Here is a 115,343-nt window from a genome sequence, read left to right on the forward strand (position 1 = left end):
CGGAAACAGGTGCGGAAGATGGTCAAAAACAAGACTTAGGGCTATCGTATAAGCCGGGTGCGTATGCACAATAGCCTGAATATCCGGGTTAGCACGATAGCTGAACAGATGCATGAGGACTTCAGACGAAGGACGGCTGGCTCCTGCTTGTGTCTCTCCTGTCCCCATATCAATCGCGATCCATTCATCCGGCTCCAGTTCCTCTAGCGCGAACCCGCTTGGAGATAAAAGCATCGTATTGCCTGATCGTGCACTAATGTTACCTCCCGGCCCGACAACAAGTCCTTGAGTTACTGCCTTACGGGAATATTTGGTTAGTTCTTCTCTGATCTGCTGTTCAGACATGTTTCTCCCACTCCTTTATTGCTGGTGTTGTTTCCGTTCGTTGAATTGTTGGTACTTTCCATATGCTTCCCGCCAGCACTCTGAATCTTGAGGTGTATACATCTCCGTATCGAAGGAGGCCGATACAATGTCACGGATCTCGGACAAACCACCTACTTCACCGAGAGCCACATACTGAAGCAGGCAATTGCCCGCAGAAGATGCCTCAACGGGTCCAGCAATTACGGGAACACCCGTAGCGTTTGCCGTAAACTGGCATAGCAGGCGATTATGCACACCACCGCCAACCATATGAATCACAGGAGGCCTTACGCCTGTAATCTGTTCAAGCTCATCCAGCGTCTGCCTGAACTCCAGTGCCAGACTTTCCAATATACAGCGAACGATGGCTCCAACGGATTCGGGAACCCGTTGGAAAGTGCGCTCGCAATATTGCCTGATTCGTTTAGGCATATCACCTGGGCTCATAAAAACATCATTTCCCGGCGATACCACCGATTGATGTGCACCTGCTGATACAGCAAGCCGGACTAACTCTTCGTGGGAGTAGAATCGATTTTCCCGTTCCCACTGGCGTTTACACTCCTGAAGCAACCACAGACCTGAACGATTTTTCAGCGTTCTCACCTTACCATTCACGGTTCCTTCATTCGTAAATCCAAGCTCCAGAGCCTGCACACTTAACACAGGAAAATCACGTTCCACCCCCATAAGGGACCAAGTTCCACAGCTAATAAATGCATAGTTCGATTCAGTCGCAGGGATCGCCGCCAGTGCTGAAGCCGTATCATGTGATCCCACGGAAACAACTTTCATGGGACCGGTGCGTAGCTCTCTAACCAGATCGTCTGATAAATGGCCTAGTACAGTCCCTGAGTGAACCAATCGTGGAAATAACGAAACAGGTAAGCCGAGGCGGCTCATTAATGGTTCATTCCATTTCACTTCCCCGCTATGCAACAACCCACTGGTGCTTGCTATCGTATACTCGCATGCTTGCTCGCCAGACAGATAATAGTTAAACAAGTCCGGCAGGAATAATAGACGTGTATCAGCATCGGGATTCATTGTACTATCTTTAGAATTGATCCCACTGTCCTGAAGTTCACCGTATAACTGAAATATCGTATTAATCTGCTGAGGTAGTACACCTGACATCGCATATAGCTCTTGCTCATTGACCATCTGTAGCACATCGTTCATCGATTTCGCATGACGTGCATCACGATAATGACGGGGATTGCAGCGCAATCTTCCCGCACCATCAATCAGTCCGTAATCCACGCCCCAGGTATCCACAGCAATGGATTTTATCCGTCCCGGCATACCTTCAGCGCCTTTGCGTATCCCTTGTTTCAGCTCGTAAAATAAACGAAGGAAATCCCAGTACAATTCATCCCGAAGCTGAACCGGCTCATTAGGAAACCGATACACCTCATGTAGCGTCAGTCTGCGTCCATCTAGAGCGCCCCGTATGACTCGACCGCTGCCAGCACCGAAATCAGCAGCAAGTACATATGCAGCCTGATTACTCATAAGAAAGCCTCCTTAATTCAGCGTCTCAACGATACAACGGTCCAAATACATGACAAGCGCGATAATCTGCTCCCTCCGGCTCACTTGTGCCAAACAATCCCCATGCACGCGGACGGAAAATTTCTGCCTCAGGTACATTGTGCATATTTACGGGGATGCGTAACATCGATGCTAACGTAATCAAATCTGCACCGATATGTCCGTACGAGATGGAACCGTGGTTGGCTCCCCACTGATTCATTACCTCATAGACCGAAGTGAATGCTCCAGAACCCGTCAGAGTTGGGGCAAACCAGGTCGAAGGCCATGTGGGATCGGTACGCTGATCCAGCGTGTCATGAACATGCTCCGGCAGATCCACCGTGTAACCTTGGGCAATCTGTAGCACGGGTCCTAATCCCTTAACAAGATTCAGACGAGTCATAGTCACAGGCATACCGCCTTTGGTCAAAAAGTCAGCCGAGTATCCTCCACCACGGAAATACTCAACGGAAGCCGGTCTCCATGAGGTCGCTTTCAGGCAATGCTGCACCTCTTCATCCGTGATATCCCAAAAAGGTTTGAGAACAGGCTTGCCATCTTTCGATTGTTCCCCCGTTCCATCGAGGGCAGCAGAACCGGAGTTGATCAAATGTAAAATGCCCGCTGCAGCGTGCCCTCCCAGTTGATGACCAGTCACACGCTTCACCGAATCAGGGCTCCAATACGTCCGTACGTCTGCGAAAATTTGAGCCGTATGTGTGAGTAGAGACCCAAACAACATCGACACACCGTTTAAACTGTCATTCTCCGTTGCCACAAGATAGGGTGCACGTTTACCATTCCAATCGAACGTGGAGTTCAGTATAGATTCCAGGAAATCTCCATTAGGGGCATGATCCGTCCATTGCCTCTGGCCTTGAAACCCCGAAACAATGGCATGATGGCCCATGGCCTCTTCTTCATATCCAAGCGCAGCAAGTTTCGGATTTCCTGCCATCAGATCACGTACGATTTGCGTCATTTTAACAACCGTTTCCCACTCGTCGTCTTTGCGTTTTCGATCGGACTGAAGATGCTCCGGATTGTTATCCGCTCCTTCATTGCAATTATCCTTCACCCAGGCAAGTGCCCGCTCGTATTCCTCAGGATCATAGATTTCTTCTTCGATCCGCCGCGTCAATTCGCTCATATCCACATATTCGTTTCGCATGCCCAGATATTCCTGGAAAAAAGAATCATTCACGATGGAACCTGCAATCCCCATCGACACCGAGCCAATAGACAAATACGCCTGCCCCTTCATTGTGGCCGCCGCAAGTCCAGCACGGCTGAACCGGAGCAGCTTGTCACGCACATCATCTGGAATGGTCGTATCACCGCCGTCCTGCACATCTTCACCATAGATGCCGAACGCAGGAATCCCCTTCTGTGCATGTGCAGATAGCACGGCAGCCAAATATACGGCTCCCGGTCGCTCTGTGCCGTTAAAGCCCCAGATAGCCGTCGGTATAGACGGTGACATATCCATCGTTTCCGTACCATAACACCAGCAAGGGGTTACGGTAATCGTTACACCCACATTCGAACGGCTGAACAATGTCGCTGCGGCCGCTGCTTCGGCTACACCGCCGATACAGGTCTCCGCGACCACGCATTCGACTGGAGAACCGTCGGCATAACGAAGCTCGGATGAGATCAGCTCAGCTACAGACGTTGCCATACGCATCGTTTGCTCTTCCAACGACTCACGCACACCCTTGCGTCTACCATCTATTGTGGGACGAATACCAATCTTGGGAAAAGGCTGTTGATAACGATAATCCTGATGAGTCATGCGAGAACGTCCTCCTTTTAGTGCATTTCATTAAATGCATGTGGAATTGAGAATATTCTGACTGAACGATGAGCGACAAAAGAAAAAGAAATCAGATCACACTACCTGGTGGACATTTGCCGATAACCACACGCATCGATTTTATGAATACGTTTACATATCTCTAAAAAAATAAACCACTCTCATTAATCATCATGAAAAATAACGAGAACGGTTGCTGTGTTGACTCAAAGAATGAATTTATAAAGATTATTTTGCAGAAATAACCTATCGAACGATTTATCTTAACTGTACTTCTTAAATCAGATTAAGATAGTGCTTAATCCAGCAATTTAAAAACTAGTTAAGATCTTGGAATGTCTTTCAGGGTTATCGGTAACCCTAACTTACCACGCCCCTATGTTGCTGTCAATTACCATTATCCTTTAAAATGAAAGGACTATGCTGTGGAAAGGTTCGATTCCATTTGATTACAATCTATGATATTGCCAAAAAAGCAAATGTCTCTGCGATGACTGTCTCCAAAGTCATTAATCGCACAGGTCGCATCAGCACGGCTACACGTGAGCGTGTGCAGCAGGTCATCGATGAACTGGGCTACATTCCTAACTCCAATGCACGAAGTCTGGTGTTGCAGCGAACTCATATGCTGTCTTTGCTAATTACGGACATTACCAACCCTTTCTATACAACGCTCGCCCGTGGAGCCGAGGATGCTGCGCATCTTCGGGGTTATCGTGTTTTATTTGGTAACAGTGACGAGGATTATCGAAAAGAAAAAGAGTATGTGGAGGCGATCCTGTCGACACGGGTAGATGGCGTACTCTTTGCACCTGCGGGAGATCGCTCTCTCCCCCATCTGCAACAGTTGCAGGCTCGAAACATTCCATTTGTATTTCTGGATCGAACCGTGCCCGGTATCACTTCGGATGTGATTGCCGGAGACAGCCGTGAAGGCGCAATAGAGCTCATACGTTACCTTATTCAACTTGGACACGAGCACATTGCACTGGTCAACGGGTCTTCCGAAGTTTCGACTGCCAGACTGCGTGAGGATGGTTATATCGAAGGACTGCAGGAAGCAGGGATTACACCTGATCCTTCCCTTATACTCCGTACAAGCTATCGTGATTTTAGTGATGATGAAGGGTTGGAACGTTTACTCTCCAGGTCACAGCAGCCTACAGCTATTTTTGCGGCCAATAATATGCTGGCGATTGGAGTGATCCGTCTGCTCCGCAAACGAGGACTTAAAGTACCCGAGGATATCTCTGTCGTTTGTTTCGATGACCTTGATCTGGCTTCCGCCTTTGATCCTTTTCTGACCGTCATTGCACAACCTGCTTATGAATTCGGATACCAAGGGATGCAGATGCTGATTGACCGGATTGAAGGAAAACTGTCATCTGCCGCTGAAACGATGATCTTGTCTTCCGAGCTGCGAATACGTACATCCGCTTCTGTTCCGCCTACTAATTAATGTTATACAAATTTAACTAGAGTTTACGCAGTCTACTCCGATGACCAAGTTCGAGAAAAAAGACAAAAAAACAGGACGTTCTCGAGATGAACTGCCCCCCAATTGTTAGTCATTATCAACAATTGGAGGTGCAGTTCACTCTGGTCATCCTGTTTTTTTAATATGATCAATTTAAGCATTTATTCGATACAAGTGTATGTCTATTAGCTCTCTTATAACGGATAAGTGCATCTCTTGGCGTGATTATCGTTCTGACTGTAGCGCAAGAGCAATCTCACGCACAAGACCCGGAAACCAATCCATAAGCGTTTCAAATGTATGCCCTGCTTGCTCTGCTTTAGCTGTATCCATCGTCCATGACTGGTGCACTCCGAAAGGCGACATATCTTCGTCTACGGTTTGCTTCAGAATCTGAGCCTGCATTCCCGTCACCGTTTCGATTAACTGCATCATCGATGCGAGTGTAATCGCCCCCTTGGACGCGGCATTCACAGGTCCAGTTAACGACACATTACCAAGCCAGGCAAGGAACCTTGCCGCTTCCGTTGAATTAATAAACCCAATCTCGGCAGCGGGATTCGGCATGCCTATCGGTTTTCCTTGTTGTACATGTTTGATATGAAAATGAAGCCGTCTCGTATAATCATCCATACCAAGTACAATAGGGATACGCATGGCCGCTACCGGGAAGGACGCCGTTTGGAAAAAGACAGCTTCGGCAAGCCGTTTGCCTTCACCGTATGCAAAGTCCTCCTTGTTACCATACTGCAGTGGATACGTATATGGATCAAAATCCGTTTCCACAAATCCTTCTCTTGGTTCCCCATACACCGAAAGTGTAGAGGTTAACACATATCTTTTAGTACGTCCGGCAAATGCTTCACATGCAGCCTTGGCTTCATTCGGAGAATAACAGATATTATCGTAGACGATATCCCACTCATCCGACTGTGCAACCTCTGCTACAGACTGAGGGTTTTCCCGATCCATCCGAATTCGCTTCAATTCCGCTCCAAAATCGACCTCCGTCTGTCCACGAGTCGCAATCGTGATCTCGGACTTCCCTTCCCAGATCAGATGATCCACAAGTCGTTTACCGAAGAAACGTGTACCTCCAAGAATAAGAACCTTTTTCATCTCGTTTCCCTCCCATCTTAATCTGTCTAAAGTGAAGGCTTTCTTATCCGAAGCATCGTATGAGCATTACGCTGAAATTCATATGACGTTCTAACTTCAGATAGAAGATAACCCTTTTTTTCCAAAAACACCTTCAGTTCATCCATATGTTCGTAACGCTTGCCTGTCAGATCTACTGTCGGAAAAATACGTACTTCATGCTTTGTGACACGTAACATCTCTAATAACGTTCGAACATGAAAATCAAAATTCAACCGATCTGCATAAGTAAATAAGAAATGTGCGGATAAGGTCAAATCAAACTGTTCATCATTGAAAGGCAGCTCAGGCAATACCGTGGCTACGTAACATTCAGGATGCTCTCTCATATCTTTCACACAATCCGTAATCGCGCGCAGTCGTTCTTGCCTCAACCCTTCAATCGTGCCGAAATGATCCCAGACATACATCCCTTGAACAGCTTGGATCTGTTTCATCGTATGTTCAATATCCTGAAACCCCTTCGTTCCTAGTTCATTCATGCCGTACTGGTAAACGATATCTGACGCTACAGCATGAGCCCCAAGCTTCCGAGCCTGACCACTGAAGGAACATGCGCCTCCAGGGCAATCCAGGATGTTCTGGCCTGCAAGCTCCTCCCTAGTCAGATCAAACATAAGCATGTATTCCTCAAACGTTCTTCCTATAAAAACAATCTGGGACAGTTCCAGACCGCTCTCTTCATGCTGATGCATCTGTTTGCTGCGTTTCCTGTCTCTGATGATGTCTTCCGAATGTTCCCACTCTTCTCCGCTCTGCTGATCGTTCACGATCCTCTGCTCTTCTCGGCTCATCTCGTTCGCTTCCTCTCTTCTAAACTCTCTCGTTTAATCATTGGGGAAAACAAGACCAATCTGTTGCCTGATCTGATCCATGACCTTCATCGTTTGATAGGAGCGTTCGTACGTATTCATAGTGGATTCTATTTTCCCTTGTTGCACCAGATTCACGAACTCCTCCACTTCATAATACATCGCGGGATGTGGCTGTTCCACCGTCAGTACCTCAATCGTACCGTCATTATAACGAATTTCTGCATGTTCCGGCGATCCAATCTTGTCGATGATGATACTTCCGCGCTCACCCATAATTTCGCTAGGTACGTGTGAATTGGCGATTTTGGAGTACGTTACGACCGCATCCATTCCATCATAATTCAGCAACACACTGCCTTGCCCGTCAACGCCGGATTCCAGCATCATGGCTTGAGATTGAACCTGGTTTGGTGCTCCGAATAACGTAATGAGTGGATATAAACAATATACACCCAGATCCATTAATGCCCCATTAGCGAGCTCAGGCTTAAAGGCATTTAACACAATACCTTCCTTGTACTTGTCATAACGTGAAGAATACTGCGAATAACCCGCTATGTACTTGCGAACAGGGCCGATTTTAGGCAAATGTTGCTCTACACTTTTAAAAACCGGAACGAGAGTGGACTTCATCGCTTCCATCAGCAGCACGTCATGCTTGCGAGCTGTCTCAATCATACTGTGTACTTCTGCCGCATTCGCCGCAAGAGGTTTCTCACACAGTACATGCTTGCCATTTTTCAAAAAAATCTCTGCTTGTTGTGCATGGAGTGTATTCGGCGTGGCAATATACACTGCATCCAGCGCATCACTAGCTGCCATTTCTTCCAAATCCGTAAAACGATAGGCTGCTTCATACCGATCTGCAAATGCGTTAGCCTTATCTTCTGTCCGCGAATATACCGCCGTTAGCTGAAAGCCTTGCACTTGAACTGCAGATTCCAGCAGCCTTTCCGTAATCCAGTTGGTACCTACTACACCGAATCGAACCATATTTATCTACCTCTTTCGTCTATGACTGATGTTTGTTATTTGTTGTTGGATATTTGTTCAATGGTTAGATAATAAGATGATCTCTGCTTCATAACCTATCCTGTACATTGTAGCGTATATTTCAGCAGGAATGAAGAAAGAGCTAATCTCATTCCTTCCGTAGAAAGATTCAATACCATGTGTTTTCATTATATCAGTTGAACTTTTCATTTACACAGACACGGAGAGGACAGAGAAAACCTGGAAAAGCGAAGCGCTCGCCTAAAAGCTTTCTGCAAGAAAGCTGCATCGGAAGCATACGCTTATCACCGGATTTTCCCTTTGTAAAAGGGAATTCAAGAAATCTGGGGATAACCGCTACTCTTCAGGTTGTTCTGTCATCGCAGTGTTCCGGGTAAATATCTGTTATTCAACTTATATAGTTACAATATTGATATCTTGCGATTTCAATCCGAAACTTCGTCATTTCTCGATCATGCAGGGTATAATTAAAGCAGAGGTGAATCTGATGAAACCCACAGAGCAACATGATACCCTGCCTTCATGGATTCCCCATGAGTACTGGGAAGCGATAATCCAGAATGATCACACGTACGATGGTACGTTTTTCTACGCGGTACAAACAACCGGTATTTTCTGTCGTCCCTCGTGCAGATCAAGAGCACCCAAATCGGACAATGTCCTGATTTTTCAAAATGCCGAACAAGCGCTAGCTCACAAATTCAGACCGTGCAAACGCTGTAAACCTACAGGAGAACGGGTGCCAGATCAAGAGTGGATTTACGGAATTACGGAGTATATAGCGAAGCACTACACGGAACCATTGACGCTGGATGTACTTGCTGCTGCTAGCCATGGAAGTCCTTACCATCTGCATCGGGTGTTCAAACGCATTACGGGTCAAACCCCGGTTCAATATATCCAAGCGAAACGTATCAGCGAAGCTCAAGCTCTTCTTGAACATACACATTTAACCGTTAACGAAATCGCACGCCAAGTAGGGATATCTAATCCGGCTTATTTCATTTCCGTTTTTCGTAAGCACACCGGATGTACTCCTGCACATTACAGAGAAAGGCATGACAGCTCATGAAGGCTCAATTGGCTTACAAGGTGCCCAAGACATTATTAAACAAAGGCACGGGCTTCCTGAATGGTTACACCCATACCTTGAATCCTTATACCGGTTGTACCTTCGGATGTTCGTACTGCTACGTTAGACAGATGCCTGTCAACTTATTTCGTAAGGAAGACTGGGGAAGCTGGGTTGATGTGAAAAAAGAAGCCTCCGGCATTCTCGCCAAAGAATTGCAGCGAGCCCGTAAGAAAGGAAAAATAACAATATTCATGTCGTCCAGCACCGACCCGTATCAACCCGTCGAAGCTCAGGAACAAATCACACGTTCATTGCTGGAAACGATGCTGATCGAACCGCCGGATTTTGTTTTGGTGCAGACCCGAAGTCCGCTGGTTACTCGTGATATTGATGTCCTGCAGAAACTCGGTGAACGTGTGCGAGTGAGCATGACCGTCGAAACCGATCAAGACGATATTAGGAAGCACTTTACCCCCTCTGCGCCACCTATTTCAGGTCGCTTACACGCACTTAAGCTACTACGGGAAGCTGGCGTCCCGACTCAAGCAGCTATTGCACCTGTATTGCCGAGCAGTGAACAGTTTGCGTCTACACTGAGGCCGCTTGTTCAGCGCGTGTGCATTGATGACTATTTTATGGGTGACGGTAGCGAAGGCAAGCGCACACGGAGACTTGGGATGGAGGCTCTCTATCAGGAGGTCGGAATGCAGCACTGGTATCAGCCGGATGCTTACCAAACGGTTGTGGAGCGAATGCAGACGCATTTTGCAGAACAGGATATCTATATAAGTCAGGCCGGATTTGAGCCTTGATTATAAATACATTTTGCTAAATGTCAGATCAAGCAACGGTAATCTCTGCAGTGTGCACCTGGTGTATAAAATGTTTGATACACAAAACGGCCTCTTTCCCATTTTCTTGGAAAGAGGCCGTTTGTTTCTGTTTACACGTGAAAGAAGTTATACACTTCTTACTGATCCAACGTATATAGTGGCAGGTTCACTGGCAACGCCGCTGGACGTTGACATGTGCTCTGCATTTTGTAAAAAGTCTGCTCATCCGAAGAGTCATGGAAAGCCCACATGGCTTCAAGCACGTGGTAGGCCAGCTCGCCGCTCGCTCGGTGCGCGCGACCACTTTGAACAGCATACGCCATATCCGCCACGCCGATGCCACGCGTATTTTGCTGGTATCCTGGAAGAAGCGGAGCCTCTGTCCATTCATGTTCCCCCATCAAACGATAACGGACTGGGCCGCCAAAAGTGTTCGGGTCAGGGACTTGCAACGTGCCATGCGTTCCGTAAATCTCAATCGGAGGCAATGCACTTCCGCCAAATACATCAAAGCTTGTAATCAGCGTACCGATGGCTCCCTGCTCAAATTGGAGCAGACCGGTGACATGGGTTGGAATGTCAACGGGGATGATCTGGCCTCTCTTTTTCTCACTCGTAATCGTTCGCTCTGTCATCGCTTTACCCGTCATTCCCGCAATGGACTTAATCGGCCCCAGCAATTGAACAAGCGCGGTCAGATAATAAGGCCCCATATCAAACATCGGCCCTCCACCGCTTGCATAATAGAATTCCGGATCAGGATGCCAGAACTCATGTCCCCGGCTCATCATAAAGGCTGTTGCAGCTACCGGCTTCCCGATGATACCATCCTCTACGAGCTGTAGTGCTGTCTGGATGCCTGAACCGAAGAAGGTTTCAGGTGCACAGCCTACAAGAAGGCCTTTGCGTTTGGCTGTTTCTAGTACAGCCTGCCCTTCTTCACGGGTAACCGCGAGTGGTTTTTCGACATATACGTGTTTGCCCGATTCCAGCGCACGTATGCATACTTCGGCATGCACGGCAGGAATCGTCAGATTGATGATCAACTCGATCTCGGGACTCGCAAACATTTCGTCCACCGTGTATACGTTAGGAACGTTGTATGCAGCAGCCTGCTCCTCTGCCCGATTCCGATCCAGGTCGGCGACCGCAACCAGCTCAAGCACCTCGAAACGATGGCAGTTCTCCATATAGATGCCGCTGATCTTACCACAGCCGATAATACCTACTTTCATTGTTTTCATGCCCTTGCTCCCTTCGCCGTGGATCTGATATGTGTTTAAAGTTCTCTTATGGATGTCATGTGAGTACGAAATTGCGAACTTACAGATTGACTGGAATAATTAACTATAGAAGATTAGGTTTGGTTGTCTGCCATACCTGTGTATACCTCTGTTGTTGCATCCGTTTTGCGACTCTTCGCCAGCTCCTTACCTGCGGCTGTCCAGAGGAAACCACTGCGCATCATCTCGGTTACGGGTTTCATATCTACGATGTCTGCATGGTGTCCTAGTGAATTGTAAAATACCCGTCCTGCACCCCAGCGCTTCGTCCATGCTACTGGCATATCGACAGGCCCATTGGCAGCGTGAGGCCCGGATACAATCGGGAAACGGGTGGTTGCCAGCACTTCTACAGCCGGGTCAACGTGCAAGTAGTACTGCTCACTTTTCACCTGAAAATCTTCAATATGTTCGAAAAGCGGGCTGGAGCCTCGCTTCATATTCACCATATATTCGACCCCGTCGTTACCTGGATGAGCTACCCACTGTCCGCCTGTCATAAACTGCCAGTCTACGTTGTTACGGAACGCGTCACACATCCCTCCATGCAGACCCGCAAGACCCACACCGCTCTGTACAGCCGCCGAAACGTTATTCACCAGCTCCTGTTCAATCTGCCCCATCGTCCATAGAGGCACAATCAGATCCAGACCGAGCAATTTCTCTGCGTCCGCATACGACTCCAAGGTGTCAGATACTTCGACCTCGAACTGCTCTTCTTTTAAGATACGCTCAAAAATGGCTGCTACTTGCTCCGGCTCATGTCCATCCCAGCCGCCCCATACAATCAGTGCTTTTTTCATTGCTAGATCCTCGCTTTCGATACATTTTTTTGATGCTTCCTTGGATCTGAAAATCGGAATCGGACTAAAGCTCGTTATCACATCGTTACATCTCTTCAAGAGTTACCCAGCGACGCTCCGTTACCGAACGTTCTACGGCTTCAAGTACTGCTTGGCAGGCAACTCCATCATGGAAGTTTGGCGACGGCTGACGGCCTTCCGAAATAGCGGTTACAAGTTCCAACATTTCATGTGTGAATGTGTGTTCAAAACCAATCGTATGTCCCGCAGGCCACCAAGCCTCGGCATATTTATGTGCAGGATCGGTAGCCAGCACGCGGCGGAAGCCCTGCACATCTTCATCATCCTTCGTGAAGTAGACTTCCAGTTCGTTCATACGTTCAAAGTCAAAACGCACACTGCCCAAGCTACCGTTAATCTCAAAAGAGTTCGTGCTACGATGTCCGGCAGCGAATCGAGTCGCTTCGAAACTGCCAAGCGCCCCACCTGCGAATCTCGCCAGGAACAACGTGGCGTCATCCACTGTTACTTCACCTTTAGGTGCATCTGCACTTGAACTGCCTTTGGCACTAAGACCCGTCATCTCGGAAGCGAGCGGACGTTCTTTGATGAACGTTTCACTCATGCCAATAACCTCCTGGAATTCACCAACGAGGAAACGAGCGAGGTCAATTAAGTGAGCACCGAGATCACCGTGTGAACCGGAACCTGCGACTTCTTTTTGCAGACGCCAAACGAGTGGGAAGTTCGGGTCCAGAATCCAGTCCTGAAGGAAAAACGCACGGAAATGATAGATTTTGCCCAGCCGTCCACTTTCGATCAGATCCTTCGCAAGCTGCACGGCTGGGGAGAAACGATAGTTAAACCCGACCATATGGGTTATACCTGCATCTTCTGCAGCCTGAAGCATCTCGCGGGAGTCAGCTAGCGAAAGCGCGAGTGGCTTTTCGCAGAACAAGTGCTTGCCTTGACGTGCTGCCTCCAGCGCAATTTCCTTATGAGCATCACTTGGAGCATTGATGTCAATGAGGTCGATGTCATCCCGTTTGACCAGTTCACGCCAATCCGTGACGCTCTCAGCCCAACCAAACTGGTTTGCCGCCGCCTGAACTCCCTGCTCATTTCGACCGCATATGACTGACATTTCAGGCTGTAGCGGTGCAGATGGGAAAAACATGGGCAGACTGCGATAGGCATTACTATGGGCCTTCCCCATAAATTTGTATCCAACCATTCCTACACGAAGACGTTTTGACATAATCATTTCCTCCCTTAATAGAATGAAAAAACATGGGTATAGAATGAAAGTACCATTTCATAGAAGGTAACTAACGGATCTGCTTGGCTCTACTCTTCAACATGACGGTTGGAAGAAGCACGAATAATCAATTCTGTGGGTAAAAGGGTTCGTAACGAGTCAAAAGATACTGTAGAATGATACCCTTTCGAATCTCTTGCATCAGCTATGCCACTCGTACCTTGCATCAGCTTGGACACAGCAAGCTCCCCCATCTCGAAAAAGGGAACCCTGACGCTGCTCAGCGCGGGAACAGCCATCTCGGCCGCATCCGAGTCATCATAACCAACAAATGCCGGGAAATCCTGAGTACGTACTCCTCGTTCCCGCAAGCCATGCATTACACCAATGGCCATCCGATCATTCGCTGCGAACACGGCATCAATCTCATGCAAACGATCAGCTATAGAGGCTGACGCCTCAATGCCACTCCGCCTGCTGTAGTTGCCTTCAAATAACAGACTAGAATCCAGCTCCATGCCCGCTTCATGCAGCCCCAATCGCACGCCCTCCAATCGATCCTGACTGTTCGAATAGCTGTCGGGTCCATTCAAAAAGGCGATTCTACGATGTCCCTGATCGGTAAGATGACGTATAGCAAGCCTGCTTCCCTCTACATGATCAGCATCCACTTCCATGAATGACTCATTCGCAAAATGCTGATTCATAACGCAGAACGGATGCCCTTCCCGATCCAGTTGCTGCATGGCCGCCAGCTCATCCTGATCATGTCTCGCACCAAGAATGATACAGGCATCAATTTTCTGTCTACGGAACAAATCGGTATAATTCATAACCTCACCTGCGGTTTGAAACATGACCAGCAGATCAAGGCCGTTATCTCTCGCTTTGCTTCCGATACCACTTAACATTTCCGAGAAAAAATAGGCTGAAAACAGATGTGCCTTAGGAACATATGGCAACACAACGCCCAAATTGCCGCTCTTACTTCTGGCGAAGCTACGAGCAAGTGCACTCGGTACATAGCCTAGCCGCTCGGATGCTTCAAGTACCCTGCGGCGAGTCTCTTCCCTGATGGGTCCAACACCATTTAAAACTCTGGACACCGTCGCTTCGGAAACCCCCGCAAGCTCAGCGACTTCTCTGCGAGAAGCCATGTCCGTCACCTCCTTCAGATGAAATGTGCACGTAAAAATCAAAAAATCATCGAGAACACCCATTTATGTACGCGCGTACATTTTCTCATGCCATGTAACCGTTGTCAATGCAAAAACAACAAAAAGAATAAGGAATTCAGGATTCACCTTTTTCCTCATTCTTATTTGTCAATAATGTAGATCACAGGTACGTACTATGAATTTAATATATAGATGAAGTAAACATTTTAACCATTTGTAATTACGCTTGCTTCTTTGGCAGACTGACTGAATTCAGCCTGTTCCATCTCTTTAGTCAATTTCCGGATCATGCGATCTGATGGCTCGGAGGAAGCCTGAAGCTTACGAACCTTATGCAGTACCTCTTTGTTCGGCAGGAAATGCAGGGAACGAATAAAACGAATGGTTTTCGTTTTGGCACGCATGACAATCGAATCTGTCTCCGCCCGGTCATCTGCAAGATAACGCACGCCGCCAAGAATTTCACCAGGCGTTACTCCCGTTGCGGCAAAAATAACGTCCTCTGTACCGATCATGTCTTCCATCGTCAACACTTTGTAAGGGTTATCAATTCCCATCTGCAAGCAACGCTGGAATTCATCTGCATTGGCTGGCATCAAACGGCCTTGAATCTCGCCTCCGAGGCAGGACAAGGCTGCTGCAGCCAGCACGCCTTCAGGGGCACCACCTGATCCAACATACAGGTCAATACCCGCTTCCGGGAAAGCTGGAGCCATCGCTCCCGCAACGTCGCCGTCACTAAGGAATTTGATCCGCACGCCAACTTTGCGAAGCGTTTTAATCGTGCTCTCATGCCTTACTCGATCAAGGATCATGACCGTGAGATCGGAGATATTTTTATTTAGAGCAACAGCCGCTTTTTCCAGGGTCACCTCAATCGGATCTTCAATGCTGACTTTGCCTACCAGTGCAGGACCAACGGCCAGCTTCTCCATATACATGTCCGGAGCGTGGAGCAGATTTCCTTTTCCCGCCACCGCAATAACGGATAGTGCATTGTTCAGCCCTTTAGCAACAATGTCTGTACCTTCCAAAGGATCAACAGCGACGTCAACCTCCGGTCCCTCCGCATTGCCGACTTGTTCACCGATGTACAACATTGGGGCTTCATCCATCTCCCCTTCCCCAATCACGACCGTGCCTCGAATGGACACGGAATCGAACATGGCACGCATGGCCAAAGTAGCCGCTTCGTCTGCACTATTCTTGTCGCCTCTTCCCATCCAAGGAGCTGAAGCTAAAGCCGCCAATTCTGTTACTCTGACAATTTCCAACGCCAGTTCGCGTTCCATGGTTGCCACTTCCTTTCTGATTTCCCACAGCATAACTTGAAGGTCATCTGAAAATCTATCGCAAATCCATATCAAATCAATCTATAAATAGCGTAGCATCAGCTTTTCTCTGGCATTTCCCTTATTTTTCTATTTATTAGACAAGTTAATTTAACTTGATTTAGGGGTAGGCTTATAGCGCGTATAACTTCCTTTTTTTGTATTAAAACATTAATATTTTTCCCAATTTTAATTATCGTTTTCTTCTCTCCTGTATCCTTAGGAGATTAGTGTTGCTATTCTACACTTATGGAGTGTTGTAACCCTAGCTCTGACTGCCATTTGAGCCAATAGGTCAGATGATTGACCTGCTCATTTTCAGTAGAATCGAAAACGATTTTCGGGAAACAATCTGATGTATAAAAGTTTCAACTAAAATGGAAGTTTGTTCACTGCAACGGAGTGTATCTTCTGTGTCTGAATACAGTTTATAAAGAGTCTATTTTAGTATTAATCAGGACTTTAGCATTTTCTAATACCATAGATGTCGTCTATAAAGGATATCGAAAAATATAAGTTTACATAATATTTATTATGTTCGCATTTTCGTTATTATACTCATACATATTACATATACTACCAAAAGTATAACTTTCTAAAATAAAACATAACTCCCTTAAGTCTCGGATTTTTATCCATAAGCATCCAAACACATAATAAAACAAGACCGGATCAGTTCAACAAGAAACTGACCCGGTCTGCTTGTTTTCGATTAAGGTTCCACACCCCATACCAACTGATCACTTACGTACCCGGTTATTTTGCTGTGATTAGCATATTGATTCCCCGTTGCCATGAAAGAATAATCATCGGACTGATTGTAATTAGACCAGTTATTTTTAGAAAACCGAGCTTGTATCTCTGCACTTTCACCCGGATTCAGCACTCCGGCGTTACTAGTGAACCCTAGTTCAACATAATAGTCAGCGCCAGTTACTGGTGTGTCCAGCTTGACGAAGGTACTGGTAACGTTGGCACTTCCTACACTTGCCCAATCGGACCAGAAGGTCTGTGCTTGCTCACCATCAATCGTATAATAGTACCGTACCTTTACATCACTGAGATGAATAGCCGTATTCCCGGAATTAATCAGCTTGAACTTGGGAGCGATCCCGTTCGTTGAAGCACTCGTATTGCCGTTATACGCCTGAATCGTTAGCTTGCTGTCGGGTGGTACAACAACAACGGAACTGTCGACTACATTCAATTTAAGAACGGCATCTTTACCCTGATCGAAATGAAAAGTCAGACTCGTTTGCCCGAGAGGTAGTGTTGTAAGATAGGCTTGCTTCAGCACCACTGTTGATTCAGACGCCGTATAATGCTGGCCGGAAGCCAGATTCACCCCTCCCTTAGAAATGCCCGTAAGCTGATGTCCGTTCAAGGTGAGTGAAATCGTAATATCCTGCGCATGACTTGTTGCCTTATCAAAGGTCGCACTTTCGGGTGAGATGACCGCACTCGGATTGGGCTGGTTCGCCTTTAGATCCGGCAACTCATCCAGAGTAATGACATAATCGCTTTGATAGAGCGTTTTTAATGTGGCAGCATAGTTGAACGCTTCGCTCATCAGATGCTCGCCGTACCACGGAAGGAAATAAAGCCAGCCCGCTTTTTCCTCTGTCAGATTTTTCACGCTTGGAACAGTATCGTTCTCTGTCATTGCCACCATTTTTTTGCCATTGGTCAAGTTCACCAGCTGATAAAATGTGGACGTGATGGCATCCTCGTTAGGCACACCGGATAATCCATCGTAACGATTGTAGATCGTATTGTATTTGTCAAAGCCCACAAGATCTACCTGATCATCCCCCGGATACCAAGCTGGTGAAGTACTGTAAACGTAGCTGTTGTAAGTCCAGATCAGGTTATGCAGGTCATACGTTTCGGTCAGCTCGGTGTAGATCATATCCCACAGTTTTTTATACACATCTGCTCCAGCAGAAGCCCACCAGAACCAAGCTCCCTCTCCGTTCAATCCGCCGTTTCCTTCTGCTTCATGGTAAGGACGGAAAATAACCGGCACATCATTATCCTGTAATATCTGCAGTTGCTCCGCCAGGTCTTCAATCGTCATCATCACATACTGATACTCCTTCGTACCTGGAATGACAGCTTTTGCGGTATCAAAATTCGTTTCGGTTGGTTTGTAGGTCGCCTCTTTCCAATCGACAAAATCGCCAAGCTGATACGTAGTAAAGTTACGCGGCACATTGATATGCCAAGATGCGGTTGCAATGCCTCCGCGGTTATTCACCCAATCGATCAATCGATCAGTTGTACCATCTTCCCAGCCATACAGCGGGTTGTAGTTCATAAAATCAAATCCCCGGATAGCCGGATATTTACCCGTCAGATCATGTATCCACTCAAACTCCAGCTCAGAATTCCCGTCATTCCCTCCTCCATAGATCTCCTGTTGTCCCGATATGATTTTGTGTCCGTATACCTCCGTTAAATAATTCATTAAAAGCTGCGTTTCTGGTGTAGCCTGAGAATCCGTGAGCACAGGCTGCACATTCAATGGATCAAGATCGGCATAGTCCACCGTGAACGTATCAAAATATGCATAACCCCAACCAGCCTTCAGTTGAATTGTGTTGCTTCCCTTGTTTAATTTGTGAAAACCAAAATCATAATCCGACCATGTTGTCGTATAGGGAAGCATGTAAGAACCTTTCGTTACCCCGTTCACTGCCAAGTATTGAAGTCTGCCGTCCATACTAAGCTCCTGCATATAACGGGTGGAAATACTGTACATCCCCGTTTCGGGAACAGTTACATCTAATGTGATCGTTCCAGATCCCTGCATCCAGACAAATCCGCTTCCCGAGTAACCTGGCTTCGGCTGTCCGTAAATCTGAGTTACCACTTGCAAATCCGAGGTTAATTGTGCATCTTCACCTTCAATCTTAAGCAGCGGGGCATCCGCTTGCGCAGGTGCAGGCAATGCCAGCATACCCAACAACAAGGTACTGACCAGCATGATTGCCAATGCTTTTTGAATCCTCTCCCTCCATCCATTCTTCGTTCCCATCTCCATTCGGACCTTCATTGCCATCTCCCTTTCCATCTGAAATGTGAGAGCGAAATGTGCATAACCCCAATCATGATGGCGCTTTCATATGTAAACATATCATGAGTGGATAAAATTGTAAATATATGGTTATATAGATCAGTCATCACTATATGTATCAAGAAAAAATAATTATTCTATCCCAATAAAACTTTACAAACTCACATTCCGAAAACGCTTAAATTTACATTTAAAAACACTATGTTTTTCACAATCTAGTCATGCTTATGTAACTAAGCTCTTCATTCATCTTTCATTCATCTGACACCTGAATAAACATAACTTATTCTTTTTTTATCCCCTGATATCCAAGTAATCAGGAATTCGGGTGATGTGCCTTTACTTTTGTCCAAGGCGAACTCTTCCACGTTTTTCGTTATGTCCAAAAGGTAGTGACCATCAGGTGACGACACATCATGATATTCGATCGTATCGTTAGGGTATACAACCATAACTTTTACGTTGCTTGCTTTTTTCGCTGGAAACATATCAAACGTTACGGTTGCTTTGTACATTCCGTTATCTCCCCCATAACTTTCGACCACCTGGCTCGTATTTACGACGGCCTCATTATTCTCAATGTAATTTGCAAGCAACATGATCACAAGCAGACTTAACACGGTTCCCAGAAACAAATGCTTTTTCTTCATCATAATCCCCCCACACAAAAAAATAAGAACTTTCCACGGGCAGCACTTGATCTCCACTCGCAGGAAATTCTCTATTATTCTTAATATTACCATAATTTTGTACAAAGCTTAAATCGTGCTACCGCTTCGGATCATCAGGTTTCAGCACCATCTGTTTTACAAAGTTAACCGCTGATCTGTTTACATTTTCTTTTACCACTGTTCCAACCGTTCCTTTAACTGCGCAACGCTCACTTGCCTTGTTTACCGCGCGTATAATCCCGCCATAGCCTGTACAGCGACAGAGATTACCACATAATCCGGTTTCAATCTGCTCCAGAGAAGGATGTGGACATGCGTCCAGCAAAGCCTTGGTTGAAATAATCATCCCTGGAGTGCAGTATCCACACTGAAACCCGCCTTCTTCCACGAAGGCTTGTTGAATGGGATGCAGCTCTCCCTCTTTCTCACCATGAAGTCCTTCAATGGTTGTAATGTCGCTTCCCTCACTTTGATACGCCATCACGAGACAGGCATTAACCGGCTCTCCATTCATGAGAATCATACATGCACCGCATCGTCCGACCTCACAAGAAACCTTCGTTCCCGTCAGCTCTAAGCGATTCCGAAGGATATCGACAAGTCGTGTTTCAGGAGAAACGGACAGTTCTTTTAATTGCCCATTCACTCTAGCACTCCATGTCTGTTCAAGAGGCTGATTCTTCATGATGGCTTCACTCCTTCTGGCAAAAGAACATTTATCCCCTGACTGAGTTGCTCGCGCGGCACGGGGAGCTGAGTTACCCATACGCCTGTTGCCTGATGAATAGCTGCAGTAATCGCAGGTGCAAGTGCAACGGAACCAATCTCGCCAATGCCTCTGGGTCCGAATTCATCTCCTTCCGGTAAATCTTCAATTGCCTCTACTTCCAAATTCGAGTGAATATCCTTGATCGTCGGAATTAAATACGTGTCCAGATTCGCCGTAACGTAGCGGCTCTGCTCCATGACGGCATCCTCGGTTAACGTAAATCCAAGTGCCATTACACTGCCACCTTCAATCTGCCCTATATAACCCATCGGATTGATAACTGGTCCTGCGGCTACAATATGCCTTGTATCCAAAAGTTTGGTTTCGCCCGTCAGCGTATTGACCTCCACCTCTGCAGCAACTGCGGCATACGTGTAAAGGTAATGACCGCCCATCACATTGTCAGGCGTCGTGGGGTAATGAAAAGTGGTGTCAAAAATCCATTCCTGCGCTTCACCCTGCTTTACAAGATCCGTATAAGCGACGACTAAGCGGGGGGCAGAGGTTGAAGAGGAATCCTGTGATTTTATCCATATTCCCTCACGTCCTGTCATGAGTTGCTCTGCCGAAATCCCAGAAAACTGTGATGCAACTTTAAGTAGCTTTGCACGGAACGGGTGCTGCAAGCGTTGCAAAGCCATCCAGGCCATCGTGGTGGAACGAGAAGCCGTACTCGATCCACTATGGGGCACACGGTCTGTATCCCCAATAACAATACTCAGGTCCGATGGTTGGCACTGGAACAGATCACAGAGCATGATCTCCAGCGTGGCCACAAGACCTTGCCCGAATTCCTCGTAGCTGAAGGCCACTTCAATCTTGCCCTCCGCATTCAGCGACAAGCGTCCACCAGCCGGATCCGGAATGCCGTAACCAAGCCCGGCGCCATGCATCGCGATGGCCGCACCTACTCCTCGTTTGATCCATGGAGGAAGTGACGCATCCACCCGAGGATAAAGATGCTTCTGCCATAGTTCCGAGCGGTCCAGGGCCTCCCATACTTGATATAGTCCATCCGTGGGCAGAATACGCTGGTTCAAGGGACCGGGATCATGCTTCTGCCTCAGATTACGCCGCCGAAACTCCCAGGGGTCCATATCTATGAGCTGTGCCAAACGATCCATCTGACCTTCCATTGCAAAGATCGCCTGATTGCCTCCGAATCCGCGAAACTCCCCCGATAATCCATTGTTTGTATACACAGATACCCCTTCTACATCCACATGCGGAATCATATACGGCCCCATACAATGCTCGGTACAGAAGTTTAATACGGGTGCTCCAAGCGTTGCATATGCACCGGTATCTGCCGTAATACGAACCCAATGTGCCTGCAAAATCCCCTCACGGCTTATCCCCGTTTGCATCTCGATCTTCATCGGATGACGCTTCAAACCAACCCGAACGGATTCTTTACGCGAGTTATGCATTTTAACAGGGCGGCCACATTTTAACGCGAGCAGTGCACCATAAGGTTGCACGTTCAATTCATCCTTTCCGCCAAACGAACCGCCAATAGGTGAAGATACCACCCGAATGTCTTCTTCCGGGCAGCCAATAATACGTGCGAGTTGCATACGATCCTTATACCCATGCTGTGTTGCCGCATAGACATGAAGACGACCCATCTCGTCAGGTGCAAACAGCCCTCCCTCTGTCTCCATATATGCATGCATTTGTCGTGGCGTATAATAAGTCTCAGTTACGATATGTGCACAAGAATCAAAAGCTTGCTGGGCATCTCCGCGTTTGATCTCTGTACGATGCAGCACATTGCCTGGACCATGTGGATGCAGTTCAGGCGCCCCAGGAGCCAGTGCGGCAGCCATGCTATCCAGTGGCTCAATCTCCTCATACTTTACACGAATAGCTTCTATGGCGAGCAAGGCTCGTTCAGGTGAGTCAGCCGCAACCGCGGCAATCGCATCGCCTACATAACGAACAACATCTTCACAGAAGACGGGCTGATCCGGGGTCGCAATACCAAAACGGTTGAGTCCAGGTACGTCTTTGGCCGTTAACACCGCATATACACCCTCCATGGCTTCCGCTTCCGATGTATCAACCGACAGCAACCGTGCATAAGGATAAGCACTTCGCAGTACTTTCCCATAGACCATGTTAGGCAAGGACATATCCGTTAGATACTGCAATTGTCCCGTGACCTTAGGAGGGCCATCCGGCCGCAGATGCCAGCGATTTCCACTCTGTTTCCGGTTAAGCAACATGGTGTTCCTCCCCTTTCGTAGCTCCTTTTTTAAGTCCAGTTCTGAATTGTAGATGGCTTAGTTGCCTATGGATGAAAAGCCTGCCAAAGTCCGGCCCCAAGCATATTTCCGGCTGACTGTCTCCTGTAGAGTTCAGTGGCGAAAGCATCCGTATAGGATACAAATTCAGCAACAGCCTGGGTGGCAAGCCCGGCGGCTTGAGAAGCATCTGCTTTTCCCGATCGAAGCCAGTGCTCCGTTTCGGTTAACCTCACCGCTATACCCGAGCCGCCACCAGTAGCTATCGCAACCTGTGTCCATCGTCCGTCCTCCGGATTAATCTCCCCGTGAAAAGCTACCGTGACAAGCGAGGCAGTAAATGCCTCTCTTCGGCCTAATTTACGATAGAAGGAGATTTGATGATTTCGTTCAGGCATGGATTGCTCGGTCTCGTATACGTATTGCTCTGGATCAGAGGACGATAGATTTACTGTAGCGTTCCTGAACGGAATATGAATGGAGATTAATACATCATCTGCGTTCAGCTTGTTATCACGTCCATTTTCAAGCCATAATGCCACGTGCTGTGTCTTCATACCACGACAGGTCAGGAAGTGAAGCTCAGCATCATACACAAGTAGCGCCGGTAATGTATCCCCTATCCCGGAAGCAATATTCCCGCCAATCGTCGCCAGATTTCGAACAGAAGGGGCAGCTATAGCCAAGATAGCCTGATGCAAAATAGGAAACCGGCTTAGCAAAGAATCTGTTGCACATTCCCTCAATCGGGTCATGGCTCCAATCACAATCTCATCTCCTTGCATCGAGATTCCACTGATCTCGGGAATGCAAGCCAAACTAACCAAATGTTCTGGTAAAACCTTTGATGAAGCCTCCCATTGTGTTCGCAATAACGTGCCTCCAGCAACGTAACACCGTGTTCCTTCAATCTGTTCCCTAATATTTTGTAGTTCTTGTAACGTATCTGGCTGCCACACCGAGGGCTGTGCACCTGAGCCGTATCCCGGCAGTACCATGGCTCTCCCTCCTTTATTTCTCCGTTTCCTCTACCTTCCCAATCGTCTTGCTGTGTTCGTACAGAGTCTCGTTGATTTCAGGCTTCCCTCCACATCCGTTCTTCTGCATATTTCAGAATTTGTTGCACTTGCAACTCCGTATCAGCGTCCCAGAAACTCTCTCGCCCTAAAGACACCTGTACACCTTGGTATTTAGGGTTTCGGAGCATTTTTCGTGCCCCTTCATCTCCGTGTAGGGACAGAAGCGGGCCGAACATATGTGAGCGAAAAGCAACCGGGGGTTTACTCCCCTCATTGTCCGTACCCGCAACATAATCAGACAGCGGATTAGAATCCAGTACTGCGGTGACATGATTAATATTCTCTGTCGTTATAAGGGGCTGGTCTGCCATCAGCATCAGGACCCCCTTCGGCTTGTATTCCATCGCCGTCAATATACCGCAACGAATGGAGTTTGCCATACCACCAGCAAAATCGTTACATAATACCATACGCAACCTTTTGTCGGGATTATATGTGTAAGAGAATGCCTTGTGCCATTTGGAAGGTAACCATTCAAGACTATCCTCTGGTTTGACCACACAGATGATGTGATCCAACCGGGAATTCAGAGCAGCCTCCAGTGTCCATGCCGCCAGGGCTCTTCCATCCGGCATCATAACCGATAGTTTATCTCGCCCAAGTCTGCTGCTCTTGCCAGCCGCCAGAACGATACCTGTCGTTTGCATAAGCACCGCTCCTTTTTTCGGTTACTAACGCAGATTTAACAGCCGTTCCCTTACGTCTTACCGTAATCAACTCTGCAACAATACTGATCGCGATCTCCTCTGGCCCATCTGCACCAATGGACAATCCAACTGGACTATGCACGTGATGTAATGGTGGCATCCCGTCGAACAAACGAGCTGTTCGGGTACGTGAACCCATAATGCCGAGATATGCATAGTTGGTGTTGTCTAATAACGCTATCCATTCTCGTTCACGGGGGAATTGATGACTCATTAGGATGAGATAGTCATGTTCATTGATGTTAAGCTGCGGGAAAACTTCCTGAGGAAAACCGTGCACGAGTTCCGCATCTGGAAATCGTTCTGGCGTACACAAGGCTACTCTCCAATCTGTGATAACGACACGGAATCCAGCGGATTGAGACAGTGCGGCGACCGGTACAACATCATTTCCGGCGCCAATGATAATCAAACGTGGTTTGGGCGTATATAGCGAAGTAAAATGTTGAGGAAGATTCCAAGAATTATTCCTAACCTCCAGATCAGGAGGACAGGACAACAATAAATCATTTTCGAAACAATCAGGTTGTTCATTTGCAGTTAAATATTGCTCTTGTCCTGGCTCGGCTGACTTGACTGACTCGATCTTCGAGCAACGATACGTAATGTTAGTGTAATCGTCATTGAACGACCGGAGAAGAGAAACCGCTATTGCCGCATCCGAACATTGTTGCATCTGTTTCATTATGTCATACAGCTCACCACAGATCGGTTCAAGCAGAACAACTACAAGGCCTCCGCAACCAATTGTTTCGCCCCAGGACAAGTCGTCTTCAGGCCTCATATCGTAGGAAGCCAGCTCAAGTTGTTGCGTCTCCAGCACGCGGCTCACCCTGGCTTGCAGGTCACTCTCCAGACAACCCGGACTGATACTGCCGTACATCCTGCCGTCCTCCGTTATTAGCATAGAAACCCCTTGCTTGCGATAGGCATGCCCCTCCACTTTAATCGCAGTAGCAAGTACACTCCGGGTTTCACGAAGGGCAATGGCACACAGATCATGCATCTCCATAGGGCCGCCCCCTCTTTACTATTTGTCCTTTCAACGTTTCTGTTATAACCGTTTCATTAGCCGTGCAATGCATTTATCTGACTCTCGTAATACGATGCTGCGGTCAATAGTTTGTATTTTATGATTGTTCAGCACGATACTGCCATCAATGATGACCGTTTCCACACAGCTACGGGTAGCCGAATACACGATACGGGAGTAAATGTCGGTCTCATAGGACGGGTACGTATGAAAATCATCAAGGTCCAGCAGGATCATATCTGCCTTTTTGCCAACTTCAAGACTGCCTATCTCTCTGGATAGCCCCAACACTTCCGCCCCGCCCATCGTTGCCATGTGTAACACGGTTCTGGCATCCATCACCGTCGGCCCGTGCGGCACCTTCTGGATCAAAGCTGTCATACGCATCTCCTGAAACATATCCAGATTGTTATTACATGGCGCACCGTCTGCACCGATCCCCACTGCAATTTGTCTGTTCAAAAGGTCGGGGATGTCGGCAATTCCGGAGGAAAGTTTCATATTAGATCCGGGACAATGGGTTACTTTGACACCACGTTTACGAATAATCTCCTTCTCTTCTTCACTCAGCCACACACAGTGTGCAAGAACCAATCTCGGGGTGGCTAGACCGATGTGATCAAGATAGACGATGTTACGCATACCTCTCTCGTGTTCGACCAGTTCAATCTCTCCACGATTCTCGGAAGCATGGGTATGCACCTTGACATGATATTTATTCGAGAGGTCCCGAACTTCCATGAGCAATTGTTCTGTGCAGGATACAACAAACCTTGGACAAAACGCATATTGAATGCGGCCTCCACCGAATCCGTTCCATTTTTCTAACAAATCAACACTCTGCTGCAACGAATCCGCCGTATCCTCCCGCAGAGGCTCAGGAACCTCATCACCATGATCCATCATCACCTTGCCTGAGATGACCCGGATTCCACTCTGGGCCATCGCTTGAAAAGCCGATTCCGTATGGTTCACGGTCTCCATATCCAGAATGGTTGTTGTGCCGCTAGAGATCAATTCGCCCAGTCCAAGCATTGCCGAGTAATACACCGATTCCTCGTCATGTGCCGCTTCTAGCGGCCAGATGCGTTTGCGGAGCCAATCCATTAGTTCCATATCGTCCGCACGTCCGCGAAACAACGTCTGGCATAGATGAATGTGGGTCTGGATAAAGCCGGGCAGTAATACTTTCCCTCGTGCATCAATAACTTGATCTGCCAGGTTCTCATCGATATGCACTGCCATGTCTTTGATTTTGTTATCTTCGATGAGAAGATCTCCCGTAAATACTTCCTCTTCTGTATTCATCGTGACCAATTGCGCGCCTTTGATTAAAATCGTTCCCATCCCCATCTCCCCTGTCCCGTCCTGTCTTCTCTTCAGCTTCCCCGGTACGTGCTGTATCCCCCCGGTGCTATCAACAAAGGGATATGATAATGGCCTCCGGTATCTCTTACGGCAAAACGAATAGGGACTTCGGTCCACAACACATGTGTGATATCCGTTTGAGCATCTTGTGCAAAATAGGGTTTCACATCAAAACGCAGTTCGTATTCGCCCACTTCCAGCTTTCCTTCTTGAAGCAGAGGTTCATTCAAACGTCCATCCGAATTGGTCAATGATTCTGCCATCTTCAGGGCATTCCACTCGTTTCCTGACCATTTTATAAAATAGAGTTCAATTCTCACTCCTACAGCAGGAGCCCCCTTAGATATATCCAGTACATGTGTAGTAATCCGGCCTGCATTCGGCTGCATCAGGCATTCACCTTCGATCTATGTTTATCCTTTTTCTTCAGATCACTTCGCACGCTCGGTCATCCATTGTTGCAACCGAATTGTCGCAATTTTAAATACCTCATTTAATGCCGTTACGAATTCTTCTTGCTCGTTTCTCTCTAGCCGTTGTCTTATGGAATCAAAAATAGATCCCTTCGTATGGCCCTTCACCGCTAAAATGAACGGAAAGCCAAATTGCTTTGTATACCTCTCATTCAACTGCTTTAGCTCGTTATATTGTTCCGGCGTTAATGAATCCAGGCCAGTACCAGCCTGCTCCTGAACCGAGCTGGTACTCATTCTGATGCGAGCACCCAAATCCGGATGCTTTCGGAGCAGTTCCAGCTTCTCTTTATACTCCGAGTCAAGAACTTGTTTCGTCATAACCTGCATCATCTCTTCCCATGAACCAAAAGGCCGAAGACCGGCAGCACGCTCTGCAATCCAAGCAGACTCTTCAAATAACGAGCCAAATTCTTTCATAAACCGTTGATCAGACCAGCCGTTAACGAGATGTATAAGATCATCCATGTGATAACCTCCGGTCTCTATTTAATTATTGTTCCTCATTCTATTCACTGACTCAGAATACAGCAATATTATTTACGTGATTTTGTAAAATAACATAACATCAAACAAATGAATTGTTATCCGCGCACGGAATCCGACTTTTACACTTGCTGTGTATGTCAAAAAACCGCACTCACCAATGAAGGAAGTGCGGTTTAATCAATTTTAATATAAATTATGGCCAACACTCTAAGTCTCACTCATATCACGAGCATTATAAACACAAGAACACATGATCACATGAGCACACCAATCATACGAGCAGCAGTGATTACGTACGAAGTCTTACAGGCGCTTTATCTCGCACGAATTTACGGAAGGTAAAGACCAGCTTTAATTTGAGCAGATCATTCGTCTTTTTGAAATCCATTTGCAACAGACTGCCGATCTTCTCCATACGATAAGTTACCGTATTGCGATGCACAAAAAGCTGTTTGGCGGCTTCATTAATTAATCCGTCATTTTCAATAAAAGACTCTAGCGTGCTCATCAGCACCTGATTGGGATCACCGTCTCTGGCAAGTAACGGTTCGAGCACTTTATGACAATAGTTCTCCATGATCTGTTCCGGCACATGCTGGAATACATAGGCAAATTCCAACATCTCAAATTGTAGTGCCCGATCCTTCATGTCGAGCCTTTGGGCTAACTGACGTGTATCCAGACACTCTTGGTATGCTTCACGTAGTGAAGTCGGCTCATGTTTCATTTTGCTTATCCAGAAACGAGGACCTGGCGCACCTTTGGCTTCTTGAGCTGTGAGCACATCGCCAAAGCGATTTAAGAGAAAGGCGGACAACTCCTCACCATAATCTCGCCCGGTCGGACAACTGTAGATGGATAGGATTCCTTCTTTCATCTGAAAATGCTGAGAAGCTGTGAATTGCATAAGGGGATTGTACTGCAACTCACGATGAATCTGCTTGAGCAGCTTCCCCTCAGCAAAAGCATTGGGTTCGAGCGTGGTTAACACACACTGATACGTCTCTTGAAATAGGTGTACTCCCTTATTTTCGCTCAAAGTCATGAGCTCCTGCATCGTCAATTTCTGATCCATATATTGCGTCAGCAAGGTTCGCATTTCATCCTGAACCGTTGGGTTGATATGTTCGCGGTAGGTCATATCCATGTAAAAGGCGAGCACATCCGCAGCTTGCTGGAACAGTTCCTCCTCCGCTCGTAGAGACAAGGCAGAATCCGTGTACACCAGCAGGAAACCCAGTTCCTCGTCTTTTTGTTGAATCGGGACTCGGTGACAGCTCCCCTGATTCCATTTTACCCGGTGCATGACTGATTTCCAGGGCCAGCCTTGCGTGACTGCATTGTCCGACATCACGTCATCGTTCGCATAGAGCACATGTCCGCGGGAGCCGATGACGGCAATCGAATAATTGAGGATCGTGGACATTTCGGCAAACACATTGCGATGTTGTTGTTGCTGTAAGGCAAACTGCATGAGTTTCTTTTGCTTCTGAACAACTTCATGCAGTAGCCGATGGCTACGTTCATGTTCCGCTTTAAACAAGGCATTCATCTGGTCAGAGAAAGTGAATTGGAACGGAAGCTCCAAAAGCGGTAGCCGAAGTCGATTCGCTTCCTCTACTATGCCTTGGGGAATCGAATCCCAGAACCGTCCAAGCTTGATGCCGATTCCCGCGCATCCACGTTCATTCAGCCGTTGCATTAATCGAAGCGTATCTGTTTCACTATCTTTGATCATAAAAGCGGTCGTAAACAACATTTCTCCAGATTTGATCCAATCTGCAATATCAGGAGCGTCCATGACGTTGACTGACTTCATCATCCGTGAAGTCCCTTCCCGGCCCGCAATCAATTTGGCTTCAGACAGCGGGTATACCTGCAAAGCTTCTTTAACGGTAAGCTGCATGGACATGACCTCCCATATATTTAACACAAATGTGTAAACAAATCGTTTACAATGACCTTTAGGCTTCATAATCCCACCGATTTCGAAATGAAAAATAGAGAACCTTTAATTGTTTGTTAAGTATTATAACATCAATTTCCATAAAGAAACTTACATGAGAAAAAAATAAACCTATGTCCTCAAGGCAGCATCATCATGCTGTCATGGACATAGGTTTGAAACATTTTAAATAAATATTTTATGCTTAACATTAAACCCGGCAATGCGGAATCGTTCAAATCTCCATTTTTTCGTGACTCATCCATAATTTCATACGGGATAATACATCTTTGATATTCAATGGTTTACTGAGATAGTCCGTGGCTCCGGCAGCGATACATTTCTCCCGGTCTTCTTTCATCGCTTTTGCTGTGAGCGCAATGATGGGAATCTGGGTCAGGCCAAGTTGCTCTCGAATCCGGCGGGTGGTTTCATATCCATCCAGTTCTGGCATCATGATATCCATAAGAATAACATCCGGTCTAAGACCTCCCTGCTCTAACAGCTCCAGACATTCCGTTCCATTCTGAGCAGAGGTCACTTGCATACCGTATTGCTCCAGTGCATTTGCAAGCGCATATACGTTACGAATATCATCATCCACAACAAGAATCTGTCGATCCTTGAATAACGATTCCTCCAAAGGCGTTAGCAAAATATCCATATTCTTCTGTTCCGGCTCCATCTGAGGCGATGAAGGGACGATACTTTCTTTTACTTTAGCATCAACTGCCTCATAAACAAACAGTCTAGAACTTTGCTCCTCCTGCGAAACCTCGTGACCTTTTCGATACAACGGGAGAAACAGCGTGAACACACTGCCTTGGCCCAAACGGCTCGTTGCCGAAATTGAACCGCCAAGTAATGAAGCCAGCGATTGAGAGATGGACAGCCCTAGTCCCGTACCGCCATATTTACGAGCTGTTGCTCCATCAGCCTGTTTGAATGCCTCAAAGATCTGGAGAAGTTTATCCTCCGCAATACCGATCCCCGTATCACTAACGGAAAAAGCAATGACTTCGGTTTCTTGACCGGCGTGTTCAGGGTCAGTCAGACGCACCTGAGAAATGGTTAGTGCCACTTCCCCTGTGCTGGTGAACTTAAACGCATTCGAGAGCAGATTTCTAAGAATCTGGTGCATCCGCATTTCATCGGTTTCAATCGTAGCCGGAAGAGGACCTTGTAGCTGAATACGAAAATCTATTTTTTTCTGTTCAGCCGTTTTCAAGAAATACTGATTCATCACTTCAGGCAACGTGTCGAGGTAAACATCATCAAATTCCACTTCCATCTGTCCAGCCTCAACCTTCGACAGATCGAGAATATCGTTAATCAAGTTAAGTAAGTCTTTGCCCGATCTGTGAATAACGGCTGCATAGTTCTGCTCCTCACCGCTCAAATGATGATGTTTGTTTTCCGCCAATATCTCGGACAGAATCAACATGCTGTTCAGAGGTGTGCGCAGCTCATGCGACATATTAGCCAGAAATTCGGATTTGTATCCCGAACTGATTCGCAGCTGATGCGCAGTTGCTGCAAGTTCTTGGACCGCATTCTCAGCCGTGCCCTTCTGACTCTCCAAGCGTTCATTTAACATATATAACTCTTCCGTTTGCATCTGCAATTCTTCTGTCTGAGATTGCATCTCCTCGGTTTGAAGTTGCAACTTCTCGGATTGTGCCTGTAACTCTTCGTTCAGTACTTGCGATTCATCGTAAAGGTGCTGTAGTTCCATCCGCGTAACTGTAGAATGAAGCGAAACTCCGAAAATGACCGTTAATTCCTTGATCAATTCCATGGTCTTCTCGGTTAATGGCTTCATGGAAGCGAGTTCTACGACAGCAACGGTCTTTCCTTCAAACAGGATGGGTACAACGGTAAGCGAACTCGCTGAGGCATGGCCCAGACCTGACGAGATGCGAATGTAATTCTGCGGTAAATCATTCATTCGTAACACCCGCTGCTCAATCGCACTTTGACCGACTAACCCTTCACCAGGGGCAAGTGATATTTTCCCGAGCGAGCGTTCCTTCTCCCCATCTCCTGCATAGGCTGCCACCCGAAACAACCGATTGTCCTTCCAGTAATACAACACGCTGTACGGAATCTCCAACATCGTTGCAAGTTCACTCAGGAACAAACGTGATAAACCTTCTAACGTGGTAGGGTTTTGGAAAAGAGTAGCAACACCTGTAAGTTGATCCTTCACCCGGTTTTGCTCCTGCACCTCATCCAGTAGTTGATTCGCTTCATGTGCGAGATCAGCGACTTCATCCCGTGTTCTTACACGTATCCGCTGTTTGAGGTTACCGCCTCTGGAAATATCGCTAATCGTGTGCTTTACCTCTTGAAGCGTTCTAACAATGTTGCCTGATACAATGAAAGCCGCGGCGATGGATAGTGCTGCAATCAGACCCCACAAGGTGTACATGATTGTCAGCAAAGTTGAACTCCGGTTCGCCAAATCCGTCACCCTAGCTTCTGTAAGCAAAATTTCGGTGTTGCGGAAGGTAGCCAGCTGGGAGCGAAGCAGATCGATTTCCGTTTTCCCCGGATCGGACTGAAAAAAAGCGAGAACCTTATCTTGATCGCCTTCCTTCTTGAGCTGTACGGATCGTTCACCAGCAATTTCAATCCAACGGTTGATATGGGATTTAATATTTTGCAAGTTTTGCTGTTGTGCCGGATTATCGCTAATCAAGGCGTATAACTGATCGTAATTCGTATTCCACTCGGAAAGACCTTGATCATAAGGTTGCAGATAACTTTCCTTTCCGGTAAGCATGAACCCGCGCTGTCCCGTTTCCATATCGAGTACGTTTTTCTCAATCGCGTTGGTCAGATTATGTACGTCCAGATCATGATGACTAATAAAATCATTTTCCTTCTGCAACACATCGATTTGGGCCGAAAGGATCAGTAGTACTACACCAAATAAGAGCACAACCACAAGATAGCCCAATACAATTTTGGAGCGTATCGTAAATCTTCTCGTTTTAGACAACGTGAAACCCTCCAAATATAGACGAATGCTGAATCGTTGCATGAAATCTGTTGCATTAGTATTTTATATGTATAGATATCAGCTGACAAGAAAAATATGTGATTACATAAGAAAAACGACCTGCTTTGCAGGCCGCTTTTCCGGGACTTTATTCATAGATATTTATAATTGACACAATATAGGAGTTTAAAATCAGTTTAAGCCTTTGGTGCAATCATTTTAGCCGGGTCTACATATTGATCGAATTGTTCCTCTGTAAGAAGTCCGGTTTGTAACGCAGCTTCCTTCAGGGACAAACCTTCTTTATGTGCAAGCTTAGCAATTTTAGCTGCATTCTCATATCCAATATGAGGATTGAGTGCAGTGACCAGCATAAGCGAGTTATCCAGATTGTGTTTGATCTGATCCAGGTTCGGCTCAATACCCACAGCACATTTGTCATTAAATGCAACGATGGAGTCAGCGAGCAACTGTACAGACTGCAGGAAGTTATAAATGATGACAGGTTTGAATACGTTTAGTTCAAAATTACCTTGGCTTGCCGCGAATCCAATCGCCGCATCGTTACCCATCACTTGTGTCACAATCATCGTGATCGCTTCGCTCTGTGTCGGATTCACTTTACCTGGCATAATCGAGCTGCCCGGCTCGTTCTCAGGGATACGAATCTCACCGAGACCGCTACGTGGACCGCTTGCGAGCCAGCGTACGTCATTGGCAATTTTCATCATATCCGCTGCAAGCGCTTTTACTGCACCGTGAGCATACACCACTTCATCATGGCTGGTCAGAGCGTGGAATTTGTTTGGCGCAGATACGAAATCTTTACCTGTATGTTTACCAATCTCCTTAGCTGTAAGATCACCGAAGTCAGGATGCGCGTTAATTCCGGTTCCTACAGCCGTACCCCCAATCGCAAGCTCCTTCATGTACTCTACGCTTTCGCGGATCATACGTTCACTCTTACCTAGCATAGCTTCCCAGCCGCTGATCTCCTGGCCAAGCGTAATCGGCGTTGCATCCTGAAGGTGAGTACGTCCAATCTTAATGATATCCTTAAACGCTTCCACTTTTTCCGCAAAAGTCGCTTTCAACACCGCAATCGCTGGCAACAACTGATCCTCCACCGCAAGAACGCCCGCGACATGCAACGCTGTTGGGAAGGTGTCATTGGAGCTTTGCGACATATTAACATCATCATTAGGATGCAGGCGCTCTTCTTTGCCTTTTTGCTCCAGCAGTTGGTTACCCAAGTTAGCAATGACTTCATTCACGTTCATGTTGGATTGAGTACCGCTACCCGTCTGCCATACAACCAGTGGGAAGTGATCATCAATACGTCCTGCAATAATTTCGTCAGCAGCATAAGCAATCGCATCTGCTTTCGCCGCTGATAATTTGCCTAATTTATGATTACTGGCCGCAGCACTTTTCTTCAAAATGGCGAGAGCTCGCACCAATTCCATCGGCATATGCTCGCGTCCAATAGGGAAATTTTCCTTACTGCGCTGCGTCTGAGCGCCCCACAGCCTGTCGGCTGGTACTTTCATTTCGCCTAACGTATCTCTCTCAATGCGGTATTCCACTTGCTTGTCCTCCTCCAAAATGTTGGTCTGGGTCTCTACAAAGCTTGTGTATCTCGTCATATTATACATGATTTACGAGCAGGTTTTCACCTTTTCGACAAAATTGTAAGCGTAGCGCAAAACAGAAAGAGTCGTGAATGAGTTCAATTCGCCACATTTCTATTTTTGTGCCGCAATGGGATATAGACGGCTAGTCTGTTCAAACAATTCACCTGGTTGTAATCCAACGAGACCACTCTCTTCTGCGGAAATCCCTTCCAAATTCGGAGCATTAACCAGATTCATCTGTGGTTCCGGACAGAAAAATTCATTGCAGGCATTGTTGTTCCAGATCATCCAATGTTTATAGGACGTGCCTACATCGTACACCAGTTTGTCTCCTGTGCGATGATCTGTCAGTTCCATGTAATTGCGGCCATTTTGCGGCTCGGCGGTATAGTGGTTATCCATCGCTGCAAAAAACGGACTAACTCCGCCCTGTTTAAGCTGCTCTTCCTCCGGTGTAAGCGGTTGAAATTGTCCTGTCGGTAGCGAACGCTCGTTTAATTCACGGCGCTGGCCAATCGTCACTTTGGCTGTATAATCCGAGGACTGACTGTCCGGAGCAAAAGGAACTTTAATTGCTGTATGGAAAGCAAACAGGTTCGGCATATATTCTGTGCCCGTATTGTTCACAATTAACTGCTGCTGCAGACCATGACTGCTCAGAGAGTAACGAAGCGTTACACTGAAGGTGAACGGCAAATATTTGTAAAAAGCATGGCCTTCTCCAATGTTTTGGCTGAGTGTGACATAACTCTCCAGATCATTAGAACCGAATCCCTCAACTGTCCACGCCACATCATGCAAAAATCCGTGCAAATGGTTGCCTGTCGCGGGTTCATTAATCGGTAGTTGATAGACTTTTCCATCCCAAGGGAAACGACCGTCTTCATATCGATTAGGAGGAGACAGAATCGGAATACCGTACACGGCAGGAGCCGCCATGAATTCATCCATCTGATCCTGATCCGGTTCGCGCAGGTAGCTGTATCCTTTTTCCGTATCCCGAAAAGCTACCAGGTTCGCGCCAACGCTTGGAATCACCGCCGCTTCAAATGAACCAAAGCGTAGCCATACCGCGGGAATACCGCCAAATTGCTCTTCAAACGCTGTATTCTGTTGTGTCATCGTTATATGTACCTCCTGCATACTAAGGTTATATTATACGGCTCGACTATATCATGATTGCGCCTAAAAGAACAATCTGAGATCGAGAACAAATTAAACAGGCAAGCGCAAAACAAAAAGACAGCTGCACGATCAGCTGCCTTGATCACTCTTTGTTGGTCTTCATCGCTCTTCAACTCACTCACGAGTAACGGTCTATGTTTTCTCATTCTACATACTTACCCTGCTTGGGTACCGTATCTTCTTCAAAATGCATGTCGAGATGCCGGAGTGATTCATGTAACATCTCCCCGCTTAACACATGTCCATGCCCTGTCACAACCGTTCTCGGCTCCAGTTGCCTGATACGCTGAACCGATTCATGCGCTGCCTCCCAATCCGTTGTAAAATACGCCGGAGGGCCGTGTAACTGTTTGTCCTGAAGCAGAACACTCCAGAGCGACTCCTGTTTGACCGAGACAATCGCATCACCCGCAATCAGTAATCGATCTGCTTCGCGGAACAAGGATATATGTCCCGGTGTATGACCTGGCGTATGAATCCAATTCCACCCCTTTGTGCCGGGCACCGTATGATTTTGGGGTAGACTAAATATCCGATCATCCAGATTAATGGCTTCGTTCGGATACGTAAAAGACAACTGCGTCATGAGGCCTCCACCCACAGAAGAGTCTGCCGGAGGATAATTTTTCAAACCTGTGAGATAAGGTATTTCAAGTGGATGCGCGTACACCGGCACTCCCCAGAATTGCTCCAGTTCAATTACCGTTCCCACATGATCAAAATGACCATGCGTTAAAATAATGGCAGACGGCGGACCTTGAAAACGCTCGGTTGCCACATCAACAATGTGATTCGTGAATTTTGACATTCCTGTGTCCACAAGGACCCAGCTCCTGCTTCCCGGTTTTCCAATGAACACGACATTCACAAAAAGGGTACGCAAGCTCAAAATATCAGGAGCAACTTCCTCTACGCTGGTCATTCCTGATGTAATCAGATTGTCAAATGCCATTCACGGTTACCTCCCATCAGGCGAATTGTCTCTCTGGTTTAGTTCATCTCGTAGACTTCCCTTTTCTGGAATATCTATTCGGAATCTCGGAAATAAAAATAGACGGCGGACACCCTTCCCAGGGCACACACCGTCTAGTATAGTCAGGTAACTCGGACAATAGAACAAGAATATTTACTTTCCATTAAGCCGGGTAAGCATCCAAGGCTGCATCCAGCAATTGATTGTACAAATCATCATCATTTTCGAGCAACTCGTCCATTTTCAGCAACTCTTCCTCATCACCCGACTGTTCCGTGAAGTGCAAGCTGTAGTCCCAGTCCTTACCGTTCTTGCTCATAAACGTAATTTCATATACGGATTTACCACCATCTGTTTTGAACACCGTGCTACCTACGAAACTTTTTTCATCCTCACGACGCATTTCTGCGCGAATAATTTCAATACTCACTTTTTATACTCTCCTTTAATCTCTCGTTTAAAGCCTCACTTCAATAAATCTTCGATTCAAGCGTCCAAAAAACTCTCTTTTGGTGCTTTTCTCCAACTTTCTGGCAAAGCTGTTTGGTAATTATTATTGGTTAATTGTACAATATATATCGTAGCAACGTATACATTATTCAATGAAGGCCCTATGCTGAATCCTCATTAACTTCAAAGAGGACTATAATAGACCGCCAGCTACGATATTCATATCACATTGGAGGAAAAAATAGCATGAACAATTTTGAATCGAATCTGCAACAATATGCTGAACTGGCTGTCAAAGTAGGTGTCAATGTCCACCCTGGACAAACATTAGTTGTAAATGCGCCAATCACGGCAGCTCATTTTGTACGATTGATCGTTAAGGCTGCGTACAACACGGGTGCAAAACTGGTCAAAGTCAACTGGAGTGACGAAACGGTTACTCGACTTCACTATGATCTGGCGCCGGATGAGGCATTCTCGATCGAACCAAAATGGTTCGCAGCTGAAATGACAGAGCTTGTTGAAGAAGGCGCGGCAATCTTGCATGTCATCGCGGAAAATCCGGATCTGCTGAACGGAGTGGCACAGGAGCGCATCGTAACCAGTCAGAAAGTGCGCGGCAAAGCGCTGGAGAAATATCGTGCCTATCAAATGGCTGATAAATTCAGCTGGTCCATCGTAGCTGTCCCTTCTCCTGAATGGGCTGCTAAAGTATTCCCGGATCTGCCTGAAGCACAGCAAGTGGACCGCCTGTGGGATGTTATTTTCAAAACGGTACGGATTGGTGAAAAAGATGCTGTCGCTGAATGGAAAACTCACCTGCAGAACCTTGACTCCCGCGCAGATCTGCTGAACAGCAAAAAATATAAAAAACTTCACTATACCGCGCCAGGTACAGACTTAACCATCGAACTTCCAGAAGGTCACATCTGGGTATCCGGAGGCAGTGTAAACGAGCAAGGACATGTGTTTATTGCCAATATGCCTACAGAGGAAGTATTTACTGCACCGCTGAAAACCGGTGTGAATGGTACTGTTCGCAGCACAAAACCGCTTAGTTACGGTGGCAATCTGATTGACGGCTTCTCCCTCACATTTGAGAATGGACGCATTGTTGATTACACAGCTGAACAAGGACTTGATGCACTGAAGAACCTCGTCGAAATGGATGAAGGTGCACATTATCTGGGTGAAGTTGCCCTTGTTCCACATCAATCTCCAATTTCGGATACGAACATTCTGTTCTACAATACATTGTTTGATGAGAATGCATCCAATCACTTGGCGATCGGAAATGCGTATGCTTTCTGTCTGGAAGGCGGCAAGACGATGTCTAAGGAAGAGTTGATCGAACATGGCATGAACTCCAGTCTGACTCACGTTGATTTCATGATTGGTTCCGGTGAGATGAACATCAATGGTGTCACTTCGGAAGGTGCGGAAGAACCGATCTTCGTGAATGGAAACTGGGCATTCTAATATGCTCCATGCATAGAGAGGAGATTTCTCCTCTCTTTTCCTGTGTCTGAATTGTACTCATATTTAAAGATTATGGAGGGACATTCGATGTTGAGTTTTGAACAAAAGCTGGATCGATACGCTGCACTCGCTGTCAAAGTTGGGGCAAACGTGCAACCGGGGCAGATTTTTGTCATCAATGCCATGATTGATGCAGCACCACTTGTGCAACTACTGGTACGTAAAGGATATGAAGCCGGGGCCAAACAAGTTATCGTGAAATACTCCGATGAAACGGTCAACCGTCTTCGCTTTGAAATGGCTCCTGAGGAGTCCTTCGATGAACTTCCCAAGTGGCATGCGGCAGAGATGGAGGAACTCGCAGAGAATAATGCCGTTTTTCTGACGATTTTATCTTCCAGCCCGGATCTGATGAAAGGCATTGATCCGGCTAGAATCTCGGCGAACCAGCGCTCCTTTGGTCAGGCGATGGCTAAGTATCGTCAGTATCTGCAAGCTGATAAGATGAGCTGGACGGGTATTGCTTGCCCTTCACCGGATTGGGCGGCCAAGGTATTCCCTGATCTCCCACAAGCAGAACAGATGAATCAGCTCTGGGATGCGATCTTTGCCGCTGTACGCGCGGACGTTGAAGATCCAATCGCTGCATGGGCACAACATATCGAACGTCTGGAGTCACGAGCCGTGGCGCTCAATAACAAGAAGTACCATGCACTGCATTACACCTCCCCAGGCACAGATCTCACGATTGAGCTCCCTGAAGGACATATTTGGGCGCAGGCTGGTAGCGTAAACGCACAAGGAACCCCTTTTGTAGCCAATATTCCTACGGAAGAAGTGTACACCGCTCCAGCGAAATACGGTGTGAACGGCACAGTGGCGGGTACCAAACCACTAAGTTACGGCGGTAGCATTATCGATCAGTTTACCCTCACATTTGAGAAGGGTCGGATTGTGGACTTTCATGCAGAGGAAGGTCAAGAAACGTTGGAACGCCTCATCTCCATGGATGAAGGTTCTCATTATCTTGGTGAAGTTGCGCTTGTACCGTTCCACTCTCCAATCTCAGAAAGCGGCATTCTGTATTATACAACGCTGTATGATGAGAACGCATCTTGCCATCTGGCAATTGGCAGTTCGTACGCTTCCAATATCGAAGGAGGCAAAACGATGTCTCCCGAAGAGCTTGCGGAACGCGGTATGAACTCCAGCATCACTCATGTTGATTTCATGATGGGGTCACCAGAGACAGACATCTATGGCATTACAACGAGTGGAGACCGTGAACCGATTTTCCTGAAAGGAAACTGGGCGTTTTAAAAAAACTTTTAATTTATATTGAACAGGCAATTTTGCTGCCATGGATTCCATGGTTTGCAAGATCGTCTGTTTTTTCTTTTTCAGCAAACATCAAACAGGGTCGGAACTCCCTCTTTTCAGGACTGTAAACAGGTCTATCGGACATTGTAACGTTTCCATAATCTGTTGTAAAATGTAATGATACCAATGTTTGTGGACTGTTGACCAGAAAGGAGAACACCATGGCCAATCGGCTCCAGCTTTTACTCGCATCCGATTTTCATCAATTAGGACCTGTACTTCAGGAAGAGGTCTATTATGAATACTACAATATGGTGTATGGATTAATCGTATATATCATTAAGGAACGTACAGCGGCAGAAGATATTATTCAGGAAGCATTTATTAAAATCATTAAAAACAAACCCCTCTTCGAAGACGAGGTTAAACTTAAAGCCTGGCTCAAAGTAGTCACCCGGAATACCGCAATAAATTATTTGAGAAAAAATAAAAATAACCGTAACCAACTGGACACGGACAGTGTTTTTATAGATATAGAGACGATGAATCAAACCGCTGTTTCGGTTGAAAACATAGTTGAGACTCAGATGATGCAAGAATCCATCGAGCGTTACCTTTCTCAGCTGAAGCCGGAATACCGCGTTCTCGTTGAGTTACGGTGGAAAGAAGGCTTTTCTTATCGGGAAATTGCTGAATTATTGAGCACCACAGAAGACATTGTGAAACAGCGATTATTCCGGGCACGTGGTAGTATCAAGAAGAAATTACATAAGGAATGGGGTGGAAGCATTGAGCAAAGGCAAGCTAGATAAGCTTGAACATCAATTCGATTCAGGTCTTGAAGATGAATACTTTGATGCAGCGTTTGAGCAGGCATTTGATGAAGCTTTCCAGCAGGCTACCTCTACCCCTTCCGCCTCCCGTACAGAATCCATGCAGCATTCCTGGCAAAAGGTACATAAGGAGATCGAAAGAATTGGCGCACGTAAACGTAAAATACGCACCTTCAAGCTATCGGGCATCGTGGCAGCTTCTGTGACCATTGGAGCCGTTATTTTCAGTCTGCCCTCGGGAACACAAGCCGTATCTCCTATTGTTCAATCGATCAAGGATTGGAGTAATGGCATGAAATCGATCATGGTTGAGGATAAGTCTGTAAATCTGAGTCCCGATCCCTCAACTGCCAAAACACCGCCACCACCTGACCTTGAATCGAGCACAATTATCCATGATGAAGCGGAAGACATTCCTGCCTTTGAACTCAACAAACATGTTTTCCGCCCCGTTGCGGTTACGGAAAAGATCGCTCGTGATGGATTTATCGGTGAATTTATTATATCCAAAGCCATTCCTGCCCGTTTTGACAAGATAAAATATGAACTCGTACTGGATACAGAGAATCCCGTCAATCCTGACAACTATTACGAGTCCGATATGATGAGGGTGAAATACTCCATCCAGGGTAAAAGTGATACAGACGAGCTTATCCAGTTCGATTATGAATACGTTAAGCCAGGGCAGTCTCTTGAGAAAACATCACTGCAGAAAAGCACTGTTGTGAAGCTTGCAGATGATAGTGAAGCACTCATGTATGTGGGACCACCCTTCAATTCTATTCAGTGGATGACAGGTTCTCTAAGTATGAGTCTGTTTGGAACCGTGACTGAAGAGGAGATGATTGCAATCGCCAACGATTTTCTGGAGCAAAATTCTCCTGCCAAATCAAAATAAATTAAAACAATACACTAGGTGATGTATGTGTAGACTGATCCGATGTCATCCCATCATGAGCAGTATGAACACTAGTGACACGATAATAATAACCGGATGTGATCTCCCAATCCGAATTGGATCGAAGAAGATTCGTTTGGGTCTGTGTTGAGGAGCTGCCTGCGAACGTTACCCAAGCTGTTCCTGTCCAGCGCTCCAATCGATAATTCACAGACAAGGTTTTCATGTCTTTAAATGTTCTAGTCGCTGTTTTTACGATGGCATGAAGTCCGTCTCCGCGTGTTAATGTACAAGTCGCCTGATAGATATTTACGGGTTTGGCAGCCCTTGATTGGGGGAAATACTCCTGAGGTTCGAGTGGCGGCGGAGCAGTTCGCGCTCCCGACGTCACGTTGATGATCGGACTTGCAACTGCGGACGATTCTGTAGGCAGAACAAGAATAACTGGCGCAGTCAAAGCCAGAATCAGACCTACTTTCAAGATTGGTGTACGGCATATTTGTCTGCCTCGTCTTAGAATATTATGCATCTCCATTCCTCCTCATTTCTATTTTAATTTTTGATGTAATCTATTAAACGGACGGAATGGATAACTGGTTTCAAAAAAATAAGGACGCCCGATGGTTTAATCGGCAGCGTCCTTTCATCATTTTCCGGATTAACAAAAACGATGAAACCTAAATTAATCCATCTCGTATGATGAAGAATAGGCTTTGTCCGGCGGAATCCTAAATCTACTTTATGCAAGTAACATCATCATCGTCTAATTACCTGATTCGAACGATTTGTTTATTCTCTATAGCATATACCTGATCGGCGACGTTCTCGACCAAACGAGCATCATGTGAGATGAAAATAATTGTGCCTGCATAACTTTTCATTAAATGCTCTAGTGCCTCCATTGCAGGAAGATCAAGAAAATTACTCGGCTCATCCATAAGCAAAATATTGTATCGGCCAAGCAACAACTTCGCCAGCTGCAACTTCATCATCTCGCCGCCACTTAATACCGCCAACTGCTTGCGCACATCATGCGGAGAAAACCCTAGAGATGCTAATACAGCTCGAATCTCCGGCACTTGATAGTCACAGTTCTCCTGTATGAATTCGATGACGGCCTGATGGTGGTTATGTGTGTATGCTTGTTGTGCAATATAACCGATCTCTGCCTTAGGCGATATGATGATGCCCTGTTCACGGTTCAAGATCATGTTAAGCAACGTTGTTTTTCCTGCACCGTTCGCACCTGTCAGCGCAATCTTACCCCCAAGAGGGAATTGAAAAGACGCGTTCTCCAAAATGACAGTCTCACCAAATACTTTGTTCATCTCATTTCCTATAATCGGAAATGGATTGTGAAGTTCTAACGCATGACTCTGACGAAAGTGAATCGTACGATTCGCCTCCGGTGCTTGGACATCCCCTAACGCTTCAATGCGTTGTTCCATATTTTTAGCGGCTTGATGAAGTTTCTTCTGTTTACTCCCCACAGATTTCTGATGAGCAAGTCTGCCACCGTGATCAGAGCTATTTTTCCTTGCAGTCCCTTTCTCTTTCTGATCGACTTTCCGAGCCTGATTCCTTTTTTCAGTTATCGCTTTTTCCAGTCGTTCTCGTTCATTCACATATTGCTGATACTGGATTTCCTGCTTTTTCTGGTTTTCATTCTTCTGAGCCAAATAATCGGAATATCCACCCCAATACTCCGTAATCTTCCCATCCTTCAGTTCCCAAATTTTATCAACCACTTGATCAAGAAATTCCCGATCATGACTGATAACCAGCAACGCTCCCGTATAAAAAGAGAGCTGATGGATTAAGAAATGGATTCCTTCCGAATCGAGATGGCTCGTGGGTTCATCTGCAAAAATGCCGTGCACTGAACTGGACAAAGCCTGAGCAATTTTCAGCCTTGTTTCCTGTCCGCCACTCATCTGCTCAGCATCTAAGCGGTCTATTCCAAGCTTACCCGCTAATGCATAATCCACTTCCTCTTGTTCTCCGCTCTGCTCCATCTGCGGGATATAAGAAAAACTGCCGTTCCTCACAACTTTCCCATAAGATTCGGGAATCTCACCCAGTAATACTTTTAACAATGTGCTCTTGCCCGCTCCATTGGCGCCAACCAAGCCGATCCGGTCATATTCATAAAGTTCCAAATGTTCGATATTGAATACCTCACGACCCGCATATTCCACAACAATCTCTTTTGCTTTAATTAACATACTCATTATAGGTTCCTCCTTCAAAAATCGCAGTTTTCACGCTCGCAGGATGACCTGCGATTTAAGAAAGGGATTTTATATAAAGAAATACCAATGCATATGGTTCATAAGCCTCCTTTCCTTTTTAGCTACCCATTTTGGGGGGGGATAATAAAAAATGCAGATTTGAGTCCACTGTGGACTCAAATCTGCATTACTCACGTATAGAAGACACTTCGAATCAGCATAGCACAAATAAACTACCCCATTCGAAACCTAGGTCTCTCCATACGTAAAATAAGCAAATCAAAAAAGCCCACGATTGTGGTAAAATCCGCTTTTTTTGACCTGCTTATCGAAGCCGTATGGAATGAATCATAGGAACGAGCCTCCTCTTCTTTTATTGAATTGAATAATACCATGAGGTTCTTCCAGCGTCAACCAGGCACAGAAACTTGTTAGGGAGCAATCAAAAAAGCCGCTACATAATAGCGGCTTACATGTAAGGAACTTTTCAAGAACTTTAAAGAAACGTCGGTATACTCTAAATCATGAACTTCATGCTCACTGAGAAGCTATGCCCCTGCATCTTCAACGAGCATTTCAAGCTTCAGCACATGTACACGCGAGATTCGTTTGTGTTCCGTCTCCTCAATAATAAACAAATACCCATCATATTCAACGGATTGGCCAATTTCAGGCGGAATCGCATCCACTCTGGAATATAACCAGCCGCCAATCGTATCGTAATCCGTTCGATCCATCTCGATACCGAATCGTTCACTAACTTCTTCAATCAGCATTAATCCGTCAATCGAGTATTCCATCTCATTCACTTGTTCAATGGTCGGACGTTCCTGATCGAATTCATCCTGAATCTCACCAACAATCTCTTCCATGATATCTTCAAGCGTGACCATGCCGGAGGTTCCCCCGTATTCATCGATCAGAACAGCAATTTGTGTTTTGCTACGCTGCATACGCTTGAGCAGATCACTAATTAACGTCGTATCAGGCACAGCCAGAATCGGACGAATCACGGATATGGTGTCTGTTAACTGTGAACGCATCAGATCCTTAATGTGAATAAAGCCGATAATATGGTCCTTGTCTCCGTTATATACCGGATACCGGGTACGCATGCTTTCGCTCGCAATCTCCATATTTTCCAGCATGGACTGATTGGCGTTGAGACAGATCATTTCCGTCCGCGGAATCATGATTTCACGGGCGGTTGTATCCGTAAAATCAAATATATTATCAACAAGTGCTAATTCAGTGTTATCAATTAAACCGCTCTTATTGCTTTCTTTCATGAGAATACGTATTTCATCTTCACTATGCGCTTCATCCAGTTCTGAAGCAGGTGCCATCCGAAACAATCTGAGCAAGGCATTAGCCATGCCGTTCAGCACCCAGATAAACGGATACATCAATTTGTAAAAGAAGGTCAGCAGTGCCGCAGACCACAGTGTAATGGCCTCTGACTTGCGGATTGCCATCGTTTTGGGAGCCAGTTCACCCAGGACAATATGCAAAATCGTAATAATGACAAACGCAATGACAATCGAGATGCCATGCACATATACCGGACCCAGTCCAAATGCCGTAAATACAGGTTCCAGCAGTCGTGCAATGACGGGCTCTCCCAGCCATCCGAGTCCAAGTGAAGCTAACGTAATGCCTAGCTGACAAGCTGACAAATACGCGTCCATATTACGAATAATGTTTGACGCATATTTCGCATTTCGATTACCCGCTTCTACTAAAGCCTCAATTCGGCTACTTCGCACCTTGACCATTGCAAATTCTGCCGAGACAAAGAAACCATTCATTAATACCAGTAAACCAATTAAAAACAAACTCATAATACTCGGTAAGGGGTCACTCAAATGTTCTTCCTATTCGCCGTTATCGTTCGGCAAATAGGTCCACCTCCTTCGAAAATGTAGGATATTAGCCATTCTGCCGTTCATATGCAATTTCAACTTCCCAATGCTTCCACCTCCTGCTGTTTGCGCCATAATAACATGGATATACTTCTTTTATTATATAATTCTACACTACACAGTCAATCCGTGTCCTATGACACCTAAAAGGCAAAATCGACAAAATTCGTTCACAAAAGTAGTGATTTCGCTGTTTTATTCACATTTTATGAATACAGGAAGTCCTTTAAATCTCACATAGCATCTTTTCAGCCGGGTTCCAGCGCCAAGTCAAATGATGACTCTCAACATGTAGGCCACCGACCCAATATTCATCCTCTCTGAAGGTAGTCCAGTCGACTTCACCATTCATTACCTGAACCCCGAGTTCCGTCAGAGACAATACAGCATCACGAAATGCTTGATCATACTGGTTATACTTCGGAAAACTTGCCGCTCCTGTCATACGGATAAGTGCAGCCGGCCCTTCCGACATCCGCTTCAGATGTGCCCAGTATTCCAGATCACCCATGCCGAGCACATGCAACTTATCTCCTACCTTACGAAACAGGTCGTACGGACGATGAATACCTGCTCTGATGGTTTCCAATGTGGTCTGTTCAATACTACCCAAGCCATTGGTTACGGAAGGCAACCTGGACAGATGCGCCTCGAATGCTGCTTTTGCAAATGGGAGTTCATTCATTCCGGACTTTAAGTATTCTTGATGCAACCAAATGTCAGATGAACTGTACGCTTCCCAGAACTGTTTGCCAGCCTGAAGTTCCTGTTTTTCAATGACATGCCAGTTGCCTGACAAACTTCCGATCTGCTTGGGAGTAAGCTGTCCCAGTCCTCTGAAATGCTCTACCTCGAGGTACGAATCGATGCAAAGGAGATTCAGACGTATGTTCTGTAGATCTTGTCCGCTAAAATAATGCAGCAAATAGGATAACATCGTTTGATCATAAAGGTCATACTCGAACCATAACACAATCTCTTTATACTGCTGTAACGAACGAAGCTTCTCATCTAATGACTCAATCTGCAAATACACCTTCTGCGGTATGCCCAGTTCCTCTTCCAGTACAACAGCACGATGCTGACGTGCGCTCCTGTCCGCCATAGCTGTAGTTACAGGACCATACGTGTACAATTCTCTCCAAACGAGAATGTCTCCTTGTATACCGCTTTCGCGTAAGCGATTGGCCGCATGATCCCCATTCATAATATGCAACATGCCTTTTCCTCCTTCATGAAGTTCATTGAACACGGATGCCAGATTTCGTATAGGCAGTGAACGCTTGAGTTTTGTTCGGGCATCAAACAGCCTTTTCTTTAATGCAGATACATTCACATCAAGAAAGTCCGATATTTCTTTGAGCGTGTAGCCTTGAAAATAAAACAGCTCCACCACAACTTGCATCGATGATGGCAACTGGGCAATTGAACGACGTAGCGTTTCCTGCAACTCCTTCTGGATCGCTTGAGCTTCTGGGTTACGGGTCTGATCTTCTTCAAGGAATACAGTCTCTACTTCTTGCATAGGAACCACCGAATGCCGCTTGCGTCTGAGCCAGCGATAACATTGCCTTTCAACAATGATTTTGAACCATCCCGGAAAAGCTTCCGGCTTCTCCAATTTGAACAGATTGGCAAATGCTTCGGTAAACGCCTCCTGTACAACATCTTCTGCGCCATATGCATCCTGTAACTGCTGATAGGCCACGGCAAGTGCCATTCCTCGAAAATGCGTCACCAGTTGTTCATAAGCTTCCGTTTCTCCCTGTATTGCTCCTTCAATCCATGATTTCAATACCGCGGACTCCCTTCATCTGTCGTTCATTACTGTCTGAACTTGTATATCTATTGCTTCACTTTTGTGTTCTCATATGTAAGTGCCTTGAACTCTTGATTAGGTTACTTTATTTTCGACTACAAATGCAAAAGCCGTCCTGTCTGCAGATGTGAACTGCATTCAGGACAGCAAGGATAGACTTATGTGTTGGTATTAACGGAGAATTAACGTCTGCTTGGCGCTTGTGGATAGTTGCCAACAACGCCCGGATATTGATACAGCAATGGCTCATCAAACGTTGCATAGTCGAAGTTAACCATCAGCAACATGATTCTTCTGCCTGTTTTAGGATCACTGATAATGATGTGGTCACGTCCAGCTGCTTCGATAACCCCTTGGAAAATACGAGCATTCCACTCTTTGTTTCCTTCGTATGTCATGTAGAATGTACCGAATTTACCCAGGTTCAAACGCAAAATATTTTCAATGTACGATTGCTCAAACTGTGGAGCTGTAGTGGAAACGACCGTTCCTGACGGTGTCATTGGGCTTCCGCTGGATACGAGTGGCGGTACGCTGGTGGAGCTAGGAGATACCATGCCAGGTGATACCATGCCGGGTGTTGGTGCCATCGACGGCATGCCATTACCGACTTTATAAGATGTTCCCTGAACTTGAGAATTCGCTTGTGCCCCCAATACGGAGTTGGCTTGCTGACCCATAGTTTGAGTTGGTTGATAAGGTGTGTTAATCACGATAATTCCTCCCTGAATATGAAAATTGGTAATGGATTAATAGACGTCCGGACAGTCTTCCCCGGTTGGACTAAAGAAACAATGCGCCTTGAAACGTCCCGTGTTGGGCTGGTTATACCACGTCGCCGGGCAATCTCCAACCGGCCTAAAAAACCATAATGAGTTGCTCGCCGGCCAGAAACGTTCCCCGTTAATGACCCGTTGTGCCAGCCGAATCTCGGATTGTCTAGCACGCTGATAGAAGTATCCCTTCTGCGTGGACTCAAAGCCCCCCGGATTCTGAAAGACCATGCGGTTCATATCACGAATATTGCCAAAGTCCAGACAGTCTGCCAGCACACGATTCACGCCAACATTGCCTACCAGTAGCATTCCTTGCTGCCCATCTCCCTCGGCCTCTGCCCTCATCAATCTGGCCAGCAATCTGACGTCTTCCGTGTTGGCCTTAATTACAGCCATTTACTGATCCCTCCCATGCAGCAACTGTTCATCACCGTACATCGTATTGTGCAGGAGCCTATTCGGTGACACTATTCCAGATTTTTTCCATAAAAAAAGCCCGGAACCTCACGCAAGGTGAAGTCCCAAAGCCTTTTTATAACACAAATTAATTTTGCTATGCTCCTGAATCCGTTAAGGTTTGGCTTCGATCCAGTAATCATAAGCATGTACCAGATTGCCCTTGTAAGCCTTGTATTTAGAGAGCAGGTCTGGCAGTTTGATGAGCTGACTCTCCATCTCCTCGGCTCCTTTTTCGTGAAATGAAATATGTGTACCTTCAAAATTTTCTTTCATTTCGACGGAAATGAGCAGTCGTTTACCCAGACGATCTGCAATCTCCATTTCCTGACTTACGACTGCAGCGATCCCGTTAGAGCCTTCTGCAGTGTTACGGAATGCCATCAAGGATACATGATCAAGCGTATCAATCATGAACTCGGTAACTGAGATATCCTTACCTGGTAGCGGGTAGGTATCCAGCCACACCGCAAGATCCGCACTGGTTTCAAGGTTGCTGTCTTTCTTCGTTTCTTCTTGGAAATAGGCGATATTCGATGCCCACTCGGTCAGCAACGTATTCCGGTTAGCCTCCCATTCGGGCAACGTATACGGCTCGATATCCAGATGGATGCCCTCGAACCGCTCATCCGGTTCCACTTCGGCATTGTAGTTTTTCACATAATCGATCAGTCGTTTGATCCGAGGACGATTCTCCTTTTTGCCCCAGATCGGATGTCCACCCATCGCATGAACCTCGATTCCCTGAGCTTTCGCTCTTTTTACAAAACTGCGATAACTGGAGTAGCGCTGATCCAGATCAAGCCGTACGTATAACCAGTTAATCTTTTGCTGCTTGGCAAAAGCCAGAATGTGATCGCCGCCATCATCCGTCACTTGTGAAGCCTCCCAGATATAGGTGCCGCGAATTTCAGGTGCACTCGCAGGAGGGTTCACTGGTTTCTCTGGCGGTGTCTGTTCTCCTGGCTCCAGTTCCCCCCAATACGTCAAATCATGGACAGCTGAACCGGCATAGGACTTATGTTCCCGAAATGCAGTTGCGACCTCTTGGAGCGCATTCTCCAGCTGCGCTGAGCCTTTACCCGCAAAACTGGTAAACTCTTCACCTGGCATCGGCTTGGTGTTTACTCCCACGGTAACACTTGTCCCGCTCGCGTCTGCCCACTGCATCTCCTGTTCAATTAAACGAATAATTCCGTTACTTCCTTGTGCATTATCCCGGTAAGCAAGCAGGGTCACATGGTCTACATTTTGAATAAACCAGTGTGACAATGCTTCGTTATCTGCATCATCAGCTGTACGATCACCCTTGACCGTGTATGAATCGAGCCAGAAAGGCAGATCAACATGCACGGCTATTCCGCCATCCTGTTTGGCCTGATTTAAAACCATTTTCATATTACTGATCCAGGATTGCACCAATGGTTTGGCGTCTTCCTTCCATGCAGGCAACACGTATGGTTTAACATCCAGATGGATTGCATCAAAACGTTCACTTGCTTCCACAGCCTGATTGTAATCCTGCACCCATGAAGTTAATCGAAGCATCGGACCCTCGCGGCCTTGAACACCCCAGGAAGGGTCGCCACCCAGTGCCTCAATGGCAATACCTTCACGATCCGCTTTGGCAATAAATGCTCGATACACCTCTTTGGATATGGTCGTGTCTACGTTTACATACAGCCGATTAATCTTATGTTTAGCCGCATTTTCCAGCAGCTCATCTCCTGCACTCTTAACAGACTGTGCCTGCCATACCCAGGCAGCCCGTATATCCACATCTTCAGCTGTAGCAGGTGACTTGATCCCGATCATTATCATTCCTCCGATCAGTAATAACAGCCAAAATACTTTCCGGGACGTTTTCCCGAACATACACTCCCTCCATTCCTGTTCTGTTGTAAAATCACATTCATTATAGCAACCGACTTATCAAAAACAAATAAGCCCAAGTGCTTAACTTGGGCTTATTCCAGCTTCGAGGGATATCGAAAGACCGGCTTCGGGGCGACGTCCCGGTTCTAGTCCTCATATATCATTTTTCGGGTCATGCCTCCATCAACTACGAGATTAGTCCCTGTGACAAAGGTATTAGCAGGGTCGGACAAATATAGACAGGCCCTTGAAATATCCGATGGCACCCCCACCCGACCGGATGGATGCTGCTCGTGGTCTTCCGCTTTGAGTTTGGACACATCTCCAGTCTCAATCCAGCCGGGACTGATACAATTGACCCGAATTTGGTCCTTACCAAGTGAGACTGCCATCGCATGTGTCAGCGCTGTAATTGCACCTTTTGATGCGGCATATGCCTCGCTATTCGGCTCAGACATTAGTGAACGGGTCGAAGCCATATTTACGATGGCACCGCCATGTTCATTTTTTTTCATATGCCGGGCCGCCTCCCGACTTGCCAGAAAACAGCTCCTTACATTCGTATTGAGCACATCGTCCCATTCATCCACCGTTAGCTCATAGGGCGATTCCCACCTGGACACTCCAGCATTATTCACCAATACATCAACCTGTTTGAACTCTTTCACTGTGGTATCGAATAGCTGCTGAATATCTTGCTCTTTCCGCACATCACACTGCACAAAGATCGCTTCGCCGCCCTCATTGCGGATCGAAGCCGCTGCCGCTGCTCCCTCGGCTTCCTGAACATCGGCAAGCACGACTCTAGCCCCGGCAACCGCATAAGCTTCTGCCACACTTCGTCCAATTCCCTGAGCCGCTCCCGTGACAACAACAACTTGATCTGTAAATGACATGACTATATTCCTCCTCTGGTTAGACTCTCTGTTTAATTTGATGTACTAATTACCTTGTTCATTTCTTATCGATTTCCACTAACTCTATACTAATATACAAACACGTTCGCCCCTTTAAGAAACGCTTGTCCCCTAATCCGTCAAAAAAAGCTTACGCCATTCGGGCGCAAGCTACTCCATTTTCAACTTCTTTTAACCTCGTAAACGTTCAGTGTACAGACGATTCGTGCGTTCAAATCCAATATACCGGGTTCCCTTGAAGGAGAGCCGTCCTTCATCCCCTTCGGCACACATACCATACTCTTCACCATTCACTTTGAATTCCAAGCGGTCACCGCTCTCTACTTCAAAAGTGACGTAATACAACGTTCGTGCGGCATTTGTGGTGCCGGATTCGGAAGGCGACTGGCTCATCTTAACCCGTCTGCTAGTGATGCGAGAGTGTACAGTCAGCAGAGGCTCTGCATTGTTGCGCCCCCACCTCCATACTTCTTTGCCCATTGATAACAGCACGATACCCAGAATCAGGACAAATGCCACCGGAAAGACGGTTCCAAACAAATCAAACATCCAGGATGATTCAATGCCCATGTCTCTCCCCTCCGTTCATACTTGGGACAGCCGGAGTCTTGACCCGTCTTCTGTAATGTATATGCGGACGAACACAGAACTTGTTAACCTGATGAAATATTTACATCGTATATCTCAGGTGGAGCACCGATTATATTTTGAACATACTCAGCCATGCTTCAACCGTGCTATAGCGCAATTTATTACGCAGATTTATCTAAAGAATCAGGTTTGGGCTCAATCACGATATAGGAGTTGCGAGTGAAAGGAAGCCATGTGTTCCATAACGACTCCAGTTCATCTATACTAATCTTCCGATTGTACTGTGCTTCATCACAATTTCGCTTGAAATCCAGAGACTCTGCCAGATAAAAATGAGTTTCATCATACCCGACAACAGGCACAAAGTGCAAAAATCGCCGGTCCGAATGAACCCTGATGAACAGAATGACAGGCACGCCGCGGCTGATCTGCTTTCTTAACGTAGTGACATTACCACGCAAATACGTTGCAGAATAGCCGAGTTTTTTGAAAAACACAATTATCGCTTTAGGATAAAAGGTGCCATCCAGTAATTTGCGCGGATACCTCCGATAAAGCTGATCTCCTTCGGATTCGATACCAAAATGTCTTAACACATATGCACTGGAAAATGCAGCACATTCGACGTTCTTCTGTACCTCCGTCCTATTGAGGGACGAAATGAAGTATGTAGAGGGTATTTTGACGCTGTACATATGATCTTTCTTTGGAAGACTATAATAGCGATAAATTAACCAGATGATTGCCAGCCATAAGATCATGTTGAATATCATTTCGAACCTTCCTCCTGCCAATCACTGGACAATAAACTGTACGTCACAATGTTCTCATAATGATCATATAACCACTGAGCCTGTCTGGATGTGCCTTCGTTTATAACTTGAAAAGGGAGCATGCGAACCCTCCGATCATCCATATATGTTACGTTCTAAACATTTTCGTCATCGAGACATCCAACTTTTCTACCAGTTCGCTCTGACCCACTCTTCAATCTGTTTTGCCGCTTCCTCAGAAGACAAATCGGTTGTATCCACCGTTGGCATCGCCGGGTCAAAGGCTTTATCTGCGTTCTGCAACAACCAGTTCGCAAAATTACGATGATCTTTAATCGCATTCTCGTCCCAGCCCCGTGCCTGCAACCGCATCTCACGCGTCGCATCATCACAATGCAGATTGACGTAATGAATACGATCAAATCGTTCAATATAGTTGGAAGATGCAATATTTTCGGGTACCATCGTGCCGCATAGAACGGTACCTCTTCCGCTTAACGAGATGCTATAAGCAACGCGCAGCCAATTCTCTTTGGCAATCTGCCAATCGACATTGTTGATGATATCCATATCAAAGACGTCAAATTCAGGCAAAAGCTTGCGCACATGGGATGACACCGTTGTTTTGCCCGTACCGCTCGCGCCTGTGATTACAAATAAAGGTAGTTTACTCATTAGAATATTCCTCCTGTTGTCGTCTTATAAGCTCTAATCTCGCTGTGAATCGATAGAATGCCATTCCTCAGTCCTTAGGCCGTACATCACTCGATGTAGAAATCTCCCATTCAAAAACTCATAATCTCGTAGCTCACCTTCACGTTGAAAACCCAGCTTCTCGGGTATAGCACGACTTCTCCGATTGTCCGTTGCCGCACCAATCTCCACTTTATTTAATCCAAGCTGCTCAAAAGCGTGCTCAATCAGTACGTTGACTGCTTTCGTGATGAGTCCATTCCCCTCATATTCCTGACCAAGCCAATAACCAATCTCAGCCTTCCTGTTTTCAAGGTCAATATCACAATATCCAATCGAACCCGCCAGTTCACCTTGGAACCAGATCCCTAACCAGTATCCTTCCTCTCGTGCGTAACGCAGACGAGTTCGTTCAATAAAACCGGCTGAATCCTCTTCAGTCAAAGTCATGTCAGGAATCCTGAGCCAGGCTCCGAGATGTTCCCGGTTACGATCAATTAATCGGAATAACGCTGTAGCGTCATTGGATGTAAAAAGCGAAAGGTACGCTGTATCTGTACGGTCTAAGGCATGTTTAAACATAATTAATCCTCCCAGATGTTTATTCTGAATCCTCCTTAATCTGCTACCAGCCAGCTTCAAATCTTAAATCGGTCGATATTCCCCTTCGAAATGAAATTGGTAGTCATCACTGATCCGAATGTATCCAAGAATACAGTCACCTCTGGATCTGTTCACGATCCCCGAGTAGTTGTGATTACCCACGTTTCCTTCTGCGACGAGTAAATAATCGCCCTCACAAGACACAACAATGCCAATGTGATCATGCGAGTCGTCAGACAGCAGTTTTTCATATACGACCAAGTCACCTCGCTCTGGCTTGAAACCATCTTCCTGATCAAGATAGAAAAATTCATTTTCAGGTAACCTGGCCCAGTCCAGCCACGCTCCAACTCCAGCTAAACGATACGTCCGGTTGGGATAACGAATAGGCAGCTTAATGTCAACCTGCATACAGCAATGATACACAAAAGCCGCGCACCAATTATCCTTAAGTATCGTGTGAATATCGCGGTCCGGCCAATACTGGCAAATCTGCCGAAAGTGTTCATCCTCTGGAACTCCGATAATCTTTTGTTTGGCCAACTTCTCTGCAGCATCAGCAAGGGCTGAGCGTCTTTGTTCACAGTAATCCTGTTTTTCTACCGTTGAGCCTGTGGAATCCATTTCATCCACCTCAACCGTCATTCCAAGCTCATGCAATATATGATGTAATCTGACCTTCTCCATCCTCGCCTTCGTTAAACTCTGTCTTACAGGAGAGAAGTTCATATGTAAATGGATCGCATCTTTTAAAATCTCTTCGTACGACCCCTGAACCTGCTGACATGCCTCTTGAACAAAAATCGAATTCAGTATGATATACAATTCTTCCTCACTGAATAGCTGTAAACCCCGGAGTAGCTGCCTTGCAGTATCTGCGCTATTAGGACCCGGGAAAACATTGATCCCGGTTCTGTAAAGGTAACATCCGTGAAGCAAACCTGTGATCGCGGCCAGTTCCTGGTTTACTCCTCTTCGAGTCGCAAGCAAGGAAGCGAAACTGGACACACCAACAAGTTGGATCCACACCTCTTCTTGACCCGGGAACCCTTCGTGAGACATTCTGCGAATAACACGTGACACTTCGTCTATTCTATTATTTCGGGTTCCTATAGTACCACCTGTGTTCATCTCATCGCAACCCTTCAACATTCTTGTGCGTCATCCGGCTACTCGCAAAAGCAAAGTAACAACTTCGCAGAGCCAAGCAAACCAACTCTACAGCAGCTGCTTTTTCAAATCCATCCGTATGTACGTTTTCTCGTAACTTGAACCATCTTCATTGTAGTAAACAGCCTGTTTGGAGTAAGGTTCAGAGATGGCATGATAACCGTGCTTCGAGATCAGCTTGATCATTCTGGGATTTTCGACAGGATCAACGCTCACAAACATTTCGCTATAACCCAATTCTTTCGCACGTTCTTCTCTATACCGAATCAATGCTGACCCAGCACCCTGACCGCGATATATTTCCTTAACGTACAGATCACTTAATTTAGGAACCAGCTTTCCTTGTAATTTAAGAACTCCAAACCCCATGATGACGCTATCCTCATCCTCGGTTTCAGCAAGGACTACAATGACTTCTTTATTTTCCTGCTGTTTCATGTAGGACATGAATAAGGTCTCGTTGTTTCGAACAGAACAGAGTCCTACGATGTCCCTGGCGACAGCTGTTCTTACGCTATATTTCATGAACTTGTACCTCCACAATCCGTTCACGACATTACTGACAAAGTCTCTCCAAAATAACAGCCACCCCGTCATTTTCATTCGTTTCTGTTATCTCTTTCGCTCTGCATTTTAAATCCTGAGTGGCATTCCCCATCGCCACAGGCCAACCACATTGATCAAACAGACCGATATCGTTTACATCATCCCCAAACACCATCACATCTTGCATTGCAACACCCATGGCGTCACAGATCACAGAGACGGCATGTTCCTTGGATGCATTCAACGCCGAGACTTGTGTTAATTCACCTTGATCCGTGATCAATATGTTTAATTTTCCTTCAAAGCATTCTTGAAAAGCCACCCGGTCCAGATTGCCTGTGAAAAGGATCTTGGATGCTTCTTGCTGTTTAAGCTCCATTAAAGACCTGACCATAGGTTGCCCTTTTACTTTCATGATTGTCTCTGCATCATAAGGCTTCAAACTCATCCATACATCTCTCACTTCTAAACTAATGTCCAGATTCGGATTACATGCCAGACAATAGACTAGAACCTCTGCAGTTAACGCAGGTGTGATTCCAATGTGATTTTGTTTTCCAGTATGTCTGCAATTTGTATACGCGCCGTTATAATACACAAATGAACCAAGCTCCAGCAATTTTTCCGGCAAAAAAGCTTTCACTGCCCTCGGCGGACGCGCCGTTGCAAATATGAATTTCATTCCACGATGGGCACAATCTTGAATCGCCTTTACGTTTCGCTCGGAGACTTCTTTGTTTGCCTTCAATAGGGTTCCATCCAAATCTACAATAATTACCGGGAATTCCATGGCACAGCCCCTGTCTCACTTTTGTGCACTTTTTAGAAAAAGTTATATATTCCATCTTCGAAATACCGATACTCTTCCTCCGTCAATCTCCGCTTGCCATACGCATCGTAAAAAATATCTTTATCCCGCTCATCCTCGAAGGCATTCGTTTTTGGCCGAATGGCCAAAGCCACGTCATACCGGGGATCACCATAGGTTGCGCCCGCCCAATCGATTATTCCCACGACTTCGCCGTTATGGACGAGTACATTATCGATAGTGAAGTCTCCATGTATTAAGGTGGGCGCCATATCGCCTGGTCGGTTTATTTTTAAATGAGCAAGTAGTTCTTCGGTTCCGTCTACTGAATAATGAGCCAGATTATACTCCGCTTTCGTTAATATATGATCAAGCCAAGCGTGCTCCACCTGTTGCCATTCGATCGGACATGGACATTCATGCAGTTGTTTCAAACAACGTCCGAAGCTGACAATCGCCTTTTTTTTATCTTTCTCAGGCGGATAACCGGCAAGAAATTGTCTCAACGATATTCCATCCACATAATCCATCAATAGCCATCTAGATTGATTCTCTATGTAAAATGAATGCGTTTTCGGAATAGGGATTCCTGTTCCTTGAAGAAGCTGCATTGCGGCATATTCATCAGACAACCATGCATTGTAGAGTTCGTGCTCTGTTTTTTTGATTACATATCTCTGATCTGCTGTCTCCAGAACGGCAACGGTAGAGGTGTGCCCTTGCCGAGGTAGCATAACCTGCTGTACCGTTCCAATCTGTCCTAATATCTCCGATGGAATATCTGCGAGTTGCATAGGATTTCCTCCTCCACCTAAGTGAGATGTTTAGTACAGTTATAGAGCGAGCAATCCCACCGAGGAGTTCCGCTATGCAAGTGAGTTACCGATGTGTTTAATAGATTTCCTCTGATATCCATATGAGTAAGAAGTCTTTTCATAGTAAGGCTAAGAAATGCTCCATGGCTTACAACTAATATGTTCTCACCTGAATGCCGGTTAGCTAAGTCGGCAAGGCACTGCCTTCCCCTTTTTAGAATCGATTCTTGAGATTCAATCCCCAAATCCAGCTTGGACCAGCTATACCCCCAACGATCCACACGTTCTTGCTCCGTCGTACCCTCAATCTGTCCGCAGTCCATCTCGCGCAACCTTTCGTCTACACGTATTTCAATCGAAATAGCTTTGCTAAGTATAGATGCCGTTTCCAATGCTCTCGATAAATCACTTGAATAGATGTAATGCCATTGTTCCGATCGAATTCGGTCAGCAAGCAAATGTGCCTGTCTTCTCCCCTCTGCATTGAGCGGGATATCGGTATGCCCTTGTGTCCGGTATTCATCATTCCAGTCCGTTGCACCGTGGCGGATAACGCCGATCATAGCCATATGTATTTCTCTTTTCTAGATACACTCATGAATCCCTGCATCTTCCATGTAAAACGAAGCTAACACATGAATAAACCGTTCGTCAATGGTAGCATAGAAGTTTATATTCAAAGGCACCACTTTATCAAGACCTTTTACTTCTTGAAAATAAAAATAAGACCGAGGTGCTTCCCTACCAGCGGTCTTTCTTCTAAAGACTCAACTCTTATTTTCGTTGATAAAATTTTTTCCAGTTCTTTTGCATTACGTCGAAGCTGACTCGTTTAGTCTGAACGGTGGCCCATTCCTGCTTTTCTACGCAATACGGTTTATAAAAACGCCAATCACTAATATTCCATGAGCAATAAACCTTACGATACCACTTTCCTGATGACATAAACCCCTTATGTCGACGTACAGCCTTACTAGCTTGTCGTTTGGTCCATCGTGCAGCCTGATCTTTACACACAGGTGTCTTTTTATAACTTCTGCTCATAATATCTCTAACCTCCTTTAGGGAAGCTAGAGCCCATCCAATAACTTCATTGATTCACCCCTTCATTTACCATAATTGTAATATAGCCGGATTAGATTAGTTAAACAATATTAAGGGCATACAATCTGGAACCTTTTTTAATAGTATGTATAAATTTTTTACAATGCTGTCTAAACGAACTTTTTGTTGTTCTTTTCATGAAATCCAGCATGTATCTTTTATATTACAAAAAAAGCCCCATCAACGTAGGTTGATGGAGCACTCTTCATTAATATTCACTTACCTCGAATGTCAGTATACGATCAAACAGGACGTAGTCCTTGCGGCTTTTGAATGGTCCTTTGTTATTATCATGCTTATCAATAGCGTATGATGCTTTTCCGCTACCTGCTTGTTTGGTTTCATACCAATTAATAAAGCTATTAACTTCTTGCATGCTGAGGTCAAATTCTTTTTCAAGACCTGTGGTCATCGTAACTACGAGGATTGCTCTCCCAGTCTCAGGAACAGGTAACGTGGCAGAAGCAACATTCGAAGGTGCACTTTCACCATCAGCGTTATTTGCCGTTACAACGTAATAATATGTGACCCCTTGGTCCGCGTTTACATCTGAATATGTAGTTTCAGTAACATTAGTAGCAATTGTTTGATATGGTCCATCGGATGAGATTGCTCTTTTAATGTTGTAGCCAGTTGCCTTTGAGACTCCTGTCCATATCAAGTTAATATTTGCAGTTTCAGCCGTTGCTATAAGGACGGGTTCACCTAGATTACTATTAATTAAATATCCATCTTCATTAAAATCAATTGCATCTAATCCCCAATTACCGTCCCCAGTATTTGCTATTACAACAGTATGTACTGTATCAGAAAGCCCTACTTTCTCATAATCCAAGGTCATTCTGACGGTAGAACTACCTCCTGGTACATCCTTATATTGTGAGAATTTCTCTGTCGCACCATCAATAGTAATATGTAAGTTAGAACTATTAGTATTATTTCTAGCTCCGATTACTCTCAATTTCGTACCTTTAAATTTGAACTCAACACTTGTTGGGGTTGTAGTCCCTGAAACCCAATGCATCGTCCCGTTGTAGTTAACAGTATCATTAGTTGATATTCTGAATGTACCATTATACTTGAAACCTGCATGAGTATCATCATATCTGTTCCAACCAGTTTCAGGTGAAGTAAGTATATCACTAACAGATGCTGCAGACGCATTCGAATGTAACAGTCCAAAGGACAGTAAAACTAACAGACCAAACAGAAAACCTATTTTATTAAACGACTTGCTCTTCATAAACTATTCCTCCTGAAATGTTTTCTTTCAACAGACTTAAAGATATAACGACTTGTATCCCATGTCTAAACATTAAATTGCTGATCTATAAATATCATCTAAATTCTTGCATTTTTATTTTTTACTGGATTACCACAGAAGGAACTAAGGTTACTCACCTACGATCTTGTTATATTGAAAATACGTGATTTTCCTGTGATTTTTTCAAAAGAAAAGCCCCCTTTCGGGGGTCAATCGTTGATACAGCGCTATTTTCATCTCCACTTTCTCTCACTAGGCGTACATCATGTCCATAAATCCACGGGTTACATCTACGCCTTCTGCCGGTTCCGCTTGCTCTGTCTCTGCATGTGCAGCCATGCAAGCTTTCACTGCTTCTTCCGTAGTACAACGATTAGCGTCGTCACATGTGTAGCATAAGTGAAGCATGTATCTTGTTAATTCATCCGCCTGCGTGAATTGAGTTTGACCGTTGGTTCTCATCTTCATCACTCCTTTTCTTCTTGAGTTAAATATAACATCATCTTCATGATTTATTTGTGATTAATTTCACAATGTATCAAAAAAATAAAATAAAAATAAAGGGAAAACCTCATTCGAGATCTCCCCCTTACATTTGCCGCTCATATGCTACTTACTTCCCCCTAGATTTAATTCCGATTAATGCTCGATCTCATTCGTTAAACGGAGCAGCGGCACATTAAAGTACTTTCCAATGTTCTCCGCCATCTACGGTTTGCAATAGTAGCGATCGTTTGGCATCAGTATTCTCCACCAAGATCCAGCCGAGCTTCGGCGATACCATCTGCATTTTCACAATCTCAGGGTAGTCTTTGAAAATCTTTTCTAACACACTGCTCGTAGGGTAGGCTGTCCATGTTTTTCCTGTATCCTTCGAATAATACATAATGCCCTTCTGCATCGCCCAACCTTCCGATGGACTCAGAAATACAGGCGCCAGGTTGCGGTTAATCCCTGTTTGCTTATCCAGATTAAATGAATACGGCTTCCAACTTACGCCACCATCAGCTGTGAAGAAACCGCTGAACGTTATGCTCTCTCCGCTGGCACATGACATGGACATCCAGGCCGACTTCGCTTCACGTCCAAAAAATTGAGGTGCACTGATCGTGAAATTACCGCATGCTTTGAATTTATCCCGGTCAAAAAAGGAAGAACCCGTTCGCCACTGTTCGCCACCATCTGATGTCACGTACAACTTCGGTGTACCGAACTCTATGGCACTCAGGAATCCATGTTTGGAGTCCGAAAACGTCATGCCCGTGGTGTAGCCACGTCTTGAAATTTCTCCCGTTTGGGATTTATCCTTGTCATCACTGGAAGTCATTCGCTCCCAAGTTGTACCTCCATCCTGAGTACGATACAGGTTTTTGTCCTGTTTACCAATTCCCGTATCGAGCGTCGTCAGAACCCAGCCTTTCTCGGGAGAGACAAAGGATATCGCTGTTACCTTATCCGTCTTCGACAAGGAAGACAAACTCCAGCTCACGCCTCCATTATTGGTACGTAGCACAATCGTATCTGTGCCTCCCATCCCCTCTCGAACAATCCAGCCATGCATACGATCTACAAAATAAATACTTTCTCCATATTTCGGATTAGCCGGGAATTGCACATTCTCTGAGGGCGAAATGTTGGTCCACGTTTTTCCCTGATCCTGAGTGTAATAGAGCCGGAGCGCATTACGCGTAACTCCCCAGGCCAAGCCCCCGTTATCATTAATGAGTTGAAAATCGGTCAAACGTGTCTGAATCTGATATTTGGCCATCTCCGCTGCTTCGGTGTTATTGTTTGACGGGGGTACAACAGTAAGAGTCTGACCAACGTTACCGCTGTCATCCTGTTCCTGAGGTTCTGCAACTGGCGGCTGTTCCGTTTTGGTACAAGCAACCAGTAACATCATGATACCTATAGACAGCATTGCTGTCTGCGCGATTTTTTTCCATTGCAAGCGCAAGTGGGTTCCACCTCTCTCATTCATCAGACAGACGCGCATGTCTCTGTGACGAAGTTATATTTACGATTCATCAGAATCCACTGCTCCTATTCTACCACAAACTTCGACCTAAAGGCTCACACCGCCGGGGAACCTGCCGAATGTTGAATATTTTTGCCGATCATTGTCCTTGAATACCAATATGTAGACCTTTTTGGGATCATGTGAAGTCTATTTATCCACCTTTTTAGCGGATTTCCCCTGGTAATTAGTGCATGTTGTGAAAAAAGTTATAGACAAAACTCGCTTTATCTCCACATATCCCTTAATATGGATGGTAGTATACCCAAAAAGGAGAGGATAAGATTATGACAACAAGTTCAGCATTGAAGCCCAGTCGTGTCGTTATTATCGGCATGGGTGCGGTAGGAACAACAACGGGATACACGCTTATGCTCAGACAGCGTTCGTCCGAGTTGGTATTTGTGGATGTGAATCATGACAAGGCAACCGGCGAAATGCTGGATATGAACCACGGTTTACCATTTACCGGGGGCGTTAAAGTGTGGGCAGGTGACTATTCCGACTGCAAAGATGCCGATATCATCATCATTACTGCGGGTGCTTCACAAAAGCCAGGCGAGACTAGAATTGATCTGCTGAAGAAAAATGCAAGCATTTTCAAAGACATCATTGATCGAATTACCGAAGTCAACTCGCACGGTATTTTGTTGATTGCTACAAACCCTGTCGATATCTTATCCTATACTTCCTGGAAACAAAGCGGCTGGCCGGCTTCCCGGGTCATTGGCTCAGGTACATTGCTGGACAGCGCACGATTCCGTTATCTGATCGGTAAAAATAAAGGCATCGACCCCCGCAGCATTCACGCGCACATCATCGGTGAACATGGGGATTCCGAGGTGCCTGTATGGAGTCTGGCAAACGTTGCGGGAACAGACCTTGAACTGGACGAAGAAACACAACAGGACATTTTCAACAGCACCAAAAATGCAGCTTACGAGATCATTAATGCCAAAGGAGCCACTTCCTACGCTATCGCTTTGGCACTCGATCGTATTGTCGCTGCCATTCTGGGTAACGAAGGCTCCGTTCTGAATGTTTCCACATTGCTTGAAGATTATAACGGCGTTTCTGATGTATATCTGGGTGTTCCTTGTGTCGTAGATCGCCATGGCGTGCGTGAAATTCTGCCGCTTCCGTTGAATGAAACCGAGAAATTGGCCTTTCAGGCATCTGCAAGCAAATTAAAAGAACAGATTGCCGGACTGGAATAACATATACACTTATCCATTAAAAAAAGACCATTCAACAACTCTGCATGGAGTTCCGGATGGTCTTTTGATATGACGTGACAGGACGTTCCACTTCCTTACAAGAATATCGTTTAATCTCAGCTCATTCATGATTATCATTAATTATTTCAATCTTTAACTTTTTATCATCTTCGGTTTACATAATAATAATGACGGAAACTAAAATTCAAATTTGATTGACAATCATACCTCCAACGATACCTAACAGAACAATGATCCATGGTGGGCATTTCCAGAAGTTCAGCAGTACAAACAAAATACATACCACCGCAAAATCAGCAGGCGACAATACAGCTGTTGTCCATAGCGGCTGGTAGAGTGCGGCTAACAGAAGACCTACTACTCCTGCATTGATTCCAGCTAACGCTCCTTGCATATGCGAATTACCGCGAAGCACATTCCAGAAGGGCAACGCACCGATAATGAGCAAAAATGCAGGTAAAAATATAGCGATTGTAGCAATAAACGCTCCTGCTCCGCCCATCGAAACTGCCCCAAGATACGCGGCAAATGTAAACAAGGGGCCAGGGACCGCTTGTGTTGCTCCATATCCAGCTAGAAAGTCATCTTTGCTCACTACACCGTGAGGTACGAGTTCCTGCTCAAGCAATGGCAATACGACATGTCCCCCGCCAAATACCATGGAACCTGCTCGGTACATCGAATCGAAAAGAGCGATCCACTCCATATTTATGGCCTGCCGCAGGATCGGCAACAGGATAAGCAGACCTGCAAAAGTAATTACACACAGCACAGCCAAGCTACGGCGGATGGGCACATTCATTTTGATAACTGGAGTGACCGGAACATTGCGGTACATCCACCAGCCAATGAAACCTGAGAACAGGATTAATATGACCTGACTATATGAAACTGTCCATAGTAAAGCCGCTGTAGCCACTAACACAGCAACGGTAATCCTCACTTTGTCCGGGGTAAGCTTCTGAGCCATGCCAAGAATGGCATGAGCAACAATTACCACTGCTACGATTTTCAAACCGCTAATCCAACCCGCATGGCCCACATCGTAACCTTTTAAAATAAACGCAAACGCCACTAATATGAGCACGGACGGAAGAGTGAATCCAATCCAAGCCATCAATCCACCAAGCAGACCTGCACGCATGACACCGATCCCAATCCCCACCTGACTACTCGCTGGTCCAGGGAGAAATTGACACAACGCCACTAGATCAGCATAACTCTGCTCGTCCATCCATTTTCGTTTGCGTATATACTCATTATGAAAATAGCCTAAATGCGCTGTCGGACCTCCAAAGGATGTCAGTCCCAGCTTAGCAGCAACGATAAGCACTTCCCACAGCGCCCGCCATCGGTTTGGTGTAACAGCCTGATCTTGATCATCCGAAGCAGGATTTCCCGTCTTCATGCTCGCCCATCTCTCCTAGCATGTCATGTGTTGTTGTCCAGATTTTTTGGATTCTCTCCAACTTATATCGTTCGTTTTGTACTAATTCATCACTTCGTTAACCGGAAGTTTGACATCCAGCAAAGCCATCGCCTCTTCTTTTTCCCGGCTGGTAACATGGGTGTATACCGTTGTCGTTTGAATGGAGGCATGTCCGAGCAGTTCCTGTACGGTGCGCAGATCAGCTCCGCGCCGCAACATCATAGTGGCGAACGAGTGACGCAGCTTGTGGCTGGAATAGCTTTGACGCTGATGAACAGGAGCTTCCTGCTGGAAGCGTTCGAAGGTTTCAGTTGAGATGAGTTGAATGCTACGAATGGACAGACGCTTGCCTTTTTGCGATACAAACAGGGCCTCTTCCTTCTCGCCCCGCCACGGATTCAACCGTTCTTCAAGAGCCTGAGATAACACTTCTGCAACCGTTTCAGGAACCGGGATTGTTCTCCATTTTCTCCCCTTTCCGAACACATCGAGTGTGCGTCGCTCGGGGTTGTAGTCTTTACAATTAAGGGCATGCACTTCTCCCACCCGAAGTCCCATATAACCCATTAGCAGGAACAATGCCAGGTTGCGGGTGCGATATTTCCCTTCGACGGATGCCAAAAAGCGTGTCAAACCTCCTTCGTCCAGGAAGACTGGAGCACGATTTTTCTCGGTTTTGGACTTTTTGATGCCAGAAGCCGGATTGCTCGCCAGCACTTCGAGTTCAATGAGTGACTTGTAGAAGCAGTTGACTGCCGCGTGTTTACGGTTCCGGGTAGCATCACTCACGCCACGCTCCCGTGCACGGGACAGAAAAGCAAGCACATGCAACTTCTTCACTTGCTCCAGCGATTTTCCTTGGATAGAAGTAAGGAATTCCGTTACGTCCCCCGTGTAGGATTTGACCGTATATCCGGTGTATCCAGCATCTTTCATCCAGATATGAAAGGCCTGCAACTCATCCCCATACTGCTCCTGAACCTCTTCATTGATCACCTGCTCTTGTCACCTCCACTGACTTCAAATGTACTGATTGACCTGCTATACTGACTGACGTGAATGCAATGTATTTCTATTTCAAAATCGGTTTACTATTTGCAGGACACAGACGCCTAACTTAGTGGAAAATCAACCTCTTCGACGATCACAACATCAGCCATCAGCAAAATCATCTCCGGTTTGCCCTCACGACGTGTGAGCACAAACGATGGAATCGGATTTTCATGAAGCTCATTAACCGATTCCGCCACCTGAACATACAGATCCAGAAGAACTGTCTCTCCTTCGCCTGGAATATCAATAACTGGCCAATCTTTATGAATGCAATCCGCCCAAAAAGCCAGCTCATTCGCTGGAACAATGCTTAACTGCTGCACTTTGGAATCAATCGGATATATCGCTTGCCGCTCAGGTTCATCCCCAAGCTTGTCCCATGGTAATGCATAAGCACCTTGCTCGCTTGGTGGGGAATACAGGGAGTAACACCACGGAGTCATGCCCCAAACAACCAGCATCAGTCCCTCTTCAAGCAATACATCCAGTCGGCCTTCCGTGAAATGTTCAATTAAATTATGATTACCTGGCCCAAGCAATTCCTCTACTCGCTTCGCGAGACGACCCAGATCCGCCAGGATGAATCCTCTTCGGCCATAGGAGTCGAACACATGATGATTCCGAGTCCATGGTGCAGAAGGTGAATCGAGTATAGAGGCTTCTTCCGGGAACAGTGTGATATGTACGGTATTCACTTGTGCGTATTTCACCATCGCTAGCTGTTCCGGTTCTAACGGACCTTCTGCGATTCGGGGTGTTTTGCGGTGCAAAGCCACGCGAACCTCATATTCACCCTCTTTATAAGGTGCGAGATCAAGTTCAATCGGATAACTTATACCTTGAATCGAAGCTATTGAAATCTTGCTGTTCTCGGTTAGACGAACCGCGTATTGTACGTAGGATATTTCGGCTCCATACAGAACATTAGCATCCTCACGGTGCACAGGTGTCTGCAATAGCTGGGCGATCACGGAAACTTTGCGACCATCCTCCAGATGTCGTTGTGGATCGATGTCCAACTGCAGATTATCTGTTTCATCCTCTTGTGATATGATCAGCTTCGCCTCAGCGAGAACGGTTGAATCCGCAAGTGCAAACCCAAAATGCGACGAGTGTTCATTAAAATTGTTATGTAATGTTTCTTTCATACGTTAACCCCTCTCTTCGGTTCTGGTTGCAGATCACACCCCCAAATATATTTCATATTTGGTTCATCCGCAACCCCGACCTGCTGATACACTCAGCAGGTTTCCTTTATCCTTTACCCAGGTGAGTGACAAATTTAACGCAGCAAACTTCTTTTAATCGTTAGTTTTAAACATCTCTTTTTAACCAATGACTCCTATATTGTTGCACAAAAAAATCCCTGCTCCTTCGCTTGGCGATTGGGGAGCAGGGAAAGATTCAAAGCTTATTTTTCAATTCACTTCCGCCGAAGTGGATTCAGATGACTATGATGACGACCATAGGCAAAATAAATGATTAATCCGACAATCAGCCAGCCAAAAAACGTAATCCATGTCAGAGCTGCAAGGCGAGTCATCAAATAGAAACAGCCGAGAGCACTCAGAATCGGAATCAATGGCACGAGCGGAACACGGAAACCCCGTTTGAGATCAGGGTTATTTTTACGCAATACGATAATCCCGATACTCACTACAGCAAAAGCAAACAACGTACCGATGTTCGTAAGTTCTGCCAGATGGCCAAGAGAGATGAAGCCTGAGAACAGTGCAACAATGATACCTGCGAGCCAGCTACCCACTGCCGGTGTCTGACTTTTACCACTTACCTTGGAGAAAACGGGAGATAATAGACCATCACGTGACATGGAATAGAGCAGACGGGTCTGACCATACATCATGACGAGCAAGACCGTTGTAATTCCCGTAATGGCTCCAAGGGATACAATCCATGACAACCCGTTTAATTGAACGAATTCAAAAGCAAACGCAACCGGATCACTAACATTTAACATGTTGAATGGCACAATGCCCGTGAGAATCAGAGATACTACAATATATAGGACGGTACATACGGCAAGGGATGCAATAATACCTATCGGCAAATCCCGCTGCGGGCGTTTCACTTCTTCAGCTGCGGTTGATACAGCATCAAATCCGATATACGCAAAAAATACTGTAGCTGCACCCGCCGTTACACCGGAGAAGCCAAACGGCAAGAAAGGATGCCAGTTCGCTGGTTGAACATAAAACACACCCACACCGATGAAGATTAGCACCACGATAATTTTAATGCCTACCATTATTCCATTCGCTCTCGCCGCTTCTTTTACTCCTCGAGTCAACAGGAAAGTAATCATTAACGTAATCAGAGCCGCTGTAATGTCAAAATACGTACCTTTCTCCGGATTAAACGCACTGGTTAATGCATGAGGCAATTCCAATCCAAATCCGGATAATAAAGTCTGGAAGTACCCTGACCAACCGCTGGCTACCGCCGCACTCGCAAAGCCATATTCCAGAATGAGATCCCAACCTAGAATCCACGCAATCACTTCACCAAATGCAGTGTAGCTGTACGTATAAGCACTTCCCGATGCCGGGATGGTGGAAGCAAATTCAGAGTAACATAAGGCGGCAAACGCACAGATGATGCCCGCCAGTAAAAAGGATAATACCAGACCAGGGCCTGCATACTTGGCAGCTGCGACACCTGTCAGTACAAAAATGCCTGTACCAATGATCGCTCCTACACCAAGCGTCGTTAAATCAAAGGCCCCAAGTGCCCTCTTCAACACACCGCTTTCATTGGATTGGCTGGCAATCGGCTTTTTACGGAATAACACACTGATTTTCTCATTTCTACTCATACGCATGTTCCTTTCATGGTGAATCTCGAATGTGTTGCCGCGTAATTAGGACGAAATAACATTTCTCATCTGTTCTATGAAAAACTCATTTGTTCTATCTTATCCATCACCTATAAAAACCTATCGAATTCTACACGTTATCGCGTTGAATGATTAAATTTATTTTTGAAGATGGCTTATTTTGACCTTTATGCACGAAAAATATCACGTTCTGTTACCCATGCTGAAGGATGAAAATGGATTTAAATAAAAACTGCGTATAATTTATATTATGCGCAGTTTTTTGAATGCTTTTTATAGATCAAAATTTAACTTTTATCGTTGTTAAATGAATTTATGAAAATGAACTGCTTTTTCGTCTTTTTTCGCTGTCATATCTTATCCTGATTCGGATTGTGTCCCTACTGTTCGTAATAAAAAAGCCGCTAGCAATTAGCGGCTTTTTTCAACACATTTTCATATAGACCATATCCAGGCCAGTGACCAATGATCATATCCGAAGGCTATTTCACTACGATACTTTTTATCCTAACCCATATCTTCCCCGTTGGATTCAATCACTTTTTGATACCAGTAGAAACTGTTCTTTTTACTTCTTTTCAGTGTGCCTTTGCCCTCGTTATCCTTATCTACATAAATGAAACCATAGCGCTTGGCCATTTCACCCGTGGAAGCACTCACAATATCGATGCAACCCCAGGCTGTATAACCGATCAGGTTAACGCCGTCACGAACAGCTTCTCTCATCTGTTCAATGTGGGCGCGCAAAAACTCAATCCGGTACGTATCGTTAATGGTGCCATCCTCTTCAACGACATCCACTGCACCCAGGCCATTCTCTACAATCATCATCGGAATGCGATATCGATCATAGACATGGTTCAGCACGTACCGGAGCCCAACCGGATCAATCTGCCAGCCCCAGTCCGTCGCTTCTAGATACGGATTTTTGTATCCACCAAAAACGTTACCTTGGGTTTCATCCCCTTCTGGTCGCGTACCTACCACATGAGATTTGTAGTAGCTAAAGCTATAGAAATCTACACAACCTTGTTTAAGAACTTCTTGATCGTCTTCAGCCATTTGAATGTCAATATTCTTCTCTTCAAAGTATCTCTTCGCAAAGTCGGGATATTCTCCTCTAACTTGTACATCGCTGCTCATCATATTGTTAATTTGATCCATTCTTAGTGCTTGTAACATATCTTCCGGTTTACATGTACTTCCGTAACCATGACTGTAATTGATCATACAGCCGAGTTTGAAGTCTGGATTGATCTCATTTGCAAGCTTGACCGCTTTGGCACTCGCCACGAATTGATGGTGCAGCGCTTGAAATCTCATCTGCGTGCTGTCTACGGATGTATTGTTAAATACGCCGCCTTTTTTATCAACCAGCAGAGCTCCTGCCAGGTATGCACCTGCCGGAACAATCAGGCTATTAATCTCGTTAAAGGTGATCCAATACTTCACCATATCTTTGTAACGATTAAAGATTGTATCACAATACTTCACGTAACAATCGATCATTTCTCTGGAAGCCCAAGCATTAAATTTCTTAGTTAGAGCAAACGGTGCTTCATAATGCGAGATCGTAACGATGGGTTCGATATTATACTTTTTCAATTCATTGAACACATTGTCATAAAATTGAAGCCCTGCTTCATTCGGCGCTGCATCGTCTCCGTTCGGGAAAATTCTGGACCATGCGATGGACATTCTATAACAACGGAAACCCATCTCTGCAAACAGACGAATATCTTCCTTGTAATGATGGTAAAAATCTACCGCTTCATGAGAAGGATAATGAACCCCCTCCTCAGTTGTTATCGTTATCCGACGGGGAACCGTATGGGTTCCGCCTGTCATCATATCAGCTGTACTTGCCTTTTTACCATCAAGGTTCCAGGCACCTTCGTATTGATTCGCCGCTGTTGCACCACCCCACATAAAAGATTCAGGGAAACCATTTTTGTTATTCATGAACCATTCCTCCTTAAATTACCTTTAAATAATTTTGATCAATTTTTCACCAATCGTAATCGATGGCTTGTCCGTGTTGATCACATCTACAAAATCATGTGAATTCGTAACGATAATGGGGGTAGTCAGGTCAAAGCCTTTCGCCGCAATCGCATCCGTATCAAACTCAATGAGTAAATCTCCAGCTTTTACAGTATCGCCTTCTTTGACGTGAACCTTAAAATGCTCACCTTTCAACTTCACCGTGTTCATTCCGATGTGAATGAGAAGCTCCGCACCATCATTTGAACTAATACCGATGGCATGGGACGTAGGGAAAATCGCAGATACCACACCATCTGCTGGTGATACTAGTTTTCCAACCGCAGGTTCAATAGCGACCCCTTTTCCCATAGCTCCCGTTGCAAAAGCTTCGTCCTTAATCGTGGATAACTCCAGAACTTTACCAGTCAATGGTGCAACGAGAATATGTTCAGAAACACCGGCAACAGCTACACGATCGTTTGTAGACGTTTTTTCTTGTGTTTCTTGAATCTTTCCATCCTCGGGTACATCTTCAAATCCCAAGATAAGAGTCATGATGAAAGTAACTACAAATGCAATCACACAACCAATTGCCGCATGAACCAAGTTCCATGGATGATCCGTGATAAATGCGGGTAACGTAGCTATACCTGCAATACCCAGAGCCGATCGAGCTACACCGAACAATCCGACATAAACACCAGCTACAACGCCACCAACGATTACAGCAATCAGTGGTTTTTTCAATCGTAAATTTACACCAAACAAGGCAGGCTCGGTAATTCCGAGCAAGGCAGTGATGCTTGTAGAATATGCAACTTGTTTAAATGCTTTATTTTTAGTTTTCATAGCAACTGCAAGCGCAGCAGCACCTTGAGAAATATTGTGTACAAGCATACCTGGACCAACAATGCTATCGGTCTTCGTCTGAGCATACGCAGTGAGCACTACAGGTCCTAAACTATAATGCATACCTGTCATAATCAAGAACGGGAATGCCCCGCCGATAATACCAGATACTAACCATCCTGCATGTGTATTCACAAAAGAAACGCCTGACGCAAGGTAGTTACCCGCAATGGCACCGATTGGACCTAGTACAATCAGCGTTAATGGAGCCATGATAAGGATTACGACCAACGGTTTAAGAATAGATTTAATAACCGATGGAGAATACTTCTCCGCAAAGCGTTCAACATATGACAAGATCCATACCGCTAAAATAATCGGAATAACCGACGAAGTGTACGTCGCTGGCGTGACAGGCAGTCCTAAAAACGAAACAGGCTCACCTGCAGACATCAACGCCCCTAAGGAAGGATGCAACAGAACACCAGCAATCGTTAATGCAAAGCCTACGTTAGCTTTAAGCTTAACAGCCGCACTCCAGGCAAGCAGCATCGGCAAGAAGTAATACGCCGCATCACCGATAAACGTCATAATCGTATTGAACTGCCCATCCAGATCGACGAGATCAAATGTTTTCAAAATAAGAAGAACGGCTTTGATCATCGCACAACCAATCATGGCTGGCAGGATCGGTGTAAAGATTCCGGATATCGTGTCCAGAAGCGTAGTCAGTTTTCCTTTTTTCACAGTAGGGGCATCATTATTGGTTGCAAAGTTCCCCAGCTGCGTCAAAGCTTTATACACATTGTTTACCTCGTTACCGATAATGACCTGATACTGCCCACCACTGCTGGCAACACCTACAACCCCTTGGACATTTTTTAAAGCTTCATCATTCGCGACCTTCTCGTCTTTCAGATTAAATCGCAACCTTGTAGCACAGTGTGTTACACTATCTACGTTTTTTTCTCCACCAACCAGTTTTAAAATCTCGGCGGCTGTGCTTTCATGTTTCATGTACTGCTCCCCCTCAAACGTTTTTAGGTATAAAAAAAGACCTAGAATTCTATCGAATATAGATAAGCTCTATACACGATGGAACTCTAGGTCTTGCCTGCCTCACCAGTAACAATCCTAGTATACTCATTATAGTGGCCGATGAATTATTCCTTCTCTTCATCAATGACCCTTTTGATATGAACCGTTAAATATACCAATTCGTCTTCTGTTAATTCTTTTCCATAATCGACCCGAATCAGCTGTGCAATTCGGAGACTGCATTGATATTCATTCGCATACTTTTCCTTAATGATATGGAGAAAATCACTGTCACCACTTTTCACAACCGTATGATTAAACAAGCGGTAGGCGAAAAATTTCAAATGAGTGACAAGTCTGGAATAATGAAGCGAGCTTTCATTGAAATGAATATTAAACTGATATCGAATTATATTCAAGACTTTATGAATCAACTGTGTAATCTTCATGGTTTCTTCCATTTCAGATCCCAATTCTGCATTGACAATATGAAGCGCAATGAACCCAGCCTCATCTTCAGGCAGTGTAATGTTGAATTCCTCATTAATCATATCCCGGGCTTTCATAGCCACGCGAAATTCATTGGAGTAAAACGCTTTAATCTCAGACAACAACGCATTATTGAAATTCATACCCTGCTTGTAACGTGCCACAGCAAAATTAATATGGTCCGTTAACGTTAGGTATATATTTTCATTCAATTCCTTGTTTAAAGACTGCTTGGCGTACTGAATAATGCTATCGGATACACGAATATATTCCATCGGGATTTGTGCCAGCAGGGCATATAATTTACCTGTTACATTTTTGGATTTCAGAAAAAATTCTTTTTCGATTTTGACTGTGTCCACATCGTCTCCCTTTTTCTTCTGAAAACCGATGCCACTGCCTAAAAGCATCATCTCCTGGCGCCGTTCATTCACTGCACAGACGACATTATTGTTAATAATTCGTGTGATCTTCATCGGAATCTCCTTTTAAAATGAAACGTTAACAGAATTTAGCAACAAAAAAAAGACCATTAATTATGCACACATGAAAGAATACAGTTCTTCATGTTTGCATTATCAATCGGTCTTGCCTGCTGATCAGTAACAATCCTGATTATATTCATTATTAACTTATATCGCTATCTTAGTGGAAAGCGTTCTATTTGTCAACATACCTTACTCCAACCCTAATTTCATGTGAAAACAATTTACGAAAAACGGATTAGAGAAGAAAGACAAGAAAAGAGCCGTATTCTGGATGAACGGCCCTTTGACTTTAATTATTTTATGACAGCTTTATTATGAAAAAACAACCCGATCTGCATCGGACATCCGATATTGCGTCAACAAATATTCCGTACTCTGCATGGCTTTGCGCCGAACTTCATCCAGATCGACATGCAGCAGCTTGCCCTCTCGCTTCACAGGCTTCCCAGCAACAAAAACCGTATCCACATTAGACGGATTCGCGAATTGCACAACAGCACCAATCGGATCGTGCACGGGGAACAAGTTCAGATCCGTCGTGCGAATCATGATCACATCCGCTTCTTTTCCCGGCGTAAGCGAGCCTGTTTTTTGCTCCAGTCCTAAGGCCCGCGAACCCGCGGAGGTCGCAAATCGCAACACCTGGCTTGCCTGCAAACTGAGTTCACCCGGCATTTCACCTTGTTGCAAAAGGTACTCATTCGTTCTTGAACGCTCAGCTTGCAACGCAAATTTCATCTGTGAAAACATATCTCCGCCCGTCGAAGTCACGACATCTACACCAAGCGTTGGCGTACCTCCATGCTCAAGAAAGTATCCTGTAGCCGGATAACCATGTCCCATCATCATCTCAACTTCAGGTGTGACAGACAAAGAAGCTCCGCTGTCTGCGAGCATTTTGAATTCATCCATGCCCATCGTATTGCCATGAACAACATTGATTCGTGGACCAAGCAGTCCTGCCTCATACATTCGGCTGATCGAACGATCCGCTGATCCCCAGCTGCCGAAACCGACATGCATCGAACAAATGGCGTCCAGTTCTTCCGCAAGCTGAATATCCTGCACCGTTGTATCCCAGTGGCTAAACTCCGGTCCCCGAATAGCAAGTCCATAGGTGAGTAGTTGATCTTTCGAAGAGAAATATCGCTCCTTAACACCTCTCACATTCTCTGGATACGACAGCTTACTCTCACGATTCCAATACATTGTTTCCCCTGGCACACCATGGGCAAAAACAGCACGAATTCCTGCATCCTGTAATCCTCGAATCAGTTCCTCTGTGTGCTCAGCCGAGTATGGCATACTCCAATCCAGCACCGTAGTGACGCCTGCATTAAGCGCTTCCAGTGATCCCAGCAGATTGGCAATATAGCTATCCTCTGGACGAAGCTTGCTTCCCATAGCTCCATAGTACAAATTTTGCAGATAGACGGGGAGCGACCAGTTTGTTCCGGCTGTTTTGACAAGCGATTCCCACATATGCCGGTGTGTATCCACCAGTCCAGGCATAATAATCATGTCTGAAGCGTCGATGACCTCAATATCTGCATTGGACACCTCAATATTTGGTTGAACCGCTGTAATCAAAGAATCCTGAATAAGTACGTCTGCCCGGTTATACTGACCAATACGAGCATCCATCGATAATACACAACCGTTCTTCAAAAGATAACCTGTCCTCATAAGACATCTCTCCAATCGTAATGGTTTGTAAAATGATCTGATCCGCATTGCTTGTTCTTACATATACTTTATGACTATATTTTCACTAGTATATATACATTATATATCATATCTTAATATTTATCAAATTCTGGAAGAGCTAACTGAGACCTATATGGTGATTCACGGATTGGAAAAGGTAGAACTTCGTTGGTAAACTTAATAATTATGTTTTACTCTTTTCCTCACTAGAGTGTATTTTTCGTTTCGCTCGAAAACGTCTCACCTTCATTAGATTACCGCACATCTTATCATCGCAATATTTCTGTGTTCTGCTCCGGGTATCATCATAGAAGATCCAGCGGCAGTCCGGATTGTCACAGGAACGAATTCTCTTCCCTTCGCCCTCAACGAGTGTCACGGCAAAATCAGCCGCAACCTCTGCCATCACCTGAGCCCAATGTCTATGAATAGGAACAAGCGCAACACCCAGTTGTTGATCTTGTGTAATTATTCGTCTAATGACTTCGCCAGCCATCATAAAATCATTCAACCAAGCCTGATCCTTCTCAGTAAAGAGCTTCCCGTTAGACAAACGAATAGCCAGTGACTGCAAATCATCTCTAAAACCTCTCAATGTAGATTCCTCTTCATTCGACGCCGGTACTGACGCTTCTAATTGCCAACGATTCAAAAAATCTTGTTGCCAGTTTACGTTCCCCAGTCTGTCTTCTGATCGCTCCCCACCACGCCAATCATGATAATCGCTGTTAACAAAATCAGTCCATAATCTATCCATGAGAGCCTCCGATTAATGTAACTATCTAAATCATTAAAAGATGGTTACACCCTTTGAAATTGTGTTATATTAATTGTAACCACTTCCACCCACATTAGCTAGTTACCATCATGAAGATGCAAGGGCGAGATGAATCTGACAAGAGAGGAATGAAATTAAAAAATGAAAACAGTCACCACAGCATTAGATGTATTGGTTATTCAGAATGAAGATACCTGGGATCAATGTAACTGGATCGTCCCATTGTCAAAAGCGCTTGAGGGACTGAACGCCGAACAGGCTGCCTGGGTTCCTCCTTCAGGTGGACTGAGCATATGGCAACTAGCCAATCATATGTTTTATTACAATCAACGTATTTTGGAACGTCTTCAGGGAAAAGAACCGTCTGTACCCGCTGCAGATTCCAACGTAGCTACGTTTGGTATTTCCGGTGATCCTTTGAACGAAGCTGGCTGGAGCAAGCTGATGGAACAAACCACTAAACTGGCTGAGCAGTTACGCGACACCCTTGCTACATTACAGGACTCGAAGCTTGAGGAAGCTTATATGGATTCCGACGACAACTGGGCTCAGACGCTTGCCCGCTGGGTTCTACACGATGCCTATCATGCAGGTCAGATTGTGCAGTTGCGGAGGCAACAGGGATGCTGGAGTATTGTTTTCTAAAAAAACACTTGAACTGATAGCGTTTACAGGAATAAGATGAACTTCATAAGGTTACAACTTGTTCAATACACTAATTAAAATTGAATAGGATCTTCGGGGTAGGGTGCAATTCCCAACCGGCGGTGATGTTCTTATAGAACCAGCCCGCGACTCGCTGTTTAGTTACCACCTGGCAGCGACTGACTTGGTGCGATTCCAAGGCCGACGGTATAGTCCGGATGAGAGAAGATCAACACAACGGCAAGCCGTATTTGGGAAGTCTTTTTCCCTGACGCCTTGTCTTTGAATGGTCCCCCGTTTATTTGGCGTACGCCAAGGACGGGGGATTTTGTCGATTTTGCCAACTGAAGATTCCGTGTTCTGACGAAGGAGTCCTGAATATGGAAAACACATCAACAGCATCAACGATTTATCGCAAGGAACGAAGCAACACCGGATTTTGGCTAGTTGTGCTAGGCGCAGCCCTCTGGGGTGTAGACCCCTTATTCCGCATCCTTTTGCTAAAAACGATGACTTCTACACAGATTGTTCTAATCGAACACATCATCGTCAGCCTTGTCGCGATTCCGGTATTATGGAAGTTCCGGGATGATCTGAAGAAACTGCGTGCACGTCACTGGATCGCTGTTATCTTCATTTCCTGGGGCGGATCAGCGCTGGCAACGGTATTATTCACTTTGGCGCTTACCCATAACGATCCCAATACGGTATTGTTGTTGCAAAAAATGCAACCACTCTTCGCAATTGTACTTGCGAAATTGTTATTAAAAGAAACATTGCCGCGTCACTTCGGCGGACTGTTCATCATTGCGCTGGCAGGAACATATCTGCTTACGTTTGGCTTCTCACTTCCGCTCGGCAACTGGAATAACTGGATTCATGCAGGTAGTCTGCTGTCTCTTGGTGCCGCAGCTTTGTGGGGTGGATCTACCGTTATGGGCCGGTTAATGCTTGGTCAAGCTCGTTATGAGACGGTCACCTCCCTTCGCTTCGTCGTTGCGCTTCCACTCCTGATCTTCATGACCTGGAATGAAGGTGCACCTTGGACACTCCCGGCTGGAACAGGGGCACAGGCTGCCGTTATCCTGAATATTCTTGGGCAGGCACTTTTACCAGGCTTGCTAAGTCTACTCTTGTATTACAAAGGGTTGTCTTCCACCAAAGCTTCTGTTGCAACCCTCGCAGAACTCAGTTTCCCGATGGCCGGCGTGCTTGTAAACTGGATTGCATTCCGTACGCTGATAACCTGGGAGCAATTGCTTGGCTTTATCCTGATCTGGATCGCACTATTCCTGATCTCCAAACAGCAGGAACGCTCTACACCGATCGCCGAGGCCGCACCCAAACTTCGCACGGAGTAATACATTTTCATCTGGTTCAAATAATATAAGCACTGTTTCACCTTAATGAGGTGAACAGTGCTTTTCTTCTGCCGTATTTCTTCTATTATGATGGATTGATGTTTTGTTTTTTGTCTGCCTAGGTGGTACGATGGCTTATGGAACTTGGAACAAGATATCCAACAGGAACTATTTTCAGAGAGGAACGATTACTAATGTCTTCATTCTCATATACCTCCTATGACTCTATAGGGCTCGCCGAACTGATTCGCTCCCGGGAAGTATCCCCGGTTGAACTGCTTGAAGCTGCCTATGCACGTCTGGAAGAAGTCAATCCACATCTCAATGCAGTCATTCGTACATATGAAACACGTGCTCGGCAGGAAGCCAGCATGGTTAGGCCTGGAGAACAGCCATTTGCAGGTGTGCCGTTGCTCCTCAAAGATATTTCTCAATCTTTGGAAGGTGAACTTCTTACCTCTGGCTCACGTCTGTTCAGCGAACATCGTGCTCTTCGCAACTCCAATTTCGTAACTCGTTTGCTCGAAGCAGGCTTTATTGTGATCGGACATACGAATACACCGGAATTCGGGTTGAAAAATATAACCGAGCCACGTCTACACGGGCCAACGCGCAATCCGTGGAATGTGAATCATTCCCCAGGCGGCTCAAGCGGCGGTGCCGCTGCCGCTGTAGCATCAGGCATCGTGCCGCTTGCTGGCGCAAGTGATGGCGGTGGTTCCATTCGAATTCCCGCTTCTTTCAGCGGTTTGTTTGGGCTGAAACCAACCCGCGGACGCACTCCCGTTGGTCCAGGTGTGGGAAGACAATGGCAAGGAGCCTCGATAGATTTTGCAGTATCTCGCTCCGTCAGAGACAGTGCTGCACTGCTGGATACGCTCCAGATTATCCAACCGGAAGCCGCATTTCATGCACCATTATTCCCAGGAAGTTACCTGACTGATATGAACTATCCGCATCAACGCAAATGGCGAATCGCTTATACGATGGATTCACCTGTCGGCACACCTGTCAGTGAAGATGCCAAAGAGGCTGTGATGAAATTAGTCCATTTCTTGGAATCTCAAGGGTATCATGTTGAAGAAAAGTTAAGTCCAGTCAATGGCGTACGCCTGATGGAAAACTATTACATGATGAACAGCGGCGAGATGGCCGCTATGATTTCATCCATGGAACATAGTATGGGTCGTTCTCTCACTGCAGATGATATGGAGATTGAGTCCTGGGTACTGGCTGAAGCGGGCAAAAAAGTATCTGCTGCTGAATTTGTTCATAGCTTGGCCGAATGGGACGTGGCGGCTGCGCAGATGTCTACGCTGTTTGAACGGTATGATTTTTACATCACACCTGTTAACGCTTTTCCCGCACCCCGGATTGGCGAACTGACGCCACATGCGGAGCAGATTCAACATCTGATGTCCGTCAGTGATCTCGATAAAACGGCGCAACAAGAGCTGATCTATGAGATGTTCAAGCCGAGCCTTAAGTACACCCCGTTCACGCAGCTTGCAAATCTGACAGGCCAACCTGCCATTAGTCTTCCTCTGCATTTAACTGCAGAAGGATTGCCAATGGGTGTTCAGGTTATGGCAACCAAAGGCCGTGAAGATTGGTTATTACATCTGGCGGGACAACTCGAATCAACAGAATTGTGGGTTGGCATGGAAGCGAATCCCATGTTCCCAACCTCGACAAAAGCTTAAAATACTTATAAAAGCGGAAAGAAGCCAGCAGAACATAACTGTATGGCTTTTTTTCAGTGGAACAGGAATCGCATCAGAGCAGAGAACCTGATGCGATTTGAATGATTCTTTAATTTAGTCCATGTGACTATCTTGGATGATAATTACAGTTGTTCATGTGACCATCTTTCTGACAATAGATTTCGGTTAACATAATAATGATGATGTAAATCAAAATCTCGGACTACTTCTCTACCGGATAAAATTTGCTTGTCATGTAAACCCTAATGTAGTGAAATAAATAACTTAGCGGGAGGGATCAGCGATGGGAATTTTAAGTGGAAATCCTAAAAACGAGCCCATGCATTATGGAGAAATCTATAGTGCATGGGAGTGCTCAATGGTAGCCAAAGGAGCTGTCTCTTGTTATCAGGCTTATATGAATCACGCAGGAGATAAAGATTTGAAGAAAATTTTAGAAGACTTGCTGGATCAGGCAAGACTGGAAATTAAAGAATGTGACGCCTTACTCACCGAGAACGGTATCACGCCCGCTCCGACTCTTCCAGAGAGACCCGTTGTGGCATTAGAGGACATTCCTCCTGGCGCAAGGTTTACTGATCCAGAGATCGGTGCCAAAATTGCAGCTGATAATGCTCTTGGATTAGTCGCCGCGAGTCAGACTATTGGCCAATCCATCCGCGAGGACATTGGTGCACTGTTTGCGAAGTATCACGTTACCAAAACGGCACTGGGTGTTCGAATTCTCCGTTTGAGTAAAGAAAAAGGATGGCTTATTCCTCCGCCGCTACAAGTGAAAAGGCCGGATGGCGAATAGTCCTGTGATATCAAACGAATTAAATAAAGACATTTAATAATGATTTAAACACACAACATTAAAGAAGCCGAGATGAGAATAATAACATATCCCTCTTCTCGGCCTCTTTTGTATTCAGAAATGAACTAGACTTTCTTATCTCCCGACTCGTAATTGAAGTATTCCACATCCACATACCCTTGTTCTCTTTCATAATTCAAGTTATATACTCCAACGCGATTTCCACGATAATGTCCCCATCCCAGTGGATAGACATCCCCAAAGGAAATAAATTTCTCGCCATCGAGACTATATTCATACCTGTTTTCACCGCGCAAGTTCCAAATGGATCTCAACCATAGGGTAGTCGCATCAGCATCAATAGATGGTCCCCATTCGATTGTACCTAATTGATTGAACTTCAATGCCCGAGATCCTTGCTGCTGATGAATACCAATCGTACAATAGGTTTGTCCAAAATGGCATAGACCCGCTTCCTGGTCATCCACCATTCCACTTAGATCATACTTGGCAGTCACTACGTTATGAGGCACACGATACGCCCGTTGGGAAAGAATGTTCGAAATTTTAAAGAAATCATTCTTCTCCGAGGGTACACTTGCATGCAAACGCAAATATCCTGGTCTCTCTGTTAAAGACCACATATCCGCTTTAGGTTGGTGGTTCCACCCCCAATGAGACTGCAGTACCCGGCTATTGAAATCATCATTCACGGTTAAGATCGTTTTGGGATAACCTTGAATTGGTTTTTTCCCTCCCCATACCATTTCTCCGACACCGTCACGGTCTGTATCCTCACCAATGATTGGCCAACCGTCAACCCACGTAACGGGAAGCAGGTGAAGAGTTCTGCCTTCAAAGTAACCACCGGCTCCCTGGTGACTAATGAAATACCACTCCCCAGACGGTGTTTGCACAAGTCCGCCTTGATTCGGTTCGCGGTCCACTTCCACACCATGCGTATGAATTAACTCTTTTTCTTCGTAAGGACCGTATAAATGCTCTGAACGGAGCATCATAACAATCCTTACCTCCTCACCATTTCTCGGTCGAACTTCACTGTGAAAAATGTAATAAAGACCGTTTATTTTGTAAAGCTTACTCGCTTCGCTACCTTTATATTGATGGATCACAACACCACTGTCATGCAAAATTTGTTTTCCATCGTCGCTAAGTTTAAACAGGTAAATATTATAATTGTCGGCAAAATTCGTAGCCACCAGATATCCTTGACCGTCATCATCCCAAAAAGGACAACAATCATCCCAACCAGAAGTCTCCCAACTATGATAAAGAGGCTCCCATGGGCCAGCAGGATCTGTAGCTGTGCTTACGAATAAACCCTCATCCGGTGTGAAAAAATACACCCAAAATTGATGGTCATGAAAACGGATCGCTCCCGCCCAGACTCCTCTTGCATAACGATTCATTCGATCATGCCGATATTCTGGCCCGATAACTGTCAAATCTTCTACAACATGACTAATTACATTCCAATTGACTAGATCTTTAGAGTGCAGAACAGCCATACCTGGTGAGCAATGTAATGTGGAAGAGATCGCATAGTAATCTTCCCCAACGCTTATCACATCTGGATCGCAGTAATCTCCAGGCAAGACCGGATTGACATAAGTACCGTCCCCTTGATCGCCCCATTTTCCTTCACTGGAAAGCAAAAAGTAATCTTTGTTCATCATTGTTTCCCTCTTTTCTGGGATGCAGTTGACCTAACTTTTTGATGATCTGATACATTACACTACGAATCTTGTAATCATCATATTACTTGAAAATTAATATATAAGATAGATAAAACATGATCCCGATTTTTCAGAGATCATGTTTTATGATGAAACCTTAGGCAACGTAGATTCAGAAGTAACCACCTGTTTAGCTTTAGAAGTTTATGTTCTTCACTTGATTTTGTTCCTTTGTTTACGAATACCTGTAATATGAAAGGCTGCTCTCTCCGAGGGGCTGCTCTCATCAGCTTGCTCCTTTTGCTCGTCTTGCTCCGTACTTGCAGCGGATGATGTTTTTTTGCGCTTGCGTTGCACGATGATATCACTTAAAGCAATTAGAGAAATCAACAGTAAACTAATAAAGAAACCTGGCCGGCTTAACCCATGAAAAAGAGTTCCAGTTATGGCCGTGCTGATCAGCACCAATCCAGTCCAGCGTTTTATCACATCTATGGTGCGAGATTTCAGCAACCGACCTGAGGAGAGCAAGATAAATAGCCAGTTATACATCAGCATTAACCCTGCAGCAGTAGTTACATATTCATAGACTTTTCCAGGAAGCAGTAGCGACATGATAATCGTACCAATCAAACCACAACCAATCAGACACAAGGCAAATAGAGGATATTTCTTCTTCCATTTCTGTGAGAATAACTTTGGCGCATCCCCCTCCTGTGCCAGTGTAATCATCATGGAGGTCACTGCATAGAGCGATGCGGTCATCGTAGAGAAACCGGCCACAATCAGAACACCGTTGAACAAATGTGGTACAAAAGCAAGGTGATCACTGCTCAGTGCAAGTACAAACGGACTTTCTTTCGGATTAAAAGCAGACAGCGGAACCATGGTTAGTGCAAGGCCAATGGAAACGACATAAACTGCAGACAGTGAAATAAGCATGACTTTGCCTGCTTTGGGTGCATCCTCCGGTTTTTCCAATCGATACGACATAATGCCGAGTACTTCAATACCTCCATACGCATAGAAAGCAAACAGGAATGCAGACCACAATCCTACTGTCCCTTTCGGGAAAATGGAAGCCATGTCCATCGGTACCTTATGTGCATATTTGGTGCCCCCAATCCAGCCGGCAAGTAAAGCAATCGCCAGAACCAAAAACATGATTATAGCTGCTATTTTAATGACTGCAAGTACATTCTCAACCCGGTCGAATCCCTTGTTTCCAAAAAACACAATACATAAACCGACGATTCCAAACCCCGCGGCAAAGATCCAGAGTGGCACGCTGGGAAACCAGAATCGTGAGAAGATAGAAAGTGCGGTCAACTGACTCCCCATAATGAGAAGCTCCGAAAACCAATAGACCCAACCACTCGCAAAACCTGCCCATGCGCCAAATGCCTTCTTCGCATAAGAACGAAATGATCCTTGCTCTGGATGGTCCGAAGTCATGCGTGCCAAAGCATCAAAAACAACGTATGTACCTAACGCAGCAAGTGCATAAGCAATTACTACAGCGGGTCCCCCGATGGTAATCGCTAGACTTGAACCGAGAAAATAACCTGTTCCTATGGTGCCCGCAACGCCCAACAAACTAAGTTGCCACCATTTCAATTTCTTTTCATCCGATGATTTGCCTGAAGCGTGACTCATTTCGTCAATCCTTTCCCTTTTGATAATCGTCGCAACAGGTAGCCTTCCCCAATTGGAGCAAAACATCTCCCTGAATATTTCTTCGAACCTCTCAGCATAATACACAGGTAAATTCAAACAAATAGGAGGCACCATCATGAACCAATATTCACAATCTCAACAGATTACGCAACTCGCTCAACAACTGACGCAACAAACACAACAAGCTTCTATGCAATATCAACAATTGCTGAGACAAGAACAAAGCAATGCTCAACAACTGGAACAACTGGCCCAGCGCGAGCAACAAGCGGCGCATATTATTCAAACCGCATTGCAAGGACATCAAACAGCCATTCAGCAATTGCAACAGATTTCTAACCTTGCTCAACAGCTTGCGAACACCTCTTCACAGCATGTATCCTACATCGATCAACCGTATAATACACCTAACACGACAATCCAAGGCCAAGGTCAGTCATTCGGCAATTTCTCCAACCAGCACCGCCAATAGGTTAGAAAATCAGTCATTCGCAAGAAATAAGGAGCTCAAAACTGAGCTCCTTATTGGCGTTTCAGCTAAAACTATTGAAGAAGAAAGACCCCAAAGGGTCTTCCTTTTGTTCATTTTTTTATTTTGTTTCTCTTATCAGAATCTGCACTGTTCAATCATTCTTCTTGTGAACTTAAGCATTTAAATCATTTGTACCTGGGCTATGTTCGTTTGGTAGCTCTGGCATATAAGGAAGCGGATGGCCCTGAGGTGGGTCAACAACTCTAAGCTCTCCCCCATTGCGGCTTGGTGTTTGACCGCTGAAAATTTCAGCTATTCGTGTATTATCCAAACGGAAGTTGAATTGTGCGTTGTGAAAGCCCATATCGACATATTTCCGGCACTCCGGATATTTGTTAATGTCATAATTCGGAATCGGGAATATTCCGCCCCAATCCACACCTAGTGTTTCCAGTGCTTTCGCAAATGCATTTTGATGGGCATTATCCCGAACGATCAGAAAGGCGAGCGTTTCACGAAACGCTTTATTGGTGCTCATCTCATATATTCTCGATTTTTGCAGAACACCAGTGGATTCAAGCACAATGTTATCCAACAGATTACTAATGAGATTTCCATGGTCATATACATAATTGCCAAGCCAAGGATTGCCAGCAGCGTCTACAGGCAAGGAACTCTGTGCTCCCATGATGTAATGATGCGGATTAGCATGTTTGATCGCTTCATCAAGTGGAGCACCGTCTACACCGGCATTTCCAACCCCATCTGCTCCAGCTCCGGTTAACAACTGGTTAATGGTCTGCTGTACAAGCTCGATATGGCTTAACTCCTCCAGAAACACGCCGCGGATCAAATCTCTATACTGTGTTGCTTTCCCCCGGAAATTGCTACTTTGGAAGAAAAACTGCATCATGGTACGCATTTCACCGAACTGACCACCGAGCGTTTCCTGTAGTACCTTGGCTGCCGCCGGATCGGGCTTGTCCGGTACAATCAGATTAATCAGGTCTTCACGATAGAAAAACATGGTAGTCCTCCATTCTAAAGTTGCTTGCGTTTCTAGTTTCCTGAGAATTTGTTGATTATATGTATTTTTATAATTAGTAATCTTTAGGGTACGACAATATTTACTTTTCATAAATGGACAGTCACCATTTTGCTTGCAGGCGATATCCTATAAGTAAAAGGAGGCTTACTGATGTCGCTATTGTTTTCTTCTACTGATATGGAAAATGGTGAGCTCCCACTGGATCTGTGGCAAAGGGATGCTTATCGTTTGTTCTCTGCCAAGATGAGTGACCGGGAGACCAGGTTCCCCTGCATTCCTGCAACCCAGGCATATGCACTGGGTCATCTTCGATATGGATTTGTCTTTCAGTCCAAACATCTTTCTCTTGCGGAGCAATTATCAGCAATTGTAACGGAATATGGAGCTTCTTCACGTTCCTTCGGGGATTTTTCATCACTAGTCATTTTTTTTGAAAAAGAAAAGGAAACAAAAGACGTGCTCACTTACGAACAATCATTCTGGAACCTGTTAAGTGAGATGCGAACTCTCGATACCCAATCATGGCCAGCAGATATCCCGGAAGACCCCGAGAATCCATTATGGGAGTACTGTTATAACGATGAACGGTATTTCGTTTATTGCGGTACACCAGCTCACATTTCAAGACAAAGTCGCCATTTTCCTTATCTCATGTTAGCTATGACGCCTCGCTGGGTCCTTGATTTATGGAATGAGCAGCCACAGCGGGCTGCAGCCATCGGGCCAAGAATTCGAGCGAGGCTTGCTGCCTATGACACGATTCCCGCACATCCTGAATTGAAGCAATACGGGGCAGAAGGAAATCTGGAGTATAAACAATATTTTCTACGAGATGATGACACTGCCCCATCCAAATGCCCTTTTCTACGCTCTTTGTTACAACAACCACAAGCAAAAGAATAACATCATCCGTATTCTAAACAAGCTCTCCTTCGAATAAGCTGTTATACGAGCCGAGGTGTGAGGAGAGCACTTCTTTTTATATCTCTTCCATGTGATGAGTTACATAGACTACTAGAGCAAACGTCTTTTTTAAGTGGACAAGCTTCTTTTCTTCCATCAACCCATCTCTCAGAAAGGAAATGATTATGGAGATTTATGTGAAATTTATCCTGATCGGGCTTGCTATTGCCATGCCGGTAGGCGCAATCACGGTAGAGATGACCAAGCAGGGACTGCGAAATGGATTCCTTCATGGCTGGGCGGTTGGTCTAGGTGGTATGACATTGGATATCGCTTTAATTATTGCTATGTATTTTGGATTTGCTACACTGTTATCCGTTCCATTCGTTCAGATTCCACTATGGTTGGTGGGTGCAGGATTTTTAGCTTATTTGGGATATGAGTCCATCCGTAATTCGGATATGAGCCTCATGACAACAGACGGAAAGACGTTTCCGACCAAGCCCTCTTTTTGGCGGACTTATCGTAATGGTTTATTGGTTGCGATCTCCCCGGGTAATCTGATGTTTTGGGTTTCTGTCTTTGGTGTTGTCTTATCCGACTCTTATCAATCGGCAGGCAAGCTCAGTTTTGTCATTGCGGCAATCGGGATATTATGTGGCATTCTGCTACATGATCTCGGTTTGCTCACCATCGTATCCATCACACGTAAAATGATGAGTCCCAGGATGGTACAGCTCGTTTCGAGCCTGGCCGGAGTTCTTCTAATTGGCTTTGCGTTCTACTTTTTATATAAGTTTGTTAGCGCATTGTGGCAAGTGCTTTTTTAAGAATAAGGCTCTTGATCCCTTCGTCATCTATCGTCCGACTCATTACATGTATTACTTACATTGTGATTAAAAAAAGCTGCCCTTTCATTGGGAAAGGAGCAGCTTTTTCTATTGACGTTCTTCTCAGAATGTGGAGGTTCGTTTATACGTTACTCGGAGTTGATTGGAGTGTGATTGTATGATTTATAGCGATGTAACAATGGAGCATATTTGACTTTACTATTATGAATTTTTCATATGTTGAAATTTTATAATTTTACTGTAAATCTAAATAATTCCTCCAGCTGTTCATCGACCTCGTACAGTAAGTTCATCAATTGATCTGCGTAAGGTCCGATTGAGGCTCTGCTGTCATTAAAATGGTTCCATTCTAGCGTAACCGGGACTGGCACATGCCATACTAACGCTTCCCAGAGGGTGTCCATACTTTCAAAATGAGCTGGTTGCAACGAAAATTCGGCCTGAAGTATGCGTTGCAGATCCTCCACGCTTCCTATTGCTTTCCCATCAATGATCACTTTCACTTTTTTCATGTTTCTGAGCTCCTGAATTCCGTCGATTTGATATAAACAGAGCACCTACCATGATCAAAATAGCCAACGACCACCAGAACGTCGACATTGCGTTATCATGATCTATAATAATTAAGCGAATCACCGCTGTGATTCCAATATAAATAAAGTAACGAAGAGGGAAATGAAAATTAGACTTAAAGTACTTCACAATTAAAGCGATAAACTCAAAGTACAAGAAGAAAACGAGTAACTCGGATAACATCTCATAGTAACTATCCTGACGAGTTACAAAGGACTGGTACACAATTTGTACGATATACCATGTCTCACTGATTAGAAGTGCGCTTAAAGCTAAGGCCAGAAAGAACAGGCAGATATTCAAAAGCGCTTGTAGAATGTGTGGTGTTTTTTGGAATTTAGTCATTAAATCTTTCATTTGTCATGTCCCCTATTTCAATTCTTGATGTCAACTAACTGTTGTTTCATATGTTTTCTTCCTCGAAAAAGATACGTTTTGGCCGTATTTTCCGGTATATCGTTCAATACACTGATATCTTTGACAGTCATTTCCAAATAGTACCGCTGATAGACGTAATGCCTCCATTTACCTGGAATCTGATGAAATGCATCATTGATCCGACGTTTGCGTTCGGAAGAAGTCTCGTTCTGAATCAGCCTTTCTTCAGGGCCAGGTTCATAGGACATTAGATCAGATATGGCATCCGGAGATCTATTTGAATCCTCCACATATAACGAAGTTGTGGCAAGAGTCTGTCTCTTTTTCTTGCGCAACACATCCAGGCATACATTTCTCCCAATGGTATAAATCCAGTTTACGACATTCTTTTGGCTGTTCATCTGTTCGATATGTGTATACACCCGCAGGAATGTCTCCTGCACGATATCATCTCGATCTTGCGGGTCCCGGAAATAGCGCGAAGCCAATCTCCATACCATCGATTGATAAGTGGCCATAAGTGACGTAAATGTCGATTGAGTTGCAAATAAAGTACCTCTCATAGGTTTGTCTATCAGGCTCATTCTGATTCCTCCACAGATGTAATTAAACCCCTTGTGTTTTTTTATCTGAATTTGAATATTTCATTCTAGTACTGTGGTTAGATTTTGGATTTCCTAAACCTCAACACAACACTATAATGTACTCCATCTTGATTCCTGAGAAACTGTCCTTGCATGCGGCTCATCATCCGGCTTATGATCCTTTCGCCCAGTCCGGTACTTTCCGGAGAAACCTCGGCAATTTTAATCGTATTGTCCAGTTGAATGTCAAACATCTCCGGACTAGAGTTGAATGTAATGCAGATTTCATCTTTGGATTCTGCATACTTCAACAGATTAGACAAAATATTATCAAAGACCCTCCCGAGTTCCTCCAAATTCACTGTGATATAGACTTGCGGCAGTTCACCAATAATGCGGACTTTGAATTCCTCCTGCCGCAAAATGGCCACCTGATCAGATATCAGATCATAAATAGCCTCCTGCACAGCTATGCTCTCAAGGTCAGCCTCTTGCTCTTTATCCAAAAGGAAATAATCAAACAAATTATCGGACAACTTTTTAAGTTGAATGGCTTTTCCATAGGCATTCGTGATGTAATGGCTATGTTCCGTCCCTTGGTCTCCGCGTTCTTTCTTGGCAAACTCCAAATACATGATCAAAGAGGTAAGCGGGGTCCGCATATCATGTGACATTTCGGTAACAAGGCTTCGGCTCTCCGCTTGCAAAGCTTCAATCGCATCCAATTTATCGAGAAAGGCTTTACGAAGTTCCTCAATACTCTCAGCGATCATCGCTATTTCATCATGGCCCCGAATCGTCATCTCATATTCCAGTTCTCCACCTTCAAGAATGTGGATCTCCTCGTGAATCTTTCTCAGGTAAGCGAGGCTTCGACGAATGCCCAGCAGGACAATCAACAGAAAAATCATCGTGGCGCTGAGTAGTTCCAGAGTAAAGGCAATATCGTAATATCGGGATGAGAAAAACCCGTCTACCGTTACTCTCCCCTCTCCATCACTAAACATGACAGGAAATGAGTGTTTCTGAGCATATAGCGTTTCCTGCTCTATCCCATATCCAGACTCATCTTCCGCTGCGTAATTCGAATCATATTGCAGTAGCTTGTCTTTGTAGATGGTGAGCATGATGTAGTTCTCTTTTTTCACCCATTCCCCAAATGCCTTTCGATCGGTTGAAGATAGATCATTCGTCTCAACATATTTGCTAAACTTTGCAATAGATTTAGACGATTCACTCTCATAGTACGCATCGGAATTAAGGTATCTGTCAATCAGCCCATTACTAACCTTCTGCATCGTCAAAAAAAACAGACCACTTACCGTAGCTGCCATCAAGATGATTAAGGCCAATTTTTTGGTCAGCGTAAATTTACGGTGTGCCAAAACGGTATCCTCTCCCCCATTCGGTAAGGATATAAACCGGGTGTGCCGGGTCATCCTCGATCTTTGCACGCAGTTTGCGAATATGCACCATTACGGTGTTGTTTGAACAATAAAAATACGGCTGTTCCCATACACTCTCGTAAATATTTTGAGCGGAAAATATTTTGCTTCGTTTGCTCATCAAGAGTTTCAGGATGCGATACTCCAGATCAGATAGCTTGAGCTGCTGTCCTTCTTTCGAGACCTCCTTAAAATGTTCATTGACTTTTAACTTGCCTCCAACCAGAAACGTATCTCCACTTTCCTTTTTCTCCTTATAAATCTTATATCTTCGCAATTGAGCGATAACACGGGCATGAAGCTCTTCTTCTGAAAATGGCTTTGTCATATAATCATCGCCACCTGCCAGAAGACCTTCTGTTTTGTCCAATGTGCTCGATTTGGCCGTTAGAAACAAAATGGGAACGTTGGAATACGTTCTAATCTGCTCACATGTTTCAATCCCCGACATCCCCGGCATCATGATATCCAAAATGACCAAGTCTAGCCCGTCATCTACAAGCTGCAGCGCACGCTGTCCGTCTCTGGCTCTTAATACCTCGTTGCCCGCTCTCGTAAGGGATTCTTCTAACAAATCACCAATATCCTGATCATCCTCGACAACTAATATCCGATGGGTCATGCCCTTCTCACCTCATGATTCCTGATGTTATTTACGGTGCCCTCAATATATATCGTCCTTCGGTAACACTTAAGTAATACGATAAATCATAAATCTTAACCATTTATGAACGCAATCATTTGTCATACATTTGTCACAAATCAAAAAAATGAAACGAACTTTCAGAAACTGTTAAGAATCGATAAGTATAGTTATCCAAGGTAAGGAAAGCATTTATACACACCAAGATTAGACCCGCTCAAGTTAAATATAAAAATGAATAGGAGAAATGTTATGAATGAGAAAAAAGAGAACCTTGCACAACCCCTGAGTCTGAATGAACGTGTCCATTTTCTAGATATCGTTCGCGGATTTGCTATGCTCGGCATTATTATCGTGAATTACTTTTTGATCGTAGACTCAGTGAAGGGATTTGATATGAATTCAAGCGATCTAGTCCATAACCTCGTTTCCACATTCGCCGAAGGAAAATTCATCACGCTATTTTCTTTTCTGTTTGGTGTTGGATTTATGATTTTTATGAACCGGGCTGTACAACGAGTGGAACATCCTAGAATGCTTTTTGCCCGCAGGTTATTAATTTTATTCTGTATTGGCTTATTGCACATCACCTTTATATGGGTTGGCGACATATTGACCTTTTACGCCGTAGCCGGATTTCTACTATTTGCGTTCTATGCTCGCACGCCTAAAACGATATTGCGATGGATTATTGCACTTATATTGATTCAATTTCTGACTCCTGTATTTATGATGTTCTATAATGCGATGAACACTGCATCCTCAAACATGCCAACTTATTTTGATTTCACATTAAACAGTCATACCAGCCTAACCTATTGGGACTCCTTGATAGCAAGATGGGCAGACATGGGCGTAATGGCGGCTAGTTCATTTTCTACAGTTTATTCCATGTTCCTGATGTTCCTGATCGGTATGTATTTTGTGAAGATGGACTTCTTCACGAATATGGAAGCAAAGCAATCGATCTGGAAGCGAATCTGGTTCATCAGCTTGGCTGCATTTATACTCACTCAGTTCAGCTCCATGGTGAATACACTTATTTCAGCTGAAAATACATTTTGGATGGAGCTATTCATGATTTTGGGTCAACAGGGGAACCTAACCGGAAGCATGTTTTATATGAGTAGCCTCGCGATGCTGTTTTTATATGTTCCTGCACTTCGAAAAGCGTTGATGGTATTTACCAAAGTTGGGCGTATGTCGCTGACCTGTTACCTCCTTCATTCCATTATGGGAACCGTACTTCTGCTTCCATATGCATTTGGATTGGCTAGTTCTATAAAACCTATTGGTACACTTATGCTTAGCATTGCTGTGTATGTTGTACTCGTCATTTTTGCCTCGCTGTGGTTAAAACACTTCAAGATCGGACCAATGGAGTCGATATGGCGCAAACTTACGTATGGTAAAGTTAACCGTGCTTCCAAAACAACTCCCGCTAACCTTGCCCAGCCATTGAACAGCAATTTGCGTCAATAACCGCTAATGAATTTAAGAATTTCGGATAAGTTCTACCCAACATCCCAAGTCCCTTCGGGGGCTTTTTTCTATTTTTCGAAAAGGCTTCTTCTATTGTGAATTTTTCATATGATGAAAATACAAAACAATTATAGAGATTAGACAGATTATTTTCTCTCTCCGTTGTTCCTCCATCAACTCTCCTTTAAACACAAAAAACTGCCTTTGTTGGGCAGTTTTTTGTGTTTAAATCGTTCACAACCAATTTTATATGATTAATGGAATTTATTAAAATTAACTCGAATTAGATACGGCCTGTCCAGTCGGATCCCGCTACTTCCTTCCAGCGTTCACGAATGGCATCATATAGCCCCTGCTCAAGCGGCCCCTTCGCCACCAGTTCGGCGTTTTGTAGCCAACGATCAGGTTTGACGGTTCCCACAATGGCGGTATCCACACCTTCAGTGCTCAGCGTAAAACGCAATGCAATTTCTACGACTCGCTCTGCATCCTCAGCCAAAAAGTCATATTTCAGTTCTTTTAACCGCTTCCAATAGTGATAAGCATAATCCTCTTCTGTCACCTTATCATACATCCAGGCTACATTGGCAATCGGTCTTTTGGCGATGATCCCCATATTTCTTTTTCGCGCCTCAGGCAAAGTCAGTTCAATCGCTTCCTGATCGGCAATATTCAATGATGTCTCCAAGCTATCAAATGCACCTGTCTGAATGGCGTATAGTGCATCTGTCGTATCTCCGCTATATCCGATAAAACGAGTTTTACCAGCTTCTTTCGCTCGTTGCAATACCTCGATTACCTCACCTTGCCGAAGTACTTCTTCCGAACAGCTGTGCAGATGCACGACATCCACATAATCTGTTCTTAAGCGTTTGAGGCTACGGTCAATGGTCTGTGCGAGCACCTTGGCATCCCAGTCGGGTCCATTCACACCAGCTGCATGTCCACATTTGGTGAACAGAAAATACTCCTGCCGGCGATGTCCCAGCACATCACCGATTTTCTCCTCACTGTCTCCATAACATTCCGCCGTATCAATCATATTCAAACCCGCATCCAAAGCACGATTCAGCAACAATTCTACGTCCGCTTTGGACGCATCCCGTATCTCAGAGCCGCCAAAACCAAGTGTACTGACTTTCATTCCGGTATTTCCGTAATTACGAAGTTCCATCATGATCCTCCTCCAAATCAGGTTGTCTCTTATGGCCTTTTCATGTCGTATCATATGTTATTACCCGTTTAGTCACGGGGCGGCACATTTTTTTAAACTTTTAAAAACCGTAGATAGACATGCCGCCATCCACCAATAAAGTCTGACCTGTGATATATCCGGCTGCCTCCGAAGCAAGAAAAACAACTGGCCCCACAACCTCTTGTAATTCACCTACACGTCCAAGCGGTGTGCGGTTAATAATTTCTTGCAAATACTGCGGATCATCAAGTAACTTCTCGGTCAGTGGAGTGCGGAAATACCAGGGTCCAACCGAGTTCACGCGAATACCGTATTTCCCCCACTCCAGCGCCAGCACCTTAGTCATATGGATTAAAGCCGCTTTGGTAGAACCATATACGACACCTGTTCGCAAGGCAGTATGTCCACCTACCGATGAGATGTTAATGATTGTCCCATCCCCATACTGCTTCATATGCTGACCTGCCAATTGTGAAGCGAAAAAAGCGGATTTAAGGTTTGTTTGCATAATCGTTTCCCACTGTTCCTCCGTTACTTCCAGCGCTGGCGTCCGAATGTTCATACCCGCATTGTTTACGAGAATATGAATTCGTCCCATCTCCGAAATGGCTTGCTGAAAAGTCTTTTCCAACTGCTCTTTAGAAGTGACATCTGCGCAGAGCGCCAAAGCTTTCCGGCCTGTCTGTTCATTAATCATTGTTGCTGTCTCTTCGATCTCCTTCATGGTTCGAGATACAAGCACGACATTACTCCCCGATTCCGCTAAACCGATGGCAAGCGCTTTTCCGATACCTCTGCCTGCCCCTGTGACTAGTGCTGTTTGTCCTTCCAGATGAAATGCTGGTACGATCATGTTAGACCTCCTTTGTTGTACTATAGGGTTCCAGTTTACAGACATGTTTTTACGACATCAGGTAACAAAATACTGGCTGGGATTGCCCAGTTCAGGATGGAATTTTTCTCGAAAACGCCCTCCGGTATAATCTCCAATGATTTTACGCCAGAATGCCTGTGCGATCACATTGTTCCGAACCTGTGTCACTTTCCACCGCCCAGGGAAACGTCTAAATAGTTCATACGCCGCATTTGTTCCAACGCCGCTACGTCTATATTTTTGCATCACAAAAAATTCAGTCAAATAGTAGTCATTATCCTTACTCCCGGGATCTAACTTCTCCACAAGTGCAAACCCCGCTGGTGAACCATCACTCGTGATCAAAAAAGGAAACTTGCGTCCTTTCTCCGTCCAGAACGCATCCAATCCCGGATATTCCGGAAAAATACCATCCTGGTCTACATCAATATTCAGATATTTTGTAAAATCATAGAGATAAAATTGCATGAGATGCCGAATCACCTGACTGCGTTCGCGGGGAACCAGCTCAATCTGCATATTCATTTGGTTCGCCTCCTCTAGTCTGTATGTATACATACTGTAAACCTTTATAAGATGAAGGGCAACAACGTGACAAATCGTAGTCTGTGTAGCACAACGCTTGACCATACCTATCAGCATAATCAAACAAGATGATGCATGTAAATTATGGTACACTTAATATACTTTGTAGATAAATAATCGTTCACATGGAGGTGCCGAACTTGACCAACGTGCAAAAAGAGATTGACCGACGCAAACTAGATGAAAAACTACCATCCATGCCCTGGTTTGTTCAGCAATTCATTGACTATAAACTGCCTGATCTGTCTCCGTCCACGCTGCTGGAGTATTTGAGAGATTATGATACCTTTTTCAGCTGGCTACGTGCAGAAGGGCTGTCCCAAGCTGAGTCCAACCAAGGGGTAACATTGACCGAACTGGAAGTGCTACGTATGGATTCGGTTACTGCGTACCGACTGTTCCTGACTACGAAGCGTGAGGGAACCAATTCAAGAATCACGGTTTCACGCAAGCTTTCTTCCCTGCGGTCGTTATTTCATTATTTAAGCCAAATTGCTGAAGATGAGGACTTCTATCCCCTGCTTAAACGTAATATCATGGCCAAGATTGAGATCAAACGTACCCATAAACCTAAAGATACTGCCGCGAAACTCAAAGGCAAGATATTGGAAGAGAATGAATTACTCGAATTTATCGGTTACATTCTCGAGGGCTACGCTACAGATATGCAGAAGAACAAACAGGCCCTGTACTCACATGAGCTGAACAAAGAACGAGATGCCTGTATCGCCAGCCTCATCCTCAACTCCGGTCTACGGGTATCTGAAGTGGTTAATCTGAATGTGGATGACCTCGATCTGGGTAACAAACTGCTCTATGTTTACCGCAAAGGTAACAATGATGAAACATACAAAACGCCCGTATATTTCAGAGAACAGGCCAAAGATGAGCTGGCAGCTTACATGAATCTGCGGCAATCCCGTTACCGCACACCTAAACGAGAAAAAGCACTTTTCATTGCACTCCGTAACGGGGAATCCGAAGGAAGTCGAATGACTAAACGCGCGATTCAGGCGATGATTATGAAATACGCTAAATGTTTTGGCAAACCGTATCTTACCGTGCACAAATTACGCCATTCTTTTGCCACCGACTATTATTTGCAAAATGATATTTACAAAACGAAAGAGCAACTAGGTCATGCTTCTACCGAAACAACCGAAATTTATGCGCATCTCACCGACAAAACGATGTCCGAAGCCATCGAACGCCGCATGGATGATAATGCTTAGAGTTATCACAAAAGTCTCGTAGACAATTGCACATGTGGCTGTCCCCTCTTGTTATGAAACAGTACACCGCGTGCCACACGCGGTGTGAAACAAGCACCAAAATGAAATATCAGGTCATTCGAAGATAGGTTAAATGGAGCATTTTAGCAGTTATATATTAAAATCATTTATTTAGTTTACATAATAATAGTTACGTTAAAATTAACCCTCCACAGACCTTGATCATTCTAACGATCTCAGGTATTAAGTGATTTTAGCTGGAGCAGAGCCTCTACAATAACTTCCCGTTCATGGAACAGAAAACCGGCCATAGCTCCTTTGCTTATATCCTGTTTCTTATCCATCTGAGCACTTAACTTCTCCGCCTCTGCTTCCTTCATTAATTCAGGCGTCCAAAAAACAATGCCAACCACCTGCTGAAGCTTGCGTATCAGGGTCAGGTCATTGGCTTCGCGCACCATCACCAATTTGGGATACGGGGCGTCTTTAAAACCTTCAATCACAATCCAGTCATAGTCTGAGAACTGGCTCAACATATCGTCAAGCTGGGTACTGTGTTGCTTGATGACCGCTGTTCTTTTCTGAGACATCACCACAACAGCTCCAGCACCCGCTCTGCCAAACTGATACGAGTCCGTCCCTTCCTGATCCATCTCAAAATGGTCATGCCCGTCATGTTTGAATGCAGCAACCTTCAAGCCTTTGGAAGCAAGTCCGGAGATTAATGTAGCTGTCATTGTTGTCTTGCCTGTATTTTTATATCCAACGACTTGGATGATCTTTGGCTCTGAAGCAATCCTTTTATCCATTCTAGTTACCTTGCCTGCCCGGTTGGAAGTTTGAGAATTGTGACCTGTTCCCCTGCAGCTATGCCCTTTTTCTCAGGCGGAATCACAATGAGGCAGTCACTGTCTTTAATGGTGATCATGACACTTGACTCATCCACACGGGATGCAGCTGGAGCCGCAAATACTTTTCCGTCTCGAATGATCGTACGTCCTCGTACAAAACGAGTGAAGTTGTTCACCTTTGCATAACCGTCTTCTAAAATCACATTCCATTCTTCCAAATAAGGATGGACATCTGCTTGCATCGCACGAAGTGTGGGACGAACAAACAGATTAAATCCAACAAAACAAGCGCCTGGATTACCTGATAAAGCAAATAACAGCTTGTCCTTATATACAGCAGCCGTAGTTACACTGCCTGGGCGCATCGTAACTTTGTTAAAGAGAAGTTGCATCTGTTCTTCGAGCACAAGTTCGCCCATTATATCGTAGTCTCCAACAGACACGCCACCTGTCGTCACAACGATATCATTGTCCCGAATCGCTTCCTCCAGTTTTGCCCTTGCTGTATTCACATCGTCTGCGATGGCTCCGTACATGACCGGCTCTCCTCCCGCTTCCACAACCAGAGAACGTAACATATAGCTGTTGCTGTTGCGAATCCGACCAGGTTGCAACGGCTCATGAACCTCAAGTAACTCCGTTCCTGTAGCAAAAATAGCCACCCTCGGCTGTTCGAAAACCGGCACTTCTGCCACACCAAACGTCGCCAGCACAGATTGTTCACCAGCCCCGATTACGGTACCGGCTTCGATCAGTTGCTGTCCCTCCTGCACTTCAAGCCCAATGGGCGTAATATTAGCCCCAGCCTGAATCTGACGTTTCAGTGCAATCCAGTGCCCCCCTTCTTCTTGCTTGCTTTCCGTCATCTCCATCATGACGACGGCATCTGCACCATCCGGAACTTGAGCACCCGTCATGATTCTTGCAGCCGTTCCAGGTGTAATATGATGTTCTGGTGTATATCCGCACGGGATTTCATCAATAACGCGAAACCACACTTGATGATCACTTGTAGCCTCAGCCGTATCTGCACTTTGAATCGCAAAACCATCCATACCTGATCTGCGGAAAAAAGGATACGCATGCGGCGCTTCAATCGACGTTGCAAGTGTGCGGCCGTGTGAATCGGCAAGAGGCACATGTTCAATCCGGCCTGCCGATACCTGAGCAGCAATTCTGCTCTGTGCTTCCGGTACTTGTACAGCCGTACGATGAAATTTAGCGGTGGTCATATCATATGAATGGGAATTATGTTTCAAAGTAACTTACCTCCTGAGGTCTTTTTCTCATTTAAGAAAGTGTAGCCCGAATATACGCCGATGACAAGTCGATTACTCACTGAATCCGAATAGAAAAACTGCATATGTATCTGAACAGACACATTCTAAATGTGTTCACTCTTGAGATTTAACAGGAGAAACATCATTGCTATCACTACCCGCTAATATGATCAGGGGCCAAACTGGTAACATGAAATACCCTTTCTTTGCACATAATAGCATTCGAAATCGGGAGGTGATCACCACGAATCATCATTGTGAGTTATGCGGGAGAGAACCCGTCGAGACAACAGTTCATCATTTAACGCCAAAGGAGTTGGGCGGTAGCTTCATGCCCACAGCTAACCTGTGCATTCCCTGTCATAAACAAATCCACTCGTTATATACGAATCGGGATCTGGTTACGCTGGGATTGACCGATCTACAATCGCTGCGTGCAGATGAACGGATCATTCCTTACCTGCGCTGGATACGCAAACAGCCAGCTTCTTCGATTCCTCGTGTTCGCAAGTCCCATCATGTCCGCAAATCATAAAAAAATAACAGTAACAAGGTGCTCACTGTCATTCGCCAGTGTCTCACCATGCTACTGTTATTTTGTCCTGTATATAATCATCATCCTGTGAATCATAATCATTCCATGAAGCATATATATCAGGCTTGCGAGGTGTTATCTTCGCCTCATAATCCTGCCACCACCGATTCGAGTCTTTGGTTTTTTGTAGGATTTTTTTGGTGAATCAAACAAACCACCCAAGCCACCACTGCTCTTGTTGCGATCGATACTTCCTCGACTTTGATCCTTTTTGCGGTCAAATAAACCGCCGCCAGAACCAACACTTGTGTCCTTATCACTGCCACGCCGTGTAATGGAGCCTTTTCGCTCAACGGTAATAGGTGGAGCCAGTTTTTTATCATTGCTCGTTGGGGCCCGATACGATCCCGCACTCGGTTTGTACGTATCCCGTTCCGTGTATCCCCGATAGTTGCCTGAACCGCGTCCACCAAAAGTATCAAACAAATTCCCGATTAACGTTGCCGTTAGATACCCTTGTAAGAAGGAAGAGCTATAGTTCTGACGAACATATTCCTTGGAATCGACTTCGACGAGCGTATCCTCTGGTTTCTTGGGATCTTGTTGCAAGTGATAATACTGGTCTTGATACACCAGGAACATACGCTCTGCATTTTCTGCCGAGATCTGGTCGGGTGTTCGTTGATCTGACAGCTCTTTTGCTACTTCAGGAACTGTGCGATCCGCAGCCCGATACACATAAGACGTGGATTGACCGCTGCCACTTACCGATTCAAGAGGATATGTATCCTGTACGGAAGGAGCTGCACCACACGCAGACAGCAGAGACATCACAAGGCTGAGGACCAGCATTAATTTTAATCCATGTGCCAAGCGTTTTTTCATTGGAACCTCTCCTAGTTCGAACGAATCACTTTGATATCCGCAGGAAGAATGGACTCACCCTCGTAGAGATTAAACCTTCTATCTTGCCATTCCACACGAAGAAGTTTGTTATCATCCGATTGATACTGCCACACAAGCTGCTCACCAGCCTGACCATAAGGCGTTCTACCCACAGTCTGAACCATACCTCCATATTCTTCCTCCAAATGATACACGTGATCATCCAGTTCAAGAATGGTCGGCACCTCGTCAGGGGCATCAAGTCTCCCATCAATAGGTGTATACAGGGCGTAACGCGTGATCTCACGCTCCTCCACATGTAAATATCGGAATGAACTACCATCCTGGAGCGTTAATACAACTGCGTTACGAGCCCGATTCTGCACCCTGCCAACGACTTCATAAGTGACCAGAGACACTTCACAGATATCCCCAGGAGCAAGCTGAAGCATCGTTTTTTCCACTTTAGGTGGCTCGGGCTTTGTTAGTATTCCTTTAATACGTTTCCATACACTCATGCCAATTACTCCTGTTCCTTATCTTATCGGCTTACAAGCACGCTGCAATAATCAATGCGCCTACAATATGCAAAGCACCTGAGAACAAGCCATACCCTGTCTTACCTTGCTGTATTCCCGTATCCAGATCCAATGTGGCCCATTTGCGAATCATAAAGTGAACAACACTTTCCAGAATTAATAAAATTACAAATGATACAACAGAAACGAGCAAAGCTTCTCCAAGATGTCCTGCTGTTGAGATGGATGTTGCAAGCACGTAACCTTGCGCAAATAACTTCATTACCATCCGGGTAGTGACCGCCATATTGCCAGCCTTGACTTCAGCAAAATCCTTGTATTTCGTAAAGAGTGAATCTACATACATCAGTACAAACAGCAAAACCGAACCTGAAACCGTCCAGACCAGCATCGCCAAAATGTTCAAATCCATTTACACAGCCTCCACTTATCAACATGATCCGCATTTAAAAGCGAAGGAGAAACGCTGTTCCCCTCCGCTGGTTAACCCTGCTGAACGCCAAGGTGTTAGTTTTTATTTTCGTACTGTTTCATAAGCGCAGCAAGTTCATCCTCAACAGCCGCATCCTTACCAAGTTTCTCAAATTCCTCGTCAAGGGATTTGCCTTTGGAAGACATTTCGTTGCTTGCTTCAGCCTGAGCTTCCATCTGCATCATTTTCTCTTCCATACGTTTCAGGCCCGCACTTGCCGTATCTGAGCTAAATCCGTTTAGCGCTTTGTTGATTTCGGTTTGTGCTTTGGCTGCGTTATAACGAGCAACCAGCGTTTCGCGCTTATTTTTCATCTGTGTCAATTGTTTGCGCATCTCATCGAGTTTGCCACGAAGATTGTCTGCGGACGCTTTGTTTTGATCGTAGCTGGCTTTGTATTCCACCATTTTCTCTTCCGCTGCTTTCTTCTCTTCCAAAGCGCGACGAGCAAGGTCCATGTTCTGTGCACGAGCTGCCGTGTGAGCCTGCTCTTCACGTTTCTTCACAAGTGCTTCCTGTTCCTCGAACAATTGCTTGAACTTCTTCTCGATTGCGATTTGTGCAGCTACTGCTTTCTCAGCATCTTCCAGATCCTCTTGCATGTCACGGATATATTGATCCGTCATCTTGATTGGATCTTCAGCTTTGTCGATAATCGCATTGATGTTAGACATTGTCAGGTCACGTAATCTTTTAAAAATAGACATTAGGTTATTCCTCCCAGTGGATTGTGCATTGTATATAAAGATACATACGTTACAATCTGCAACTCGTTTCAATTTTACAAAAAAAAATTAAAACTTGATGACAACCTCTAAATATAAGGAGGATTACCTCTGAAGGTTATACTTATCCAGGCACGTGTCGTTTATCCTATAAGGTGAACGATTACCAAAACATTACTCTGACTTCTTATTCAAATGTTCATCCACAAGTCTCTCTGCAGTCATTACGATCTCGTCGATCTGCACTCGTGTAATGCTGTCAAAATGTATGCCCATAATAACGGTTACCGTAACTTTCAGTTGCAGGGCCGCCTTGCGGGCTAGCCGCTCACATAACTCTTGTTCCTTGTGTCCCGGGATATGTACCGTTGTTCCACTAACCCGATCATGGTCAACATAGAATGTAGCTACAGCCCCGATATGAGCTTTACCACCCGTAACCAGAAAAACCTTGTCCTGTCCTGCCTCAAAAACCTCTAAACGAATGGATTTCAAATCATATGTACTCATCGTCTCTCCACCTATCCTTCTCTATATGTTATATATGGTGGAATTATGGCTTTCATGACCTGATGATGCAATGAAACTTCTCACACACGCATAAAAGAAACAGGCAACGGGCATACCATAGAGAACGCAATTTTGGAAAAAGGAGGCCGTTAACATGCGAATACGCCTCGTCATGCTCGCACTCGTTACTATTATATGCTCTGGGGTTTATACAGCTCCTTTAGCCCCTGCGCCTGTGTCTGCTGCTTCATCTGAGGAACCTTCTTCAACCCTCAGTGATACACCGGCGTCTGGGTCAGATGTTAAAGAAGAACAGTTGACTCTAGGTCAACTTCGTCAGAAATACGCGGATACGTTCAAAACCAATGGCCCTTCCACCAAACAAGTTGCGCTGACTTTTGATGATGTACCTGATCCAAGATTTACACCACAGGTACTTGATGTATTAAAAAAATATAAGGTTCGTGCTACTTTTTTTGTTGTTGGCAGCCGTGCGGAGAAACACCCGGACTTGGTAAAACGGATGGTGAAAGAAGGACATATCGTTGGCAATCACAGCTACAATCATCCTGAATTCAGCAAATTATCAATGACTGCCTTTCGCAAACAAATATTACATACCGGTGATATCATTCACCGCCTGACGGGGTATACGCCCAAAATGATTCGTCCTCCGTACGGGGACATTAACGAAGAACAGTTGAGATGGGCTGCAAAACAGCATTACAGCATCGTGAATTGGAATGTGGATTCGCTCGATTGGAAGGGACTAGACAAGGAAAAGGTAAAACATAATATTCTCACCGCGGTGAAACCTGGTTCCATCGTATTACAACATGCTGGCGGCGGTACAGGTTCGAACCTGAAAGGTACAGTAGAGGCTTTGCCTGAGGTTATTGAGGAATTGCGAAACCGAGGATATGAATTAGTTACATTGGACGAGATGCTTAAACTGCCAAAAGAGAAACAATAATTGAAAGAACAGGGTGTCCCTCTACGTCGTCATGAATTATGCCTATCATGATTACGCAAGAAAGAACACCCTGTTTATTAATGCTCAATTCAACTTATGACCTCACATCCATAAATGAGAGGGTTTAAGCCTTATTTTAAAATGTACAACTCAATATCCTGAAAACCAAACGAACTAACGAACTGTTTGCTTCCAGGGATAAAGATGTCAATACGATTTCCCTTGATCGCGCTACCTGCATCCAAAGCCGTTGCTACGAAAGCCTGTTTCGGCAATCCAGGGTGTGTATGCCCTGTCACTAGTACCTTGGTTCCAAAAGGGATAACCTTGGGATCCACTGCGATTGTGCCGAGTTCGAGCGGGTTGCCAAAATAATCAACGGGGCCCCATCCACCATTCTCGGAAGCATCCGCGGAATACGCTGTTGCTTTAACACTAAGCGTTTTGCTGTAGTCGAATGTTTTCCCCCAAGCCTGTACCACTTTATTATCTGTATTCACGTCCAGGCTTGCAGCAGTCACCGTTTTTTCCTGCGACTTCGCTTGAACTGGTGCCGCTTCTACTTTGTTTTCGTTACCTGGGATTGTAATTTTCAAACCACCATAGATGTTATAAGGTGAGATGTCTTTATTCGTTTTAATTAATGTGTTCATATCAACGCCGTATTGCTTGGATAAGGTGAAGAAGGTATCCCCTTCTTTGGCCACATGAACGGAATCCGCGTGAGCCGGAACGGCTTGAATGAATAGAATGGATGTCAGTAGTGCGATGGCTGTTTTGGCTAAACGTTTCTTGTTATACATGGTCTTCCTCCCTCATGATGCCTGCGAAGTTAGTTGTCGGATTCGGATGGAGGAACCCACCCTATAGGCTGTACGTGACATGCTGAAGCATTATGTATTCCTAATTCACCCCAAGCAGCATATTTCTCAAATCATTAACTATGTCTGCATTGTTACGTCCCCCGCACTTCCGCTTCGGAAGTTTCGGCAGTCTTGAATATATCACAAATTTGTAACCTTAAGCTGTAGTAAATGTTTCCATTTGGCGTTTTAATTCATTTTACAGGTAACAGAAAAGTTACTTTTTCAGCTCCACCTTTTCTGCAAACAACAAAAAAGCGTCACCGGATCTTTCGATCCGATAACGCCGTTATTCATTTGATTCTACATACGGAATGGCATGAATTAAAGTACTTTTGCAAGAAAGTCTCGTGTACGCGGGTGTTTTGGCGCCCCAAACACTTCATCCGGGGTACCTTCCTCAACGATGACGCCGCCGTCCATGAAAAGAATGCGGTCTCCCACCTCACGCGCAAAACCCATCTCATGCGTTACAATGACCATCGTCATTCCGCCTTCAGCAAGACGTTTCATGACTTCCAATACCTCTCCGACCATCTCCGGATCAAGGGCCGATGTAGGCTCGTCAAACAGCATCACATGCGGCTGCATCGCGAGTGCTCTTGCAATGGCAATCCGTTGCTTTTGACCACCGGATAGCTGGTTAGGATATACATCTTTTTTGTCCGCCAAACCGACTGTCTTCAGAAGATCCTCGGCAATTTTGTTAGCCTCATCCGTGGATTGTTTCTTCACCTTGATTGGAGCAATCGTAATATTTTGCTGAACCGTTTTATGAGGGAACAGATTAAAATGCTGGAACACCATGCCCATCTTCTCACGTGTAGCATTAATGTTATGCTTGGGATCGGTTATCGAAACACCTTCGAAATCGATCTGTCCCGATGATGGCTGCTCTAACAGGTTCAGACAGCGCAAAAATGTACTTTTACCCGAACCGGAAGGACCAATAACTACAACGACCTCACCTTTGCCGATCGTTACGTCGATGCCTTTCAGGACATCATTTTTACCATATGATTTGTGTAATTGTCTAACGTCTATCACTTGCACCCAACTTCCTTTCCAATCGTCCGAGCAGCTTGGACAGAATAAATGTCATCACAAAGTAAATGGCTGCCGCAATAATGAACGGGTTCAGACCCTGGAATGTGAGATTTTTGACTACACTTGCTTGATACATAATATCCACCATACCGATGACCGAAATAATGGATGATTCTTTAATGATCGTTACGAACTCGTTACCGATGGCTGGCAAAACGGCCTTGAAGGCCTGTGGCAGAATAATGTAACGCATCGCTGCGCCTCTGCCCATACCAAGTGAACGGGCTGCTTCCAGTTGACCACGATCAACGCCTTGAATACCGGCACGGAAAATCTCGGCGAGATACGCACCGCTGTTAATGGAAAGCGTCATAATCCCTGCTTGAAGTGCTGAGAAGTTAATGCCAAAAGTTAGCGACACCCCGTAATAGATAATCATAAGTTGTACCAGCATTGGCGTCCCGCGGATCACCTCTACATAAGTTGTACCAATCCAGCGAAGAATCGCCATATTATGAAGACGGAACAGGCAAATAATCAGACCGATGATGACCCCGAATATTACGCCTAGCGCTGACAACAGGAGCGTGTAACCGATACCTGTTGCATATAAGCCTTTGTATTCCCAGAACAATTGAAAAATGTTTTGAGATTTATTGACTTTGTCAGCCATCAGGAGACTTGCTTCTGTAACCATCTGGTTGATCTTATCTTCGCTTTTCAAGCGGTCCAAGGTTTTGTTTACAGAGGCTAATAACTCCGTATTGCCCTTACGAATCCCGACAGCGGCTTCAGCCTGTTCTTCGTCAGGAACTGCTGCCGCAAGACCGATAATGTCATCCAGGTAACCAGCGGCTACGGTATCTTCTACAATAGCTGCGTCAACGCGTTTCGTTTGCAGTTGTAGCACGATGTCGGAGATTTTATCCAGTGAAGTCAGCTTTGCACCAGGAATCTTCTGTCCGATGGTTTCTTGAATGGATCCCTTTTGCACGCCAATCTTGACATTTTCCAGTGATTTCATGTCCGGATATTTGTCTTTGTCGACATTACGAACCATAATCACTTGTTTGGATTTGTAATACGTATCTGAAAAATCAATGCTTTTCTTACGCTCATCCGTCGGCGTCATGCCTGAGACGACCAAGTCTACACGACCACTCTGAAGTGCGGGCAAAAGTCCGTCGAAGCCCATATCCTCGATAACGAGTTCAGCTCCAAGATCCGCCGCAATTTCTTTGGCAATCGCAATATCAAATCCGACGATTTCGTCTTTACCATTGATGACTTTGTGGAACTCATACGGTGCAAAATCGGCACTTGTACCGAGCACCAGTTTTTTACCGCCTGAGCTGTTGTCTGTCGTTCCACTCGCCAGCGCCGCAGGTGCAGCCGCCGTCAGAAAAAGAAGGAACGTTAACAACATTACGGTATAACGACTTATTAATTTCAACCTTGTTCTCCCCTTACAATGCTATAATTACGATTACATACTGATTCGTCAGTCATGTTGATGACTGAGTCATTATAAAGTACAATGCATGATTATGCAATGCATTTTCAAGATCAAATCTTGACTTGTTTCTGAAAAAATACTGCAAACATGTTATACTCATGGAGTTATTTTCATTTTTGCCTAAGGAGTTTAGCCATGACAACAAATAAAACCCAAATTTTTAACGTTATTGATCAATATGCTTCCCGTTTCAAAGACATTTCATCATATATCGGAGCTCATCCTGAACTTGGAAATGAGGAATATCTTGCTTCTGCCCGTTTGAAGGAAGAATTGTCTTATCATGGGTTCAAAGTACAAGCTCCGATTCTCGGACTGGAAACAGCTTTCATCGGTACTTATGCTTCGAGCAAGCCAGGCCCGACCATTGCCCTACTATGTGAATATGATGCTTTGCCCGAAATTGGTCATGCTTGCGGACATCACCTGATCTGCATGATGAGTCTTGGCGCAGCCGTTGGCCTGAAAGCCATTGTGGACGAAGTCGGCGGAACGATCAAGGTGTTTGGTACACCTGCAGAGGAGACACGCGGGGCTAAAGTTCCGATGGCGGAAGCGGGGTTATTCGACGACTGTGATGTCGCACTGATGGCCCATCCATTCTATGCTTATGAAAAATCAGGCAGCTCCCTTGCAATCGATGCCGTACAATTCGAGTTCCATGGTAAATCCTCACATGCGGCAGCCAGCCCACATGAAGGTATTAATGCCCTCGATGCGGTTATCCAAACATTCACCGGAATTAATGCGTTTAGACAGCAGGTGAAAAGCACCGTCCGTATTCACGGCATCATAAATAGCGGTGGACAAGCTGCTAACATTATCCCGGACTATGCTTCTGCTCAGTTTTACGTGCGTGCAGCCACACGCAAAGAACTGAACGTTCTAACCGAACGTGTCGTTCAGATAGCACAAGGCGCTGCACTTCAGACCGGATGTAAACTCGTAACATCCAACTACGAAACATCCTATGATGAGATGGTCACGAATGAGACCTTCTCTGACGCGTTCAGTCAGAATTTAATGGAACTTGGCATTCCGCAGGAAGAAATCGTCAGTGGGAACGACCATGGCTCGATGGATATCGGTAATGTTTCCTTGAGATGCCCAGCGATTCACCCTTATATCCGTGTCGTTGATGAAGTTCATACCCTGCATTCTATTGAATTCCGTGATTTGGCGTTGCAGGAACGCGCTCTGGATGGCATGATTTTAGGAGCCAAAGCGCTCGCTGCTACAGCTTATGATGTTCTAAGCAAGCCTGAACTGTTGCAAGCCATCCGTAAGGAATTTGACCAAATTACTCGCTAAGTGATGCCGGAGTAACAACAAAAGCCGCAGTTATTAAACTGCGGCACTCCATACGAAAATCGAAATAAAACCTTACTCTTAGATCACACCTGAATTCGACGATAAATATCCATATATTCCTCAGCCGATACATCCCAGCTGTATTCCCCGCTCATTGCATTTTTCACAATTTTTTTCCACTCAGCCGGTTTACGATAGAACTCTTCTGCACGGCGAATGGTATTCATCATGTCATGTGCGTTAAAACTTGTAAATGAGAAGCCGTTACCTTCTCCTGTGAACTCATTGTAAGCTTGAACCGTATCGTTTAATCCCCCTGTTTCCCTTACCAGTGGTACACTGCCATAACGCAATGCCAGCAACTGGCTAATTCCACACGGCTCAAATTTGGATGGCATCAGGAAGATATCACTGCCCGCATAGAAACGACGAGATAATCCGTCATTGAATGTAATCTGTGCTGACATTTTTAGTGGATACCGGTTAGCCGCCTCTCTGAACCAATGTTCATAAGCTGAATCTCCAGTCCCCAGCACGGCGAATTGAATGTCATCGTAGTAGAGCAGTTCATCCAGAACCCGACATACCAGATCGAGCCCTTTGGAATCAACGAGCCTGGTCACCATGACCATCAGTGGTGCATCTGGACGCACCGGAAGTCCCAGTTCTTTTTGCAATTCGTTTTTATTTTCGATTTTTTTGGACAAGCTTGATCTGTATTTGACTGCAATTTTATTGTCTGTTGCCGGGTTATAACTTTTGGTATCAATGCCGTTCACAATACCGCTGAAGCGATCTCCAAGCGAACTTAGTAATCCGTCCAGTCCATACCCATAATAAGATGTCTGCACTTCTCTAGCATAGGTTGGGCTCACCGTTGTCACATGATCAGAATACACAATACCTGATTTTAAGAAATTGACATTCCCATAATATTCGGCGCCTTCCATCGTAAAATACCGATCATCAAGCTCCAAAATTTCGCTGAACAACTGGTGTGGAAATACACCTTGATACAACAAATTATGTATGGTGAATACCGTTCGGATTTCACTATAAAACGCATCATGGGCATAGTGAGCCTTGAGCAACAACGGAATCATACCTGCATGCCAGTCATGTGTGTGCAGAACGTCTGGTTTAAAATCAAGCTGTGGAAGCACCTCGAGTACAGCGCGGTTGAAAAATGCAAATCGCTCGCCATCATCCATGTACCCATAAACGCCATCCCGTGCAAAATAATACTCATTGTCAATAAAATAAACTGGAATTCCTTCATACTCCAGCATCTCAATGCCACAATAGGCTCTACGCCAACCAAGCGGGACATCCGTCACGAGCACGGGTTTCATAGCTTCTTTGTATTCTTCAGGTATCCCTTTATATTTCGGCAAAATCACGCGTACATCTGCTCCGTTATTTTTCAACGCTTGCGGCAGAGCACCGATAACGTCAGCCAGACCTCCCGTTTTGATAAACGGATGGGCCTCTGCTGCTGCAAATAAAATATTCATGCTTTTGTCCCCCTATTCGGTTTAAGCGTGCTATTCCCTTTTTTTTCTGTATTTTTTTCAGTCTTTTTTCTTGATTTCACGGAAGCGCTACCTTCAGCGATGGGCTCCGTTTTCCGGCGTGTATTCTTTTTTAAAATAACGATACTTAGCGGTGGTAAGTCCAGCTCCAGGCTGTTTGCATGCCCGTGAAATGGAATCTTTTCCGTAGGGATCAGCATATCATTAATTATCCCTGAACCACCGTAATCCGAATGATCACTATTTAATATTTCGGTATACATACCGGGACGTATGACGCCAATCCGGTAACGCTCCCTTTTGACAGGCTGAAAGTTAATGAGCACAAGGAGTGTATCCGCAGGTTTTTTTCCTTTGCGTACATATGAAATGACACTTTGGCCCTGGTCATCCGGAGTGATCCACTCATAACCGTCAAAGGAATGATCAAGCTCCCACAAAGCTTTTTCACGGACGTACAACTCAGATAGCTCGCGCTCGAACTTGTGCAGGTTGCGGTGACTATCATAGTCCAGCAAAAACCAGTCCAACTGATCTTCATCTTTCCATTCGATGAACTGTCCAAACTCTCCACCCATGAACAACAGCTTTTTGCCTGGAAATGTCATGAAATAACCGAGAAACGCGCGCATACCCGCAAATTTTTGCTCATAACTTCCTGGCATTTTGTTCAAAAGGGACTTTTTACCATGCACTACCTCGTCATGAGACAAAGGAAGCACATAATTTTCAGAAAAGGAGTATACCACCGGAAATGTCAGCAAATGATGTTTGGAAGCACGTTCATGAAAATCAGATTCCATGTAATCTAACGTATCATTCATCCAGCCCATGTTCCACTTATAGTTAAAACCCAGACCACCTTTGTCCACTGGCATGGTAACCATTGGCCATGCACTGGATTCTTCAGCCATCATTAAAGCATAAGGATAATATTCGAAAACAGTTGTGTTCAACTGTTGTAAAAAAGCAACCGCTTCTTTATTCTCCAGGCCACCTTCATCGTTCGTACGATATTGACCTGGCTGCTTTTCGAAATCAAGACGAAGCATACTCGTCACCGCATCAACACGAAGTCCATCAAAATGATACATTTCCATCCAGTACAGTGCGTTCGAAATAAGGAATGAGCGAACCTCAGGTTTGGAATAATCAAAACTAAGGGTTCCCCAGCCCGGCTTCTCGGCTAACATTGGATCTGCGTACTCGAACAAAGGTGTACCATCAAACAAACGTAGGCCATGCGCATCTTTGGCAAAATGAGCTGGCACCCAATCCAGTAATACACCAATACCCGCCTGATGTAGTGTATCCACCAGATACATCAGATCTTTGGGTTGCCCGTAACGGCTTGTAGGTGCGTAAAAACCCGTATTTTGGTATCCCCATGACAGGTCATATGGATGCTCACTAAGGGGCATCATTTCAACGTGGGTATAATTCATCTCAAGCAAATAAGGAACGAGCAAATCCGCCATCTCACGATAACTATACAGGCTCCCATCGCCTTTGCGCTTCCAGGTACCCAGATGCATTTCATAAATATGTAAAGGTTTGTTGTACATCGAGCGTTGTTTACGCCTCCATGCACCGTCATTCCACTTGTAACCTTCAATGGAACTTGTGATTGACGCCGTTCGAGGACGAACTTCTGCCTCAAATGCATACGGATCCGCTTTGAGAATTTCAGTCCCATCTTCCGTTAAAATGCGAAATTTGTATAAAGTACCTTCTTCGATTCCCGGAATAAAACGACTCCAAAATCCAGATTCGGGTATCTTATATAAAGGTTCCTTTTCTCCTTGCCATCCATTACGGTCCAGAGCCAGTCCCACCTCTACGGCATTGGGTGCCCATACGGTAAAACGGAATCCTTGACGGTGATCGCGAGTCTCAGGATGCGCGCCCAACATTCGATAACTGTGATGAAGATTACCTTCATGAAATAAATAAATAAGATCAGATAACTTATCCGGTTGTGTCAACGGTTCAATAGCCAAGGGATCACCTTCTTTTCTCCAGAAAATAGATATAACGTTAACCATTACCCCATTCTAGCCAAGTTGAAAAGAAAAATGCGTTGTTTTAAAAAATGATGTATTTTTTCAGAATTTTTACAATAGCTATCGTTTCAGAGGCTTCGCTTTCGTTTACTAATGTACTACACTGCACAAATATTTTGGGAGGGAAACGATCATGTTTAATAAAGATTGCATCGCTATGCTGTTGGCGGGAGGAGAAGGAAAGCGATTAGCTCCTTTAACCTCGAGGATTGCAAAACCCGCTGTACCGTTTGGCGGGCATTACCGGATTATCGATTTTCCTCTCAGTAACTGCGTCAACTCAGGGATCGACACTGTAGGTGTTCTGACGCAGTACCAGGCGGAATCATTGCACGAACATATTGGTCAAGGAGAGCCATGGACACCTGGCAATTCGAATGAGACCGGAATCTCCTTGCTTCCATCTTATCATACAGGAAATGACGAATACTTGGGAACTGCGGATGCCATATATAAAAATATGGACTATATTGACCAGCAAAACCCCGAAAATGTTCTAATTTTGTCGGGTGACCACATATATCATATGGATTACCGCGAAATGCTTGAATCACACAAGGCTAATCATGCTGTTGCAACCATTTCGGTGATGGAAGTGCCTTGGGACGAAGCTCACCGCTTCGGAATTATGGCTGCTGATGAAAACATGAGAGTAACCGAATTTGCCGAAAAACCGGCTGAACCTAAAAGTAACTTGGCCTCGATGGGCATTTACATGTTCAATTGGCAATATCTGAAACGTCACTTGCTTGAAGATGCTGCGAATCCAAATTCCAGTCATGACTTCGGAAAAGACGTTATTCCACAGATGTTAAATGAAACCAATTCGCTTTACGTATATAATTTCAATGGTTACTGGAAAGATGTCGGTACGGTGAAAAGTCTTTGGGATGCGCATATGGATCTGTTATATAACGAAGAAAACTGGAGCTTGCAACGAGAAGATTGGCCTATGTTCACCCGCGAATGGCGCTCCAAACCAAGCGCGATCAAAGCGAGACAAAATCAGATGCAACATCTGGCTTCCATGGTTCACGACTCTTGCGCTATTGAAGGCCGGGCTGAACGCTCCGTGATTTTCTGCGGTGCCGAAGTTGGCAAAGGCTCTGAAGTGCTTGACAGTGTCATTATGCCTAATGCACGCGTAGGCCGCGGTGTTCATATCGAACGCGCAATTATCGGCGAAGGAGCCATTATCAAAGATGGTGCCATTGTTAAAGGTACAGCCGATGAAATTGTTGTCGTTGGCCCGAATGAGATTGTCGCACCTAAACCAGCCGTACGCACGCAACCTGTACGTATGCTCAAAGAAGTGTATGAAAAAAGTGGTCGTCTCCGTGCTGGTGAATTATCCTCATAAATTCTTTAAGATGTACCTTAAATGTAAAAAGGCGAGCCATAATGGCTCGCCTTTCTGGTTTCGCTGTATAAGATTTCATCGTCTGCTACCACCGTACGTGTGATAATGACGAACTAGCGCTTCTCGCCCTCAGTTGATGAGTCATGAGCCTGTATCTGCTCCTTCTGGTCTGGCTCCGAAGTTGTATTTGCCAGTTTCTCCGGTGTACCAGCTTCGATCAGTGCTACCTCATCCGTTATATCTTGTTCAGCTGAAGCTATCTCCTGATTAAGCATAGGTAAGGATACGGTCACCGTTGTCCCTGAACCAAGCTCACTTTGCATCGTAATGGTGCCCTCATGCAATTCCACAAGCTCCTGAGTAATGGCAAGACCAAGTCCCGTGCCTCCATTTTGGTGGTTTACCTGGAAGAAACGATCCCTTACCTTAATCAAATGTTCCTCACTGATCCCAATTCCTGTATCCTGCACAACAGCCACAATCTGACCATTCTCTTCTTTGACCGTAAGGAATATCCACGAGTTCTCATGTGAGAACTTGATCGCGTTGTCCACAATGTTTAAGAACACCTGCTTCAAACGATTCCCATCGCCATATACATTGTAGGCGCGTGTTTCGTCCGTCTCTAACTTCAGATGTACCTGCTTTTGTTCAGCTTTGGCCCATACGTTCAGCATGGTCTCTTGCACAACCTCACGAATATTAACTGTGCCTTTCACAAGCTTCATCTGGTTCTGTTGCAGTTTGGAGAAATCAAGCATCTCCTCTACCAACCCGATTAGCCGCTCTGTTTCCTTCGCGATAATACCCATACCAATACGTGTTTCTTCCGGATCGTATCCACCTGAATCAAGCGTTTCACTCCAACCCTTAATACTGGTCAGCGGTGTACGCAGTTCATGGGAAATGGACGAAATAAAATCGTCTTTAATCTGGTTACTACGTACAATTTCGTGGGCCATGAAGTTAAGCGTTGACGCGAGTTCGCCCAGTTCATGTTTATAATTCCCTTTGACTCTGACATCCAGCCGTCCTTTCGCCATCTGAGCAGATACCGCTGTGATACTGTTAATAGGCCTTACAATGGAGTTGGCCATTCCAATACTGATAATTAACACGATGGCCAGTACACCAACGCCTACGGCAATAGCCAGTAACCCCATGACAAGCAATTTAGAGTTTACAGATTCGAGCGAAGTCAGATAACGTACAATGTACGTATTTTCACCACCAAGGTCGAATTTGTTGGCAACTGCCATCACCGATTCGCCGGTGTTGGGTTGTCTGCCAATCCATCGTCCCATATCCCCGTTCAAAGCCTGCATAACGTCGCTCGTTTGTAACATCGCTCGATCTGATTCAAATGCCGTCGAACTCGCCAGCACGCGGCCGTTCAGATCCAGAATCTCCAGTTCAGTATTGTCTAATGCAAGTCGAACAAGGAGTCTGGACAAGTTGTTGTTGCCGTCTTCTCCATTACTAGCTCTGGCTATAGGCTCAAGAAAGTCTCTGTTATTGGTAATGTGCGTGCTAATGGTATTGTAAATGCTCTCATAATAATACCGCTGCACAGCTAGCATAAACACAAACTCAACAAGCACCAGAGCGAGGAAAACGACAATAAAGTAGTGTAATACGATCTGCCGCGTGATCCCCTTTTTGATCATTGATCCCGGCCCTTCCATTTGTACCCGTGACCCCATACAGTTTGCAGGTATTCAGGCTCGGAAGGATTGTTCTCAATTTTTTGACGTAGACGACGGATGTTAACATCAACAATTTTGGGATCACCCATATATTCTTTGCCCCACACATGGTCCAGTAGCAAGTCACGGCTCAGCGGCGTATTTTCTTTTTCCAAGAAGAACTGAATTAAAGAAAATTCCGTAGGTGTTAATTCAATGGCTTCATTATTCTTTTTAAACTGTTTGGAGATCAGATCCAGTGAAAACGGCCCCGATTGGAACGTTACTTTAGCCGCAGTTTCACGATGTACATTGACACGACGAAGAAGCGATTGAATCCGTGCAATCAGTTCAGTCGGGCTGAAAGGTTTGCTTACGTGATCGTCTGCCCCTACTGAAAGAGCGTATACTTTATCCTGCTCCTGAACTTTGGCTGTCAAGAAAATAATACCGAGCCGTTCGTTCGTTTCACGAATCCGTCTGCATACTTCAAAACCATCAATGCCAGGAACCATAACGTCCAGCAGTGCAAGATCAATATCGGGTACAGATTGCAAAATGCGTAAGGCCTCATGACCATCGCCCGCTTCCAGCACTTCGAATCCATTTCTTTTTAAATTAATGACGATAAAACTGCGGATAGATTCTTCATCCTCAAGAATAAGTACTTTACTCATCAAGTTCTTCCTTTCTATTCAGCTGAGAAGTTTTTACTTAATGCATCCTTGCCCGCCTCAGATTGTGCAACACGCGATGCAATCACCCGATCTTTTGTTCGAGTAATTTCCTTCCAGCTCTTTCCCTTTTCAAGATCCCACTGAGAAAACGTGAAATATTTGATTTCGGCCACGGTTTCATCCGTTTTGATCATCTTAAACCGAATGTATTTTTCCTTCTCCGATTTGGTGTCAATCGTGATCTTGCCATACCATTCAGGCTTTAAGTTCAAATGGAACAAATCCGCATCATCCCGGAACTGGAACGACACAAACTTTTTCCCCTCTTTGCCATCCCACTGGTAGAATGTATAAAACCACATGCGCGAATCAAATACGTAGTGCTCCCAACCTTTTGGTGTTTCTTTTAATCCAAACTCAATAATACCATCATTATTCACATCACCGCTTAAAATTTTGTCATCTCTGTACGTTTGATCCGGTGATTTAA

General features: G+C 45.2%; 105 protein-coding genes and 2 riboswitches (2 of these 107 only partly in view). Of the genes, 21 read left to right on the forward strand and 84 right to left on the reverse strand.

Going from position 1 to position 115,343, the window contains the following annotated elements; translation table 11 throughout:
- The 3 genes in view from ACT89M_RS15940 to ACT89M_RS15950 are tightly spaced (at most 25 nt apart) and all read right to left on the reverse strand, a layout consistent with a single transcriptional unit that may run on beyond the window.
- Positions 1-345, reverse strand: the 5' portion of a protein-coding gene (locus tag ACT89M_RS15940) for a class II aldolase/adducin family protein (protein ID WP_341180960.1). 318 nt of this gene lie to the left of the window's left edge; only the first 345 of its 663 coding nucleotides appear in the window; it begins with the start codon at positions 343-345; its stop codon lies beyond the left edge, outside the window.
- A gap of 15 nt (positions 346-360) precedes the next feature.
- Positions 361-1,881 (reverse strand): rhamnulokinase, encoded by a 1,521-nt coding sequence (locus ACT89M_RS15945; protein ID WP_341180961.1) that lies wholly within the window; start codon positions 1,879-1,881, stop codon positions 361-363.
- A gap of 25 nt (positions 1,882-1,906) precedes the next feature.
- On the reverse strand, positions 1,907-3,697 hold the full coding sequence (locus ACT89M_RS15950; RefSeq protein WP_487344745.1) for an L-fucose isomerase: 1,791 nt from the start codon (positions 3,695-3,697) through the stop codon (positions 1,907-1,909).
- Between the two features lie 466 nt (positions 3,698-4,163).
- On the opposite strand from ACT89M_RS15950, the gene ACT89M_RS15955 reads away from it, so the two are divergent.
- A complete protein-coding gene (locus ACT89M_RS15955; protein ID WP_487344746.1) occupies positions 4,164-5,177 on the forward strand; it encodes a LacI family DNA-binding transcriptional regulator in 1,014 nt (337 codons plus the stop codon).
- Positions 5,178-5,420: 243 nt separating this feature from the next.
- Here the strand turns inward: ACT89M_RS15955 and ACT89M_RS15960 are convergent, their stop codons facing one another.
- From ACT89M_RS15960 to ACT89M_RS15970, 3 genes are read right to left on the reverse strand one after another with little or no spacing between them, the layout of a single operon-like run.
- Complete coding sequence (locus ACT89M_RS15960; protein ID WP_487344747.1) at positions 5,421-6,314, reverse strand: NAD-dependent epimerase/dehydratase family protein; 894 nt, start codon at positions 6,312-6,314, stop codon at positions 5,421-5,423.
- 26 nt (positions 6,315-6,340) lie between these two features.
- The gene (locus ACT89M_RS15965; RefSeq protein WP_308721709.1) at positions 6,341-7,147 is read right to left on the reverse strand and encodes an SAM-dependent methyltransferase; all 807 of its coding nucleotides are present in this window, start codon (positions 7,145-7,147) and stop codon (positions 6,341-6,343) included.
- A 33-nt stretch (positions 7,148-7,180) separates the two neighbouring features.
- Entirely contained in the window at positions 7,181-8,161 is a 981-nt protein-coding gene (locus ACT89M_RS15970) for a Gfo/Idh/MocA family protein (RefSeq protein ID WP_308721708.1), read from the reverse strand.
- 508 nt (positions 8,162-8,669) lie between these two features.
- Here ACT89M_RS15970 and ACT89M_RS15975 point away from each other — a divergent pair.
- Together ACT89M_RS15975 and ACT89M_RS15980 are read left to right on the forward strand one after the other, a co-directional pair.
- Positions 8,670-9,254: a bifunctional transcriptional activator/DNA repair enzyme AdaA gene (locus ACT89M_RS15975; protein ID WP_308722006.1), complete on the forward strand. Its 585-nt coding sequence runs from the start codon at positions 8,670-8,672 to the stop codon at positions 9,252-9,254.
- A complete protein-coding gene (locus tag ACT89M_RS15980) occupies positions 9,251-10,069 on the forward strand; it encodes an SPL family radical SAM protein (RefSeq protein WP_308721707.1) in 819 nt (272 codons plus the stop codon). The genes ACT89M_RS15975 and ACT89M_RS15980 overlap by 4 nt, the downstream gene beginning before the upstream one ends.
- A 158-nt stretch (positions 10,070-10,227) precedes the next feature.
- On the opposite strand, the gene ACT89M_RS15985 is transcribed toward ACT89M_RS15980, so the two are convergent.
- The 21 genes from ACT89M_RS15985 to ACT89M_RS16085 all read right to left on the reverse strand — a co-directional run bounded on the left by ACT89M_RS15985 (position 10,228) and on the right by ACT89M_RS16085 (position 37,025).
- Positions 10,228-11,334, reverse strand: a complete 1,107-nt coding sequence (locus ACT89M_RS15985; protein WP_154983453.1) for a Gfo/Idh/MocA family protein — start codon at positions 11,332-11,334, stop codon at positions 10,228-10,230.
- A 113-nt stretch (positions 11,335-11,447) separates the two neighbouring features.
- The gene (locus ACT89M_RS15990; RefSeq protein WP_154983454.1) at positions 11,448-12,176 is read right to left on the reverse strand and encodes a ThuA domain-containing protein; all 729 of its coding nucleotides are present in this window, start codon (positions 12,174-12,176) and stop codon (positions 11,448-11,450) included.
- Positions 12,177-12,261: 85 nt separating this feature from the next.
- Positions 12,262-13,434 (reverse strand): Gfo/Idh/MocA family protein, encoded by a 1,173-nt coding sequence (locus tag ACT89M_RS15995; protein ID WP_154890369.1) that lies wholly within the window; start codon positions 13,432-13,434, stop codon positions 12,262-12,264.
- 89 nt (positions 13,435-13,523) lie between these two features.
- Positions 13,524-14,591, reverse strand: coding sequence for a LacI family DNA-binding transcriptional regulator (locus ACT89M_RS16000; protein ID WP_154890370.1), 1,068 nt, complete (start codon positions 14,589-14,591; stop codon positions 13,524-13,526).
- A gap of 227 nt (positions 14,592-14,818) precedes the next feature.
- Positions 14,819-15,904 carry a class II fructose-bisphosphatase gene (gene glpX, locus ACT89M_RS16005; RefSeq protein WP_308721706.1) on the reverse strand — a complete coding sequence of 362 codons (1,086 nt, stop codon included), beginning with the start codon at positions 15,902-15,904 and terminating at the stop codon, positions 14,819-14,821.
- 751 nt (positions 15,905-16,655) lie between these two features.
- Positions 16,656-18,929: a glycosyl hydrolase gene (locus tag ACT89M_RS16010; protein WP_487344748.1), complete on the reverse strand. Its 2,274-nt coding sequence runs from the start codon at positions 18,927-18,929 to the stop codon at positions 16,656-16,658.
- A 347-nt stretch (positions 18,930-19,276) separates the two neighbouring features.
- The gene (locus tag ACT89M_RS16015; RefSeq protein ID WP_308721704.1) at positions 19,277-19,672 is read right to left on the reverse strand and encodes a hypothetical protein; all 396 of its coding nucleotides are present in this window, start codon (positions 19,670-19,672) and stop codon (positions 19,277-19,279) included.
- A gap of 115 nt (positions 19,673-19,787) precedes the next feature.
- The gene (locus ACT89M_RS16020; protein ID WP_308721703.1) at positions 19,788-20,375 is read right to left on the reverse strand and encodes a (2Fe-2S)-binding protein; all 588 of its coding nucleotides are present in this window, start codon (positions 20,373-20,375) and stop codon (positions 19,788-19,790) included.
- Positions 20,372-22,687 carry a xanthine dehydrogenase subunit D gene (pucD, locus tag ACT89M_RS16025; RefSeq protein ID WP_308721702.1) on the reverse strand — a complete coding sequence of 772 codons (2,316 nt, stop codon included), beginning with the start codon at positions 22,685-22,687 and terminating at the stop codon, positions 20,372-20,374. The genes ACT89M_RS16020 and pucD overlap by 4 nt, the downstream gene beginning before the upstream one ends.
- A 65-nt stretch (positions 22,688-22,752) precedes the next feature.
- Positions 22,753-23,703: an FAD binding domain-containing protein gene (locus ACT89M_RS16030; protein ID WP_154890375.1), complete on the reverse strand. Its 951-nt coding sequence runs from the start codon at positions 23,701-23,703 to the stop codon at positions 22,753-22,755.
- Between the two features lie 77 nt (positions 23,704-23,780).
- Positions 23,781-24,431: a nucleotidyltransferase family protein gene (locus tag ACT89M_RS16035; protein ID WP_154890376.1), complete on the reverse strand. Its 651-nt coding sequence runs from the start codon at positions 24,429-24,431 to the stop codon at positions 23,781-23,783.
- A complete protein-coding gene (locus ACT89M_RS16040; RefSeq protein ID WP_154890377.1) occupies positions 24,373-25,503 on the reverse strand; it encodes an XdhC family protein in 1,131 nt (376 codons plus the stop codon). The genes ACT89M_RS16035 and ACT89M_RS16040 overlap by 59 nt, the downstream gene beginning before the upstream one ends.
- Before the next feature lie 42 nt (positions 25,504-25,545).
- Entirely contained in the window at positions 25,546-26,871 is a 1,326-nt protein-coding gene (locus ACT89M_RS16045; RefSeq protein WP_154890378.1) for a 5'-deoxyadenosine deaminase, read from the reverse strand.
- Between the two features lie 32 nt (positions 26,872-26,903).
- Positions 26,904-27,281: a hydroxyisourate hydrolase gene (uraH, locus tag ACT89M_RS16050; RefSeq protein ID WP_154890379.1), complete on the reverse strand. Its 378-nt coding sequence runs from the start codon at positions 27,279-27,281 to the stop codon at positions 26,904-26,906.
- Positions 27,282-27,323: 42 nt separating this feature from the next.
- Positions 27,324-27,833, reverse strand: coding sequence for a 2-oxo-4-hydroxy-4-carboxy-5-ureidoimidazoline decarboxylase (uraD, locus tag ACT89M_RS16055; protein WP_308721701.1), 510 nt, complete (start codon positions 27,831-27,833; stop codon positions 27,324-27,326).
- A gap of 310 nt (positions 27,834-28,143) precedes the next feature.
- Entirely contained in the window at positions 28,144-29,760 is a 1,617-nt protein-coding gene (locus ACT89M_RS16060; RefSeq protein WP_154890381.1) for a PucR family transcriptional regulator, read from the reverse strand.
- Between the two features lie 274 nt (positions 29,761-30,034).
- Positions 30,035-32,803 carry a CHASE3 domain-containing protein gene (locus ACT89M_RS16065; RefSeq protein ID WP_308721700.1) on the reverse strand — a complete coding sequence of 923 codons (2,769 nt, stop codon included), beginning with the start codon at positions 32,801-32,803 and terminating at the stop codon, positions 30,035-30,037.
- A gap of 197 nt (positions 32,804-33,000) precedes the next feature.
- On the reverse strand, positions 33,001-34,389 hold the full coding sequence (fumC, locus tag ACT89M_RS16070; protein WP_154983754.1) for a class II fumarate hydratase: 1,389 nt from the start codon (positions 34,387-34,389) through the stop codon (positions 33,001-33,003).
- A 159-nt stretch (positions 34,390-34,548) separates the two neighbouring features.
- Positions 34,549-35,559, reverse strand: a complete 1,011-nt coding sequence (locus ACT89M_RS16075; RefSeq protein WP_487344749.1) for an aldose epimerase family protein — start codon at positions 35,557-35,559, stop codon at positions 34,549-34,551.
- Between the two features lie 205 nt (positions 35,560-35,764).
- A complete protein-coding gene (locus ACT89M_RS16080) occupies positions 35,765-36,574 on the reverse strand; it encodes an MBL fold metallo-hydrolase (RefSeq protein WP_154890384.1) in 810 nt (269 codons plus the stop codon).
- A 184-nt stretch (positions 36,575-36,758) separates the two neighbouring features.
- Entirely contained in the window at positions 36,759-37,025 is a 267-nt protein-coding gene (locus ACT89M_RS16085) for a hypothetical protein (protein ID WP_244159485.1), read from the reverse strand.
- A gap of 266 nt (positions 37,026-37,291) precedes the next feature.
- On the opposite strand from ACT89M_RS16085, the gene ACT89M_RS16090 reads away from it, so the two are divergent.
- The 4 genes from ACT89M_RS16090 (at position 37,292) to ACT89M_RS16105 (ending at position 41,575) form a co-directional block, all read left to right on the forward strand.
- Complete coding sequence (locus tag ACT89M_RS16090) at positions 37,292-38,524, forward strand: aminopeptidase (protein ID WP_221789463.1); 1,233 nt, start codon at positions 37,292-37,294, stop codon at positions 38,522-38,524.
- 87 nt (positions 38,525-38,611) lie between these two features.
- Positions 38,612-39,844 (forward strand): aminopeptidase, encoded by a 1,233-nt coding sequence (locus ACT89M_RS16095; RefSeq protein WP_308721698.1) that lies wholly within the window; start codon positions 38,612-38,614, stop codon positions 39,842-39,844.
- Between the two features lie 221 nt (positions 39,845-40,065).
- Positions 40,066-40,656, forward strand: coding sequence for an RNA polymerase sigma factor (locus ACT89M_RS16100; protein ID WP_090924812.1), 591 nt, complete (start codon positions 40,066-40,068; stop codon positions 40,654-40,656).
- A complete protein-coding gene (locus ACT89M_RS16105) occupies positions 40,634-41,575 on the forward strand; it encodes a hypothetical protein (RefSeq protein WP_090924811.1) in 942 nt (313 codons plus the stop codon). The genes ACT89M_RS16100 and ACT89M_RS16105 overlap by 23 nt, the downstream gene beginning before the upstream one ends.
- A 1-nt stretch (position 41,576) precedes the next feature.
- Here the strand turns inward: ACT89M_RS16105 and ACT89M_RS16110 are convergent, their stop codons facing one another.
- From ACT89M_RS16110 to ACT89M_RS16215, 22 genes are all read right to left on the reverse strand, one after another.
- Positions 41,577-42,104 carry a hypothetical protein gene (locus ACT89M_RS16110; RefSeq protein WP_308721697.1) on the reverse strand — a complete coding sequence of 176 codons (528 nt, stop codon included), beginning with the start codon at positions 42,102-42,104 and terminating at the stop codon, positions 41,577-41,579.
- Between the two features lie 238 nt (positions 42,105-42,342).
- Positions 42,343-43,806, reverse strand: a complete 1,464-nt coding sequence (locus ACT89M_RS16115) for an Msr family ABC-F type ribosomal protection protein (RefSeq protein WP_308721696.1) — start codon at positions 43,804-43,806, stop codon at positions 42,343-42,345.
- Positions 43,807-44,354: 548 nt separating this feature from the next.
- A complete protein-coding gene (locus tag ACT89M_RS16120) occupies positions 44,355-45,647 on the reverse strand; it encodes a hemolysin family protein (protein ID WP_154890389.1) in 1,293 nt (430 codons plus the stop codon).
- 307 nt (positions 45,648-45,954) lie between these two features.
- Positions 45,955-47,523: a sigma-70 family RNA polymerase sigma factor gene (locus tag ACT89M_RS16125; protein WP_308721695.1), complete on the reverse strand. Its 1,569-nt coding sequence runs from the start codon at positions 47,521-47,523 to the stop codon at positions 45,955-45,957.
- A 206-nt stretch (positions 47,524-47,729) separates the two neighbouring features.
- Positions 47,730-48,227, reverse strand: a complete 498-nt coding sequence (gerQ, locus tag ACT89M_RS16130; RefSeq protein ID WP_154958016.1) for a spore coat protein GerQ — start codon at positions 48,225-48,227, stop codon at positions 47,730-47,732.
- A 69-nt stretch (positions 48,228-48,296) separates the two neighbouring features.
- Complete coding sequence (locus ACT89M_RS16135; RefSeq protein WP_154890391.1) at positions 48,297-48,719, reverse strand: cell wall hydrolase; 423 nt, start codon at positions 48,717-48,719, stop codon at positions 48,297-48,299.
- A 174-nt stretch (positions 48,720-48,893) separates the two neighbouring features.
- Positions 48,894-50,654 carry a hypothetical protein gene (locus ACT89M_RS16140; RefSeq protein ID WP_154957319.1) on the reverse strand — a complete coding sequence of 587 codons (1,761 nt, stop codon included), beginning with the start codon at positions 50,652-50,654 and terminating at the stop codon, positions 48,894-48,896.
- 146 nt (positions 50,655-50,800) lie between these two features.
- A complete protein-coding gene (locus ACT89M_RS16145) occupies positions 50,801-51,550 on the reverse strand; it encodes an SDR family NAD(P)-dependent oxidoreductase (protein ID WP_154890393.1) in 750 nt (249 codons plus the stop codon).
- Positions 51,551-51,742: 192 nt separating this feature from the next.
- Positions 51,743-52,141, reverse strand: coding sequence for a DUF2500 domain-containing protein (locus tag ACT89M_RS16150; protein WP_090916558.1), 399 nt, complete (start codon positions 52,139-52,141; stop codon positions 51,743-51,745).
- A 182-nt stretch (positions 52,142-52,323) separates the two neighbouring features.
- Positions 52,324-52,923, reverse strand: a complete 600-nt coding sequence (locus tag ACT89M_RS16155) for a C39 family peptidase (RefSeq protein ID WP_487344750.1) — start codon at positions 52,921-52,923, stop codon at positions 52,324-52,326.
- Positions 52,924-52,931: 8 nt separating this feature from the next.
- Entirely contained in the window at positions 52,932-53,057 is a 126-nt protein-coding gene (locus ACT89M_RS16160) for a hypothetical protein (protein WP_261769328.1), read from the reverse strand.
- A 67-nt stretch (positions 53,058-53,124) separates the two neighbouring features.
- Positions 53,125-53,610: an AAA family ATPase gene (locus ACT89M_RS16165; protein WP_308721693.1), complete on the reverse strand. Its 486-nt coding sequence runs from the start codon at positions 53,608-53,610 to the stop codon at positions 53,125-53,127.
- Positions 53,611-53,643: 33 nt separating this feature from the next.
- Entirely contained in the window at positions 53,644-54,210 is a 567-nt protein-coding gene (locus ACT89M_RS16170; RefSeq protein ID WP_308721692.1) for a GNAT family N-acetyltransferase, read from the reverse strand.
- Positions 54,211-54,273: 63 nt separating this feature from the next.
- On the reverse strand, positions 54,274-55,314 hold the full coding sequence (locus tag ACT89M_RS16175) for a CHAP domain-containing protein (protein WP_487344751.1): 1,041 nt from the start codon (positions 55,312-55,314) through the stop codon (positions 54,274-54,276).
- Between the two features lie 135 nt (positions 55,315-55,449).
- The gene (locus ACT89M_RS16180) at positions 55,450-55,926 is read right to left on the reverse strand and encodes a GNAT family N-acetyltransferase (RefSeq protein WP_154890398.1); all 477 of its coding nucleotides are present in this window, start codon (positions 55,924-55,926) and stop codon (positions 55,450-55,452) included.
- Between the two features lie 31 nt (positions 55,927-55,957).
- The gene (locus ACT89M_RS16185; protein WP_308721690.1) at positions 55,958-56,737 is read right to left on the reverse strand and encodes an HAD family hydrolase; all 780 of its coding nucleotides are present in this window, start codon (positions 56,735-56,737) and stop codon (positions 55,958-55,960) included.
- A 32-nt stretch (positions 56,738-56,769) separates the two neighbouring features.
- Positions 56,770-57,549, reverse strand: a complete 780-nt coding sequence (locus ACT89M_RS16190) for a phosphotransferase family protein (protein WP_308721689.1) — start codon at positions 57,547-57,549, stop codon at positions 56,770-56,772.
- A gap of 17 nt (positions 57,550-57,566) precedes the next feature.
- Positions 57,567-58,139: a histidine phosphatase family protein gene (locus tag ACT89M_RS16195; protein WP_154890401.1), complete on the reverse strand. Its 573-nt coding sequence runs from the start codon at positions 58,137-58,139 to the stop codon at positions 57,567-57,569.
- A gap of 205 nt (positions 58,140-58,344) precedes the next feature.
- Positions 58,345-58,614 (reverse strand): hypothetical protein, encoded by a 270-nt coding sequence (locus tag ACT89M_RS16200; protein ID WP_308721688.1) that lies wholly within the window; start codon positions 58,612-58,614, stop codon positions 58,345-58,347.
- Positions 58,615-58,882: 268 nt separating this feature from the next.
- Positions 58,883-59,917, reverse strand: coding sequence for a fibronectin type III domain-containing protein (locus ACT89M_RS16205; protein ID WP_308721687.1), 1,035 nt, complete (start codon positions 59,915-59,917; stop codon positions 58,883-58,885).
- A 273-nt stretch (positions 59,918-60,190) separates the two neighbouring features.
- Complete coding sequence (locus tag ACT89M_RS16210) at positions 60,191-60,400, reverse strand: hypothetical protein (RefSeq protein WP_308721686.1); 210 nt, start codon at positions 60,398-60,400, stop codon at positions 60,191-60,193.
- Between the two features lie 217 nt (positions 60,401-60,617).
- A complete protein-coding gene (locus tag ACT89M_RS16215) occupies positions 60,618-61,895 on the reverse strand; it encodes a WD40/YVTN/BNR-like repeat-containing protein (protein ID WP_308721685.1) in 1,278 nt (425 codons plus the stop codon).
- Positions 61,896-62,242: 347 nt separating this feature from the next.
- Between ACT89M_RS16215 and ACT89M_RS16220 the strand changes: the two genes are divergently transcribed.
- Positions 62,243-63,172 (forward strand): L-lactate dehydrogenase, encoded by a 930-nt coding sequence (locus ACT89M_RS16220; RefSeq protein WP_154983488.1) that lies wholly within the window; start codon positions 62,243-62,245, stop codon positions 63,170-63,172.
- A gap of 205 nt (positions 63,173-63,377) precedes the next feature.
- Here ACT89M_RS16220 and ACT89M_RS16225 read toward each other — a convergent pair whose 3' ends face one another.
- From ACT89M_RS16225 to ACT89M_RS16265, 9 genes are all read right to left on the reverse strand, one after another.
- Entirely contained in the window at positions 63,378-64,601 is a 1,224-nt protein-coding gene (locus tag ACT89M_RS16225; protein WP_308721684.1) for a chromate transporter, read from the reverse strand.
- A gap of 81 nt (positions 64,602-64,682) precedes the next feature.
- A complete protein-coding gene (locus ACT89M_RS16230; protein WP_090916588.1) occupies positions 64,683-65,618 on the reverse strand; it encodes a tyrosine-type recombinase/integrase in 936 nt (311 codons plus the stop codon).
- A gap of 116 nt (positions 65,619-65,734) precedes the next feature.
- On the reverse strand, positions 65,735-66,823 hold the full coding sequence (locus tag ACT89M_RS16235) for a hypothetical protein (RefSeq protein WP_487344752.1): 1,089 nt from the start codon (positions 66,821-66,823) through the stop codon (positions 65,735-65,737).
- A gap of 275 nt (positions 66,824-67,098) precedes the next feature.
- The gene (gene bcaP / locus ACT89M_RS16240; protein WP_154983493.1) at positions 67,099-68,508 is read right to left on the reverse strand and encodes a branched-chain amino acid transporter BcaP; all 1,410 of its coding nucleotides are present in this window, start codon (positions 68,506-68,508) and stop codon (positions 67,099-67,101) included.
- Between the two features lie 528 nt (positions 68,509-69,036).
- Complete coding sequence (locus tag ACT89M_RS16245) at positions 69,037-70,491, reverse strand: glycoside hydrolase family 1 protein (RefSeq protein ID WP_487344753.1); 1,455 nt, start codon at positions 70,489-70,491, stop codon at positions 69,037-69,039.
- Between the two features lie 24 nt (positions 70,492-70,515).
- The gene (locus ACT89M_RS16250) at positions 70,516-72,381 is read right to left on the reverse strand and encodes a beta-glucoside-specific PTS transporter subunit IIABC (protein WP_308721681.1); all 1,866 of its coding nucleotides are present in this window, start codon (positions 72,379-72,381) and stop codon (positions 70,516-70,518) included.
- A 146-nt stretch (positions 72,382-72,527) separates the two neighbouring features.
- Complete coding sequence (gene licT / locus ACT89M_RS16255; RefSeq protein WP_090916598.1) at positions 72,528-73,367, reverse strand: BglG family transcription antiterminator LicT; 840 nt, start codon at positions 73,365-73,367, stop codon at positions 72,528-72,530.
- A gap of 324 nt (positions 73,368-73,691) precedes the next feature.
- A complete protein-coding gene (locus ACT89M_RS16260; protein ID WP_154890410.1) occupies positions 73,692-75,065 on the reverse strand; it encodes an amidohydrolase family protein in 1,374 nt (457 codons plus the stop codon).
- A gap of 205 nt (positions 75,066-75,270) precedes the next feature.
- A complete protein-coding gene (locus ACT89M_RS16265; protein ID WP_154890411.1) occupies positions 75,271-75,843 on the reverse strand; it encodes a CGNR zinc finger domain-containing protein in 573 nt (190 codons plus the stop codon).
- Between the two features lie 162 nt (positions 75,844-76,005).
- Between ACT89M_RS16265 and ACT89M_RS16270 the strand changes: the two genes are divergently transcribed.
- The 4 genes from ACT89M_RS16270 to ACT89M_RS16285 all read left to right on the forward strand — a co-directional run bounded on the left by ACT89M_RS16270 (position 76,006) and on the right by ACT89M_RS16285 (position 80,390).
- On the forward strand, positions 76,006-76,509 hold the full coding sequence (locus tag ACT89M_RS16270; RefSeq protein ID WP_154890412.1) for a DinB family protein: 504 nt from the start codon (positions 76,006-76,008) through the stop codon (positions 76,507-76,509).
- Between the two features lie 85 nt (positions 76,510-76,594).
- Positions 76,595-76,743, forward strand: a riboswitch (FMN riboswitch).
- A gap of 146 nt (positions 76,744-76,889) precedes the next feature.
- Positions 76,890-77,870, forward strand: coding sequence for a DMT family transporter (locus tag ACT89M_RS16275; protein WP_090916606.1), 981 nt, complete (start codon positions 76,890-76,892; stop codon positions 77,868-77,870).
- 194 nt (positions 77,871-78,064) lie between these two features.
- On the forward strand, positions 78,065-79,573 hold the full coding sequence (locus ACT89M_RS16280; RefSeq protein WP_154890643.1) for an amidase: 1,509 nt from the start codon (positions 78,065-78,067) through the stop codon (positions 79,571-79,573).
- A gap of 304 nt (positions 79,574-79,877) precedes the next feature.
- A complete protein-coding gene (locus tag ACT89M_RS16285) occupies positions 79,878-80,390 on the forward strand; it encodes a DUF3231 family protein (protein ID WP_154890413.1) in 513 nt (170 codons plus the stop codon).
- A 125-nt stretch (positions 80,391-80,515) separates the two neighbouring features.
- On the opposite strand, the gene ACT89M_RS16290 is transcribed toward ACT89M_RS16285, so the two are convergent.
- Both ACT89M_RS16290 and ACT89M_RS16295 read right to left on the reverse strand, forming a co-directional pair.
- Positions 80,516-82,087, reverse strand: coding sequence for a glycoside hydrolase family 43 protein (locus ACT89M_RS16290; RefSeq protein WP_222592181.1), 1,572 nt, complete (start codon positions 82,085-82,087; stop codon positions 80,516-80,518).
- A gap of 213 nt (positions 82,088-82,300) precedes the next feature.
- Positions 82,301-83,743: an amino acid permease gene (locus tag ACT89M_RS16295; protein ID WP_154890414.1), complete on the reverse strand. Its 1,443-nt coding sequence runs from the start codon at positions 83,741-83,743 to the stop codon at positions 82,301-82,303.
- Positions 83,744-83,879: 136 nt separating this feature from the next.
- Between ACT89M_RS16295 and ACT89M_RS16300 the strand changes: the two genes are divergently transcribed.
- On the forward strand, positions 83,880-84,236 hold the full coding sequence (locus ACT89M_RS16300; RefSeq protein WP_154890415.1) for an AMP-dependent synthetase and ligase: 357 nt from the start codon (positions 83,880-83,882) through the stop codon (positions 84,234-84,236).
- Between the two features lie 172 nt (positions 84,237-84,408).
- Here the strand turns inward: ACT89M_RS16300 and ACT89M_RS16305 are convergent, their stop codons facing one another.
- Positions 84,409-85,263, reverse strand: coding sequence for a manganese catalase family protein (locus tag ACT89M_RS16305; RefSeq protein ID WP_253494244.1), 855 nt, complete (start codon positions 85,261-85,263; stop codon positions 84,409-84,411).
- Between the two features lie 171 nt (positions 85,264-85,434).
- Between ACT89M_RS16305 and ACT89M_RS16310 the strand changes: the two genes are divergently transcribed.
- Together ACT89M_RS16310 and ACT89M_RS16315 are read left to right on the forward strand one after the other, a co-directional pair.
- Entirely contained in the window at positions 85,435-86,187 is a 753-nt protein-coding gene (locus ACT89M_RS16310; protein ID WP_154890417.1) for a YqcI/YcgG family protein, read from the forward strand.
- 185 nt (positions 86,188-86,372) lie between these two features.
- Positions 86,373-87,017, forward strand: a complete 645-nt coding sequence (locus ACT89M_RS16315) for a LysE family translocator (protein ID WP_308722005.1) — start codon at positions 86,373-86,375, stop codon at positions 87,015-87,017.
- A 248-nt stretch (positions 87,018-87,265) separates the two neighbouring features.
- On the opposite strand, the gene ACT89M_RS16320 is transcribed toward ACT89M_RS16315, so the two are convergent.
- The 5 genes from ACT89M_RS16320 to ACT89M_RS16340 all read right to left on the reverse strand — a co-directional run bounded on the left by ACT89M_RS16320 (position 87,266) and on the right by ACT89M_RS16340 (position 90,640).
- Complete coding sequence (locus ACT89M_RS16320) at positions 87,266-87,550, reverse strand: barstar family protein (RefSeq protein ID WP_308721680.1); 285 nt, start codon at positions 87,548-87,550, stop codon at positions 87,266-87,268.
- Positions 87,525-87,968 carry a phosphate-starvation-inducible protein PsiE gene (gene psiE / locus ACT89M_RS16325; RefSeq protein ID WP_154890419.1) on the reverse strand — a complete coding sequence of 148 codons (444 nt, stop codon included), beginning with the start codon at positions 87,966-87,968 and terminating at the stop codon, positions 87,525-87,527. Before psiE ends, ACT89M_RS16320 begins: the two co-directional genes overlap by 26 nt.
- A gap of 17 nt (positions 87,969-87,985) precedes the next feature.
- Positions 87,986-88,552 (reverse strand): RNA polymerase sigma factor, encoded by a 567-nt coding sequence (locus ACT89M_RS16330; RefSeq protein WP_487344754.1) that lies wholly within the window; start codon positions 88,550-88,552, stop codon positions 87,986-87,988.
- A gap of 98 nt (positions 88,553-88,650) precedes the next feature.
- Complete coding sequence (locus ACT89M_RS16335; RefSeq protein WP_308721678.1) at positions 88,651-89,958, reverse strand: HAMP domain-containing sensor histidine kinase; 1,308 nt, start codon at positions 89,956-89,958, stop codon at positions 88,651-88,653.
- Positions 89,945-90,640 (reverse strand): response regulator transcription factor, encoded by a 696-nt coding sequence (locus ACT89M_RS16340; protein ID WP_308721677.1) that lies wholly within the window; start codon positions 90,638-90,640, stop codon positions 89,945-89,947. Before ACT89M_RS16340 ends, ACT89M_RS16335 begins: the two co-directional genes overlap by 14 nt.
- A 273-nt stretch (positions 90,641-90,913) precedes the next feature.
- Here ACT89M_RS16340 and ACT89M_RS16345 point away from each other — a divergent pair, with 273 nt between their 5' ends.
- Positions 90,914-92,143 (forward strand): DUF418 domain-containing protein, encoded by a 1,230-nt coding sequence (locus ACT89M_RS16345; RefSeq protein ID WP_308721676.1) that lies wholly within the window; start codon positions 90,914-90,916, stop codon positions 92,141-92,143.
- Between the two features lie 283 nt (positions 92,144-92,426).
- Here ACT89M_RS16345 and ACT89M_RS16350 read toward each other — a convergent pair whose 3' ends face one another.
- From ACT89M_RS16350 to ACT89M_RS16360, 3 genes are all read right to left on the reverse strand, one after another.
- Positions 92,427-93,317, reverse strand: coding sequence for an aldo/keto reductase (locus tag ACT89M_RS16350; RefSeq protein WP_090916631.1), 891 nt, complete (start codon positions 93,315-93,317; stop codon positions 92,427-92,429).
- Between the two features lie 100 nt (positions 93,318-93,417).
- Positions 93,418-94,191 carry an SDR family NAD(P)-dependent oxidoreductase gene (locus ACT89M_RS16355; RefSeq protein ID WP_154890423.1) on the reverse strand — a complete coding sequence of 258 codons (774 nt, stop codon included), beginning with the start codon at positions 94,189-94,191 and terminating at the stop codon, positions 93,418-93,420.
- A 57-nt stretch (positions 94,192-94,248) separates the two neighbouring features.
- A complete protein-coding gene (locus tag ACT89M_RS16360; protein ID WP_090916635.1) occupies positions 94,249-94,737 on the reverse strand; it encodes a GNAT family N-acetyltransferase in 489 nt (162 codons plus the stop codon).
- Positions 94,738-94,937: 200 nt separating this feature from the next.
- Between ACT89M_RS16360 and xerS the strand changes: the two genes are divergently transcribed.
- Positions 94,938-96,029, forward strand: a complete 1,092-nt coding sequence (xerS, locus tag ACT89M_RS16365) for a tyrosine recombinase XerS (protein WP_260510965.1) — start codon at positions 94,938-94,940, stop codon at positions 96,027-96,029.
- Between the two features lie 236 nt (positions 96,030-96,265).
- On the opposite strand, the gene mobB is transcribed toward xerS, so the two are convergent.
- Positions 96,266-96,838 carry a molybdopterin-guanine dinucleotide biosynthesis protein B gene (gene mobB, locus ACT89M_RS16370; protein ID WP_308721675.1) on the reverse strand — a complete coding sequence of 191 codons (573 nt, stop codon included), beginning with the start codon at positions 96,836-96,838 and terminating at the stop codon, positions 96,266-96,268.
- 5 nt (positions 96,839-96,843) lie between these two features.
- Entirely contained in the window at positions 96,844-98,112 is a 1,269-nt protein-coding gene (locus tag ACT89M_RS16375) for a molybdopterin molybdotransferase MoeA (protein ID WP_308722003.1), read from the reverse strand.
- A gap of 238 nt (positions 98,113-98,350) precedes the next feature.
- On the opposite strand from ACT89M_RS16375, the gene ACT89M_RS16380 reads away from it, so the two are divergent.
- On the forward strand, positions 98,351-98,695 hold the full coding sequence (locus tag ACT89M_RS16380; RefSeq protein ID WP_253494229.1) for an HNH endonuclease: 345 nt from the start codon (positions 98,351-98,353) through the stop codon (positions 98,693-98,695).
- A 135-nt stretch (positions 98,696-98,830) separates the two neighbouring features.
- Here ACT89M_RS16380 and ACT89M_RS16385 read toward each other — a convergent pair whose 3' ends face one another.
- The 5 genes from ACT89M_RS16385 to lpdD all read right to left on the reverse strand — a co-directional run bounded on the left by ACT89M_RS16385 (position 98,831) and on the right by lpdD (position 101,826).
- Complete coding sequence (locus tag ACT89M_RS16385; RefSeq protein ID WP_154890426.1) at positions 98,831-99,580, reverse strand: DUF4247 domain-containing protein; 750 nt, start codon at positions 99,578-99,580, stop codon at positions 98,831-98,833.
- Between the two features lie 11 nt (positions 99,581-99,591).
- Positions 99,592-100,098 carry a DUF4178 domain-containing protein gene (locus ACT89M_RS16390; protein ID WP_154890427.1) on the reverse strand — a complete coding sequence of 169 codons (507 nt, stop codon included), beginning with the start codon at positions 100,096-100,098 and terminating at the stop codon, positions 99,592-99,594.
- 31 nt (positions 100,099-100,129) lie between these two features.
- Positions 100,130-100,531 carry a DUF350 domain-containing protein gene (locus tag ACT89M_RS16395; protein WP_090916645.1) on the reverse strand — a complete coding sequence of 134 codons (402 nt, stop codon included), beginning with the start codon at positions 100,529-100,531 and terminating at the stop codon, positions 100,130-100,132.
- 95 nt (positions 100,532-100,626) lie between these two features.
- A complete protein-coding gene (locus tag ACT89M_RS16400) occupies positions 100,627-101,298 on the reverse strand; it encodes a PspA/IM30 family protein (RefSeq protein WP_090916647.1) in 672 nt (223 codons plus the stop codon).
- A gap of 192 nt (positions 101,299-101,490) precedes the next feature.
- Entirely contained in the window at positions 101,491-101,826 is a 336-nt protein-coding gene (gene lpdD / locus ACT89M_RS16405) for a prenylated flavin chaperone LpdD (RefSeq protein WP_090916649.1), read from the reverse strand.
- Between the two features lie 154 nt (positions 101,827-101,980).
- On the opposite strand from lpdD, the gene ACT89M_RS16410 reads away from it, so the two are divergent.
- A complete protein-coding gene (locus ACT89M_RS16410) occupies positions 101,981-102,799 on the forward strand; it encodes a polysaccharide deacetylase family protein (protein WP_090916651.1) in 819 nt (272 codons plus the stop codon).
- A 131-nt stretch (positions 102,800-102,930) separates the two neighbouring features.
- Here ACT89M_RS16410 and ACT89M_RS16415 read toward each other — a convergent pair whose 3' ends face one another.
- From ACT89M_RS16415 to ACT89M_RS16425, 3 genes are all read right to left on the reverse strand, one after another.
- Entirely contained in the window at positions 102,931-103,602 is a 672-nt protein-coding gene (locus ACT89M_RS16415; protein WP_154890428.1) for a 3D domain-containing protein, read from the reverse strand.
- Between the two features lie 2 nt (positions 103,603-103,604).
- Positions 103,605-103,801: riboswitch (cyclic di-AMP (ydaO/yuaA leader) on the reverse strand.
- 185 nt (positions 103,802-103,986) lie between these two features.
- Positions 103,987-104,709, reverse strand: a complete 723-nt coding sequence (locus ACT89M_RS16420) for an amino acid ABC transporter ATP-binding protein (protein ID WP_123065699.1) — start codon at positions 104,707-104,709, stop codon at positions 103,987-103,989.
- Positions 104,696-106,162 carry an ABC transporter substrate-binding protein/permease gene (locus ACT89M_RS16425; RefSeq protein ID WP_154890429.1) on the reverse strand — a complete coding sequence of 489 codons (1,467 nt, stop codon included), beginning with the start codon at positions 106,160-106,162 and terminating at the stop codon, positions 104,696-104,698. Before ACT89M_RS16425 ends, ACT89M_RS16420 begins: the two co-directional genes overlap by 14 nt.
- Positions 106,163-106,360: 198 nt before the next feature.
- Between ACT89M_RS16425 and ACT89M_RS16430 the strand changes: the two genes are divergently transcribed.
- Positions 106,361-107,536: a M20 family metallopeptidase gene (locus tag ACT89M_RS16430; RefSeq protein WP_154890430.1), complete on the forward strand. Its 1,176-nt coding sequence runs from the start codon at positions 106,361-106,363 to the stop codon at positions 107,534-107,536.
- Between the two features lie 83 nt (positions 107,537-107,619).
- Here the strand turns inward: ACT89M_RS16430 and glgA are convergent, their stop codons facing one another.
- Both glgA and glgB read right to left on the reverse strand, forming a co-directional pair.
- Positions 107,620-109,050, reverse strand: coding sequence for a glycogen synthase GlgA (glgA, locus tag ACT89M_RS16435; protein WP_154890431.1), 1,431 nt, complete (start codon positions 109,048-109,050; stop codon positions 107,620-107,622).
- Positions 109,047-111,068: a 1,4-alpha-glucan branching protein GlgB gene (glgB, locus tag ACT89M_RS16440; RefSeq protein ID WP_308721674.1), complete on the reverse strand. Its 2,022-nt coding sequence runs from the start codon at positions 111,066-111,068 to the stop codon at positions 109,047-109,049. The genes glgA and glgB overlap by 4 nt, the downstream gene beginning before the upstream one ends.
- A 196-nt stretch (positions 111,069-111,264) precedes the next feature.
- Between glgB and ACT89M_RS16445 the strand changes: the two genes are divergently transcribed.
- Positions 111,265-112,491 carry a glucose-1-phosphate adenylyltransferase gene (locus ACT89M_RS16445; RefSeq protein ID WP_154890433.1) on the forward strand — a complete coding sequence of 409 codons (1,227 nt, stop codon included), beginning with the start codon at positions 111,265-111,267 and terminating at the stop codon, positions 112,489-112,491.
- A gap of 113 nt (positions 112,492-112,604) precedes the next feature.
- Here the strand turns inward: ACT89M_RS16445 and ACT89M_RS16450 are convergent, their stop codons facing one another.
- The 3 genes in view from ACT89M_RS16450 to ACT89M_RS16460 are tightly spaced (at most 14 nt apart) and all read right to left on the reverse strand, a layout consistent with a single transcriptional unit that may run on beyond the window.
- Complete coding sequence (locus ACT89M_RS16450; RefSeq protein WP_261769335.1) at positions 112,605-114,158, reverse strand: sensor histidine kinase; 1,554 nt, start codon at positions 114,156-114,158, stop codon at positions 112,605-112,607.
- Positions 114,155-114,853 carry a response regulator transcription factor gene (locus tag ACT89M_RS16455; protein WP_090916668.1) on the reverse strand — a complete coding sequence of 233 codons (699 nt, stop codon included), beginning with the start codon at positions 114,851-114,853 and terminating at the stop codon, positions 114,155-114,157. Before ACT89M_RS16455 ends, ACT89M_RS16450 begins: the two co-directional genes overlap by 4 nt.
- Before the next feature lie 14 nt (positions 114,854-114,867).
- Positions 114,868-115,343, reverse strand: the 3' portion of a protein-coding gene (locus ACT89M_RS16460; protein ID WP_090916670.1) for a hypothetical protein. It continues 796 nt past the right edge of the window; only the last 476 of its 1,272 coding nucleotides appear in the window; the start codon falls outside the window, past its right edge; it ends in the stop codon at positions 114,868-114,870.

It is taken from the genome of Paenibacillus sp. NN59 (genome assembly GCF_057597225.1).

Coding starts and splice junctions, on each gene's coding strand:
- ACT89M_RS16430 (WP_154890430.1), top strand. CDS start 106,361: ATGACAACAAATAAAACCCAAATTTTTAACGTTATTGATCAATATGCT.
- ACT89M_RS16290 (WP_222592181.1), bottom strand. CDS start 82,087: ATGATGAACAAAGATTACTTTTTGCTTTCCAGTGAAGGAAAATGGGGC.
- ACT89M_RS16315 (WP_308722005.1), top strand. CDS start 86,373: ATGGAGATTTATGTGAAATTTATCCTGATCGGGCTTGCTATTGCCATG.
- ACT89M_RS16000 (WP_154890370.1), bottom strand. CDS start 14,591: ATGGCTTCTCGCAGAGAAGTCGCTGAGCTTGCGGGGGTTTCCGAAGCG.
- ACT89M_RS16120 (WP_154890389.1), bottom strand. CDS start 45,647: ATGAGTTTGTTTTTAATTGGTTTACTGGTATTAATGAATGGTTTCTTT.
- ACT89M_RS16150 (WP_090916558.1), bottom strand. CDS start 52,141: ATGGGCATTGAATCATCCTGGATGTTTGATTTGTTTGGAACCGTCTTT.
- ACT89M_RS16165 (WP_308721693.1), bottom strand. CDS start 53,610: ATGAGTAAACTACCTTTATTTGTAATCACAGGCGCGAGCGGTACGGGC.
- ACT89M_RS16355 (WP_154890423.1), bottom strand. CDS start 94,191: ATGATCGTACCAGCATTTCATCTGGAAGGACAAACAGCACTAGTCACA.
- ACT89M_RS16080 (WP_154890384.1), bottom strand. CDS start 36,574: ATGGCATTTGACAATCTGATTACATCAGGAATGACCAGCGTAGAGGAA.
- ACT89M_RS16040 (WP_154890377.1), bottom strand. CDS start 25,503: ATGGAGATGCATGATCTGTGTGCCATTGCCCTTCGTGAAACCCGGAGT.
- psiE (WP_154890419.1), bottom strand. CDS start 87,968: ATGAAAGATTTAATGACTAAATTCCAAAAAACACCACACATTCTACAA.
- ACT89M_RS16250 (WP_308721681.1), bottom strand. CDS start 72,381: ATGAAACATGAAAGCACAGCCGCCGAGATTTTAAAACTGGTTGGTGGA.
- mobB (WP_308721675.1), bottom strand. CDS start 96,838: ATGGATAAAAGGATTGCTTCAGAGCCAAAGATCATCCAAGTCGTTGGA.
- ACT89M_RS16265 (WP_154890411.1), bottom strand. CDS start 75,843: ATGGATAGATTATGGACTGATTTTGTTAACAGCGATTATCATGATTGG.
- ACT89M_RS16400 (WP_090916647.1), bottom strand. CDS start 101,298: ATGTCTATTTTTAAAAGATTACGTGACCTGACAATGTCTAACATCAAT.
- ACT89M_RS16145 (WP_154890393.1), bottom strand. CDS start 51,550: ATGTCATTTACAGATCAAGTTGTTGTTGTCACGGGAGCGGCTCAGGGA.
- ACT89M_RS15970 (WP_308721708.1), bottom strand. CDS start 8,161: ATGGTTCGATTCGGTGTAGTAGGTACCAACTGGATTACGGAAAGGCTG.
- ACT89M_RS16110 (WP_308721697.1), bottom strand. CDS start 42,104: ATGCATAATATTCTAAGACGAGGCAGACAAATATGCCGTACACCAATC.
- licT (WP_090916598.1), bottom strand. CDS start 73,367: ATGAAGATCACACGAATTATTAACAATAATGTCGTCTGTGCAGTGAAT.
- ACT89M_RS15980 (WP_308721707.1), top strand. CDS start 9,251: ATGAAGGCTCAATTGGCTTACAAGGTGCCCAAGACATTATTAAACAAA.
- ACT89M_RS16270 (WP_154890412.1), top strand. CDS start 76,006: ATGAAAACAGTCACCACAGCATTAGATGTATTGGTTATTCAGAATGAA.
- ACT89M_RS16385 (WP_154890426.1), bottom strand. CDS start 99,580: ATGAAAAAACGCTTGGCACATGGATTAAAATTAATGCTGGTCCTCAGC.
- ACT89M_RS16075 (WP_487344749.1), bottom strand. CDS start 35,559: ATGACACAACAGAATACAGCGTTTGAAGAGCAATTTGGCGGTATTCCC.
- ACT89M_RS15985 (WP_154983453.1), bottom strand. CDS start 11,334: ATGAAAACAATGAAAGTAGGTATTATCGGCTGTGGTAAGATCAGCGGC.
- ACT89M_RS16180 (WP_154890398.1), bottom strand. CDS start 55,926: ATGAAATATAGCGTAAGAACAGCTGTCGCCAGGGACATCGTAGGACTC.
- ACT89M_RS16100 (WP_090924812.1), top strand. CDS start 40,066: ATGGCCAATCGGCTCCAGCTTTTACTCGCATCCGATTTTCATCAATTA.
- ACT89M_RS16140 (WP_154957319.1), bottom strand. CDS start 50,654: ATGTTCGGGAAAACGTCCCGGAAAGTATTTTGGCTGTTATTACTGATC.
- ACT89M_RS16445 (WP_154890433.1), top strand. CDS start 111,265: ATGTTTAATAAAGATTGCATCGCTATGCTGTTGGCGGGAGGAGAAGGA.
- ACT89M_RS16020 (WP_308721703.1), bottom strand. CDS start 20,375: ATGAAGAATCAGCCTCTTGAACAGACATGGAGTGCTAGAGTGAATGGG.
- uraH (WP_154890379.1), bottom strand. CDS start 27,281: ATGCAGCCGAATGCAGGCCGGATTACTACACATGTACTGGATATATCT.
- ACT89M_RS16010 (WP_487344748.1), bottom strand. CDS start 18,929: ATGCTGGTCAGTACCTTGTTGTTGGGTATGCTGGCATTGCCTGCACCT.
- ACT89M_RS15995 (WP_154890369.1), bottom strand. CDS start 13,434: ATGTCAAAACGTCTTCGTGTAGGAATGGTTGGATACAAATTTATGGGG.
- ACT89M_RS16030 (WP_154890375.1), bottom strand. CDS start 23,703: ATGGTACTGCCGGGATACGGCTCAGGTGCACAGCCCTCGGTGTGGCAG.
- pucD (WP_308721702.1), bottom strand. CDS start 22,687: ATGTTGCTTAACCGGAAACAGAGTGGAAATCGCTGGCATCTGCGGCCG.
- ACT89M_RS16205 (WP_308721687.1), bottom strand. CDS start 59,917: ATGAAGAGCAAGTCGTTTAATAAAATAGGTTTTCTGTTTGGTCTGTTA.
- bcaP (WP_154983493.1), bottom strand. CDS start 68,508: ATGAGTAGAAATGAGAAAATCAGTGTGTTATTCCGTAAAAAGCCGATT.
- ACT89M_RS16260 (WP_154890410.1), bottom strand. CDS start 75,065: ATGAGGACAGGTTATCTTTTGAAGAACGGTTGTGTATTATCGATGGAT.
- glgA (WP_154890431.1), bottom strand. CDS start 109,050: ATGAATATTTTATTTGCAGCAGCAGAGGCCCATCCGTTTATCAAAACG.
- ACT89M_RS16210 (WP_308721686.1), bottom strand. CDS start 60,400: ATGAGAACCAACGGTCAAACTCAATTCACGCAGGCGGATGAATTAACA.
- ACT89M_RS16190 (WP_308721689.1), bottom strand. CDS start 57,549: ATGCAACTCGCAGATATTCCATCGGAGATATTAGGACAGATTGGAACG.
- ACT89M_RS16155 (WP_487344750.1), bottom strand. CDS start 52,923: ATGATCTTATGGCTGGCAATCATCTGGTTAATTTATCGCTATTATAGT.
- ACT89M_RS16415 (WP_154890428.1), bottom strand. CDS start 103,602: ATGTATAACAAGAAACGTTTAGCCAAAACAGCCATCGCACTACTGACA.
- ACT89M_RS15965 (WP_308721709.1), bottom strand. CDS start 7,147: ATGAGCCGAGAAGAGCAGAGGATCGTGAACGATCAGCAGAGCGGAGAA.
- ACT89M_RS16090 (WP_221789463.1), top strand. CDS start 37,292: ATGAACAATTTTGAATCGAATCTGCAACAATATGCTGAACTGGCTGTC.
- ACT89M_RS16350 (WP_090916631.1), bottom strand. CDS start 93,317: ATGGAACTTCGTAATTACGGAAATACCGGAATGAAAGTCAGTACACTT.
- ACT89M_RS16380 (WP_253494229.1), top strand. CDS start 98,351: ATGAAATACCCTTTCTTTGCACATAATAGCATTCGAAATCGGGAGGTG.
- ACT89M_RS16275 (WP_090916606.1), top strand. CDS start 76,890: ATGGAAAACACATCAACAGCATCAACGATTTATCGCAAGGAACGAAGC.
- ACT89M_RS16300 (WP_154890415.1), top strand. CDS start 83,880: ATGAACCAATATTCACAATCTCAACAGATTACGCAACTCGCTCAACAA.
- gerQ (WP_154958016.1), bottom strand. CDS start 48,227: ATGGGTCAGCAAGCCAACTCCGTATTGGGGGCACAAGCGAATTCTCAA.
- ACT89M_RS16390 (WP_154890427.1), bottom strand. CDS start 100,098: ATGAGTGTATGGAAACGTATTAAAGGAATACTAACAAAGCCCGAGCCA.
- ACT89M_RS16320 (WP_308721680.1), bottom strand. CDS start 87,550: ATGAAAAAAGTGAAAGTGATCATTGATGGGAAAGCAATAGGAAGCGTG.
- ACT89M_RS16295 (WP_154890414.1), bottom strand. CDS start 83,743: ATGAGTCACGCTTCAGGCAAATCATCGGATGAAAAGAAATTGAAATGG.
- uraD (WP_308721701.1), bottom strand. CDS start 27,833: ATGGATGATCTTATACATCTCGTTAACGGCTGGTCTGATCAACGGTTT.
- ACT89M_RS15945 (WP_341180961.1), bottom strand. CDS start 1,881: ATGAGTAATCAGGCTGCATATGTACTTGCTGCTGATTTCGGTGCTGGC.
- ACT89M_RS16170 (WP_308721692.1), bottom strand. CDS start 54,210: ATGTTTAAACATGCCTTAGACCGTACAGATACAGCGTACCTTTCGCTT.
- ACT89M_RS16455 (WP_090916668.1), bottom strand. CDS start 114,853: ATGAGTAAAGTACTTATTCTTGAGGATGAAGAATCTATCCGCAGTTTT.
- lpdD (WP_090916649.1), bottom strand. CDS start 101,826: ATGAGTACATATGATTTGAAATCCATTCGTTTAGAGGTTTTTGAGGCA.
- ACT89M_RS16340 (WP_308721677.1), bottom strand. CDS start 90,640: ATGACCCATCGGATATTAGTTGTCGAGGATGATCAGGATATTGGTGAT.
- ACT89M_RS15960 (WP_487344747.1), bottom strand. CDS start 6,314: ATGAAAAAGGTTCTTATTCTTGGAGGTACACGTTTCTTCGGTAAACGA.
- ACT89M_RS16375 (WP_308722003.1), bottom strand. CDS start 98,112: ATGACCACCGCTAAATTTCATCGTACGGCTGTACAAGTACCGGAAGCA.
- ACT89M_RS16330 (WP_487344754.1), bottom strand. CDS start 88,552: ATGAGAGGTACTTTATTTGCAACTCAATCGACATTTACGTCACTTATG.
- ACT89M_RS16235 (WP_487344752.1), bottom strand. CDS start 66,823: ATGAAAGAAACATTACATAACAATTTTAATGAACACTCGTCGCATTTT.
- ACT89M_RS16450 (WP_261769335.1), bottom strand. CDS start 114,158: ATGATCAAAAAGGGGATCACGCGGCAGATCGTATTACACTACTTTATT.
- ACT89M_RS16245 (WP_487344753.1), bottom strand. CDS start 70,491: ATGAATAACAAAAATGGTTTCCCTGAATCTTTTATGTGGGGTGGTGCA.
- ACT89M_RS16285 (WP_154890413.1), top strand. CDS start 79,878: ATGGGAATTTTAAGTGGAAATCCTAAAAACGAGCCCATGCATTATGGA.
- ACT89M_RS16135 (WP_154890391.1), bottom strand. CDS start 48,719: ATGGCTGTAATTAAGGCCAACACGGAAGACGTCAGATTGCTGGCCAGA.
- ACT89M_RS16185 (WP_308721690.1), bottom strand. CDS start 56,737: ATGGAATTCCCGGTAATTATTGTAGATTTGGATGGAACCCTATTGAAG.
- ACT89M_RS16095 (WP_308721698.1), top strand. CDS start 38,612: ATGTTGAGTTTTGAACAAAAGCTGGATCGATACGCTGCACTCGCTGTC.
- ACT89M_RS16305 (WP_253494244.1), bottom strand. CDS start 85,263: ATGTTTTTCTATCGTGAAGACCTGATTAATCTGATTGTACCGGACAAG.
- ACT89M_RS16410 (WP_090916651.1), top strand. CDS start 101,981: ATGCGAATACGCCTCGTCATGCTCGCACTCGTTACTATTATATGCTCT.
- ACT89M_RS16310 (WP_154890417.1), top strand. CDS start 85,435: ATGTCGCTATTGTTTTCTTCTACTGATATGGAAAATGGTGAGCTCCCA.
- ACT89M_RS16360 (WP_090916635.1), bottom strand. CDS start 94,737: ATGAATATGCAGATTGAGCTGGTTCCCCGCGAACGCAGTCAGGTGATT.
- glpX (WP_308721706.1), bottom strand. CDS start 15,904: ATGGAACGCGAACTGGCGTTGGAAATTGTCAGAGTAACAGAATTGGCG.
- ACT89M_RS16225 (WP_308721684.1), bottom strand. CDS start 64,601: ATGAAGACGGGAAATCCTGCTTCGGATGATCAAGATCAGGCTGTTACA.
- ACT89M_RS16220 (WP_154983488.1), top strand. CDS start 62,243: ATGACAACAAGTTCAGCATTGAAGCCCAGTCGTGTCGTTATTATCGGC.
- ACT89M_RS16015 (WP_308721704.1), bottom strand. CDS start 19,672: ATGATGAAGAAAAAGCATTTGTTTCTGGGAACCGTGTTAAGTCTGCTT.
- ACT89M_RS15950 (WP_487344745.1), bottom strand. CDS start 3,697: ATGACTCATCAGGATTATCGTTATCAACAGCCTTTTCCCAAGATTGGT.
- ACT89M_RS15975 (WP_308722006.1), top strand. CDS start 8,670: ATGAAACCCACAGAGCAACATGATACCCTGCCTTCATGGATTCCCCAT.
- ACT89M_RS16195 (WP_154890401.1), bottom strand. CDS start 58,139: ATGGCTATGATCGGCGTTATCCGCCACGGTGCAACGGACTGGAATGAT.
- ACT89M_RS16115 (WP_308721696.1), bottom strand. CDS start 43,806: ATGAGTATGTTAATTAAAGCAAAAGAGATTGTTGTGGAATATGCGGGT.
- ACT89M_RS16395 (WP_090916645.1), bottom strand. CDS start 100,531: ATGGATTTGAACATTTTGGCGATGCTGGTCTGGACGGTTTCAGGTTCG.
- ACT89M_RS16280 (WP_154890643.1), top strand. CDS start 78,065: ATGTCTTCATTCTCATATACCTCCTATGACTCTATAGGGCTCGCCGAA.
- ACT89M_RS16045 (WP_154890378.1), bottom strand. CDS start 26,871: ATGGGAACGATTTTAATCAAAGGCGCGCAATTGGTCACGATGAATACA.
- ACT89M_RS16035 (WP_154890376.1), bottom strand. CDS start 24,431: ATGCAAACGACAGGTATCGTTCTGGCGGCTGGCAAGAGCAGCAGACTT.
- ACT89M_RS16200 (WP_308721688.1), bottom strand. CDS start 58,614: ATGAGCAGAAGTTATAAAAAGACACCTGTGTGTAAAGATCAGGCTGCA.
- ACT89M_RS16060 (WP_154890381.1), bottom strand. CDS start 29,760: ATGCAGCTTACCGTTAAAGAAGCTTTGCAGGTATACCCGCTGTCTGAA.
- ACT89M_RS16345 (WP_308721676.1), top strand. CDS start 90,914: ATGAATGAGAAAAAAGAGAACCTTGCACAACCCCTGAGTCTGAATGAA.
- ACT89M_RS15990 (WP_154983454.1), bottom strand. CDS start 12,176: ATGAAAAAAGCACTGATTGTATGGGGCGGCTGGGATGGACATGAGCCG.
- ACT89M_RS16160 (WP_261769328.1), bottom strand. CDS start 53,057: ATGCTCCCTTTTCAAGTTATAAACGAAGGCACATCCAGACAGGCTCAG.